This is a genomic window from Noviherbaspirillum pedocola, from assembly GCF_016632335.1.
GTDB lineage: Bacteria > Pseudomonadota > Gammaproteobacteria > Burkholderiales > Burkholderiaceae_D > Noviherbaspirillum_A > Noviherbaspirillum_A pedocola.
In genome coordinates this window covers 1-111,898 of the sequence record NZ_JAEPBG010000012.1, presented here as the reverse complement: position 1 = coordinate 111,898, position 111,898 = coordinate 1, and the positions used below count along the sequence as shown (strand labels likewise).

111 protein-coding genes, 1 tRNA gene and 1 other RNA gene (1 of these 113 cut by a window edge) are annotated in these 111,898 nt (G+C 61.6%); 63 read left to right on the top strand and 50 right to left on the bottom strand.

Annotation, left to right across the window (positions count from 1 at the left end):
* The 3 genes from egtD to JJB74_RS23040 all read left to right on the top strand — a co-directional run.
* Positions 1–193: the final stretch of an L-histidine N(alpha)-methyltransferase gene (egtD, locus tag JJB74_RS23050; RefSeq protein ID WP_234484783.1), read on the top strand. It extends 749 nt beyond the left edge of the window; only the last 193 of its 942 coding nucleotides appear in the window; the start codon falls outside the window, past its left edge; the stop codon is at positions 191–193.
* A 16-nt stretch (positions 194–209) separates the two neighbouring features.
* Positions 210–1,457: an ergothioneine biosynthesis protein EgtB gene (egtB, locus tag JJB74_RS23045; protein ID WP_200595841.1), complete on the top strand. Its 1,248-nt coding sequence runs from the start codon at positions 210–212 to the stop codon at positions 1,455–1,457.
* Positions 1,458–1,598: 141 nt separating this feature from the next.
* The gene (locus JJB74_RS23040; protein WP_200595839.1) at positions 1,599–1,952 is read left to right on the top strand and encodes an aminoacyl-tRNA synthetase; all 354 of its coding nucleotides are present in this window, start codon (positions 1,599–1,601) and stop codon (positions 1,950–1,952) included.
* Positions 1,953–1,982: 30 nt separating this feature from the next.
* Here JJB74_RS23040 and JJB74_RS33985 read toward each other — a convergent pair whose 3' ends face one another.
* The gene (locus tag JJB74_RS33985) at positions 1,983–2,549 is read right to left on the bottom strand and encodes a glycine zipper 2TM domain-containing protein (RefSeq protein WP_200595836.1); all 567 of its coding nucleotides are present in this window, start codon (positions 2,547–2,549) and stop codon (positions 1,983–1,985) included.
* A gap of 267 nt (positions 2,550–2,816) precedes the next feature.
* On the opposite strand from JJB74_RS33985, the gene JJB74_RS23030 reads away from it, so the two are divergent.
* Complete coding sequence (locus JJB74_RS23030) at positions 2,817–3,863, top strand: type II asparaginase (protein ID WP_200595953.1); 1,047 nt, start codon at positions 2,817–2,819, stop codon at positions 3,861–3,863.
* A gap of 21 nt (positions 3,864–3,884) precedes the next feature.
* On the opposite strand, the gene JJB74_RS23025 is transcribed toward JJB74_RS23030, so the two are convergent.
* Together JJB74_RS23025 and JJB74_RS23020 are read right to left on the bottom strand one after the other, a co-directional pair.
* Positions 3,885–4,364 (bottom strand): SixA phosphatase family protein, encoded by a 480-nt coding sequence (locus tag JJB74_RS23025; protein WP_200595834.1) that lies wholly within the window; start codon positions 4,362–4,364, stop codon positions 3,885–3,887.
* Between the two features lie 95 nt (positions 4,365–4,459).
* Positions 4,460–5,059, bottom strand: a complete 600-nt coding sequence (locus JJB74_RS23020; protein WP_200595832.1) for an FMN-dependent NADH-azoreductase — start codon at positions 5,057–5,059, stop codon at positions 4,460–4,462.
* A 147-nt stretch (positions 5,060–5,206) separates the two neighbouring features.
* Between JJB74_RS23020 and JJB74_RS23015 the strand changes: the two genes are divergently transcribed.
* Positions 5,207–6,193 carry a LysR family transcriptional regulator gene (locus JJB74_RS23015; protein ID WP_200595830.1) on the top strand — a complete coding sequence of 329 codons (987 nt, stop codon included), beginning with the start codon at positions 5,207–5,209 and terminating at the stop codon, positions 6,191–6,193.
* 61 nt (positions 6,194–6,254) lie between these two features.
* Here the strand turns inward: JJB74_RS23015 and JJB74_RS23010 are convergent, their stop codons facing one another.
* Positions 6,255–6,833 carry a superoxide dismutase gene (locus tag JJB74_RS23010; protein WP_200595828.1) on the bottom strand — a complete coding sequence of 193 codons (579 nt, stop codon included), beginning with the start codon at positions 6,831–6,833 and terminating at the stop codon, positions 6,255–6,257.
* A gap of 115 nt (positions 6,834–6,948) precedes the next feature.
* Positions 6,949–8,310, bottom strand: coding sequence for an exodeoxyribonuclease VII large subunit (gene xseA, locus JJB74_RS23005; RefSeq protein ID WP_200595826.1), 1,362 nt, complete (start codon positions 8,308–8,310; stop codon positions 6,949–6,951).
* A 318-nt stretch (positions 8,311–8,628) separates the two neighbouring features.
* Between xseA and JJB74_RS23000 the strand changes: the two genes are divergently transcribed.
* The 7 genes from JJB74_RS23000 (at position 8,629) to JJB74_RS22970 (ending at position 14,844) form a co-directional block, all read left to right on the top strand.
* Positions 8,629–9,234: a MotA/TolQ/ExbB proton channel family protein gene (locus JJB74_RS23000; protein ID WP_200595824.1), complete on the top strand. Its 606-nt coding sequence runs from the start codon at positions 8,629–8,631 to the stop codon at positions 9,232–9,234.
* Positions 9,235–9,251: 17 nt separating this feature from the next.
* Complete coding sequence (locus tag JJB74_RS22995) at positions 9,252–9,689, top strand: ExbD/TolR family protein (RefSeq protein WP_200595822.1); 438 nt, start codon at positions 9,252–9,254, stop codon at positions 9,687–9,689.
* A gap of 8 nt (positions 9,690–9,697) precedes the next feature.
* On the top strand, positions 9,698–10,777 hold the full coding sequence (gene lpxK / locus JJB74_RS22990; protein WP_407672408.1) for a tetraacyldisaccharide 4'-kinase: 1,080 nt from the start codon (positions 9,698–9,700) through the stop codon (positions 10,775–10,777).
* Positions 10,758–10,964: a Trm112 family protein gene (locus JJB74_RS22985; protein ID WP_200595820.1), complete on the top strand. Its 207-nt coding sequence runs from the start codon at positions 10,758–10,760 to the stop codon at positions 10,962–10,964. The genes lpxK and JJB74_RS22985 overlap by 20 nt, the downstream gene beginning before the upstream one ends.
* A 9-nt stretch (positions 10,965–10,973) precedes the next feature.
* Positions 10,974–11,732 carry a 3-deoxy-manno-octulosonate cytidylyltransferase gene (gene kdsB / locus JJB74_RS22980; RefSeq protein WP_200595818.1) on the top strand — a complete coding sequence of 253 codons (759 nt, stop codon included), beginning with the start codon at positions 10,974–10,976 and terminating at the stop codon, positions 11,730–11,732.
* Positions 11,733–11,890: 158 nt separating this feature from the next.
* Positions 11,891–12,547 (top strand): adenylate kinase, encoded by a 657-nt coding sequence (gene adk / locus JJB74_RS22975; RefSeq protein ID WP_200595817.1) that lies wholly within the window; start codon positions 11,891–11,893, stop codon positions 12,545–12,547.
* Positions 12,548–12,732: 185 nt separating this feature from the next.
* A complete protein-coding gene (locus JJB74_RS22970; protein ID WP_200595815.1) occupies positions 12,733–14,844 on the top strand; it encodes a sodium-translocating pyrophosphatase in 2,112 nt (703 codons plus the stop codon).
* Positions 14,845–14,855: 11 nt separating this feature from the next.
* On the opposite strand, the gene JJB74_RS22965 is transcribed toward JJB74_RS22970, so the two are convergent.
* Positions 14,856–15,482, bottom strand: coding sequence for a trimeric intracellular cation channel family protein (locus tag JJB74_RS22965; RefSeq protein ID WP_200595814.1), 627 nt, complete (start codon positions 15,480–15,482; stop codon positions 14,856–14,858).
* Between the two features lie 188 nt (positions 15,483–15,670).
* Here JJB74_RS22965 and JJB74_RS22960 point away from each other — a divergent pair, with 188 nt between their 5' ends.
* Positions 15,671–16,429: a 3-hydroxyacyl-CoA dehydrogenase gene (locus JJB74_RS22960; protein ID WP_200595812.1), complete on the top strand. Its 759-nt coding sequence runs from the start codon at positions 15,671–15,673 to the stop codon at positions 16,427–16,429.
* On the top strand, positions 16,426–18,234 hold the full coding sequence (gene ggt, locus JJB74_RS22955; protein WP_407672407.1) for a gamma-glutamyltransferase: 1,809 nt from the start codon (positions 16,426–16,428) through the stop codon (positions 18,232–18,234). Before JJB74_RS22960 ends, ggt begins: the two co-directional genes overlap by 4 nt.
* 89 nt (positions 18,235–18,323) lie before the next feature.
* Here ggt and JJB74_RS22950 read toward each other — a convergent pair whose 3' ends face one another.
* On the bottom strand, positions 18,324–18,623 hold the full coding sequence (locus JJB74_RS22950) for a hypothetical protein (protein WP_200595810.1): 300 nt from the start codon (positions 18,621–18,623) through the stop codon (positions 18,324–18,326).
* A gap of 184 nt (positions 18,624–18,807) precedes the next feature.
* Between JJB74_RS22950 and JJB74_RS22945 the strand changes: the two genes are divergently transcribed.
* From JJB74_RS22945 to JJB74_RS22920, 6 genes are all read left to right on the top strand, one after another.
* The gene (locus JJB74_RS22945; RefSeq protein WP_200595808.1) at positions 18,808–19,182 is read left to right on the top strand and encodes a ribonuclease domain-containing protein; all 375 of its coding nucleotides are present in this window, start codon (positions 18,808–18,810) and stop codon (positions 19,180–19,182) included.
* 48 nt (positions 19,183–19,230) lie between these two features.
* A complete protein-coding gene (locus JJB74_RS22940; RefSeq protein WP_200595947.1) occupies positions 19,231–19,650 on the top strand; it encodes a barstar family protein in 420 nt (139 codons plus the stop codon).
* Positions 19,651–19,721: 71 nt separating this feature from the next.
* Positions 19,722–20,360, top strand: coding sequence for a phosphoribosylglycinamide formyltransferase (gene purN, locus JJB74_RS22935; protein ID WP_200595806.1), 639 nt, complete (start codon positions 19,722–19,724; stop codon positions 20,358–20,360).
* The gene (locus tag JJB74_RS22930) at positions 20,357–21,613 is read left to right on the top strand and encodes an RsmB/NOP family class I SAM-dependent RNA methyltransferase (RefSeq protein ID WP_200595804.1); all 1,257 of its coding nucleotides are present in this window, start codon (positions 20,357–20,359) and stop codon (positions 21,611–21,613) included. The genes purN and JJB74_RS22930 overlap by 4 nt, the downstream gene beginning before the upstream one ends.
* Positions 21,614–21,691: 78 nt before the next feature.
* Positions 21,692–23,029 (top strand): mechanosensitive ion channel family protein, encoded by a 1,338-nt coding sequence (locus JJB74_RS22925; RefSeq protein ID WP_200595803.1) that lies wholly within the window; start codon positions 21,692–21,694, stop codon positions 23,027–23,029.
* Positions 23,030–23,126: 97 nt separating this feature from the next.
* Complete coding sequence (locus tag JJB74_RS22920) at positions 23,127–24,323, top strand: DesA family fatty acid desaturase (RefSeq protein ID WP_200595800.1); 1,197 nt, start codon at positions 23,127–23,129, stop codon at positions 24,321–24,323.
* 155 nt (positions 24,324–24,478) lie between these two features.
* On the opposite strand, the gene rpmG is transcribed toward JJB74_RS22920, so the two are convergent.
* From rpmG to radC, 3 genes are all read right to left on the bottom strand, one after another.
* Positions 24,479–24,649, bottom strand: coding sequence for a 50S ribosomal protein L33 (gene rpmG, locus JJB74_RS22915; RefSeq protein ID WP_200595798.1), 171 nt, complete (start codon positions 24,647–24,649; stop codon positions 24,479–24,481).
* A 21-nt stretch (positions 24,650–24,670) separates the two neighbouring features.
* Positions 24,671–24,907, bottom strand: coding sequence for a 50S ribosomal protein L28 (gene rpmB / locus JJB74_RS22910; protein ID WP_200595796.1), 237 nt, complete (start codon positions 24,905–24,907; stop codon positions 24,671–24,673).
* 125 nt (positions 24,908–25,032) lie between these two features.
* A complete protein-coding gene (radC, locus tag JJB74_RS22905; RefSeq protein ID WP_200595945.1) occupies positions 25,033–25,707 on the bottom strand; it encodes a RadC family protein in 675 nt (224 codons plus the stop codon).
* Between the two features lie 145 nt (positions 25,708–25,852).
* Here radC and JJB74_RS22900 point away from each other — a divergent pair, with 145 nt between their 5' ends.
* The 6 genes from JJB74_RS22900 to JJB74_RS22875 all read left to right on the top strand — a co-directional run bounded on the left by JJB74_RS22900 (position 25,853) and on the right by JJB74_RS22875 (position 30,983).
* Complete coding sequence (locus tag JJB74_RS22900; protein WP_407672406.1) at positions 25,853–26,281, top strand: FKBP-type peptidyl-prolyl cis-trans isomerase; 429 nt, start codon at positions 25,853–25,855, stop codon at positions 26,279–26,281.
* Between the two features lie 10 nt (positions 26,282–26,291).
* A complete protein-coding gene (gene ispH, locus JJB74_RS22895) occupies positions 26,292–27,257 on the top strand; it encodes a 4-hydroxy-3-methylbut-2-enyl diphosphate reductase (RefSeq protein WP_200595793.1) in 966 nt (321 codons plus the stop codon).
* Positions 27,258–27,337: 80 nt separating this feature from the next.
* Positions 27,338–28,267, top strand: coding sequence for a branched-chain amino acid ABC transporter permease (locus JJB74_RS22890; RefSeq protein ID WP_200595791.1), 930 nt, complete (start codon positions 27,338–27,340; stop codon positions 28,265–28,267).
* An 8-nt stretch (positions 28,268–28,275) separates the two neighbouring features.
* Positions 28,276–29,469 carry an ABC transporter permease subunit gene (locus JJB74_RS22885; protein WP_234484781.1) on the top strand — a complete coding sequence of 398 codons (1,194 nt, stop codon included), beginning with the start codon at positions 28,276–28,278 and terminating at the stop codon, positions 29,467–29,469.
* Between the two features lie 15 nt (positions 29,470–29,484).
* The gene (locus JJB74_RS22880) at positions 29,485–30,258 is read left to right on the top strand and encodes an ABC transporter ATP-binding protein (protein WP_200595787.1); all 774 of its coding nucleotides are present in this window, start codon (positions 29,485–29,487) and stop codon (positions 30,256–30,258) included.
* Positions 30,255–30,983 carry an ABC transporter ATP-binding protein gene (locus JJB74_RS22875; RefSeq protein WP_200595785.1) on the top strand — a complete coding sequence of 243 codons (729 nt, stop codon included), beginning with the start codon at positions 30,255–30,257 and terminating at the stop codon, positions 30,981–30,983. Before JJB74_RS22880 ends, JJB74_RS22875 begins: the two co-directional genes overlap by 4 nt.
* Here the strand turns inward: JJB74_RS22875 and JJB74_RS22870 are convergent, their stop codons facing one another.
* Complete coding sequence (locus JJB74_RS22870; protein WP_200595784.1) at positions 30,984–31,292, bottom strand: YkvA family protein; 309 nt, start codon at positions 31,290–31,292, stop codon at positions 30,984–30,986.
* A gap of 166 nt (positions 31,293–31,458) precedes the next feature.
* Between JJB74_RS22870 and JJB74_RS22865 the strand changes: the two genes are divergently transcribed.
* Both JJB74_RS22865 and maiA read left to right on the top strand, forming a co-directional pair.
* Positions 31,459–32,154, top strand: a complete 696-nt coding sequence (locus JJB74_RS22865; protein WP_200595782.1) for a fumarylacetoacetate hydrolase family protein — start codon at positions 31,459–31,461, stop codon at positions 32,152–32,154.
* Between the two features lie 5 nt (positions 32,155–32,159).
* On the top strand, positions 32,160–32,822 hold the full coding sequence (gene maiA / locus JJB74_RS22860; protein WP_200595944.1) for a maleylacetoacetate isomerase: 663 nt from the start codon (positions 32,160–32,162) through the stop codon (positions 32,820–32,822).
* A gap of 90 nt (positions 32,823–32,912) precedes the next feature.
* Here the strand turns inward: maiA and JJB74_RS22855 are convergent, their stop codons facing one another.
* Positions 32,913–33,389, bottom strand: a complete 477-nt coding sequence (locus JJB74_RS22855) for a glycine zipper 2TM domain-containing protein (RefSeq protein WP_200595780.1) — start codon at positions 33,387–33,389, stop codon at positions 32,913–32,915.
* A gap of 317 nt (positions 33,390–33,706) precedes the next feature.
* Between JJB74_RS22855 and JJB74_RS22850 the strand changes: the two genes are divergently transcribed.
* On the top strand, positions 33,707–36,082 hold the full coding sequence (locus JJB74_RS22850; RefSeq protein WP_234484780.1) for a GspE/PulE family protein: 2,376 nt from the start codon (positions 33,707–33,709) through the stop codon (positions 36,080–36,082).
* Positions 36,083–36,131: 49 nt separating this feature from the next.
* On the opposite strand, the gene JJB74_RS22845 is transcribed toward JJB74_RS22850, so the two are convergent.
* From JJB74_RS22845 to JJB74_RS22835, 3 genes are all read right to left on the bottom strand, one after another.
* Complete coding sequence (locus tag JJB74_RS22845) at positions 36,132–37,025, bottom strand: L,D-transpeptidase Cds6 family protein (RefSeq protein ID WP_200595779.1); 894 nt, start codon at positions 37,023–37,025, stop codon at positions 36,132–36,134.
* A gap of 155 nt (positions 37,026–37,180) precedes the next feature.
* Complete coding sequence (locus tag JJB74_RS22840; RefSeq protein WP_200595778.1) at positions 37,181–38,938, bottom strand: type IV pilus assembly protein FimV; 1,758 nt, start codon at positions 38,936–38,938, stop codon at positions 37,181–37,183.
* Positions 38,939–39,316: 378 nt separating this feature from the next.
* A tRNA-Arg gene (locus JJB74_RS22835) sits at positions 39,317–39,391 on the bottom strand.
* Positions 39,392–39,609: 218 nt separating this feature from the next.
* Here JJB74_RS22835 and JJB74_RS22830 point away from each other — a divergent pair.
* Entirely contained in the window at positions 39,610–41,514 is a 1,905-nt protein-coding gene (locus JJB74_RS22830) for an ATP-binding cassette domain-containing protein (RefSeq protein ID WP_200595776.1), read from the top strand.
* Positions 41,515–41,556: 42 nt separating this feature from the next.
* Here the strand turns inward: JJB74_RS22830 and JJB74_RS22825 are convergent, their stop codons facing one another.
* Together JJB74_RS22825 and murJ are read right to left on the bottom strand one after the other, a co-directional pair.
* Positions 41,557–42,390 carry a SirB1 family protein gene (locus JJB74_RS22825; RefSeq protein WP_200595774.1) on the bottom strand — a complete coding sequence of 278 codons (834 nt, stop codon included), beginning with the start codon at positions 42,388–42,390 and terminating at the stop codon, positions 41,557–41,559.
* A 52-nt stretch (positions 42,391–42,442) separates the two neighbouring features.
* Positions 42,443–43,993: a murein biosynthesis integral membrane protein MurJ gene (murJ, locus tag JJB74_RS22820; RefSeq protein ID WP_200595773.1), complete on the bottom strand. Its 1,551-nt coding sequence runs from the start codon at positions 43,991–43,993 to the stop codon at positions 42,443–42,445.
* Between the two features lie 169 nt (positions 43,994–44,162).
* Between murJ and rpsT the strand changes: the two genes are divergently transcribed.
* The gene (rpsT, locus tag JJB74_RS22815; RefSeq protein WP_200595771.1) at positions 44,163–44,426 is read left to right on the top strand and encodes a 30S ribosomal protein S20; all 264 of its coding nucleotides are present in this window, start codon (positions 44,163–44,165) and stop codon (positions 44,424–44,426) included.
* A 91-nt stretch (positions 44,427–44,517) separates the two neighbouring features.
* Here rpsT and JJB74_RS22810 read toward each other — a convergent pair whose 3' ends face one another.
* The 3 genes from JJB74_RS22810 to JJB74_RS22800 all read right to left on the bottom strand — a co-directional run bounded on the left by JJB74_RS22810 (position 44,518) and on the right by JJB74_RS22800 (position 45,957).
* Positions 44,518–44,961 carry a DUF192 domain-containing protein gene (locus tag JJB74_RS22810; protein ID WP_200595940.1) on the bottom strand — a complete coding sequence of 148 codons (444 nt, stop codon included), beginning with the start codon at positions 44,959–44,961 and terminating at the stop codon, positions 44,518–44,520.
* Positions 44,962–45,016: 55 nt separating this feature from the next.
* Positions 45,017–45,220: a hypothetical protein gene (locus JJB74_RS22805; protein ID WP_200595769.1), complete on the bottom strand. Its 204-nt coding sequence runs from the start codon at positions 45,218–45,220 to the stop codon at positions 45,017–45,019.
* A gap of 170 nt (positions 45,221–45,390) precedes the next feature.
* On the bottom strand, positions 45,391–45,957 hold the full coding sequence (locus JJB74_RS22800) for a pseudouridine synthase (RefSeq protein ID WP_200595767.1): 567 nt from the start codon (positions 45,955–45,957) through the stop codon (positions 45,391–45,393).
* Positions 45,958–46,149: 192 nt separating this feature from the next.
* On the opposite strand from JJB74_RS22800, the gene icd reads away from it, so the two are divergent.
* Positions 46,150–47,403, top strand: coding sequence for an NADP-dependent isocitrate dehydrogenase (gene icd, locus JJB74_RS22795; RefSeq protein WP_200595938.1), 1,254 nt, complete (start codon positions 46,150–46,152; stop codon positions 47,401–47,403).
* A gap of 159 nt (positions 47,404–47,562) precedes the next feature.
* Here the strand turns inward: icd and JJB74_RS22790 are convergent, their stop codons facing one another.
* A complete protein-coding gene (locus JJB74_RS22790; RefSeq protein WP_200595766.1) occupies positions 47,563–47,769 on the bottom strand; it encodes a cold-shock protein in 207 nt (68 codons plus the stop codon).
* A gap of 332 nt (positions 47,770–48,101) precedes the next feature.
* On the opposite strand from JJB74_RS22790, the gene clpS reads away from it, so the two are divergent.
* Complete coding sequence (gene clpS / locus JJB74_RS22785; RefSeq protein WP_200595764.1) at positions 48,102–48,416, top strand: ATP-dependent Clp protease adapter ClpS; 315 nt, start codon at positions 48,102–48,104, stop codon at positions 48,414–48,416.
* The gene (clpA, locus tag JJB74_RS22780; protein WP_200595763.1) at positions 48,413–50,713 is read left to right on the top strand and encodes an ATP-dependent Clp protease ATP-binding subunit ClpA; all 2,301 of its coding nucleotides are present in this window, start codon (positions 48,413–48,415) and stop codon (positions 50,711–50,713) included. The genes clpS and clpA overlap by 4 nt, the downstream gene beginning before the upstream one ends.
* Before the next feature lie 136 nt (positions 50,714–50,849).
* On the opposite strand, the gene JJB74_RS22775 is transcribed toward clpA, so the two are convergent.
* From JJB74_RS22775 to JJB74_RS22740, 8 genes are all read right to left on the bottom strand, one after another.
* Positions 50,850–51,962: a M48 family metalloprotease gene (locus JJB74_RS22775; protein ID WP_200595761.1), complete on the bottom strand. Its 1,113-nt coding sequence runs from the start codon at positions 51,960–51,962 to the stop codon at positions 50,850–50,852.
* Positions 51,963–51,973: 11 nt separating this feature from the next.
* Positions 51,974–52,423, bottom strand: coding sequence for a dUTP diphosphatase (gene dut, locus JJB74_RS22770; protein ID WP_200595760.1), 450 nt, complete (start codon positions 52,421–52,423; stop codon positions 51,974–51,976).
* A 52-nt stretch (positions 52,424–52,475) separates the two neighbouring features.
* Positions 52,476–53,672 carry a bifunctional phosphopantothenoylcysteine decarboxylase/phosphopantothenate--cysteine ligase CoaBC gene (coaBC, locus tag JJB74_RS22765; protein ID WP_200595757.1) on the bottom strand — a complete coding sequence of 399 codons (1,197 nt, stop codon included), beginning with the start codon at positions 53,670–53,672 and terminating at the stop codon, positions 52,476–52,478.
* Positions 53,673–53,716: 44 nt separating this feature from the next.
* A complete protein-coding gene (gene lspA, locus JJB74_RS22760) occupies positions 53,717–54,223 on the bottom strand; it encodes a signal peptidase II (RefSeq protein ID WP_200595756.1) in 507 nt (168 codons plus the stop codon).
* A gap of 79 nt (positions 54,224–54,302) precedes the next feature.
* Positions 54,303–57,179: an isoleucine--tRNA ligase gene (gene ileS / locus JJB74_RS22755; protein ID WP_200595754.1), complete on the bottom strand. Its 2,877-nt coding sequence runs from the start codon at positions 57,177–57,179 to the stop codon at positions 54,303–54,305.
* Positions 57,180–57,246: 67 nt separating this feature from the next.
* Positions 57,247–58,224 (bottom strand): bifunctional riboflavin kinase/FAD synthetase, encoded by a 978-nt coding sequence (locus JJB74_RS22750; protein WP_200595752.1) that lies wholly within the window; start codon positions 58,222–58,224, stop codon positions 57,247–57,249.
* An 89-nt stretch (positions 58,225–58,313) separates the two neighbouring features.
* Positions 58,314–59,153, bottom strand: coding sequence for a M90 family metallopeptidase (locus JJB74_RS22745; RefSeq protein WP_407672413.1), 840 nt, complete (start codon positions 59,151–59,153; stop codon positions 58,314–58,316).
* 25 nt (positions 59,154–59,178) lie between these two features.
* Positions 59,179–59,904: a 16S rRNA (uracil(1498)-N(3))-methyltransferase gene (locus JJB74_RS22740; protein ID WP_200595749.1), complete on the bottom strand. Its 726-nt coding sequence runs from the start codon at positions 59,902–59,904 to the stop codon at positions 59,179–59,181.
* 268 nt (positions 59,905–60,172) lie between these two features.
* On the opposite strand from JJB74_RS22740, the gene tkt reads away from it, so the two are divergent.
* Both tkt and gap read left to right on the top strand, forming a co-directional pair.
* A complete protein-coding gene (gene tkt / locus JJB74_RS22735; protein ID WP_200595747.1) occupies positions 60,173–62,167 on the top strand; it encodes a transketolase in 1,995 nt (664 codons plus the stop codon).
* 64 nt (positions 62,168–62,231) lie between these two features.
* On the top strand, positions 62,232–63,242 hold the full coding sequence (gap, locus tag JJB74_RS22730) for a type I glyceraldehyde-3-phosphate dehydrogenase (protein WP_200595745.1): 1,011 nt from the start codon (positions 62,232–62,234) through the stop codon (positions 63,240–63,242).
* Between the two features lie 51 nt (positions 63,243–63,293).
* Here the strand turns inward: gap and JJB74_RS22725 are convergent, their stop codons facing one another.
* On the bottom strand, positions 63,294–63,806 hold the full coding sequence (locus tag JJB74_RS22725) for an Mpo1 family 2-hydroxy fatty acid dioxygenase (protein ID WP_200595743.1): 513 nt from the start codon (positions 63,804–63,806) through the stop codon (positions 63,294–63,296).
* A 185-nt stretch (positions 63,807–63,991) separates the two neighbouring features.
* Between JJB74_RS22725 and JJB74_RS33705 the strand changes: the two genes are divergently transcribed.
* Both JJB74_RS33705 and JJB74_RS22720 read left to right on the top strand, forming a co-directional pair.
* Positions 63,992–64,120: a hypothetical protein gene (locus JJB74_RS33705; protein WP_267913183.1), complete on the top strand. Its 129-nt coding sequence runs from the start codon at positions 63,992–63,994 to the stop codon at positions 64,118–64,120.
* Between the two features lie 36 nt (positions 64,121–64,156).
* Positions 64,157–64,378, top strand: a complete 222-nt coding sequence (locus tag JJB74_RS22720) for a hypothetical protein (protein ID WP_200595742.1) — start codon at positions 64,157–64,159, stop codon at positions 64,376–64,378.
* Positions 64,379–64,415: 37 nt separating this feature from the next.
* Here the strand turns inward: JJB74_RS22720 and JJB74_RS22715 are convergent, their stop codons facing one another.
* From JJB74_RS22715 to JJB74_RS22690, 6 genes are all read right to left on the bottom strand, one after another.
* Complete coding sequence (locus JJB74_RS22715; RefSeq protein ID WP_200595740.1) at positions 64,416–65,807, bottom strand: MATE family efflux transporter; 1,392 nt, start codon at positions 65,805–65,807, stop codon at positions 64,416–64,418.
* Complete coding sequence (locus JJB74_RS22710; protein WP_200595738.1) at positions 65,807–67,519, bottom strand: ArnT family glycosyltransferase; 1,713 nt, start codon at positions 67,517–67,519, stop codon at positions 65,807–65,809. Before JJB74_RS22710 ends, JJB74_RS22715 begins: the two co-directional genes overlap by 1 nt.
* 147 nt (positions 67,520–67,666) lie before the next feature.
* Positions 67,667–67,936, bottom strand: a complete 270-nt coding sequence (locus JJB74_RS22705) for a type B 50S ribosomal protein L31 (protein ID WP_200595736.1) — start codon at positions 67,934–67,936, stop codon at positions 67,667–67,669.
* Between the two features lie 260 nt (positions 67,937–68,196).
* Positions 68,197–69,462: a transcription termination factor Rho gene (gene rho / locus JJB74_RS22700; protein ID WP_200595735.1), complete on the bottom strand. Its 1,266-nt coding sequence runs from the start codon at positions 69,460–69,462 to the stop codon at positions 68,197–68,199.
* A gap of 119 nt (positions 69,463–69,581) precedes the next feature.
* The gene (gene trxA, locus JJB74_RS22695) at positions 69,582–69,908 is read right to left on the bottom strand and encodes a thioredoxin TrxA (RefSeq protein ID WP_200595733.1); all 327 of its coding nucleotides are present in this window, start codon (positions 69,906–69,908) and stop codon (positions 69,582–69,584) included.
* A complete protein-coding gene (locus JJB74_RS22690) occupies positions 69,905–70,333 on the bottom strand; it encodes a hypothetical protein (RefSeq protein WP_200595731.1) in 429 nt (142 codons plus the stop codon). Before JJB74_RS22690 ends, trxA begins: the two co-directional genes overlap by 4 nt.
* A gap of 52 nt (positions 70,334–70,385) precedes the next feature.
* On the opposite strand from JJB74_RS22690, the gene JJB74_RS22685 reads away from it, so the two are divergent.
* The 7 genes from JJB74_RS22685 to JJB74_RS22655 all read left to right on the top strand — a co-directional run bounded on the left by JJB74_RS22685 (position 70,386) and on the right by JJB74_RS22655 (position 75,594).
* Positions 70,386–71,534, top strand: a complete 1,149-nt coding sequence (locus JJB74_RS22685) for a glycosyltransferase family 4 protein (protein WP_200595729.1) — start codon at positions 70,386–70,388, stop codon at positions 71,532–71,534.
* On the top strand, positions 71,521–72,297 hold the full coding sequence (locus JJB74_RS22680; RefSeq protein ID WP_200595727.1) for a DUF2334 domain-containing protein: 777 nt from the start codon (positions 71,521–71,523) through the stop codon (positions 72,295–72,297). The genes JJB74_RS22685 and JJB74_RS22680 overlap by 14 nt, the downstream gene beginning before the upstream one ends.
* Positions 72,298–72,340: 43 nt before the next feature.
* Positions 72,341–72,880: a hypothetical protein gene (locus JJB74_RS22675; RefSeq protein ID WP_200595725.1), complete on the top strand. Its 540-nt coding sequence runs from the start codon at positions 72,341–72,343 to the stop codon at positions 72,878–72,880.
* Positions 72,877–73,176 (top strand): cell division protein ZapA, encoded by a 300-nt coding sequence (locus JJB74_RS22670; protein ID WP_200595724.1) that lies wholly within the window; start codon positions 72,877–72,879, stop codon positions 73,174–73,176. The genes JJB74_RS22675 and JJB74_RS22670 overlap by 4 nt, the downstream gene beginning before the upstream one ends.
* 59 nt (positions 73,177–73,235) lie before the next feature.
* Positions 73,236–73,414, top strand: a non-coding RNA gene (gene ssrS, locus JJB74_RS22665) — 6S RNA.
* 138 nt (positions 73,415–73,552) lie between these two features.
* Complete coding sequence (locus JJB74_RS22660; protein WP_200595722.1) at positions 73,553–74,023, top strand: EVE domain-containing protein; 471 nt, start codon at positions 73,553–73,555, stop codon at positions 74,021–74,023.
* Between the two features lie 215 nt (positions 74,024–74,238).
* The gene (locus JJB74_RS22655; RefSeq protein ID WP_200595720.1) at positions 74,239–75,594 is read left to right on the top strand and encodes a glycoside hydrolase family 64 protein; all 1,356 of its coding nucleotides are present in this window, start codon (positions 74,239–74,241) and stop codon (positions 75,592–75,594) included.
* Positions 75,595–75,604: 10 nt separating this feature from the next.
* On the opposite strand, the gene lgt is transcribed toward JJB74_RS22655, so the two are convergent.
* The gene (gene lgt / locus JJB74_RS22650; protein WP_200595718.1) at positions 75,605–76,435 is read right to left on the bottom strand and encodes a prolipoprotein diacylglyceryl transferase; all 831 of its coding nucleotides are present in this window, start codon (positions 76,433–76,435) and stop codon (positions 75,605–75,607) included.
* Positions 76,429–77,331 (bottom strand): LysR family transcriptional regulator, encoded by a 903-nt coding sequence (locus JJB74_RS22645; protein ID WP_200595717.1) that lies wholly within the window; start codon positions 77,329–77,331, stop codon positions 76,429–76,431. The genes lgt and JJB74_RS22645 overlap by 7 nt, the downstream gene beginning before the upstream one ends.
* A 97-nt stretch (positions 77,332–77,428) precedes the next feature.
* On the opposite strand from JJB74_RS22645, the gene ilvD reads away from it, so the two are divergent.
* Positions 77,429–79,102, top strand: a complete 1,674-nt coding sequence (gene ilvD / locus JJB74_RS22640) for a dihydroxy-acid dehydratase (protein ID WP_200595712.1) — start codon at positions 77,429–77,431, stop codon at positions 79,100–79,102.
* 164 nt (positions 79,103–79,266) lie between these two features.
* Here the strand turns inward: ilvD and JJB74_RS22635 are convergent, their stop codons facing one another.
* Positions 79,267–79,488, bottom strand: a complete 222-nt coding sequence (locus JJB74_RS22635; RefSeq protein WP_200595710.1) for a TIGR04438 family Trp-rich protein — start codon at positions 79,486–79,488, stop codon at positions 79,267–79,269.
* A gap of 160 nt (positions 79,489–79,648) precedes the next feature.
* Here JJB74_RS22635 and JJB74_RS22630 point away from each other — a divergent pair, with 160 nt between their 5' ends.
* Positions 79,649–79,960, top strand: coding sequence for a c-type cytochrome (locus JJB74_RS22630; protein WP_200595708.1), 312 nt, complete (start codon positions 79,649–79,651; stop codon positions 79,958–79,960).
* A gap of 97 nt (positions 79,961–80,057) precedes the next feature.
* Here the strand turns inward: JJB74_RS22630 and JJB74_RS22625 are convergent, their stop codons facing one another.
* Positions 80,058–81,221: a branched-chain amino acid ABC transporter substrate-binding protein gene (locus JJB74_RS22625; RefSeq protein WP_200595936.1), complete on the bottom strand. Its 1,164-nt coding sequence runs from the start codon at positions 81,219–81,221 to the stop codon at positions 80,058–80,060.
* Between the two features lie 115 nt (positions 81,222–81,336).
* On the opposite strand from JJB74_RS22625, the gene JJB74_RS22620 reads away from it, so the two are divergent.
* A complete protein-coding gene (locus JJB74_RS22620; protein WP_200595707.1) occupies positions 81,337–81,858 on the top strand; it encodes an Lrp/AsnC family transcriptional regulator in 522 nt (173 codons plus the stop codon).
* A 396-nt stretch (positions 81,859–82,254) separates the two neighbouring features.
* A complete protein-coding gene (locus JJB74_RS22615) occupies positions 82,255–82,941 on the top strand; it encodes a hypothetical protein (protein WP_200595705.1) in 687 nt (228 codons plus the stop codon).
* A gap of 86 nt (positions 82,942–83,027) precedes the next feature.
* Here the strand turns inward: JJB74_RS22615 and JJB74_RS22610 are convergent, their stop codons facing one another.
* From JJB74_RS22610 to JJB74_RS22580, 7 genes are all read right to left on the bottom strand, one after another.
* A complete protein-coding gene (locus JJB74_RS22610) occupies positions 83,028–84,332 on the bottom strand; it encodes a D-amino acid dehydrogenase (protein WP_200595703.1) in 1,305 nt (434 codons plus the stop codon).
* Between the two features lie 142 nt (positions 84,333–84,474).
* A complete protein-coding gene (locus JJB74_RS22605; protein WP_200595701.1) occupies positions 84,475–85,035 on the bottom strand; it encodes a hypothetical protein in 561 nt (186 codons plus the stop codon).
* Entirely contained in the window at positions 85,032–85,457 is a 426-nt protein-coding gene (locus JJB74_RS22600; RefSeq protein ID WP_200595700.1) for a DNA polymerase III subunit chi, read from the bottom strand. The genes JJB74_RS22605 and JJB74_RS22600 overlap by 4 nt, the downstream gene beginning before the upstream one ends.
* Before the next feature lie 10 nt (positions 85,458–85,467).
* Positions 85,468–86,088 carry a glutaredoxin family protein gene (locus JJB74_RS22595; RefSeq protein ID WP_200595698.1) on the bottom strand — a complete coding sequence of 207 codons (621 nt, stop codon included), beginning with the start codon at positions 86,086–86,088 and terminating at the stop codon, positions 85,468–85,470.
* Positions 86,085–88,151 (bottom strand): M3 family metallopeptidase, encoded by a 2,067-nt coding sequence (locus JJB74_RS22590; RefSeq protein ID WP_200595696.1) that lies wholly within the window; start codon positions 88,149–88,151, stop codon positions 86,085–86,087. The genes JJB74_RS22595 and JJB74_RS22590 overlap by 4 nt, the downstream gene beginning before the upstream one ends.
* A gap of 2 nt (positions 88,152–88,153) precedes the next feature.
* Positions 88,154–88,999 (bottom strand): bifunctional methylenetetrahydrofolate dehydrogenase/methenyltetrahydrofolate cyclohydrolase FolD, encoded by an 846-nt coding sequence (gene folD, locus JJB74_RS22585; protein ID WP_200595694.1) that lies wholly within the window; start codon positions 88,997–88,999, stop codon positions 88,154–88,156.
* 83 nt (positions 89,000–89,082) lie between these two features.
* Positions 89,083–89,220 (bottom strand): hypothetical protein, encoded by a 138-nt coding sequence (locus JJB74_RS22580; protein WP_200595692.1) that lies wholly within the window; start codon positions 89,218–89,220, stop codon positions 89,083–89,085.
* A gap of 105 nt (positions 89,221–89,325) precedes the next feature.
* On the opposite strand from JJB74_RS22580, the gene JJB74_RS22575 reads away from it, so the two are divergent.
* The 6 genes from JJB74_RS22575 (at position 89,326) to JJB74_RS22550 (ending at position 97,629) form a co-directional block, all read left to right on the top strand.
* Positions 89,326–89,529: a hypothetical protein gene (locus tag JJB74_RS22575; protein ID WP_200595691.1), complete on the top strand. Its 204-nt coding sequence runs from the start codon at positions 89,326–89,328 to the stop codon at positions 89,527–89,529.
* Between the two features lie 34 nt (positions 89,530–89,563).
* A complete protein-coding gene (gene aceE / locus JJB74_RS22570; RefSeq protein ID WP_200595689.1) occupies positions 89,564–92,260 on the top strand; it encodes a pyruvate dehydrogenase (acetyl-transferring), homodimeric type in 2,697 nt (898 codons plus the stop codon).
* A gap of 102 nt (positions 92,261–92,362) precedes the next feature.
* Positions 92,363–93,730, top strand: coding sequence for a dihydrolipoyllysine-residue acetyltransferase (gene aceF, locus JJB74_RS22565; protein ID WP_200595687.1), 1,368 nt, complete (start codon positions 92,363–92,365; stop codon positions 93,728–93,730).
* A gap of 50 nt (positions 93,731–93,780) precedes the next feature.
* The gene (locus JJB74_RS22560; RefSeq protein WP_200595686.1) at positions 93,781–94,347 is read left to right on the top strand and encodes an Ntn hydrolase family protein; all 567 of its coding nucleotides are present in this window, start codon (positions 93,781–93,783) and stop codon (positions 94,345–94,347) included.
* A 94-nt stretch (positions 94,348–94,441) separates the two neighbouring features.
* Positions 94,442–96,565, top strand: a complete 2,124-nt coding sequence (gene lpdA, locus JJB74_RS22555) for a dihydrolipoyl dehydrogenase (RefSeq protein ID WP_200595684.1) — start codon at positions 94,442–94,444, stop codon at positions 96,563–96,565.
* A gap of 248 nt (positions 96,566–96,813) precedes the next feature.
* Positions 96,814–97,629 carry a hypothetical protein gene (locus JJB74_RS22550; RefSeq protein WP_200595683.1) on the top strand — a complete coding sequence of 272 codons (816 nt, stop codon included), beginning with the start codon at positions 96,814–96,816 and terminating at the stop codon, positions 97,627–97,629.
* Positions 97,630–97,962: 333 nt separating this feature from the next.
* Here JJB74_RS22550 and JJB74_RS22545 read toward each other — a convergent pair whose 3' ends face one another.
* From JJB74_RS22545 to JJB74_RS22535, 3 genes are all read right to left on the bottom strand, one after another.
* Positions 97,963–98,706 (bottom strand): hypothetical protein, encoded by a 744-nt coding sequence (locus JJB74_RS22545; protein WP_200595681.1) that lies wholly within the window; start codon positions 98,704–98,706, stop codon positions 97,963–97,965.
* A 100-nt stretch (positions 98,707–98,806) separates the two neighbouring features.
* Complete coding sequence (locus JJB74_RS22540) at positions 98,807–100,015, bottom strand: acetylornithine transaminase (protein WP_200595680.1); 1,209 nt, start codon at positions 100,013–100,015, stop codon at positions 98,807–98,809.
* 193 nt (positions 100,016–100,208) lie between these two features.
* On the bottom strand, positions 100,209–101,237 hold the full coding sequence (locus JJB74_RS22535) for a CDP-6-deoxy-delta-3,4-glucoseen reductase (protein ID WP_200595678.1): 1,029 nt from the start codon (positions 101,235–101,237) through the stop codon (positions 100,209–100,211).
* A gap of 12 nt (positions 101,238–101,249) precedes the next feature.
* Here JJB74_RS22535 and JJB74_RS22530 point away from each other — a divergent pair, with 12 nt between their 5' ends.
* The 8 genes from JJB74_RS22530 to JJB74_RS22495 all read left to right on the top strand — a co-directional run bounded on the left by JJB74_RS22530 (position 101,250) and on the right by JJB74_RS22495 (position 111,689).
* Positions 101,250–102,161, top strand: a complete 912-nt coding sequence (locus JJB74_RS22530) for an SDR family oxidoreductase (protein WP_200595676.1) — start codon at positions 101,250–101,252, stop codon at positions 102,159–102,161.
* Between the two features lie 154 nt (positions 102,162–102,315).
* Positions 102,316–103,062, top strand: a complete 747-nt coding sequence (locus JJB74_RS22525; RefSeq protein ID WP_234484779.1) for a 2Fe-2S iron-sulfur cluster-binding protein — start codon at positions 102,316–102,318, stop codon at positions 103,060–103,062.
* The gene (locus tag JJB74_RS22520) at positions 103,059–104,045 is read left to right on the top strand and encodes an FAD binding domain-containing protein (RefSeq protein ID WP_200595673.1); all 987 of its coding nucleotides are present in this window, start codon (positions 103,059–103,061) and stop codon (positions 104,043–104,045) included. Before JJB74_RS22525 ends, JJB74_RS22520 begins: the two co-directional genes overlap by 4 nt.
* The gene (locus JJB74_RS22515; protein ID WP_200595671.1) at positions 104,042–106,252 is read left to right on the top strand and encodes a xanthine dehydrogenase family protein molybdopterin-binding subunit; all 2,211 of its coding nucleotides are present in this window, start codon (positions 104,042–104,044) and stop codon (positions 106,250–106,252) included. Before JJB74_RS22520 ends, JJB74_RS22515 begins: the two co-directional genes overlap by 4 nt.
* Before the next feature lie 59 nt (positions 106,253–106,311).
* Positions 106,312–106,602 carry a type II toxin-antitoxin system TacA family antitoxin gene (locus tag JJB74_RS22510; RefSeq protein WP_200595669.1) on the top strand — a complete coding sequence of 97 codons (291 nt, stop codon included), beginning with the start codon at positions 106,312–106,314 and terminating at the stop codon, positions 106,600–106,602.
* A complete protein-coding gene (locus JJB74_RS22505; protein WP_200595668.1) occupies positions 106,599–107,096 on the top strand; it encodes a GNAT family N-acetyltransferase in 498 nt (165 codons plus the stop codon). Before JJB74_RS22510 ends, JJB74_RS22505 begins: the two co-directional genes overlap by 4 nt.
* Before the next feature lie 128 nt (positions 107,097–107,224).
* Positions 107,225–110,401 carry an efflux RND transporter permease subunit gene (locus JJB74_RS22500; protein ID WP_200595934.1) on the top strand — a complete coding sequence of 1,059 codons (3,177 nt, stop codon included), beginning with the start codon at positions 107,225–107,227 and terminating at the stop codon, positions 110,399–110,401.
* A 19-nt stretch (positions 110,402–110,420) separates the two neighbouring features.
* A complete protein-coding gene (locus JJB74_RS22495; RefSeq protein ID WP_200595666.1) occupies positions 110,421–111,689 on the top strand; it encodes an efflux RND transporter periplasmic adaptor subunit in 1,269 nt (422 codons plus the stop codon).
* Positions 111,690–111,898 lie beyond the last annotated feature (209 nt).

The window sequence follows — 111,898 nt, the reverse complement described above, 5'->3', positions numbered from 1 at the left end:
GCGCGACATCGTCGTGCGCTGGCGCGGCGGCGAGCGTCGCTTTGCCGAGGGCGAGCGCATTCATACCGAGAACAGCTACAAGTACAGCGCCGATGGCTTCTGCGACCTGCTGCGGCAGGCGGGCTTCGAGCCGGCGCAGCGCTGGACGGACGAGCGCAATCCGTTCCTGGTGTGCCATGCGCGGCGCGACTGAATCGAAGGAGTTGGCAATGGCGGAGTTGATCGAACGGGTGGGCACGCGACTGCTCGATGATTTTTACGCGGTGCGGCGGCGCTCGGTCGGCCTGGCCGAGCCCTTGTCGGAAGAGGATTGCTGCGCCCAATCGATGCCGGACGCAAGCCCGGTGAAATGGCATCTCGCGCATACGAGCTGGTTCTTCGAAACCTTCATCCTCGAGCGTCATGAACCAGACTTCCGGCCGCACCATCCCGCGTTCCGCATGCTGTTCAACTCGTATTACAACGGCATCGGCGACAAGCATGTGCGCGCGCAGCGCGGCCTGATTACGCGGCCGTCGTTCGATGAAGTGCTGGCCTATCGGCATGCGGTGGACGAGCGCATTGCCGCGCTGCTGGAGCGTGATAGTGGTGCCGAGATTGGTGCGCTGATCAGACTCGGTCTGCAGCATGAACAGCAGCACCAGGAATTGCTGCTGACGGATGTGAAGCACCTGTTGGCCATGAATCCGTTGCTGCCGGCATACCGGGATGAGGCGCTGCCGCATGCGCGCCAGCTGCCACCGCTGGAATGGCTGGCTTTCGAAGGCGGCATCGTCGAGATCGGGCACGATGGCGGCGGCTTCGCTTTTGACAATGAAAGTCCGCGCCACCGGCAATTCGTCGAGCCGTTCGCGCTGGCGTCGCGCCTGGTTGCCAATGGCGACTATCTCGCCTTCATCGAAGACGGTGGCTACCGCGATGCGGCCCTGTGGCTGTCCGAAGGCTGGGATTGGGTCGGCGTGAACGGTTTGCAGCATCCGCTGTACTGGCGGCAGGGGGAGGAAGGCTGGAGCGAATTTACGCTGCACGGCCTGCAGCCGCTGGATGCGGCGCGGCCGGTCACGCACTTGTCCTACTTCGAGGCCGACGCCTATGCACGCTGGGCCGATGCGCGGCTGCCGACCGAGGCGGAATGGGAGCATGCGGCGCGCTCATTGAACATGGCGGATGATGTGCCACGCGGCCTGCATCCGAACGCCACCAGCGGTTCCGGCATCACGCAGCTCTTCGGTGATTGCTGGCAATGGACTTCGAGCAGCTATGCACCGTATCCCGGCTTCGCGCCAGCGGCGGGTGCGATCGGCGAATACAACGGCAAGTTCATGTGCAATCAGTACGTGCTGCGCGGATCGTCCTGCGCCACGCCGGCCGGGCATGCGCGCGCGAGCTATCGCAACTTCTTTCCCTCCTCGGCACGCTGGCAGTTCAGCGGCATCCGGCTGGCCAGGTCCTGTTAGCCGACAGGCGCTGTGCCCGCAATCGGTGCAGAAAATCCATAGTCCTCGGCTTCGCGCAAGCTTTCCCGCAAGTCGCTTTCCTAGAATGAGGAAGATGGCGCGCATCCGCCGTCATCGGAAGATTTCGGGAGGAGCAATCTCATGCGCATGAGCGACCAGGAATATTTCCGCAGCTGCGTGGCCAGGGAGCGGCACCTGGCCCATCTGCTCGGCCACAACGTGGAAGAGTTTTACGAGGATGCCGGCACGCTCTGGGACGGCACGACGGCAATGCCGAAATGGACGCGCGACTGGGCCGCATGCGCGCCGCTGATCGTCCAGCATGAAATCCCGATCCGCTTCGACCGCGAACCGGGCGCGGCCCATGCGCATTGCGTGCATGCCGGGCCGGTGTCGGTGCATGTCTGTGACCATCCGGACCTGCAGCATGCGCTGATGTATGCGGTGGTGAAGGCGGTGATTTTTTATCTGGAGCATCCGAAGGCGCCGCATTGACGGCGGCTTCGGTCATTCATGCAAATCGGCTCAGTAGCCGTAACGCTTGCCGACTTCATTGCCAAGGAAACCACCACCCACTGCACCGGCAACCGTCGCCAGCGTACGTCCGTTGCCTCCGCCAACTTGGTTGCCGAGCACGCCGCCGAGCACCGCGCCCGCTGCGATGCCGACCGGGCTTGCCTGCCGTGCCGGTGCGGGTTGCGGCGCTGGCTGGGTATAGGCAGGCTGCTGCGCATACGAGGGATTCTGATACGCGGTCTGTGCATAGTTCGGCGCGCGGTAGTTCGGCTCGGCGCGTGCCACGGTACGGTGCGGGACGGTCTTTGGCGCCGCATGCTTGACCGGGGCAACCTTGGCCGGCGCTTCACCATCGCTGTCGGCAACGAGCTTCTGCGGCGCGGCAACCGTCGTCGCGGGCGCGGCGCTGGCGACTTGCGCTACCGGTGCTGCCTGCGCCGTCGGCGCATTGGCACTGCGGGAATTCGGCAGCAGGCCGGTGAGCGCGGCCACGCCCACCAAGCTGACCAGCATCACCGATGCGGCTGCGCCGGCGACAAGCGGGTGAATACGATTGGTGGACTGGGTGGTTTGCATGATCTCTTTCCTTGTCGTTGTGATGTTCTGCCGCTGATCGGCATGGCGCTACCTTAGCGAATGGAGGCGGTCTCCTTCTAGACCAAAGCCTGTATCAACTGTGAACGCTTGTAACAGGCGCCTAAGCCATCGGCTGGCGACTTCCCCACTTGACGCCATGCGCGGGCGCTTGCTGCGACCTCGTCGCGGCATGCATGATCCGGGTTTTCCCATTCGATAGGAGATCCCATGAAGCTGGCTCGACTGCAAACCCTGTTTCTCGTATTGATGCAGCTACTGCTGCTGTCGGCCTGCGCCGCCGATGTGCCGAATGCGTCGGCGAAGCTGCCGAACGTGCGCATCCTCGCCACCGGCGGCACCATCGCCGGCACCGGCGCGACATCGACGACGACCGTCGGCTACACGGCCGCGAAGGTTGGCGTCGATGCACTGATTGCCGCCGTGCCCGAACTCAAGAAGGTGGCCAATGTCAGCGGCGAGCAGGTGTTCCAGATCGCCAGTGAAAGCATGGGCAACGAACACTGGCTGGCGCTGGCCAAGCGCATCAACACGCTGCTGGCGCAGCCGGACGTGGATGGCATCGTGATTACCCACGGCACCGACACCATCGAGGAAACCGCGTACTTCCTGAACCTGGTAGTGAAGAGCCGCAAGCCGGTGGTGATCGTCGGCGCGATGCGGCCGTCGACGGCGATCAGCGCCGACGGGCCGATCAATCTGTACAACGCCGTCATTCTGGCCGGAAGCCGCGAAGCGGTCGGCAAGGGCGTGCTGGTGATGCTCAACGACCAGATCAACGGCGCGCGCGAGGTCACGAAAACCAACACCTCGACGCTGGACACCTTCAAGGCGCCGGAGCTCGGCTTGCTGGGCTACATGCAGGACAACCGGCCGCATTTTTACCGCGCCTCGACGCGCCGGCATACGGCCGAGAGTGAATTCGACGTGTCCGCGCTGACGAAGCTGCCGGCGGTGGACGTGGTGTACGGCCATGCGAATGCGAACCGGGTCGCGATCGATGCCTATGCTGCTTCGGGTGATCAGGGACTGGTGTATGCCGGCCCCGGCGACGGCAGCCTGGCTGCGGCGGTGCGCCCGGCGCTGTCGGAAGCGCGCCGGCGCGGCATCGTCGTCGTGCGGTCTTCAAGAGTGGGGCAGGGCATCGTCGCCCGCAATGGCGAAGCGAATGACGATGAACTCGATTTCGTGGTGTCGGATACGCTGAATCCGCAGAAGGCGCGCATCCTGCTGATGCTGGCGCTGACCAGAACCACGGATACCCGCGAGATCCAGCGCATGTTCTACGACTACTGAGAGTGCGGCCGGGATCTGCAGCTATTTCGTTGCGGCTTCCCCGTCTTGCAACAGCATTTCCGGCCCCAGCACCGCCTTGACGAAAACCTCGGTCTTCTCGGTTTCCTGGCGGTCGCTGAACCACCAGATGCCGCCCTTGGCCATGTCCCATTTGCCGACCGAAGTGCCGAGTATCATCGCCACCAGTTCACCAAAGGCTGGCTGGTGGCCGACCAGCATTACGTGGCGCGGATTCGATGGCCAATCGGCGGCGTTCATCAGTTCGGTCGCCGGTTGCTCCTTGGTGATCGCGTCGCACAATTCATAGGGCTGCCCCAGCGCGTCGGCGGTTTGCCGGGCGCGGGTGGCAGGGCTGACCAGGATGCGTATGCCCGCCGGCAGCCGCGGCCGCAGCCAAGCAGCCATGGCGGCGGCCTGGCGTTTTCCCGCTTCGGTCAGAGGGCGATCGGCGTCGGGTGTGCCGGGCACGGCTTCGGCGTGGCGCCAGAGTATGAGTTCCATCGCGCGTCTCCCGGAAGGATAGGTGATGCGGTGTTCCCATCTTAGGAGTCGCACCGCAAGCCGCGGCGCCGGGCCGCGACGCGGCTTGCGCCGGATCAGGCGACAGCGGTTTCGATCTGCGCGAAGGCGGCATCCAGGCCCTGGCGCTCGGCATCCGGACCCATGGCCAGGCCTTCGGCATAGATGAATTCCACGTCGGTCATGCCGAGGAAGCCGAAGAAGGTTTTCAGATATTGCGTCTGGATATCGGCCGGCGTGTCACGGTAAACACCGCCGCGCGTCATTGCAAAATACACCTTCTTGCCTTTGAGCAAGCCTTCCGGGCCGTTCGCGGTGTAGCGGAATGTCACGTTGGCGCGGGCGATCGCATCGATCCAGTGCTTCAGTTGCGCCGGCACACCGAAGTTGTACATCGGCACGCCAATCACCAGAACGTCGGCGGCCTGCACTTCGGCGATCAGCGCATCGTCCAGGGCGACACGGGCCTGTTGTTCCGGAGTGCGCTTGTCAGCAGGCGTAAACAGGGCGCCCAGCGTGTTTTCATCCAGTTCCGGATGCGGTTGGGCGCCGAGGTCGCGCAGCGCAAAGCCGGCATTGGGGTGCGCGGCGCGCAGTTTTTCGACGATGGCATTGGCCAGGCGAGTGGAATGCGAGTTGCCCGCACGGGCGCTGGAGTTGATTTGCAGGATGTTCATGGTCTCTTGCCCTTTGAAGGAGGTGGTGTGATTGGATAATAGAGGCCGCCAGAAGATCCTGAAAGGCATCAAAATGAACAACATTGTCCTGTTGGTGAGACAATGCGCTTGCATCGTCAAACGTTCATCGCCAACGGAGCGCCAATAATGAGCATCGAACCGAATGATCTGATCCTCTTCGCCAGGGTGGCGGAATCAGGCAGCTTCAGCGCGGCGGCGCTGCGCATGGGATTGCCGAAGTCCACGGTGTCGCGCCGCATTGCGCTGCTGGAAGCCGAGCTTGGCGAGCGGCTGCTGTTGCGCACCACGCGCAAACTGTCGGTCACCGATTTCGGCGCTGACATGCTCGAGCATGCGCGGCAGGTCATTGCTGAAGTCGATGCTGCGGCAATGCTGGCGCAGCAACGCCAGGCCGAGCCCAGCGGGCGGCTGCGGGTATCGATGCCGAACGATCTGGCGAATCTGATGTTCGGACCGGTGCTGGCGCGTTTCATGGCGCGCTATCCGGCCATCACGGTGGAAATCGATTTGTCACCGCGCCGCGTCGACCTCATCGGCGAGAACTTCGATGTCGCGATCCGCATGGGCCATCTGCCCGACGATGCCAGCCTGGCAGCACGCCGGCTCGCAGTGTTTTCCAACGGACTGGTGGCGTCGCCCGCGTATCTGCGCCGACGCGGCATGCCGCAGTCGCCGCAGGATCTGCTCGGGCATGACATCCTGCGCCTCCTGGGACGCCATGGCGAACCCGTGCCCTGGCTGCTGAGCCGCGGCGCCGAGCGCTGGGAAGCGGTGCTGCCCGGACGCGCGACGATCAATTCGCCGGAAGTGCTGCTGCGCCTGGCCTGCGCCGATGCCGGCATCGCGATGGTGGAAGATCACTTCGCGCAAGCCTTTCTGGAGGATGGCCGCCTGCAGCGGGTGTTGCCGGACTGGACGGCACCGTCGCATATCGCCTGGGCGGTGTTTCCGGGAAGGCGCCTGATGCCGCGCCGCACGCGGGTGTTCCTGGATGCCCTGGCCGAGGAATTCTCGGGTCCGAGCTGCCGCGAGCAGCAGGCGCTGGTGGATCACACGCTTCGCCAGATTGGCAACGATGCGAACAATGCGAAGGCGCAGCCCGGGCAAGCCTGAAAAGGAAAACGCCGACCGGCATTGCTGCCGGTCGGCGTCGGATGCGTCAGCTCGGTGAGCTTTACGCCAGGTTCTGGTTCACGAAATCCCAGTTGACCAGGTTCCAGAAATTCTCGAGGAATTTCGGACGGGCGTTACGGTAGTCGATGTAGTAAGCATGCTCCCACACGTCGCAGGTCATGAGCGGCTTGTCGTTACTGGTCAGCGGGGTGCCGGCGTTGGAGGTGTTGACGATGTCAACCGAGCCGTCGGCCTTCTTCACCAGCCAGGTCCAGCCGGAGCCGAAGTTGGTGGCGCCGGACTTGTTGAATTCTTCCTTGAACTTGTCGAAGGAACCCCATTTCTTGTTGATCGCATCGGCCACCGCACCGGTCGGCGCGCCGCCGCCTTGCGGCTTCAGGCAGTTCCAGAAAAAGGTATGGTTCCACACCTGGGCGGAGTTATTGAACACGCCGCCGGACGACTTCTTGATGATGTCTTCCAGGCCCATGTTTTCATACTCGGTGCCCTTGATCAGGTTGTTCAGATTGGTCACGTAGGCCTGGTGATGCTTGCCGTAGTGGTATTCCAGCGTCTCCTTGGACATGTGCGGCTGCAGCGCATCCATTGCATAGGGCAGGGGTGGCAGAGTGTGTTCCATGATGTGTCCTTTGGTTGTCAGTGTTGAACGTAAATTTGCCGAGGCAGCATTGTAAAGCGGATAAGCCTTGCACGCATCTTGCCCCGGCAAACGCGGTTTCCGAAAGGATAGTGTTTCAATCCAGACGGGGCTGCACCGCCGCCAGCGTCGCTTCGACGCTGCCTTCGGCCAGGTGCAGGGTGATGCTCTCGCGCGCATGCAGGCTGCCGGGTGCGCGCACCGTGCGTCCCCTGGCGTCGATCACCATCGCATAGCCGCGTTCCAGGGTGCGCTGCGGATTCAGCAATTCCAGTTGCGCCGCCAGTGTGGCAAGCGCGGCGCGGCGGTCGCGCAGGTGGCAGGACATGCCGCTGTGCAGGCGATGCGCCTGATGCGATACCCGCTCGCGCTGCCCGTCGATGTCCGGCAACTGCGCGCGCAGGCGCGTTTCCAGCTGTGCAATCGCCAGCCGCGACAGATTCAGCGGCGTGCGCGTCGCATGTGCCAGCCGCAGCTGCATTGCGCCCAGCTTCAGGCGCTCGCGCTCCAGCCGCTGCGCCGGGCTCTGCAGCCGCCGCGCCAGCCAGTCCAGGGTCTGCGCTGCGTTCGCGTAGCGACGGCGCCAGGCGCGCTGCAAATCGTCGGCATGCATTTCCAGGCGGCCGAGCCAGTCCGCGCGCGGTGTGACCGCCATTTCCGCCGCGGCGGTCGGCGTCGGCGCGCGCAGGTCGGCAGCGAAATCGGCGATCGTGAAATCGGTTTCATGGCCGACGCCGGAAATCACCGGCATCGTGCAACCGGCGATCGCACGCGCCACCGCTTCATGGTTGAAGCACCACAAGTCTTCCATGCTGCCGCCGCCACGGCAGACCAGCAGCACATCGCATTCGGCGCGCAGCGAGGCGGTGGCAATCGCCTGGGCGATCTTCGGTACGGCGGCATCGCCCTGAACCGGTGTTGGATACAGAATGATCCGCACATGCGGCGCACGGCGCTTGAGCGTGGTCAGCACATCGCGCAGCGCCGCCGCCTGCGGGCTGGTGACGATGCCGATGGTGCGCGGGAATTCGGGTAGCTGCCGTTTCCGCTCCTGGTCGAACAGGCCTTCCGCGCCGAGCCGCGCTTTCAGTTCCAGGAAGGCTTCGTACAGGCTGCCGGTGCCGCTGCGGCGAATCGATTCGACGTTGAGCTGATAATCACCGCGTGCCGCGTACAGCGTGACCAGTGCACGCACTTCGACCCGATCGCCGTCGCGCGGCGTGAATCCGGCATATTGCGCGCGGCCACGAAACATTACGGCGCGCACCTGGGCCGCATCATCCTTCAACGTGAAATACCAGTGGCCGGAGGCGGCGCGGGTGAAATTCGAGATTTCGCCGGATACCCATGCGAGCGGGAAACTGCGCTCCAGCAGGCGCGCCACCGCGGTGTTGAGCGCGGAAACAGGCAGTACCGCCGGGGCGGTTTCGAGGGAGGCGGCCTGACGCTGCTCCATCATCCGCGCACCTTTCCACAGTCACGGGCTGCAAAACATTTCGTTACATGAATCATGGGAAAAATCCAGATTTTCTCGTAAGTGTTTGATTTAAAACGATTTGTGTCTTTGCGCTTTTCATGAGCAGAGGAAAAAAACCATTTGAAATCAAGCACTTTTTGCGTATGCCAAGCGCTTGTTCACAATGTTGTCCACAGGCGCTGTGAAGAACTCGGTATCGGTGTTTATTTCCTGACAACAATGGCTGTCGAGCTTGCCCGGGGCGCGCTGAGACGCTACATTCTGCATCCTGCCTTTCCCCATCCCACCAAGGAGTCTTTTTTGTTTGCCATTTTTCAGGCCGCCGGTTGGCCGATCTGGTTCCTGCTCATCGCTTCGCTGATCGCACTTACCCTCATCGTCGAGCGCACATTGTACCTGCGCCGCAATCGCATCCTTCCGCCGAACCTGCTGCAGGAAGTGCTGCGCGTACAGCAAAGCGGCAAGGTCAACCGCGATGTGATCGACAAGCTGGCGCAGAATTCACCGCTGGGCCGGGTTTTGGCCGCGGGACTGCGCAATGTCAACGCGCCGCGCGACGTGATGAAGGAATCGATCGAGGAAGCCGGTCGCGGCGCCGCGCATGAACTCGAACGTTTTCTGACCACGTTGGGCACCATCGCCAGCTTGGCGCCGCTGATGGGCCTGTTCGGCACCGTCGTCGGCATGATCGAAATCTTTGGCGTCCAGGACGCGAGCGGCTCGAATCCCGCCCAGCTGGCGCACGGCATTTCGGTGGCGCTGTACAACACCGGATTTGGCCTGGCGATTGCGATGCCGACCTTGGTGTTCTACCGGCATTTCCGGGCGCTGGTGGACAGTTTCGTCGTCGAGATGGAACAGCAGGCGGTGAAGTTCGTCGATACCGTGCACGACGGCCGCAAGTAGGTCGAGGAGCATCGCGCATGAATTTCCGCAGAGGCAAGGGTCGCGAGGACCCGGAAATCAACCTGATTCCGTTCATCGACGTGCTGCTGGTGATCCTGATCTTCCTCATGATCACCACCACCTACAACCGCTACACCGCGCTGCAGGTCACGCTGCCGACCGCGGATGCGGAAAAGGCCGTGCAGCACCCGCCCGAGATTTACGTCACGGTGGATGCGCAGGGCCGTTATGCCATCAATAACACCCAGGTGCCGTTCCGCGACGTCGCTGGTCTGGCCGAGGATCTGCGCAAGGCGGCAGCCGCAACCGCCGGGCAGGGCAAGGTCGATCCGGTGCTGATTGTCAATGCCGATGCGCTGGCCACGCACCAGACCGTCATCAATATCCTCGAAGCGGCGCGCATCGCTGGTCTGCCGCAGCTGACCTTCGCCGCCAAGTCGAGCGGCGGCAAATAGCGCTTCCGTTGGAGCAGCGCGCACCTGCCGGCGCACGGACCGGCTCGCCATCGCGGTCCTCCGGGCCATCCAGGCTGCAACTTGCGCTGGAACGGATCTGGCAGACACGCGGCCCGGCGGCCTGGCTGCTGTTGCCGCTGTCCAAACTTTTCGGCGCGCTGGTGCGGTTGCGGCGCCTGCTGTATCGCGCGGGATGGCTGAAGTCGGAACGGCTGCCGGTGCCGGTAGTAGTGGTCGGCAACATCTTCGTCGGCGGCACCGGCAAGACGCCGCTGACGATCTGGCTGGTGCAGCGTCTGCGGGAAGCAGGCCGTTCACCAGCCGTGGTTTCCCGTGGTTATGGCGCTAACACCGCGACGCCACGGCTGGTGACGGCGGCATCGACGCCGGCCGAAGTCGGCGACGAACCGGTGCTGATCGCCGAGCGCGCGCAATGTCCGATGGCCGTGGGACGCGACCGCGCCGCCGCCGCGCATCTGCTGCTCCAATCCCATCCCGAAATCGATGTGCTGCTGCTGGACGACGGCCTGCAGCACTATGCGCTGGCGCGCGACGTGGAAATCATGCTGTTCGACGGCCGCGGCGCTGGCAATGGCTGGATGCTGCCAGCTGGCCCCTTGCGCGAACCCGTGTCGCGCCGTCGCGATGTCACGGTGATCAACGGCGCCTCAACCGCGCCGGGAGTGCCGGCGGGGTCGGTCCGCATGGATTTGCGCGGCGACATCGCGGTGCGGCTATGCGATCCCGCGCAGCGCCTGCGTCTTGCGGACCTGGCCGCCGCGCCGCCGCGCCGCCTGCTCGCCGCGGCCGGCATCGGCAATCCCGAGCGCTTTTTCCGCATGCTCGAAGGCTTCGGCCTGCGCTTCGAGCGACTGCCTCTGCCGGATCATCATGATTTTGCCGATGATCCCTTCGCTGCATGCGATGCCGATGTCATTCTGATCACGGAGAAGGATGCAGTAAAATGTCGCCTCGCCGAGACGGCGAGGCAGGACGAAAGGCTGTGGTATGTGCCGGTGGAGGCCGCCATCGATGCCGCACTGGCCAAATACCTAGTGGAGAAATTACGTGGATTCCCGACTGATTGACATCCTGGTTTGCCCGATTTGCAAGCGCGCGCTCGACTACGACAAGAAAGCCCAGGAGTTGATCTGCCAGCCCGACAAGCTCGCTTACCCGATCCGCGACGGCATTCCGATCATGTGGCCCGACGAAGCGCGCGACCTGAACGCGGCCACGGTCCTTCCCGCAGAACCCGACGCTGCGCGCGACTGAGCCGCACCGATGCGCTTTTCCGTCATCATCCCTGCCCGACTGGCGTCCACCCGTTTGCCGAACAAGCCACTGGCTGACATTGCCGGCAAGCCGATGGTCGTGCGCGTGGCCGAGCGCGCGGCAAGCTCGGGCGCCGAGCACGTACTGGTTGCCACCGATCATCCGGACATTCTCGCCGCCTGCCGCATGCATGGCATCGATGCGCGCATGACGCGCGCCGACCATCTTTCAGGCACCGATCGCATTGCTGAAGTTGCCGCGGCGCTCGGATTGCCGGACGACGCGGTCGTCGTCAATGTGCAGGGTGACGAACCGCTGATCGACCCGAATCTGATTGCCGCGACGGCGGCGCTGATCGCGCCGGGTGTGACGACGGCCACCGCGGCGCATCCGATTCACGATGTCGCCGATCTGTTCGACCCGAATGTGGTGAAAGTGGTACTGGATAAGGTTGGTCGGGCGATGTATTTCTCGCGCGCGCCGATTCCATGGAACCGGGATGCCTACGCGCAGACCAGGGATGCCTTGCCGCCGGGTCCGGCGCCGCTGCGCCATATCGGCCTGTATGCGTTTTCCCAGGCGTTTCTGCAGGCGTATCCGACCCTGGCGGCCTCGCCGCTGGAGCGAATCGAAGCGCTTGAACAGCTAAGAGTGCTTTGGCATGGTTACCCGATTGCCGTGCATCAGACCGAACACGCGCCATCGGCCGGCGTCGATACGCCGGAAGACCTCGATCGGGTGCGCCGACACTTTGGTCATGACTCGTAGCAAACGCACAAGGGAAAGTGCCGTACTGTTGACATTCTGTGGTAAGTTTCACGCAATGTTTAGCTGATAAAAACAATCAGGCACGGCGGGCCTCGCGTCCCGATCGGTCAACAGCCACCGCGACAAATTTCAAAACAAAACTCATCTAGGACAGTCTCATGCGCCTCATCCTCTTGGGAGCGCCTGGTGCCGGCAAGGGCACGCAGGCGGGTTTCATCAAAGAGAAGTACAACATTCCACAAATTTCCACCGGCGACATGCTGCGCGCAGCAGTGAAAGCGGGAACGCCGCTGGGTCTGGAAGCAAAGAAGGTCATGGATGCCGGCGGCCTGGTGTCGGACGACATCATCATCGGCCTGGTGAAGGACCGCCTGAAAGAGCCGGATTGCGCACGCGGCTATCTGTTCGACGGTTTCCCGCGCACGATTCCGCAGGCCGACGCCATGAAGGAAGCCGGCGTGGCGATCGACTATGTGCTGGAGATCGACGTGCCGGACAGCGAAATCATCGAGCGCATGAGCGGTCGCCGCGTGCATCCGGCATCCGGCCGCACCTATCACGTGAAGTTCAATCCGCCGAAGTCCGAAGGCGTCGACGATGCCACCGGCGAGCCGCTGATCCAGCGCGACGATGACCATGAAGAGACGGTGCGCAAGCGCCTGAAGGTCTACCACGATCAAACCGAAGTCCTGGTCGGCTACTACGATAAGTGGGCGAAGTCCGGCGCGCCCGGCGCGCCGCGCTACCGCAGAATTGCCGGCGTCGGCCCGGTCGAGGAAATCCGGGACCGCGCCTTCGCGGCTCTGGAACAGTAAGTAAGAAGAAAACAAGGCGGACGAATGTCCGCCTTGTCGTTTCTGGCCTGCATGTTGTCATCCAGCCAGCCCAGGCGCTTCGAATGAATAAGGGCAGCTTCAGTTTATCGACACGCGTTTGTCGTTAGGTCCTGGCAGCGTTTTTTCATTGCAGCTTTCTCGTGGCATAACAAGGAGGAGTCGACATGACAGCAGCTCTATGGTTTGCGGTCGCATGCGGTCTCATTGCGGTGGCTTACGGCCTGGTGTCCCGAAACTGGGTATTGCGTCAGGATCCGGGCAACGCCCGAATGCAGGAAATCTCGGGCGCGATACAGCAGGGCGCCGCTGCCTATCTCGCACGGCAGTACCGCACCATCGGCATCGTCGGCGTCATCCTCTTTCTGTTGATTGCTTTCGTTCCCGGTCTTGGCCTGGCCACGGCAATCGGTTTCCTGGTCGGCGCGCTGCTGTCGGGCGCCTGCGGCTTCATCGGCATGAATGTGTCGGTGCGCGCGAATGTGCGCACCGCGCAGGCCGCCAGCAAGGGTATCGACGCCGGTCTGCATGTGGCTTTTCGCAGCGGTGCGATTACCGGCATGCTGGTCGTCGGTCTTGGCCTGATCGGCGTGTCGGTGTTTTATTTCGTGCTGGTCAGCAGTGCGCCGCATGGACTGGGTATCACGGTGTCGCAGCATGATGTGATCAAGCCGCTGGTCGGCTTGGCGTTTGGTGCATCGCTCATCTCCATCTTTGCCCGGCTCGGCGGCGGCATTTTCACCAAGGGTGCGGATGTCGGCGCGGACCTGGTCGGCAAGGTCGAAGCCGGCATTCCCGAAGACGATCCGCGCAATCCGGCGGTGATCGCCGATAACGTTGGCGATAACGTCGGCGACTGTGCCGGCATGGCAGCCGATCTGTTCGAGACCTATGTCGTCACCTTGATCGCCACCATGCTGCTCGGCACGCTGACCCTCACCGGCTTCGAAACCGAGGCGGCGCTTTATCCGCTGCTGCTCGGCGGCGTGTCGATCCTGGCTTCGATCGTCGGCTGTTCGCGCGTCAAATATCGCCAGGGCAAGAAGATCATGTCGGCGCTGTATGTCGGACTCTGGTGGTCGGCGGTGTTGTCACTGGTCGGCTTTGCCATCGTCACCTGGATGATCATGCCGCCCGAATACCGGGCAAGGATGTTCGCTTCATCCGTCGTTGGCATCGTACTGACCGGGCTGATGGTCTACATCACCGAGTACTACACCGGCACCGATTACAAGCCGGTGCAGCATGTGGCAAAGGCCTCGACCACCGGCCATGGCACCAACATCATCGCCGGCCTGGGCGTATCGATGAAGTCGACCGCGTACCCGGTGCTGGCGGTATGCGTGGCGATCTTCGTTTCCTACTGGCTTGGCGGACTGTATGGCATTGCGGTGGCGGCGACGGCGATGCTGTCGATGGCCGGCATCATCGTGGCGCTCGATGCCTACGGTCCGGTGACCGACAACGCCGGCGGCATCGCCGAAATGTCCGGCATGCCAGAATCAGTGCGCGCGGTGACTGACCCGCTCGATGCGGTCGGCAACACCACGAAGGCGGTGACCAAGGGCTATGCGATCGGGTCGGCCGGGCTGGCGGCGCTGGTGCTGTTCGCCGATTACACCCATGCGCTGGACAGCGTCGGCATGCAGATCGCGTTCGACCTTTCGGATCCGATGGTCATCATCGGCTTGTTCATCGGCGGGCTGATTCCGTATCTGTTCGGCGCCATGGCCATGGAAGCGGTTGGTCGCGCCGCCGGTGCGGTGGTTGTCGAGGTGAGGCGGCAGTTTCACGACATCGCCGGCATCATGGATGGCAGCGGCCGGCCGGAATACGATCGCGCCGTCGACATGCTGACCACGGCGGCGATCAAGGAAATGGTGCTGCCCTCGCTGTTGCCGGTGATCGTGCCCATCCTGGTCGGCCTGCTGCTCGGACCGGCCGCGCTTGGCGGCTTGCTGATGGGCGCGATCGTCACTGGCATCTTCGTCGCAATCTCGATGACCACAGGCGGCGGCGCCTGGGACAACGCAAAGAAATACATCGAGGACGGCCATTACGGCGGCAAAGGGTCGGATGCGCACAAGGCGGCGGTGACTGGAGATACCGTTGGCGACCCGTACAAGGACACCGCCGGGCCGGCGGTCAACCCGCTGATCAAGATCATCAATATCGTCGCGTTGCTGATCGTTCCGCTGTTGCCAGTGACAGTGATGGAGTCGTCCGCCGTACATAAGGCGCCGACTACGGCGATGAACGCGTCCGCGCCACATCGTTAGATCGGAAAGTCTCAGCCCGGAAGACGCAGATTGAAGCGCACCGCCAGCATCCGCATCACGAACGTGACGGCGATGCCGGCGGGCAGCGTAATGCTGTCCGGCAGGCCCAATCGGTCCAGGCCCAGAAAGACCCAGCAGCCGAAGAAGGCACAGGTGGCATACAGGTGGCCGCGTTTAAGTACCAGCGGGATCTCGTTGCACAGCACATCGCGCAGCACGCCGCCGAAGATGCCGGTGATGACACCCATCATCACGGCGACGAACAGCGGCATGTGCGCCTCCTGCGCGATGGAGGTGCCCAGCACGCTGAACAGGCCGAGCCCCAGCGCATCGGCGAAGACAATCACCTTTTCCGACAGTCGTGAACTCAGGTGCCGCATCACCGGCGTCAATGCCAATGCCAGCACGAAGATCAGGATCACATAGTCCTGGCGCTCCACCCAGAACAGCGGCCGGCGGTCCAATAGCAGGTCACGCAGTGTGCCGCCGCCGAAGGCTGTGATGAAGCCGACGGTGAAAGTGCCGACCATGTCCATTTCCCGGCGGTGCGCCTCGATGAAGCCCGAGCAGGCGAAAGCCAGGATGCCGAAGACTTCGATGATTTCCAGCAGGGTGTTCAGATTCAGGGGCAGGTGCATGCGTTTGGCCGGTTGGGGAAGTTGTTCGTTGAGTGGACGTAAAGCCAAAAAAGTTTGGGCCGGCATTATAGGCGCCCGCGGCGTGGGCGTATGAGCGTGCTGAATTGAGCGCGCAAAAAAATCGCTACAATCGCGGCTGGTTGACGTAAACGTAAATCGAACGATTTTCCTCATGAGGAGACGGCAAGATGCAAATCCAGGGCAATGTTTTCATCATCACCGGTGGTGCTTCCGGACTCGGTGCGGCGACCGCGCGCATGATCTCGGAAAATGGCGGCAAAGTCGTGCTTGCGGATGTGCAGGCGGAACCGGGCGAGAAGCTGGCTGCTGAACTCGGCGGCAAATTTCAACGCTGCGATGTGACCTCCGAGGCAGACGCCAAGGCCGTTGTCGATGCGGCGCTGGCCCTGGGCAGCGTGCGCGGCCTTATCAACTGCGCTGGCATCGCGCCGGCGGTCAAGACAGTCGGCAAGGACGGGCCGCATCCGCTTGACGCCTTTCAGCGTGCAATCAACATCAATCTGATCGGGACGTTCAACATGGCTCGGCTTGCCGCCGACGCGATGTCGAAGACCGAACCCAGTGAGCAAGGCGAGCGCGGTGTGATCATCAATACCGCTTCGGTTGCCGCCTATGACGGGCAGATCGGCCAGGCGGCGTATGCGGCATCCAAGGCCGGCGTGGTCGGCATGACGCTGCCGATGGCGCGCGATCTGTCGCGCAATGGCATTCGCGTGATGACGATCGCGCCGGGCATTTTCGAGACACCGATGCTGCTCGGTATGCCTCAGGAAGTCCAGGATGCGCTCGGCCGCATGGTGCCGTTCCCGCCGCGGCTGGGCAAGCCGCAGGAATACGCGCACCTGGCGAAAACCATTATCGAAAACGTCATGCTCAACGGCGAAACCATTCGCCTTGACGGGGCCATCCGCATGCAGCCGAAGTGACACGCAGGACCTTGCCACGCAGCCTCGCGACCGGGCTGCTTGCCGGACTCGCCGCGCTGCTGCTGTCGGCTTGCGCGGCGCCGCCTGTCGAACACGCGACCGTTATCACCCCGGACGCCGCGCCGGAAGCTGGTTCAGGCTACGTCGAAAAGCCGGGATGGCTGGCGCGCAAATTCATGGTGGCCGCGGCCAATCCGCTGGCCAGCGAAGCGGGCTACCAGATCCTGAAGCGGGGTGGATCAGCCGTGGATGCGGCGATTGCCACCCAGCTGGTGCTGGGCCTGGCGGAGCCACAGTCTTCAGGGCTGGGCGGCGGCGCCTTCCTGATGCTCCATGATGGAAAGTCGCTCATCGCCTACGATGGTCGGGAAACCGCGCCGGCGGCCGCAAATGAAAAACTGTTCCTTGATGAGCGTGGCAAGCCGCTGCCTTTTTATCGAGGATTGATTGGCGGGCGTTCGGTCGGCGCACCGGGGGTACTGCGCATGCTCGAAATGGCGCACCGGGAATACGGGCGGCTGCCTTGGCGCGAGCTGTTTCAGCCGGCGATAGTGCTCGCTGAAAACGGCTTTGCCGTCAGTCCGCGGCTGGCCAAGCTGGTGCGCGAAGATCCGTATCTGCGCCAGGACCCGGTGGCAGCCGCGTATTTCTTCGACCGGCAAGGCAATTCATGGCCGGTCGGGCATGTGCTGCGCAATCCGGCGCTGGCGCAAACCCTGCGCGAGGTGGCGCAGGGGGGGGCTGATGCGTTCTACCGGGGTCGGATCGCGAAAGATATTGAAGCCAAGGTACGGAGCCATCCTGATAATCCTGGGTTGCTCCGCGCTGCGGACATTGCCGCCTACAAACCGCGCAAGCGCGAGGCGTTGTGCAGTGATTTCCGAGTCTGGCGCATTTGCGGCATGCCACCGCCATCTTCGGGCGGACTGGCGGTCGCACAAATGCTGGCCATTCTTTCCCACACCGACATTGCGCAGCATCCGCCGCGCGCCGATGGACTTGATCCCGAGGCGGTGCACCTGTTTTCCGAAGCCGGCCGACTGGCGTTCGCGGATCGCAACCGCTATGTCGCCGACCCCGATTTCGCACCGATGCCGGGTGGGATCGCAAGCTTGCTGGATTCCGAGTACTTGGCGCAGCGAGCGGCGTTGATTGGACCGATGTCGATGGGCAAGGCGAAGGCCGGGGTTCCGGAAGGGGTACGGTCCGCCTGGGCGGATGGCGTGTCGCCCGAACTGCCATCGACTTCGCATATTTCCATAGTCGACGCCGATGGCAATGCGGTGGCAATGACGACGACGGTGGAAAGCGCGTTCGGATCACGCCAGATGGTAGACGGCTTCCTGCTGAACAATGAACTGACCGATTTTTCTTATGCCTATGCCGACGAAAATGGCTTGGTGGCCAATCGCGTGGAAGGTGGAAAACGTCCACGCAGCAGCATGGCGCCGACCATGGTATTCGAGCGGGATACGGGAAAATTCGTGATGTCGCTTGGTTCGCCTGGCGGCAGCTATATCATCAACTACGTTGCGAAGACCCTGGTTGGCGTACTGGAGTGGCGGCTCGATTTGCAGAAGGCGATCAATTTGCCGAACTTTGGAAGCCGCAACGGCCCGACCGAGCTGGAAGCCGGTCGTGTTTCCGAGAACTTGGTGGAGGCGCTGAAGCGCAAGGGGCATGACATCCGCTTGTCCGAGCAAACCTCGGGCCTCCAGGGCATCATGCGTATTCATGTCGAGGAAGGAGACATGTGGTTTGGCGCCGCCGATCCACGCCGAGAGGGCAGCGTACGCGGTGACTAGTTAAAAACACAATGGCCAACGACCGTACCGCCAAACTCTTTATGGTTCCTGTCGAAGTGCTAAAGCTCGTCGGGCGGCTTCGACGCTGCTTAGTAGCGATAGTGATGGTGATGGTGGTGATGCCATCGACCCTGACCATAGTACGACGGATACGAGTAATACACCGGGGCGGCCGGCGCGACATAGACCGGACGCGGAGCGACGTACACCGGCTGTGGCGCAACGTAGACCGGTGCCGGTTGATACACAGCAGGCGGACCATATGCCACCGGGCCCGGCACACCGATGTTTACCGACCAGCGTACTCCGCCATGGTCATGCGCGCTGGCAATGGGTGCGTAGACACTGAAGGCTAATGCTGCAATGCCAGAAAGAAACAATGTACGCATAGCGATCTCCTCGTTTGATGCTTGTATTAAAGCCGCAATCGTCTTCGCTTGCTAAGAAAATCTCGGCAAAGGCTGGGTAAAAAGTGCAACGGGATGTATCTGCGCTCGAATGTTGCATTCGTGGAAACGAAACGATACGCTAGCATTCGTTTCTCACCTTTTCCATCAAGAATTCCCCGTCGTTATGGATGCTCATATTGTTAAACGAGTCCTGGCGGTATTGCTGACTTGGCTTTTGTGCTCTGTCGCGCTCGCCAGGGAGAACACGCGCCTGCCAGGTGTAGATATCAATGCGCTGCCGTTCGAAGCCCAACGTACTGTCAAGCTAATAAAACAGGGCGGCCCTTATCCCTATCCCAAGGACGGCGCAATTTTTGGCAATTATGAAAGGCTTTTACCGGAACGGAAGCGCGGGTATTATCGTGAGTTCACTGTTGAGACCCGGGGTGAGAGGGGGCGCGGTGCCAGGCGCATTATTACTGGCGGCGATCCGGCCGCGCCGACGGAATACTATTACACCGATGACCACTATGCGTCCTTCCGGCGCATCAGAGAGTAAGACGTGAATATCTACCATCTTAGAGTCGAGGAAAAAGGTCAGCCGCCGATGCTTGAAGCGCCCGGAGATTCCAGCCTTATTCGAACCGTGCCGCCTAACGTGGTGCAATCGATACGCGCGTTTCGCACACCTGATCTCCAGGCCGAAGCGATACGTCTTGGCCAGCATTTCCTTTACGCCTACTGCGGCAATGCCTTAACGAAGCAGCAAGTCTTAACGACCATTGCTGAGGCATTTCACTTCCCACGTCATTTCGGCAAGAACTACGATGCGCTTTCCGACTGTCTGACAAGCCTGGTGTATCAGTCCGGAAAGCAATTCGGTTTCCTCGTGGTACTCGAACAACTGCCAAATGCACCGAAGTTCGACCGCGAAGCGCGCGAAACACTGCTCGACGTGTTCAGGGATGCTGCGGATTTCTGGGCGGAGAAAAAAGTACCGTTTCGTGTGTTTTATTCGTTCCAGTAATTTCGCATCCACTGTCCGTTCTTTCGCCGGGCTCGGAAAGGCGGCTGCACGCGTACGGTACAATGCGCGCCATGAAACGAATAGTCATCCTGATTTCCGGGCGCGGCAGCAATATGCAAGCAATCGTGCGCGCCGCCCGCGAAGAGCAATGGCCGGCGCAGATTGTCGCGGTTATCAGTAATCGCTCTGATGCTGCAGGCCTGGAATATGCCAGCAACAATGGCATTGCCACAGAAGTCATCCCCAGCAAGCAGTACACGACGCGTGAAAGCTTCGATGCCGATCTGCGTGAAGCGATCGATCGATTCACGCCCGATCTGGTCGTTCTGGCCGGATTCATGCGCATACTGACGCCCGATTTCGTGGCTCACTACAAGGGACGCATGCTCAATATTCATCCCTCGCTGTTGCCCGACTTTCCAGGCTTGCATACGCATCAGCGCGCTCTCGATGCTGGAGTGAAAGAGCATGGAGCCACCGTTCATTTCGTGACCGCTGAACTCGATCACGGCCCAACAGTAGCCCGGGCGACTGTACCGGTCTTGCCGGGCGATACCGAGGACGTCCTGTCCGCTCGCGTGCTGGAGCAGGAGCACCGCCTGTATCCGCAGGCAGTGCGCGAGTTCATCGACGGCACATACAGGATGGAGAACGGCCGTGTCGTCTTCGCCGATGTGGCGAGACATTTGGATAAGAAAGAAGTCGCATGAGATTGCCCCCCGCTGTTGTAAGTCATACCGAAGAAGTGTTGCGCGAAGTATTGCGTTTCACTGGTCCTGCGGATGGCACGCTTTCCCGTTATTTCCGTGAACATCCGCGTCTGGGCGGCCGCGAGCGCGGCATGATCGCTGAATCGATCTACGCTGTGTTGCGCAACAAGCTCGTCTATACGAATTTCGCTGAATCCGGCACAGGACCGGCAATGCGCCGCCTGGTTCTGCTTGGATTGGCCGATGTGGCCGGCGTGGAAGCGATATCCGGCTTGTCGCCGGAGGAGACCGCATGGCTGGAACGCGTGATCCGGGTCGATAGAGAGGCGCTGCAGCCGCAGCTGAAGGCAAATCTGCCCGAATGGCTGTACCGGAAGCTGGCTCAGGATGTCGGCGAAGATGGCGTTATAAAGATGGCGCGCGTGCTGAATTCTCCCGCGCCACTCGATTTGCGGGTCAACATCCTAAAGGTCAGCCGGGAAGAGGCCATTGCCGAGCTTGCAAAAGTGCCGCTGCAATGTGAACTTCCCCCCTACGCAGCTTCAGCGCTGCGCATCTACAAGAAACCCGCGCTGCAGAACCTACCCATTTTCAAGAGCGGCGGCATCGAAGTGCAGGACGAAGGCAGTCAGGTGCTGGCCCAGCTTGTGGGCGCAAGACGCGGTGAAATGGTTGTGGACTTTTGCGCCGGCGCTGGAGGCAAAACGCTGGCGCTCGGTGCAATCATGCGCAATACCGGCCGTCTATATGCTTTTGATGTGTCAGAGAAACGGCTTGCCAAGTTGAAGCCGCGACTCGCGCGCAGCGGCTTGTCGAATGTACATCCGACGGTGATTGCCCATGAAAACGATGCAAAGGTAAAACGACTGGCAGGCAAGATCGACCGTGTGCTGGTCGATGCGCCATGCAGTGGACTTGGTACCTTGCGCCGCAATCCTGATGTGAAATGGCGTATGCAGCCGCAAGCGATCGCCGAACTGAATGAAAAGCAATTTTCGATACTTTCCGGCGCATCCCGTCTGGTAAAGCCGGGCGGCAGACTGGTCTATGCGACTTGCAGCATTCTTTCTGAAGAAAACGAAGCGATCGTCGAACGTTTTCTTGCCACTCACTCCGCGTTCCAGTTGGTGCCGGTGAAGCAGGTGCTTGAAGAGCAGGGCATTCCGCTAGAAATGGAAAATTATTTGAAACTGTTGCCGCAGGTTCATAATACGGACGGCTTTTTCGCAGCGGTGTTGGAACGCCGTCAGTAATCGCTGCGGATGTATTGCGATGAGCGTCTTCGCGGAGCTCGTCACCCGGCGGCGATTCATTCATTGCTGGAAGCAAACATGAGACACGGAGCGCATGCGTTGTCATGGCCGGAGCTTTGGGCAGATCTGCATAATCCGAACGTTCTTTGGCAAATCTTGGTGATTGCCGGATCTATCGGTATTGCTTTTGGGCTAACGCATGCGGTGGGCAAGCTGTGGAAGCCTCAGAGCAAACCGTCGAGTCGTCCCGGACCGGTGTTGGCCAGCTTTGGCCCAGTCGCATGGCCCTTGCTGGCCTTAGCGATCATCGCACTGGTCCGGCCGGTCCTTGCAAAATGGCAGCATGTCAATCTATTCAAATTGGCGCTGCCTCTGCTCGGCGCCTTCGCACTTATCCGTCTTGTCTTCTACGCGTTGCGTCGCATCTTTTTGCGAAATGGCCAGTCCGGCAATGTCCTATTTCTCTTCGAAAGGGCATTTGCAACCATCGTTTGGCTGGGGTTTGCGGTTTATATCACTGGCATGTGGCCAAATCTGCTGGCCTACCTCGATGACACCGTCATTCCGGTTGGACGACATGAAATTTCGCTGTTGCTGATGTTGCAAGCCGGTCTGGCGATAGGCGCGACGCTAATTATGGCGCTCTGGTCTGGCGCGGTGCTCGAAGAACGTCTGATGCGCATGGATAGCGTCCACTCTTCCATTCGCACAGTCTTGGCGCGCAGTGCACGGGCAACGCTGATTGTTCTTGCGATTCTGGTAAGTTTATCCCTTGCCGGTATTGATCTAACCGTACTTTCCGTCTTTGGCGGCGCATTAGGTGTAGGTATAGGCCTTGGTTTACAAAAAATCGTCAGCAGTTATATATCTGGCTTTGTCATTCTCCTGGAGCGGAGTCTTGCTGTTGGGGATATGGTGAATGTGGGCAACTCCTATGGGCAGGTAACCCAAATCAATACCCGTTACACCGTAGTGCGTAGTCTGGATGGCATTGAATCGGTCGTACCCAACGAAATGCTGGTATCTGGCCTGGTCCAAAATTATTCCTTGTCGGATCGACGCTTGCGTATTGCGACGCAGGTGACAGTGGGTTACGACACTGATGTCGAACAACTCATTCCAGCGCTGGTCGACGTCGTGGCTCGTATCCCGCGGGTGTGTGCGGAGCCTCCGCCACACGGTTTGTTGTTGAAATTTGGCGCTGACGGCCTCGAACTGGAATTCGGTTTCTGGATCCAGGATCCGGAGAATGGAAGGGGTAATTTGCTTTCTACAGTGAACCGGACGATATGGAAGGAATTGCAACTGCGCGGTGTGAATGTCGCTTATCCACAACGTGAGGTTCGGGTATCGCATGCAGCTTTGTCCGAGCGACTATCGCCCGGGAAGAAGCTGGCAGAGCAGCAAACAGCTTAAAATTTTCATGCGCCGTAGTGCGCATCGATGCAGCATCCTGTTTTATGATCATGGCCGCGAAGGAACACTGTCCTTGGCCTTTCACTCTGGAGTTTTGATGATTCTGAATGCAGTTCTGGATTTTCTGTCCAATGGGCTGACCCGCGCGACCGGATGGCAGATTGTCATCTATACCCTGGTCGTTACGCACATCACCATTGCGGGGGTGACGATCTATCTGCATCGCTGCCAAGCGCACCGTGCCCTCGATCTTCATGCGATTCCCAGTCATTTCTTCCGTTTCTGGTTATGGATGACCACCGGCATGGTGACGAAGCAATGGGCCGCGATTCATCGCAAGCATCATGCGAAATGCGAGACTGAAGAAGATCCTCATAGCCCCATTACCCGCGGAATTTCCAAAGTGCTGTTTGAAGGCGCTGAACTTTATCGCGCGGAATCCAAAAATGCCCAGACCATGGATAAGTATGGTCATGGCACGCCGGATGATTGGCTCGAACACAATCTTTATACCAAGCACAGCGCACTCGGCATCTCGTTGATGCTCATTATTAATCTGGCGCTTTTCGGCATTCTTGGACTCTCTGTCTGGGCCGTGCAAATGCTGTGGATCCCGGTTACAGCGGCGGGCATTATCAATGGCATTGGTCATTACTGGGGGTACCGCAATTACGATTGCAATGATGCAGCGACAAACATCTTCCCACTTGGCATCCTGATCGGTGGTGAAGAGCTGCATAACAATCACCATACTTTCGGCACTTCGGCCAAGCTGTCGTCCAAATGGTATGAGTTTGATATTGGTTGGATGTATATCCGTATTCTGGAAGGCTGTGGACTGGCGAAGGTCAAGAAGATTGCTCCGGCGCCAAAATTCAATCGTCAGAAGTCGGTGGCGGATCTTGAAACGCTGCATTCGATTGTTTCCAACCGCTACGACGTGATGGCGAAATATGCCAAATCGATTAAGCATGCTTGGCGCGAGGAAGTTGTCAATTTGCGCGACCCACTGAACGCGCATGGCTATTCGCCGCGCAAAGTGCGCAAGTTGCTGCAGAAGGAGCCCGCCAAGTTGGCTGGTGCGCAAAAGCAGCAATTAAGTGAATTTCTTGCGCACAGCAAGGCTCTGAAGACGATGCATGAAATGCGCGCGGAATTGAGTGTGCTTTGGGATCGGTCTCATTCGACCAGCGAACAATTGCTGCATCAATTGCAAGACTGGTGCCATCGTGCCGAATCCTCGGGAATTCGCTCCCTACAGGAATTTGCGACGCGTCTGCGAAGCTATGCTTGAGCGTAGCTAGAAGTTGCCAGACAAAAGGCCCGGATCTCCGGGCCTTTTTGTTTAGCTGCATATCGACTTGGAAATAACTGCACAATAAAAAACCCGCCATGAGGCGGGCTATTGAAAACCAAGTTGATGATCAAATTGATCATCAATTCGATCAATTACTTGATCTTGGTTTCCTTGTAAGGAACATGCTTACGTGCCTTGGGATCAAATTTAATGATCTCCATTTTTTCCGGCATCGTGCGCTTGTTCTTGGTGGTGGTGTAGAAGTGACCGGTACCTGCAGTCGATTCCAGCTTGATCTTGTCGCGGCCTTTGCTCGTCGCCATGATGCTTCCTTTATTCGGGGATTAAATTTTCTCGCCGCGGGCGCGCATATCGGCCAGCACGGCGTCGATGCCGATCTTGTCGATGACGCGCAGACCGGCATTGGTCAGACGCAGGGTTACCCAGCGATTTTCGGATTCAACGAAGATGCGACGACGCTGCAGGTTCGGCAGGAAACGACGCTTGGTCTTGTTGTTGGCATGGGAAACGTTATTGCCGACCATCGGCCCTTTCCCGGTGACTTGGCAAACACGTGCCATGGCTACACTCCTTTGAATATTCCAGAAATTGGAAAAACCGCGAGTATATAGAAAAACCGTAGATGTATCAATTACTTGCGAAAAATAATTGTGTCATGTTCATTCTTGGGATTTAACATTTGAATTCACAATTCACCGTGATCGGCGAACGAATGGAAGTGGCGGCCGGCAATGATGAAATGGTCCAGGACTTTGATATCCATCAGGCTTAGCACGCTGCTCAGCATGCGCGTCAGTTCGCGATCATGTTGGCTCGGCTGCGGGCAGCCTGACGGATGATTGTGCGCAAGAATCACGGATGCTGCATTGTGTCGCAACGCCATGCGCACGATTTCACGAGGATGAACGCTGGTATGCGTCAGCGTGCCGCGGAACATTTCTTCATGAGCGATCAGGCGATTACGCACATCGAGGAACAGCACTGTAAATGTTTCATACGGCAGCCGCGCCATGCGCATGCGCAGGTAGTCGCGCGCGGCCGATGAACTGGAGAGTTCAAGTTGGTTTTCCATGTCCTCGTGCATCGTGCGCCGTGCTAGCTCGAGCACTGCATGCAACTGCGAATATTTCGCCGGTCCCAAGCCATCGATACGGCAAAACTCATCCAGCGATGCCGAACACAGTCGGTTCAGTGAGCCAAAGTGTAAAAGCGCTTCCTGCGCCAGATCGATCGCGCTTTTGCCAGGAAGGCCGGTTCTGAAGAAGATGGCTAGCAATTCCGTATCGGACAGGGTATGAGCGCCTTTACCGATGAGTCTTTCACGAGGACGCATGGATTCCGGCCAGTCTGATATGCGCATGGCGGTTCTTTCAAAGATTGAACGACAGGACAGGCAGTGGGGAAGGATGCTCGCCAGAGTTCGGCGCGAAGGTGCTGGGTAGCTTAGAATGACGGATTCGTTTGCGTATTGTTTTCTCATGGAAAATCTACCACAAGCTCTCGTGATGCCTTCTTCCTACCTGACGCTGCATTACCGCTTGGCGTCGCAGGATGGCAACGATATCGTCACTACCTTCAACGGCACACCCGCGACGCTGCAAATGGGCAGCGGGCAACTCGCTCCCTTCCTCGAGCGCCTGCTGCTTGCGCTGCCGGAAGGCACTGAGCAAACCTTCACGCTGTCGCCGGAAGAGGGCTTTGGTGAACGCAATCCGGACCTGATACAACGCGTGTCGCTCGACACACTGCGGGAAAAATCTCAGCTTGGTGAGGAATACCGCATAGGTGACCTGGTGGAATTCAATGCGCCGGGCGGCGGCAAATTCGCCGGTGTACTGCTTGAAATGAATGAAGACAGTGCGTTGTTCGATTTCAATCATCCGCTTGCCGGCCAGACTATTACCTTTGAAGTTCGCATCATCAGCGTTCTCTGAACGAGAGCGCATGCACTCCTCCCTGGAATCGAATATGGAACAAGAAATTCTGCTGGCGCAGCCGCGTGGCTTCTGCGCCGGCGTGGATCGTGCGATCGAAATCGTTGAGCGAGCGCTCGCCCAATTCGGTGCGCCGATCTACGTGCGCCATGAAATCGTTCACAACGCCTACGTCGTCAATGACCTGCGCAGCAAGGGCGCGATTTTCATCGAGGAACTGCATGATGTCCCGGCCGGAAATACGGTGGTGTTCTCGGCGCATGGCGTATCGCGCGCGGTGCAGCAGGAGGCGCAGGAACGTGGCCTGAAGATTTTTGATGCGACTTGCCCGCTGGTCACCAAAGTACATGTCGAGGTCGCCAAGATGCGCCGCGAAGGTCGCGAAATCATCATGATCGGCCACCAGGGGCACCCCGAGGTCGAAGGCACCATGGGCCAGGTGGATGAAGGCATGCATCTCGTGGAAACCGCTGCTGACGTCGATCGGCTGAAGGTCAAGGATCCAGACATGCTGGCCTATGTCTCACAAACCACGCTGTCGGTGGACGACACGGCGGAAATCATCGTGGCGCTCAAGGCGCGGTTTCCGAATATCGCCGAGCCCAAGAAGGGCGACATCTGCTATGCCACCACGAACCGCCAGGAAGCCGTGAAGTTCATGGCGCCGCAGGTCGATGTGGTGATCGTCGTGGGCAGTCCGAACAGTTCCAATTCCAACCGGCTGCGGGAAGTTGCGCAAAAGAAGGGCGCGGCCGCCTACATGGTCGATAATGCCGCGCAAATCGACCCCGCGTGGCTGAACGGCAAGCGTCGCATCGGTGTGACCGCCGGTGCGTCCGCGCCTGAAGTATTGGTTGAGGCGGTAATCGATCAGCTGAAAAGCTACGGCGCACGCAGCGTGCGTGTACTGGATGGCGTCGAAGAAAACGTTACTTTCCCGCTGCCCAAGGGACTCAGCGGCGTGGCTGGTGAATAAACCGCTCGCGTTTTCTTTAGCAGAACCGGCACCGTTGCCAAACGCGCGCCGCCGCATGTCACCGACCTCGCGATAAAAATATGGAAATATTTCTCCAGCAAATCGTCAACGGCCTGGTTCTGGGCAGCATGTATGCGTTGATTGCGCTTGGCTACACCATGGTCTATGGCGTACTGAACCTGATCAATTTCGCTCATGGTGAAATTCTCATGATTGGGGCGATGTCCGGCCTGACCATCCTGAAAGCCGTCGAGTCCTGGGCGCCGGGATTGCCCGGCATCCTGAAGCTCGGCATTGCAATCGTCGGTGCGATCCCTGTCTGCATAATCGTCAATGTGCTGGTGGAGCGCATTGCCTACCGGCGGCTGCGCAATGCGCCGCGTCTGGCGCCGCTGATTACCGCCATTGGCGTATCCATCCTGCTGCAGACGCTGGCCATGATCGTCTGGGGCCGCAATCCGCTGCCGTTTCCGCAGGTGATGCCGTCCGAGCCACTGCATCTGTTCGGCACGCTGATCACGCAAACGCAAATCCTGCTGCTGGCCTTGGCGGCAACGGCAATGATCCTGCTGGTACTCCTGGTGGAACGCACCCGCATGGGCCGCGCGATGCGCGCCGTCGCGGAAAATCCGCGTATCGCCGGCTTGATGGGCGTGAATGCCGACCGGGTGATCGTCTTCACCTTTGCTGTCGGCGCGGCGCTCGCAGCGGTGGCCGGGGTGATGTGGGGGGCGAATTATGCCTCGGCGCAGTTTGCGATGGGTTTCGTTCCCGGTCTGAAGGCATTTTCTGCCGCGGTGCTGGGCGGTATCGGCAATATCTACGGCGCGATGCTCGGCGGCATCTTGCTCGGGCTGATCGAAAGCCTGGGCGCTGGCTACATCGGCGATGTGACGAACGGATTCCTCGGCAGCAACTACCAGGATATCTTCGCTTTTCTCGTGCTGATTCTGGTGCTGACCCTGCGTCCTTCCGGACTCATGGGCGAGCGCGTCGCTGACCGGGCATGAGGCGCGGCATGAAAAAATCGTCTTCGCCGGGAGCTCGCCGGCTGTCGCTGCTGATTCTGGCCATCATCGTCCTCGCGTTTCCCTTTGTGGCCGCCAATTACGGCAACTCCTGGGTGCGCATCATGGACCTGGCGCTGCTGTACATCATGCTGGCGCTGGGGCTGAACATCGTGGTCGGCTTCGCCGGTTTGCTCGATCTCGGCTACATCGCGTTCTATGCGCTCGGCGCCTATCTCGCCGGTTTGCTCGCCTCGCCGCAGTTCGCTGCGGTGCTGGAATCCTTCGTCAATGAATATCCGGCGCTCGGGCAGGCGCTGATCAGCGCCTTCGGTCCGGAGGTGGCGCAGCAGGGCATCCATCTGTCGCTGTGGCTGATCCTGCCGCTGGCGGCGCTGGTGGCAGCGTTGTTCGGCGCACTGCTCGGCGCGCCGACGCTGAAGCTGCGCGGCGATTATCTCGCCATCGTCACGCTCGGCTTTGGCGAGATCATCCGCATCTTCATGAACAACCTGAATGCACCGGTCAACATCACCAACGGTCCGCAGGGCATCAACATGATCGACCCGATCCACATCGTCGGCGTGTCGCTGGCCGGCGATGCCGGGATGGTCAGCATAGGGCCCTGGTCCATGCCTTCGGTGAATGCCTACTATTTCCTGTTCCTGCTGCTGTGCCTGCTGACGGTGTTTGTGTCCTACCGCCTGCAGCATTCGCGGCTGGGACGCGCCTGGGTGGCAATTCGCGAAGATGAGATCGCCGCCAAGGCCATGGGCATCAACACCCGCAATGTGAAGCTGCTGGCCTTTGCGATGGGCGCTTCCTTCGGCGGCATCGCCGGCGTGATGTTCGCCGCGTTCCAGGGTTTCGTGTCGCCGGAATCGTTTTCGCTGACCGAGTCGATCGCGGTGCTGGCCATGGTGGTGCTCGGCGGCATCGGGCACATCCCCGGCGTGATCGTCGGCGGCGTCATCCTGGCAGCGCTGCCGGAAGTGCTGCGGCACACGGTCGAGCCGGTGCAGATGGCCGTGTTCGGCAAGGTGCTCATCGAAGCCGAAGTGCTGCGCCAATTGCTGTATGGCCTGGCGATGGTGCTGATCATGCTGAATCGTCCCGCCGGGCTGTGGCCTGCACCGCGCATGGAAGACCGTCCGGATGCCGATGTTGACAAGCCGGCGCCGTCCACCGGCGTGGCCTCGGCCTAGCGACAGGAGCCAGCAATGACGGAAAACCTGCTCAGCATCAGCGGCGCCAGCAAGCGTTTCGGCGGCCTGCAAGCCTTGTCCGGCGTGGACTTGCGCATTGCCCGTGGCCAGATCTATGGCCTCATCGGCCCCAACGGCGCCGGCAAAACCACCTTCTTCAATGTGATCACCGGCCTGTATCAGCCGGATGGCGGCAGTTTCGAGCTGAACGGCCGCGCGTATTCACCTTCCGCGCCGCACCTGGTGGCTCGGGCGGGCATCGCCCGAACCTTTCAAAACATACGCTTGTTCGGCGAAATGACAGTGCTGGAGAACGTCATGGTCGGCCGGCATGTGCGCACGCACCAGGGCGTGCTAGGCGCGATCCTGCGCCACCGTGCCGCGCGCGCCGAGGAAGCGGCAATCCGCAAGCGTGCGCAGGAATTGCTGGACTTCGTCGGCATCGGCCAGTTCGCCGCGCGCACGGCGCGCCACCTGTCATACGGCGACCAGCGCCGGCTGGAAATCGCCCGCGCGCTGGCGACCGATCCGGTGCTGTTGGCGCTGGATGAGCCGGCGGCCGGCATGAATGCCACCGAAAAACTGGGACTGCGCGAATTGCTGCTGAAGATACGGGCCAACGGCCAGACCATCCTGCTGATCGAACATGACGTGAAACTCGTCATGGGCTTGTGCGACCGCATCACGGTGCTCGATTACGGCAAGCCGATTGCCGAAGGAACGCCAGCCGAGGTGCAGAAAAACCCGGCGGTCATCGAAGCCTATCTGGGCGCGGGAGGTCACGCATGACGACGCCGATATTGCAGGTACGCGGACTCTCGGTTGCCTACGGCGGCATCCAGGCCGTCAAGGGTATCGATCTCGAGGTGCGCGAAGGCGAACTGGTGACGCTGATCGGCGCGAACGGCGCCGGCAAGACGACGACCTTGAAAGCGATCACCGGCACCCTGCCGCAATGCCGCATTGCTGGCCATGTGGACTATGCCGGCGCGCCGATTCATGGCCTGAGCTCGTTCGCGCTGGTGAAGCGGGGCCTGGCGATGGTGCCGGAGGGCAGGGGCGTATTCGCGCGCATGACGATACGGGAAAACCTGCTGATGGGCGCCTACAGCCGCAATGACAAGGCGGGAATCGAAGCGGACATCGACAAATGGTTCGGCATTTTTCCGCGCCTGCGCGAACGAGCCAACCAGCTCGCCGGCACCATGTCCGGCGGCGAACAGCAGATGCTGGCGATGGCCCGGGCACTGATGAGCCATCCGAAGCTGTTGCTGCTTGATGAGCCGTCAATGGGCCTGTCGCCGCTGATGGTCGAGCGCATCTTTGAAGTCGTGCGCGAGGTGTCGGCGCAGGGCGTGACCATCCTGCTGGTGGAGCAGAACGCGCGCATGGCGCTGCAGGCGGCGCACCGCGGCTATGTCATGGACTCCGGCGCCATCAGCATGAGCGGGGAAGCGAGCGCGATGCTCGACGATCCCCGCGTGCGGCAAGCCTATCTCGGCGAAGAAGCCTGATCAGGCGCGGCGCCAGAACGCAAAGCGCGACAGCAGGCGTTCGCTGGCGATGCGCGAATCGGCAAGCGCCTCGGCCGGCAGAAAACGCAGCAGCGCCGGAATGCCGAAGCCGAGCAGGGTGGCGTCGTCGAGCCAGCCGAGAACGGGAATCGCATCCGGAATCAGATCGATAGGACTGATCACGTACAAGCCCAGCAGCAGGGCCGCCAGTTTCACGGCCGCAGGCGTAGCCGGGTGACGGCAGGCAAACCAGAGCACAGTGATTTCGCTGCCAGCGAGTCTGGCAATGCGGCGCAGGCGGGTAAGCATGAATGTCTCCTGGCGAATGCGGCTGGGCCGCGCATGCACCCTATCTGGGGACGAGCGGCGCATTTAAAGCGCAGCTCCCGGGGTTTTTTGTAACGCACCGAAACCGATGACGAAGCAACAATCCCGATGAGCTGCGATAATCGGGCGGTTATTTCAAGGAGCGAACATGGAATATGTCTTTACGCCACCTCCGCAAGCCGCGATCCCGGTGGTCGGCAGCCAGCAGTTCTTCCCCGTGCATCGGGTCTACCTGGTCGGGCGCAACTATGTCGAGCATGCGAAGGAAATGGGCCATACCGGCCGTGAAGCGCCGTTCTTCTTTCTGAAACCAGCTGACGCCCTAGTCGTTGTGCCCGACGGCGCAACCGGCGACATGCCGTATCCGCCGCTGACGTCCGACCTGCACCATGAAATCGAGCTCGTGGTCGCCATCGGCAAGGGCGGCAGCGATATCGCGGCTGCCGATGCGAATGCGCATATCTGGGGCTATGCGATCGGCCTGGACATGACGCGACGCGATCTGCAGGGCGAAGCGAAGAAACAGGGGCGTCCCTGGGATACCGGCAAGGGTTTCGAGCATTCCGCGCCGATCGGCCCGATTCATCCGATCGCGCAGACCGGCCTGATCGAGTCGGGCAGCATCAGCCTCGAGGTGAACGGCGCGCGGCGCCAGAGCGGCGATATCAACCAATTGATCTGGAAGGTGCCGGAAATCATCGAACACCTGTCCCGCTACTTCGTCCTGCAGCCCGGCGACCTGATCTATACCGGCACGCCCGCGGGTGTCGGCGCGGTGCAGAAGGGCGACCTGCTCGAAGGCACAGTCGACAAGCTCGGCAGCCTGCGCGTGAAGGTTGCGTGATGAGCCTGAAGCTCTATTCCTATTTCCGCAGCTCCGCCGCCTTTCGGGTGCGCATCGCGCTGAATCTGAAGGGCCTGGACTACGACACCATCCCGGTCCACCTGCTGCGCTCCGGCGGCGAACAGCATGGCGAGTCCTATCGCGCGCTCAACCCGGAAAAACTGGTGCCGACACTGATCGATGATGGCGCCGACAACGATGGCCAGGCGGCGCTGGCGCAGTCGCTGGCGATCATCGAATACCTGGAGGAAACCCAGCCGCAGCCGCCGCTGCTGCCGTCCTCTGCGGTCGATCGTGCCCATGTGCGCGGATTGGCGCTGGCAATTGCCTGCGACATTCATCCGCTCAACAATTTGCGGGTATTGCGTTATCTGTCGCGTGAACTGAAGCTCGAGGAAGCCGCCCGGAACGATTGGTACCGGCATTGGTGCATGCAGGGACTGACAGCCCTGGAAGCGCGTTTGTCGGGCGATCATCGCACTGGGCAATTCTGCTATGGCGATGCGCCGTCCCTGGCCGATTGCTGTCTGGTGCCGCAGATATTCAATGCGCGCCGCGTCGATTGCGATCTGTCCGGCATGCCTACCGTGCTGCGCATTTTCGACGCCTGCATGCGGCTGGAAGCCTTTGAACGGGCAACGCCGGCGCAGCAGCCGGATGCGGAATAGCGGCGCGCTCGTCGAGTCGTAGAAACGAAAAAGCCGCAAGCGTTGAGCGCCTGCGGCTTTTTCGTTTCTGCCTGAATCAGGCGAGCGATTTCAGTAGCGATACACCCTGCCGTTATCAATCCGTACTCGATTGCCGATATTCAGGTCGCCAACCGATTCCTGTGTAAAGGTCTGGTAAGTACCGTTATCCATGCGCACACCGATCTGGTATGCGGTGCCCTGCGGTTTTGCATTCTTCTCGATCTGATTTCCGGCAACCGCGCCGCCAACGACACCAGCTGCCGTTGCGACACCGCGGCCGGTTCCGGCGCCGACTTGATTGCCAAGAATGCCGCCAACCACACCGCCGATCAGCGCACCCGCGCCGATGCCGCCGCCACCGCCGGTATTGACCACCTGGATCGAATCAACGACGCCATAGGCCGCGTAGCGTCCCTGGCTGGCAGGCGGCGGATAGGTTGCCGAAGTGGCGGGTGCAGGATAGTAGCCCGGGCCTTGCGCGGCGCAGCCCGCGACGAGCGCGGAAGCGGCCAGCAGCGAAACGATGCTGAAGCGTTGGATGTTCATGGTTCCTCCTGAGGCAATACGATAAGCGTACGAGCGGCACGGAATATTGTCTGTACGCCATCGCACCGTGGCATCGCCGCTCCATGGACACACACGGGTCGGGTTGTGAATGGCATGCAACTCGAGGATGGTAAGACTGGCAAGGTCCGTAAGGCGATCCTTGTTACATGCATTTACCAGCAACAGTTTTCTGCTCGATCAGCTCTCTCTTAGTCGTATTTGTTCGCCTATCGGCGCAGTGCCATTGGACTTGATGTAAAGTAACAGCCAGTTTGCCACTGCTTTTCCCAAGTCTCACAGCCGCAGCGACTTTCCCGATGACTTCCACGATAGATTGGCCGATCCCGCCGCATTTCGATGCAGATTCCCTGCCGCACGCAGAAGCTGAACCTGGTGTACTCCTGCTTGAAGACGGACGGCGCAAGCAGGGTGCGCTGGTTGCCTTCGATGCCGAGCAGCAACGCCTGCATTTCCAGGAAAAGGGCGCTGCCGCGGCTGCCGTGTTCACCTTCGCCGAGATCAAGAGCCTGCGCTTGTCCAGAGCTATCGTCCTGAAGCGCCTGGAATTGAATGCCGCCGGCATGCAGCCCACCTCGGCAGCGCTGCGTCAGCGCTGCAATATCGAATTCCGCAATGGCGAAAGTTTGATCGCAGAAACGCTGGGCTGCGTGCACCAGGAGGTCGGGCTGTTCCTGTTCCTGTGCAGTTACGGCGCCGATGTCCAGCGCTGGTTCATTCCCAGCGGCGCGATCGTGAGCTACCGCATCGGCGACCAGCTTGGAAGCCTGCTCGTCAATGAGAACTTGCTATCCCCGGACAAGCTGGAGCAGGGCCTGAAGCGACAGGAGGAATTACGTGCCCAGCGGCTGGGTGACTATCTGCAGAAGCAGCATATCGTCACTCAGGAGCAGATCGAAAAGGCGTTGCAGGCGCAGCGGGAAATGCCGCACATGCGGCTGGGCGAGGCGCTGCTGCAGGAAGGATTGATCAACGGCGAGCAATTGCAGGCAGCGCTCGATCTGCAGGCGAAGGACCGGAAGATCCATCTTGGCGAGATCCTGGTCGACATGCGCGTGGTCAGCCGCGATGTATTGCGGCGCGTGCTGGCGCAGAAGCTCGGCATCCCGATGGTGGTGCTGCGCAAGTTCGATTTCGATCCCAATCTGATCAAGGCAGTGCCACCCGACCTGGTGCGCAAGCATCAGGTGATGCCCCTGTACCGGACCGAATCGCGCCTGGTGGTGGCCATGGAAAATCCGCTGGATGCGGAAGCGGTGCAGTCGCTGGCCTTTGCGACCAAGCTGAAGATCGATCCGGTCATGTCCTCCTCCGACGACCTCGCCTCGGCCATCCGCAAGTATTACGGCACCCAGGGCATGCGCGAGACCATGGAAGACCTGGTGTTCGAGCTCGGCAGCGTCGATCTCACGCCGGCCATCACGGCGCCGCAGTTCGACGATGTATCCGACTCGGACAATACCCTGGTGCGCCTGGTCAACAAGATCATCATGGATGCGCATGATGAAGGCGCCTCGGACATCCACATTGAAAACATGAAGGGCAATCGGCCGACCCGGGTGCGCTTTCGCAAGGATGGCCGCATGCAGCTGTATTCCGAGATTCCGGCCAACTTCCGCAATGCGCTGGTATCCCGGCTGAAGATCATGAGCCGGCTCGACATCTCGGAAAAACGCCGCGCTCAGGATGGCAAGCTCGATTTCTCCCAGTTCGGCCCGGCTCGCATCGAGTTGCGGGTGCTGACCATGCCGACCACCGAAGGCATCGAAGACGTGGTGATGCGTGTCCTCGCCGAACCCAAGGCGGTGCCGATGGACAACCTGGGTTTGTCCGGCTACGCGCTGGACGGCATCCGCAAGATCGCCGAAAGCTCGCACGGCCTGTTCTTCGTGTGCGGCCCGACCGGCTCAGGCAAGACCACGACGCTGCATTCGATCCTGTCTCACATCAACACGCCGGACCGCAAGATCTGGACGGTGGAAGACCCGGTCGAGATTACCCAGGAAGGCCTGCGCCAGGTGCAGGTGCAGCCGCGCATCGACTGGACTTTCGCGACGGTGCTGCGCAGCTTCCTGCGCGCCGATCCGGATGTGATCATGGTTGGTGAAACCCGCGACAAGGAAACCGCGCAGACTGTGATCGAAGCATCGCTGACCGGCCATCTGGTGCTGTCGACCATGCACACCAACAGCGCCGCGGAAAGCGTCGTGCGTCTGCTCGACCTGGGGCTGGATCCTTTCAATTTCGCAGACGCCCTGCTCGGTGTGGTCGGCCAGCGGCTGGCGCGGCGCCTGTGCACCGCCTGCCGCACAAGCTCGGTCGCGACCCGGGAGGAACTGGACATGCTGGCGCAGGAATACTGTGCCGACACCGAGCTCGATCCGGCGCAGGTATTGTCCGAATGGCGCAGCGCGCATGGCGACCGCAGTGGCGCCATCGTGTTGCGCCGCGCCTGCGGCTGCGAGGAATGCGATGGCAGCGGTTACAAGGGACGCCTGGGCGTGCACGAGCTGCTGAGAAACAGTCCCGCGGTGAAGCGCAAGATCCTCGCCGGCGCCAATGTTGAAGAGATCGTCCGGCAGGCGAGGGCGGAAGGCATGATCACCATGCGGCAGGACGGCATACAGAAAGTCCTGCAGGGCCATACCGACTGGGATCAGATCCGCACCATCTGATCCGGGAGTGGCGGGGAGTTCCCGCCAAGGATGGTTTGCTAGAGCGTATTCAGCTTGCGCGTTCCTCGCGTATGCGCCACTGGCCGTCGCGCTTGACGAGTACCAGCGTTTTCCGATCGGTAGCGGTCAAGCGATCGGATTTGAACAGCTGGCGGAAGCTCACGGTGGCGCTGTCGCCGTCCATCCTGACTTCGGGCGCCTCGATATCCACGCGGATCTGCTTCTTGCCCGTGATGCGCGCGGTGCGCTCGTTTACCCACGCCTCATGTGTCAGCCCGCGCGGTGTCTTGAAGTCGTCGCTGTAGGCGCCTAGATAGGCTTTCATGTCGCGCGCGCTCCAGGCACGGGCCCAGGTTCTGACTGCCGCCAGCACGTCATCTTGCCCATGCTTTCCGGCGTCGGCTGCCAGTGTTTTCTCCGCCGACTTGTCGATGGGGGTCTTTTCCCCGACCGGCTTGACGCTCGTTGGCGTCGGCGCTGGGTTCACTGCGACCGCGGCCGGTTTGGCTGCCGGTGCGGAGTGTGCTACCTGTGTCACCGCCGGCGCACCGCCGAGGCGGGCCATCTTGGTCTTCGCCGTGGTATTGGCGGCATCCATCTTTACTGCCTTGTCGTAGGATTGGCGCGCCAACTCGGCATACACGTCGCCGAGGTTCTCGTAAGCGGTGCCGTAGGAAGGGTTGTTCGCAATCGCCTTGTCGAGCGCGATGCGGGCGCTTTCATATTGACCGTTGGCGGCGTACAGCACCGCGAGATTGTTGTAGGGTTCAGGCAGGTCGGGGAAGTCTTCGGTCAGTTTCAGCAACACCGCAATGGCCTCGGTCGACTTGTTCTGCTGCGCCAGCAGCATGCCCTTGGAAAAGCGCAGACGCGGATCGTTCGGCTTGCTTGTCAGGGCGGCATCAATGCGGCTCATCGCTTCCGCATACTGCCCGTTGCGCATCAATTTCGAGATTTCCGCGGTTTCATCAGCCGCAGCCCAGCATGAAGTGGCAACGCAGGCGCATACGAGCAGTGCCGAGCGCACGAGTCGGTGTGGAAACATGGTTGTAAAAATTGGTAGATGAAAAAACGCAACTCTACATGAGAGCTGCTGGATTAGTCATGCTGGAAATCCAGGCTCATGTCCGCCATGTCGCGCTGTTGCTGCAATTCCATGGCTTCGGCAATGCGCTGCATGATGTCGCGGTAGGTCGGGAAGTCGAAGCCTTGTTCCCGCAGCAGCAAACTCTGCAGGTAGCCGAGGAAGTCGTCGCTGTCGCGCAACTGCTCGATTTCGGCAAGAATTTCCGGAAACTCCACCAGACCAGAGGCAGCGGCGTCGTGCTGCCAGCCGGCATGTTCCGGGGCGCGGGCAAGTGGGAAATGGGAGGCAAATCGCGTTTGCGTGGCCGCCAGTTTTTCCTCATTGCCAACGATGCGATACAGCTCGATCAGGTAACGCATCGGCGCTGGCGACAATTGCGGTTCCTGTGCGCAAACGGGTTCCAGCATGCCGATGGCGCGCAGCGGATTGTGATCCGTCATCCAGATTTCCACGCCAAGCAGCAAGGTGGCGATCTCCGCAGCGGATTCGCTAGGTTGCAGCGTCAGTGGCGGCGTGTCGATGGCGGCATCGCTGAGCCAATCACGTTCATTGCCGGCTTCGTCGGCAGCCAGTGCGAACGGTTCCGCAGTCATGACCGTTTCCTTCGACTCGTGCCAGACGAAGCCGAAATCGAGCGGCGCGGCAGGCTTTTCCCGACTCGGTTCCTCGGAGGAGGGCCTCACGAGCAAGTCGGTGGCAGAATCGGCGACCGCGGGAAAACCCGGAACCGAGGGATTCGGATTGACGGCATCGGCCTTCAATGGTGCCGGTTCACCGGTCTCAAGCGCTTGCGGCGATATGTCTTTTGCCCGTAGCGACTTTGCCGGCGAGTCATGCAAATCGGTACCGACGGATTCCAGAGAAAAAGGCTCTTGCACCTGCCGTTCCCTAACACTGCCCCAGCGCAGCCAGGCCGCGCGGGCGCCAAGCGCCAGAAGCGCGGATGCCAAACCGACGAGCAAGGCATCGATCCAGCGCTGCCGTTTTGCGTTGTCGAGCGCCTGGTGATCGGCAGCACTTTGCTGTTTCGACAGGGTCGCTTCCTGGCGCATGGCTTTCTCACGCACCTGCGCTTCGCGCAGGCGGAATTCCATGGCCTGGTACGGATCTTCACCGCGAAGCAGAGCGGCCACGCGTTTCTGGTCTGCCCGCATGGCTTCCCGCCGCGCCGGATCGGCGGCAAGCTGCGCTTCCGACAGGGTTTCCGTCATTTTCAGGCGCGTCGGTTCAGCCGCGATGATGACCTGCGGTTCGGGCTGCGTCGGGGCCGAAAGGTGCAATACGCTTGCCGCGCCTTCCTTTTCCTTCATGATCGGGGAGACAGAACGCTTGGGAGAGGCTAGGGCCCCAGCCGGCTTTGCCTTGCTGCGGCCCGAGCTTGCATTCGTGGATTCCTGCGTGCCGCTGACTGCTGGCGCAAGCATTGCTGGCATGGCGGCCTGGGCCGGCGCCGGGTCGAGAAGAATCGCGAACTCGCGCCGGACCGTGGCGCCACAGCCAATTTCAATGCTCAGCGTAGCCGCTGGCTCTTCGACGGGTTCCCTGGAGCGGATCCGGAGTTCTCCGACATCGCCTTTGCGGACCATCGTCGACTGCGGCACCGTCAGAAGCCTGCCATCGAGCGACTCCAGCCGGCTGCGCAGGCAGAGATTGGGCTGATTTTCCGTATCGACACCATTGACCTCGACGCTAGCCGACAGGGCCATGCCGAGATGGGAGTGCAGGACGAGATTGCCGAGTCCGAGCGCATGCGCATTGGCGCACGACATGGCCAATGCAATGCCGATAAGTTTTCCCGGTCTGAACAATCTTCCTGAATGCGCCATGCGAGGGATTCCGATAAACGGCTTGTCTATGATAAGCAGCGACGTTAAATCATAACGAGCGGCAATATATCATTGAACACAGGCAATATTTCGTTCCATTTATCCGTTTAACGGTATTTTGCTGCGCTACACAACAGTCGTTACGACGGAGGGATGTCGCTTGTGCATGAAGGGGCGCAGCGTGCAGTGTCCGGGCGAAGTGGGCGGGGAGAAGGGGTCGGGAAAAGGGGGCGGGAAAAGGGACGGGAACTGATCGGGCAGCCTGTCTGCGCTTGCATGGCACCGCAACCGGGAGCCGTGCAAAGGCATGACTAAAGCAACTGGTCCCGCCGCCGGGAATCGAACCCAGATCTAGCGCTTAGGAGGCACTCGTTCTATCCATTGAACTACGGCGAGACGCACTGGCTTGCCGGCTGTTCCGGGCAGAGGTGGCGTGCGTGGTACACAGCGCCGCCGGAACTTGGCGCCGGACAAGCTGGTCCGGCAAAACCGACGCGCAATTGTATCAGAGGTGGCAAATGGAATTGCCGTTCAAGCCAGTGGCGCCCGGATGGAGGTGCGCCGGGCCGGTACAATGCGCGCTTGTCTTCGCTTCATCCCACTACGGAATCATCATGGCAGTCATCTCTCTTTCCAATGCGCAACTGGCGTTCGGGCACGTCGCGTTGCTCGACCATGCAGAGTTTTCCCTTGAAGCCGGCGAACGTGTCGGCCTGATCGGGCGCAATGGCACCGGCAAGTCGTCGCTGCTGAAGGTCATCGCCGGGAAATCGCGACTGGACGATGGCCTTCTGGTGATGCAACAAAGCGTGAAAATTGCCTATGTCGAACAGGAGCCGCAATTCGATGCGGAAGCTTCGGTGTTCGACGCGGTCGCTTCCGGACTCGGCGGACTCCAGACCTTGCTGACCGAGTATGAAAGCCTGACCACCGAGCTGGGAGGCGGCAATGATGAAGCCGTCATGGAGCGCATGCACCGCATCCAGACGCAGCTCGACGCCGCCGATGCCTGGAATCTGGGCAATCGGGTCGACACCACGCTCGACCGCCTCGGCCTGGACCGCAATGCCCGCATAGGCACACTCTCCGGCGGCATGCAGAAGCGGGTGGCCCTGGCCTGTGCTTTGGTCAGCGCGCCGGACGTACTGCTGCTGGACGAGCCAACCAACCACCTGGATTTCACCTCGATCCAGTGGCTGGAAGGCCTGCTCAAGGAATTCAAGGGCAGCGTGTTATTCATCACCCACGATCGCCGTTTTCTCGACAATGTCGCCACCCGCATCATCGAGCTGGACCGCGGACGCCTGCTGTCCTTTCCCGGCAATTTCAGCGCCTATCAGCGGCGCAAGGCCGAATTGCTGGAAATCGAGGCGGTCGAGAATGCGAAATTCGACAAGTTTCTGGCGCAGGAAGAGGTGTGGATACGCAAGGGCGTGGAAGCGCGCCGCACCCGCAACGAGGGCAGGGTCAGGCGGCTGGAGGATTTGCGGGTGCAGCGCAGCCAGCGGCGCGACCAGCAGGGTCAGGTGCGTCTGGATATCTCTACCGGCGACCGGTCCGGGAAAATCGTTGCCGAGCTCACCGATGTCAGCAAGGCTTTCGGCAGCAAACAGATCGTTCGCCATTTCAGCGCCACGATCATGCGCGGCGACAAGGTTGGCCTGATCGGCCCGAACGGCGCCGGCAAGACCACACTCCTGAAGCTGATTCTCGGCGAGGAAAAGCCGGATGCCGGCACCGTGCGCGAAGGTACGCGGCTGCAGGTTGCCTATTTCGATCAGATGCGCGCGCAGCTCAACGAGGAGGCGAGCCTTGCCGACACGATCAGCCCGGGAAGCGACTGGGTCGAGATCAATGGCCAGCGCAAGCATGTGATGACCTACCTGAGCGATTTCCTGTTTGCGCCCGAGCGGGCTCGCTCGCCAGTGAAATCGCTATCCGGCGGTGAGCGCAACCGGCTGCTGCTGGCGCGTCTGTTCGCCAGGCCAGCGAATGTGCTGGTGCTGGACGAGCCGACCAACGACCTGGACATCGATACGCTGGAGTTGCTGGAAGAGCTGCTCGAGGACTACAGCGGCACGGTATTCCTGGTCAGCCACGATCGGATGTTTCTCGACAATGTCGTCACGCAGGTGATCGTCGCTGAAGGCGAAGGCAACTGGCGCGAATACGTCGGCGGCTACAGCGACTGGGAACGGATGCGCCCGGCGGCCCCGGCTCCGGCGCCCAAGCCCGCGCGCACCGAGCCAAAGCCGGTGAAGGAAGCGCCCAAGGATGCCGTGAGCGCCAAGCCGAAAAAGCTCAGCTACCGTGAACAGCGTGAACTCGAGGAACTGCCGCAGCGCATCGCGGACCTGGAAGCCGAGCAGAAAACCATCTCCGAACGTCTTGCCGATCCGCAGATTTATCAGCGCGAGCCGGAGGAGGCGCGACGCCTGGGTGAGCGCTTCGCGCAGATCGATGTCGAGCTGATGGAAAGCCTGGAGCGCTGGGAAGAGATCGAGTCGCGCAGTCGCTGAATCGTCCTTGCGTGCTCGGCGCAGGCCTTGGCGACCTGCGCGCTAATTCAGGCGTTTCGTTGCCCGCTGCAGCTTTTGCAGCAGCTCGCGCAGCATCGCCGCATCCGGCGCATGCGCATGCTCGGCGAGATAGGCTTCTATGTCCGGCAAGGCCGCCTGTGGACATTCCAGGTTGGCAAATGCCATGCCGCGATCGCGGCGCTCGACTGTGTCCTCCGGAAGCAGAATCACCAGGCGGTGCTGCACGGCCAGGGCCAGGCGCCAATCGGCACGTTCAAAGTACAGCGCTTTCAGATTGCGCAGCATGCGCACCAGGATTTCCCTGGGCTGTGCATCGCGCAGATGAGCCGACAAAGGCGCTACCCCAGTGCCGCTCTGGTTGGAGAAGGGTTCCAGCCGCTCCTCCAGGTCTTCGCGAGACAGGCTCGCGCCGTTGAACGGGTCCAGGATGATTTCCCCGGACTGCACCGACAGCTTCATCAGGAAGTGCCCCGGGAAGGAAATGCCGCGAATATCCAGGCCAATCTGATGCGCCAGTTCCATGTAGACCACCGCCAGCGAGATCGGAATGCCGCGGCGGGTCTGGATAACGCATTGCAGGTAGCTGTTGTCGGGATCGTAATAATTGTTCAGATTCCCGCCGAATCCCAGCTCCTGATAGAAGTAGTGATTCAGCAGCCGCAGTCGCTGCACGTAGGACGCATCGCGCGGCAGTCGCTTCCGCAGGCGCGCGGCCAGGGTATCGATTTCGAACTGCGCGGCCGCCATGTCCAGGTTGGGATAGGCGTCCTGCGCGATGGAAAGCGCGGCCTCGAACAGAGGAATCGATTCATCCTGCTGTACCAGGGAGGCAAAGTAATCGAGATGCTTGACCATGTCGAATCAGACCATCGCCAACGCGTGGCGTTGCAGCCGGGCGCACATTTTCTTATTTCGCTACGCGTTTGAAATCGCCGAGACGAAATCCGGTAGCGAACAGGGCGCCGAAATACACGACGCCGGCAACGACTATCACTAGGGCAAGCGCTGCCATGCGCAATAGCGGCTGCGCACGCATACCGAGCCAGTCGAAATGCCCGGCAACCCACATCGATACGCCGGCCAGCAGAAAGAGCGCGCCGGTCAGTCGCACGAGAAAAATCGTCCAGCCGGGGCGGGCAACATAAATGCCGCGGCGACGCAGGCCGAGGAAGAGAAAGCTTGCGTTCAGGCAGGCGCCAAGTCCGATCGACAGCGCCAGTCCGGCATGGGCGAACGCCGGAATGAACAGCAGATTCATCAATTGCGTTGCGATCAGTACACCGACGGCGATCTTCACCGGCGTGCGGATGTCCTGCCGCGCATAAAAGCCGGGAGCGAGGATCTTCACCAGGATCAGGCCGATCAACCCGACGCCATAAGCCACAAGCGCACGTCCTGTCATGATCACCGATTGATCGTTGAATTTCCCGTAGTGAAACAGCGTCGTGGTGATCGGCTCGGACAGCGTGGCAAGTGCCACCGCGGCGGGAAGGGCGAGCAGGAAAGTCAGGCGCAGGCCCCAGTCGAGCAGGGCGGAGTACTCGACCTTGTCATCATCGGCATGCGCTTTCGACAGACTCGGCAGCAGAATCGTGCCGAGCGCCACGCCGAGTAGGCCTGTGGGTAATTCCATCAAGCGATCCGCATAGGAAAGCCAGGACACGCTGCCGTTTTGCAAATGCGATGCGATGTTGGTGTTGATGATCAGGCTGATCTGCGCCACCGAGACAGCGAAGGTGGCCGGCACCATCTGACGCAACACGCGGCGAACGCCAGGGTCGGATACCGCTTTCCTGAAACGCCATGAAGGCCGCGGCAGCATGCCGATGCGCAGCAGCGGCGGAACCTGTATCACCAGTTGCAGGATGCCGCCGACTACCACGGCAAGCGCCAGCGCGTAGATGGGCTGGCGCATGTGAGGCGCAACAAACAGCGCGGCGGCAATGAAGGTCAGGTTCAGCAGCACCGGCGTGAATGCCGCGACCTGGAATTTGCGCCAGGTGTTCAATATTCCACCCGCCAGGGCCACCAGCGACATGAACAGGATGTAGGGGAACATGATGCGGGTCATTTGCACCGCGATACCGAAGGCATCGGCTTCCGATTTCAGTCCGGCTGCCATCAGGTACACCACGACCGGCGCGCCGAGGATGCCGAGCACGCAAGTCGCCAGCAGCGTCCAAATCAAAATGGTGGCGACGTGATCGACCAATCCGCGTGTGGCCTGCTCGCCCTGCTTGTTTTTGTACTCGGCCAGAATCGGCACGAAAGCTTGTGAAAAAGCGCCCTCGGCGAAGAGGCGGCGCAACAGGTTTGGAATGCGGAAGGCGACGAAGAAAGCGTCGGTGTACACGGAGGCGCCAAAGGCGCGCGCGATCAGGAATTCCCTGATCAGGCCGGTTACTCGGGACACCATGGTCATGCCCGAGACAGCGGCGAGGGTTCTGTGCAAATTCATGCGCGGCATTATAGCGGGTAGCCCTTGTAGGCCCCGCGCACCGCGACCAGGCGGACGAAATCCAGTTTGCCTACGGCGTAAAACGCCTTTATAATCACGCGCTTTACTGAATTTTGTTTCGCAACTGGTAAGTGTTGCGAACGCAACCGACCACGTTTAGGAATCTTTCATGGCAAATACCGCACAGGCACGCAAGCGTGCTCGTCAAGCAGTCAAGCAAAACGCGCACAACTCCAGCCAGCGTTCCGCGCTGCGTACCGCGATCAAGGCAGTGCGCAAGGCAATCGAAGGTGGCGACAAGGCTGCAGCGACCCAAGTGTTCCAGTCCTCGATCTCCACGATCGACCGCATCGCCGACAAGAAAATCATCCACAAGAACAAGGCTGCCCGTCACAAGAGCCGCCTGGCTTCAGCGCTGAAAGCACTGGCCTAATCGTTTCCCCGGACCGAAACCATCGTTTCGGTCTGCGAAGATAACCCGCCCGAGTAGTGATCGCGGCGGGTTTTTGTATTGGTGTGCAGGATCAACGCGGCTTCGGTAAGCCGCTGATGACGTTTCCTGGCTTGATGTGTTTCTGCTTGAACCAGCCCTGGTTCATTTCCAGCGCATACGTGGCTGGAGCCGCAGTGCAGTGTGAATTCGTGGTTTCCGGCTGCATGTCTTCGATATTGATGATCTTCCCGGTCTCATCCATGAATGCCACCGACAAGGGAAGCAAGGTATTTTTCATCCACATGCATACCTGAGCTGGGCGCTGGAACAGGAACACCATGCCGGCGTTCGGCGGCATCGTTTTGCGGTTCATTAGACCTAGTTCGCGCTGGGCTTCGGTAGCTGCCACCTCGGCCTGAATAACGTACATGCCGGCATTCAGTTGAACGGTAGGGAATTTTTCCTGGGCTTGCGCGCTGATGCATGCAAGCATGCAGGCCGCAGCGGCGAAACGAGACAAGAGCGAAATTTTCATAAAGTCCCAATAAAAAAGGCAGGTCGCCCTGCCTTCGGTTTTGTGTAGCTCCTGCTTATTTTGCAGCCGGAGCGGACGAAGCATTGTCCATATTGTGCATCTTCTTGGCTTTGTGTTTCTTGTGCTTCTTCGCCTTGGTGACTTTGGTGGTTTGCGGTGCCGCATCGGCGTTGGCGCCTGGAGCGGCAGGGGCCGGGGCTTGAGCGAAAGCGGATAGCGAGAACAGGCCAGCAACAGCAGCAGCGATGAGTTTGTTCATATTTTCCATCCTTGAATTGGCTGAGTTGGAGCCGCTTATCGCCAGTCACATATGTACGATAGGCGGCAGATTCTTTCGAATCTGGCCCATCAACGCTTATTTACATGTCGCGTTGACAAATGGCTGAAAAATTTTCCTCAGTTCAAGTTCGAAGGATGCGGAACGTCGACTCACATGCGATTCGTTAACTGGGAAGAAGATACCTCCTGCCATTCTCCCGGCATCAAGGGAATCTCTTCCAGGCGATACGGCCCGATTGCAATTCGAATGAGTCTCAAGGTTGGGAATCCAATTGATGCGGTCATGCGCCGCACCTGCCGGTTCTTTCCCTCAATAAGCGTCAATGCGAGCCAGCTCGCCGGCGCGTTTTCCCTATGGCGGATCGGAGGATTTCGAGGCCACAGCCATTCCGGATCTTCGATTCTGCTGGCCTTGCATGGCAGCGTGACAAAGTCCCCAAGGTCGATGGGCGCTTGCAGCTTTTCGATCGCGCTCCTTGATGGAATGCCCTCAACTTGAGCCAGATAAGTCTTCGTCAGCTTGCGTGCGGGATGACTAATTTCATGCTGCAATCTGCCATCATCCGTCAAAAGGACCAGTCCTTCGCTGTCGGCATCAAGCCTGCCTGCTGGGTAAATGCCAGGTATGGTCAAATAATCCGTAAGCGTTGCACGGGATGGGTGCGCTGAAAACTGGCACATTACCTGGAACGGCTTGTTGAAGAGGATTAGTGACATGATGAGAGGCGAATGGGGAGCGGGAATTGTACTCTCACGAAGGAAGTCCAAGCTTGGAAAATAGTCAATGGCTTAGAGTAAAATCGCAGCGCGTGTGAATAAACGCTATCTTATGTCTTATATAAGACTTGGTGCGTCCTAGCAGCCAGCCGAGCATCGCGTTTCGCATCCATTTTCTTACCGGAGGCAATGATGTACCAACATATTCAAGTTCCTGCTGATGGCAGCAAGATTCGCGTCAATTCGGATTTTTCCCTGACCGTACCCGATACGCCGATCATTCCCTACATCGAAGGTGATGGTACCGGTGTCGATATCACCCCAGTCATGATCAAAGTGGTGGACGCCGCTGTGGCGAAGGCGTACGACGGAAAGCGCAAAATCAGCTGGATGGAAATCTTTGCCGGCGAGAAGTCGACCACGATCTACGGTCCTGACGTCTGGCTTCCCGAAGAGACGCTGCAAGCGGTCAAGGATTACGTCGTGTCGATCAAGGGGCCATTGACGACGCCAGTTGGTGGCGGCATTCGCTCGCTCAATGTTGCTCTTCGCCAGGAGCTCGATCTTTACGTATGCTTGCGGCCGGTCCGCTATTTCAAAGGCGTCCCGTCACCGCTACGCGAACCCGAGAAGACGGACATGGTGATCTTCCGGGAAAACTCGGAAGACATCTATGCCGGTATCGAATGGGCTGAAGGTTCCGAGGGCGCGAAGAAGCTGATTGGCTTCCTGATCAACGAAATGGGCGTAAAGAAAATTCGGTTTCCGGAAACCTCTGGCATTGGTGTCAAACCAGTATCGCGCGAAGGTACTGAGCGTCTGGTTCGGAAGGCAATTCAATACGCGATCGATAACGATAAGCCGTCAGTTACCTTGGTGCACAAAGGTAACATTATGAAATTCACTGAAGGCGGCTTCCGGGACTGGGGGTACGCCCTGGCTCAGCGGGAATTCGGCGCGGAACTGATCGACGGCGGCCCGTGGTGCAGATTAAAGAATCCGAGGAGCGGCAAGGAAATCCTTATCAAGGATTCGATAGCGGATGCTTTCTTGCAGCAAATTCTGTTGAGACCAAATGAATACAGCGTTATTGCTACGTTGAACCTAAATGGCGACTATATCTCGGATGCACTTGCCGCTCAGGTCGGCGGCATTGGGATAGCGCCTGGAGCGAATATGTCTGATTCCGTTGCGATGTTCGAGGCAACACATGGGACAGCGCCCAAGTATGCTGGTAAAGACTATGTGAATCCCGGTTCGCTGATCCTGTCTGCGGAAATGATGCTTCGTCACATGGGTTGGACGGAAGCAGCCGATCTCATCATTCATTCGATGGAGCGCGCGATCACTTCGAAACGGGTAACGTACGACTTCGCTCGCCTGATGCAAGGCGCGAGTCAGGTGTCCTGCTCTGGGTTTGGAGACGTCATGATCGAATGCATGTAATAGCGCTCAGCATAGCCTCCGATACCATGCCCCTGTTGTTTCAGGAGCTGAGCGGTAGGGTAGCGCTATAGCAGTTACTCACAAAACTGGGCTGGCTCCACCAAAAAGGCAATAAAAAATCCCCTTATCGGGGATTTTTTATTGAAGTGCCACGGATATTCAGGAAGCTGCTTGGATATTAGAAGCTTGCTTGCCTTTTGGACCCTGCGTAACTTCAAAGCTAACTTTTTGACCTTCTTTCAAGGTCTTGAAGCCGCTCATGTTGATTGCAGAGAAGTGAGCGAAGAGGTCTTCGCCACCGTCATCCGGAGTGATGAAGCCAAAACCTTTCGAATCATTGAACCACTTAACGGTACCAGTTGCCATAAAAGCATCTTTCAAATATGAAACAATCACACGAGCCGTAAAAGCAAGAAGCTTTGCGTCGCGCTGCCCCCTCTTATAACTTGCTCACTTCCTATCAATTAGTGCTCACCCGCATTAATTAATAGTCTTCATTGTTTGCGGAAATTTTAAAAAAGTCAAGTAATTTGCGGTTTTGCGCGAAAGTGTGGAAAGGCCGTCCAACGTCCCTTGATTTCGAGCATTCAAGCGTCATCTGCGCACCAACAGGAAAGGGCGTAATATCGATGCATACATTAGAGAGACCGCAATACCTACCGCGTTGCGGACCGACATGAACGCAGTAGAATAAACCCATGGCAACCAAGGACCAGAACGATACCGTCATTGAGCGAACGGAGCAGCAGCAGAAGCTCCAGCCGCCACGCATGTATCAAGTACTATTGTTGAACGACGACTATACCCCAATGGAGTTTGTTGTTTCCATTATCCAGGAATACTTCAACAAGGATCGTGAAACTGCGACGCAAATCATGCTCAAGGTGCATCGCGATGGCAAAGGCATGTGTGGTGTATATCCTAAGGATATCGCCAGCACAAAAGTGGAATTGGTTTTAACGCATGCACGCAAGGCGGGACATCCCCTGCAATGCGTGATGGAGGAAGCATGATTGCTCAGGAATTGGAAGTCAGTTTGCACATGGCATTTGTCGAGGCTCGACAGGCACGCCATGAGTTCATCACCGTCGAGCATCTGCTGTTGGCGCTGCTCGACAATCCGTCGGCGGCCGAAGTGCTGCGCGCATGTGCTGTCAACATTGAAGACCTGCGCAAGACACTGACCAACTTCATCAATGACAACACGCCGACCGTGCCCGGTTCGAATGAGGTTGATACGCAGCCCACACTTGGGTTTCAGCGCGTAATTCAGCGCGCGATCATGCATGTGCAATCCGCGTCCAACGGCAAGAAGGAAGTCACCGGTGCCAATGTGCTGGTTGCGATCTTCGGTGAAAAAGATTCCCACGCGGTGTACTACCTGCATCAGCAGGGCGTGACGCGACTTGACGTGGTGAATTTCATTTCCCATGGTGTTCGCAAGGACCATCAGTCCGATCCGCAAAAAGCCTCTGAAGGCACTGAAGAAACGCAGACCGAGGCTCAGCAGAAAGAGAGCCCCTTGGATCAGTTCACGCAAAACCTGAACAAGCTGGCTGCTGAAGGGAAGATTGATCCTCTTATCGGCCGCGAAGCGGAAGTCGAGCGGGTGATCCAAACCTTGTGCCGTCGTCGCAAGAACAACCCGCTTCTCGTTGGCGAGGCTGGCGTGGGTAAAACGGCGATTGCCGAAGGCTTGGCATGGCGTGTTACCCAAGGCGACGTGCCCGAAATTCTGCAAAACGCTGTTGTCTACTCGCTGGACATGGGTGCGCTCCTGGCTGGAACGAAATATCGTGGCGACTTTGAACAGCGCCTGAAGTCCGTGCTGAAACAGTTGAAAGACAGTCCTAACGGCATCCTGTTCGTCGATGAGATCCACACCATCATTGGCGCGGGCTCCGCGTCGGGCGGCACGCTGGATGCTTCAAATCTGTTGAAGCCGGCACTGTCCAGCGGTCAGCTCAAGTGCATCGGTGCGACTACCTATACGGAGTTCCGTGGCGTGTTCGAGAAAGACCATGCATTGTCGCGGCGCTTTCAGAAAATCGATGTCAACGAGCCGACCATTGAGCAGACCATTCAAATCCTGCGTGGATTGAAGTCGCGCTTCGAAGAGCACCATGGCGTGAAGTATTCCGCTTCCGCACTGAGCTCGGCGGCTGAGCTGTCTGCGCGGTATATCAATGACCGTCATCTGCCCGACAAGGCAATTGACGTGATTGATGAAGCCGGTGCGGCGCAACGCATCCTGCCGAAGTCGAAGCAGAAGAAAACGATTGGTAAGTCGGATATCGAGGAAATCGTCTCGAAGATCGCTCGTATTCCACCGCAATCGGTCAACCAGGACGATCGGACCAAGCTGCAAACCATCGATCGTGATCTGAAGAATGTGGTGTTTGGTCAGGACCCGGCAATCGAAGCGCTGGCAGCGGCAATCAAGATGGCCCGTGCCGGTCTCGGCAAGACCGACAAGCCTATCGGCTCCTTCCTGTTCTCCGGCCCGACTGGCGTTGGCAAGACCGAAGTGGCGAAGCAGTTGGCCTTCATTCTTGGTATCGAGCTGATCCGTTTCGACATGTCCGAGTACATGGAGCGTCATGCGGTAAGCCGTTTGATCGGTGCGCCTCCGGGTTATGTTGGGTTCGACCAAGGTGGCTTGCTGACCGAGGCAATCACCAAAAAGCCGCATGCGGTGCTGCTGCTCGATGAAATCGAGAAAGCGCATCCGGATATCTTCAATATCCTGCTGCAGGTGATGGACCACGGTACGCTGACGGATAACAACGGCCGCAAGGCGGACTTCCGCAATGTGATCATCATCATGACCACGAACGCGGGTGCGGAAAGCCTGCAGAAGCGGTCCATTGGCTTCACCGACAAGAAGGAAGCCGGTGACGAGATGGCGGACATCAAGCGGATGTTCACGCCGGAGTTCCGCAATCGCCTCGATGCGATCATCAGCTTCCGTGCGTTGGACGAGGAAATCATCCTGCGCGTGGTCGACAAGTTCCTGATGCAGCTCGAAGAGCAGCTGCATGAGAAGAAGGTCGAGGCGGTGTTCTCGGAAAGCCTGCGTCGCTACCTGTCGCGCAAGGGCTTCGATCCGCTGATGGGCGCGCGACCGATGTCGCGCTTGATCCAGGACATGATCCGCAAGGCGCTGGCCGATGAGCTGTTGTTCGGCAAGCTGATGGATGGCGGCCGGGTCACGGTGGACATGGACGAGAACGACCAGATCAAACTGGAATTCGTCGAAGGCGATACGCCGCCGCCGGCTGCTCCGCAGGAAGCGATCGAGCTCGAATAAGCTTTACGGGCACAAAGCAAAACCCCGAACCGAAAGCGGTTCGGGGTTTTTTTATGCCTGCTGCCTTTGAAGCGTCGGGCGCAGTGTTTGAGGTAAGCGCGCTGTCAAAGCGCGCTGACCGGAGCACGCGTTGGGTTCAGGGCAGCAGTGCCTGCTGCCGCGATTGCTTGCTCTTGATGTCCGCAATGATCTTGTCCATCACGGACAGGCGGTAGGAAGTCGCCGGATGCAGCGCGGTATAGGCGTTCAGCATGCTGGGCGGATATTGCGCGGCAAGACGCTCCCAGAAGCGCGGCTCGCCATCGATGTCATAGCCGGCCCGGGCCACCATGTAGAGCGACAGCGTATCGGCGGCTGCATCATAGGCTTGCGGCATCGGCCGTATCCCGGAAGTCCCGGCCATGCCAGTCATGTCCGGATGCACGCGTATCAGATTGTCGATCACCGTGCCTGCGGCCGCCGTGTTCTTCAGCACCCGCGCATGATTCAGCGAGTTGTGTGCCATTTCCTTCGCCAGCACGTACGCAAGCTCGTTGTCATTGCTTGCAAAATCCATCATGCCGCGCGTGATCAATACGCGGCGCCCGTCGTTGTACGCGTTCACATTGTCTGCATTGCCGAGCTCAATGCTGTAGGCGCAGGCACGTGTGAAGGGCACGGTGACCGGAACCGCGGCGCCATTGCGGTTCATCGTCAACTTGACCGAGCCGCCTTTCATCACAAACGGCGCCAGCATCGTTGCCGCCCTGCGTTCCGCGTCGGGCCCCGGTGGCACCGGCGTGCCTTCCACCGCCTGCAGCCTGTCGCCGTTTCGGATGCCGGCGCGCGACGCGCCACTGCTGCTCAGCACGCCCATGACTTGAAGGCGATCATCCATGCCATACAACTGGCTCGCGGCGTCGGCAAGCTCGTCGGAATACGAATATTTGTTCTTCGCGGTGAAGCCGAGCAGGTTGCGTGCATTGCCCTTGCACAGCTCGGCATTCTTCACCAGCAGCGGCGCGGCGATGCGATACAGCCGGTCCTGGCGGGTGATGATGTCGCGCAGCGTCTGCTGCTCCCTCGTCGGCACCGGCGCCGGCGCGGCCATCGGCGCGCTGGGCGCGGCCACGGGCGCTGATGCGGGTGGCATGTTCAACGGCACATTGCTAGCACAAGCGGCAAGCAGCGCCATCGGCAGCAGGGCCAGGCGCGGCGCGCATGCGGCAATGCCGCGCCGTAGGGTGTATGACTTGGGAGAAAAATGCATGCGGGACTCCTTTAATGTTTTCCGGTGCTGCCAAAGCCGCCAACGCCGCGCTCGCTGGAGGCGAAGTCGTCGACGATATTCAATTCGACCTGCACCACCGGAACAATGACCATCTGCGCCAGTCTTTCCATCGGCTGCAGCAGAAATTCCTGCTGGCCGCGATTCCATACCGAGATCTTCAATTCACCCTGGTAATCCGAATCGATCAGTCCGACCAGGTTTCCGAGCACAATGCCATGCTTGTGGCCCAGGCCACTGCGCGGCAGCAGTACCGCGGCGTATCCGGGATCGGCGACATGAATTGCCAGTCCGGTCGGGATCAGGTGCGTGCTGCCGGGCGCGATGATCAATGGTTCTTCCAGGCAGGCGCGCAGATCGAGGCCGGCGCTGCCGCCAGTGGCGTAGGCCGGCAGGAAGTCCTTCATGCGGGCATCAAGAATTTTGACGTCGAGTTTTTTCATTCGTTGTGGTTTGCGTGTCAGCGCCGTGGCGTTCAGGCGGCGTTGCGAAGTTTCAGGCGGGAAGCCGCCTGGCGATTTCGGTTATCAGCTGGCGTGCGAGATGATGCTTGTCCGCCGCCGGCAGTGCGACATGTCCGTGCTCGTCGAACAGCACCAATTCATTGCGGTCACTGCCAAAGGTTTGCGGCCCGATGTTGCCGACCAGAAGCGGAATTCCCTTTCTTTCGCGCTTGATCCGGCCGTATTCGAGCAGGTTTTCTGACTCGGCAGCAAAGCCGACACAATACGGCTTATTTGCCAGAGCGGCAACCGAAGCCAGGATGTCGGGATTCTGTTCAAAGCGCAACGCCGGCATGCCGCCATTGGCATCCTTCTTCAGTTTCTGCTCGCTGGCATTGGCCACGCGCCAGTCGGCCACTGCAGCCACCGCGATGAACGCATCCTGCCCGGCCACGCGCGCCATCACTGCGGCATGCATGTCGCGCGCGGTCAACACATCGATGCGCTGCACACCGTAGGGCGCGGCGAGCGACGTCGGCCCGGAAATCAGCAGCACGTCGGCGCCAGCCTCGCGCGCGGCGCGTGCGATCGCATAACCCATTTTGCCGGACGATAGATTCGTGATGCCGCGCACCGGGTCGATCGGCTCGAAGGTCGGCCCTGCGGTGATCAGCACTTTCCTGCCCGCCAGCGATTTCGGCACAAAGGACGCGATCACTTCGGCCAGCAAGGCTTCCGGCTCGAGCATGCGTCCCATGCCGACCTCGCCGCATGCCTGCTCGCCCGCGGCCGGTCCGAGTATCGCAATGCCATCCTCGCGCAGCTGGGCGACGTTGCGCCGCGTCGCCGGGTTCTGCCACATCTCGACATTCATCGCCGGCGCCACCATCAGCGGCAGCGTGGCCGGACGCGCCACGCACAGCGTCGACAGCAGATCGTCGCAGCCGCCACGCGCGAGCTTGGACAGGAAGTCAGCCGAGCAGGGCGCGATGACCACCGCATCGGCATCGCGGGTCAGATCGATGTGCGGCATGTTGTTGGGAATACGCGCATCCCATTGATCGGCGTAGACGGTATGCCCGGTGAGGGCCTGCATCGTCACCGTGGTGATGAATTGGGTCGCGGCAGCGGTCATGACCACCTGTACCGACGCGCCGGCCTTCACCAGCGCGCGGGCGAGTTCGGCGGACTTGTAGCAGGCGACGCCGCCGGTCAGTCCAAGAACGATTTTTCTGTCTTTCAGTTCCATGGGAGCTCCCAGTGACTTTGCGGCACGCGGTGCGAAGCGTGTCTTCAGCGATTGACGCGGCGCAGTTCATCGATGATGAACAGCGCCGCGCCGATGCAGATCGCGCTGTCGGCGATGTTGAAGGCCGGCCAGTGCCAGCCGCCGACATGGAAATCGAGGAAGTCGATCACGTGGCCGTAGATGACGCGATCGATCAGATTACCCAGGGCGCCACCAAGCACCAGCGCCAGCGCGGTGCAGAACAGGCGCTGGCCGGCGTGACGCTTGAGCAGAAAGAGGATGAACAGTGCCGCGCCCAGCGCAATCGCGGAAAACAGCCAGCGCTGCCAGCCGCCTTCTGCGGCGAGGAAGCTGAATGCCGCGCCCTTGTTATAGGCCAGCACCAGGTTGAAGAACGAGGTGAGGGTCTTCGATTGGCCGTAGGCGAAGGTCTTCGCAATGGTGATCTTGCTGAGCTGGTCGAGCAGGATCACCAGCGCGGCGATGCCCAGCCAGGGCACGATGCTGGCGGAGCGCTTAAGGGTGAACACGGTTTTTTTTACGGTGGCCATGTGGCTTGTCGGTCGGGTTGGGAAGTGCCGCCGGCCTGTGTGGCCGGCGGCAATCGGTGACAATCGGCGGCGATAGTCGTCAAGCGTAGTGACGCGCTTCGCCCTTGCCGAACAGATTGGCCACGCAGCGCGCGCAGATGCCCGGATGCGCATGATCCGCGTTCACATCGCGTCGGTAATGCCAGCAGCGCTCGCATTTCTCCGCATCCGAAGGCGTGACGATGACGGCTTCCTGCGCTGCGTCCGGCACCTCTGTGACCTTCGCGCCCGAGGTGATCAGCACGAACTTCAGGTCGTCGCCGAGACCGCTCAGCAGCGCGAACTTTTCGCCAGCCGCGCGGATTTCCACTTCCGCCTGCAGCGACGAACCGATCGCGCCGGAAACACGCACTTCCTCGAGCTGCTTCATCACCTCGGCGCGCACTTCGCGTATGCGGGCGTACTTGTCCAGCAGCTCGACTGCGTTCGGCAGCTCCGGCAGCGCGAAGAAGGTCTGTGTGAAGATGGTTTCGGCGCTGTCAGCATAGGCCTTCTCGCCGGCGAAGAAGCTCCAGGCTTCTTCGGCGGTGAAGGACAGGATCGGCGCCATCAGACGCAGCAATGCATGCGTCAGTTGCCAGATCGCGGTCTGCGCCGAGCGCCGCGCCAGCGAATCGGCGCCGCCGGTGTAGAGCCGGTCCTTCAGGATGTCGAGATAAAAGCCGCCCAGGTCTTCCGAGCAGTACATCTGCAGCTTGCCCACTACCGGATGGAATTCATAGGCTTCGAAGTGTGCCAGCACTTCCTGCTGCAGCTGCTGCATGCGCGCCAGGGCATAGCGGTCGATCTCGAGCATCTGCTCGAGCGGCACCGCATTGGCGGCCGGATCGAAGTCGGCGGTATTGGCCAGCAAAAAGCGCAGCGTGTTGCGGATGCGGCGATAGGCTTCGACCACGCGTTTCAGGATCTCGTCCGAGATCGACAGCTCGCCCGAGTAATCGGTGGAAGCCACCCACAACCGCAGGATCTCCGCGCCCAGCGTGTCCGACACCTTTTGTGGCGCCACCACGTTGCCCTTGGACTTGGACATCTTCTTGCCCTCGCCATCGACCACGAAGCCGTGCGTGAGCAGCGCCTTGTACGGCGGCTGGCCATCGAGCATGGACGCGGTCAGCAGCGATGAGTGGAACCAGCCGCGATGCTGGTCCGAGCCTTCGAGATACAAGTCGGCCGGGAAGCGCGATTGCTGCTGGTGCGAGCCACGCATCACGGTGAAATGCGTGGTGCCGGAATCGAACCACACGTCGAGGGTGTCGCGGTTCTTTTCATAGACCTCGGCATCGTCGCCGAGCAGTTCGCGGGTATCGAGCGCATGCCAGGCTTCGATGCCATCCTTCTCCACCCGCTGCGCCACCTGTTCCAGCAGCTCGGGGGTGCGCGGATGCAGCTCGCCGGTTTCCTTGTGGATGAAGAAGGCCATCGGCACGCCCCACTGGCGCTGGCGCGACAGCGTCCAGTCCGGACGGTTCGCGATCATGCCATGCAGCCGCGCCCGGCCCCAGGACGGATAGAACGCGGTTTGCTCGATGCCGCGCAGCGCGGTCTCACGCAGCGTCTCGCCGCCATCCTTCGGCGCGACATCCATGCCGGCGAACCATTGCGAGGTGGCGCGGTAGATGATCGGCGTCTTGTGGCGCCAGCAGTGCATGTAGCTGTGGTCGAACATCACCAGCTTGAACAGCGAGCCGGCGGCATCCAGCGCAGCGCAGATCGGCTTGGAGGCTTCCCAAATCGTCATGCCGGCAAACAGCGGCAGCCACGACGCATAGCGGCCGTCACCCATCACCGGCATCAGGATCTGGTCATCCTTCATGCCGTGCGCCTTGCACGAGATGAAGTCTTCCACGCCGTAGGCCGGCGACGAATGCACGATGCCGGTGCCGGTGTCGAGCGTCACATACTCGCCGACGTAAACCGGGGACAGGCGGTCATAGCCCGCATCCTGGCTTGCCAGCGGATGATGAAAGCGGATCCCTGACAGCGCCGCGCCGGCGCAGGTGGCGATCACTCTGCCTTCCAGGCCATAGCGCTTCAGGCAGTCGTCGACCAGGTCCTGCGCCAGGATCAGCAGCAGCGGCGCATCGTTGCGCGTGGTCTGCACCAGCGCATAGCGGTATTCCGGGTGCACATTCAATGCCTGGTTCGCGGGGATGGTCCACGGCGTCGTGGTCCAGATCACCGCGTAACCCTTATCGGTCGGCAGTTGCTGCAGATCGAAGGCCACGGCCAGCTTTTCCGGCTCGGCGAAGGCGAAGCCGACGTCGATGGCCGGGTCGCGCTTGTCCTGGTACTCGACCTCGGCTTCGGCCAGCGCCGAGCCGCAGTCGAAGCACCAGTTCACCGGCTTCAGGCCGCGATACACATAGCCTTTTTCCATGATCTTGCCGAGGGCGCGGATTTCATCGGCCTCGTTGCTGAAGTTCATGGTCTTGTACGGGTTGTCCCATTCGCCCAGTACGCCCAGGCGGATGAAATCCTTCTTCTGGCGTTCGATCTGCTCGGCCGCATAGGCGCGCGATTTGGCCAGCACCTCAGGCGTGGGCAAGCCCTTGCCGTACTGCTTTTCGATCTGGATCTCGATCGGCATGCCGTGGCAATCCCAGCCCGGCACGTATTGCGCATCAAAGCCGGCCAGCTGGCGCGCCTTGACGATCATGTCCTTCAGGATCTTGTTGACCGCGTGGCCGATGTGGATATCGCCATTCGCATACGGCGGGCCGTCATGCAGGACGAATTTTTCACGACCGGCGGAGGCGGCGCGGATGCGCTTGTAGACGCTGCGCTCCTGCCATTGCTTGACCCACTGCGGCTCGCGCTTGGCGAGGTCGCCGCGCATCGGAAACGGGGTTTCCGGCATGTTGACCGGGTAGCGGCTCTGCGGCTTGTTCGAAGACTTGCTGGATGGTTTGTCTGACATGGATGAATGGACGAATGAATGGGTGGCTGGATGGCGTCGCGGGCCTCGGGTTGCGGCGGCTCCAGCGTCAAATTCGGTCGGTGGCGGAGATGGCGCCGTTGTCGCGTTCGCGGAACCAGGCGCGTGCCTGGGCCTCGTCGCGCTCGATCGCGGCGGTCAGTGTCGGCAGGTCGGGATAGCGTTCCTCGTCGCGCAGCTTCTGCATGAATTCCACGCGGACCAGCTCGCCGTAGCACATTCGCTTGAAGTCGAAGACATGGGTTTCGAGCAGCACCCGGCCGCTGTCGTCCACAGTCGGGCGCACGCCGAGGCTGGCCACGCCGGGCAGCGGATGCTCCCCCAGGCCATGCACCTGCACCACGAACACGCCGGACACTGCCGGACGGCGATGCGCGACCTTCAGGTTGAGCGTTGGAAAGCCGAGCGTGCGACCAAGCTTCTGTCCATGAATTACATGACCCGAAATCGCATAGCGGTGGCCGAGCAGCGCGGCCGCATGATCAAAGTCGCCAGCAGAAAGCGCCTCGCGTACTGCGGAAGAGGAGATGCGCAGTCCGTCGTTGAATACGGTCGGCAGCGCGACGACTTCGAAGCCATGCTTCTTGCCGGCTTCCATCAAGGTCGCGATGTTGCCGGCGCGGCGGGCGCCATAGCAGAAGTCTTCGCCGACGATCAGCCAGCGCACATGCAGGCCCTCGACCAGCACTCGCTCAACAAATTCCTCGGGCGTCATGGCCGCGAAATGCGCATTGAAATGCTCGACGATCACTCGGTCGACGCCGGCATCCTGCAGCGATTGCAGCTTGTCGCGCAGGCTGGCGATGCGAGTCGGTGCCTTGGACAGATCGCCGGCGCGCATGGCAAAGAATTCGCGCGGATGCGGCTCGAAGGTCATCACCGCGGTTTCCAGGCCAAGCCGGTCGGCAGCCGACCTCAATTGCGCGAGCAGCGCCTGGTGGCCGCGGTGCACGCCATCGAAGTTGCCGATGGTGAGCGCGCAGGGCGCGCGCGCTTCGGCATTGGGAAGTCCGCGAAATACCTTCATGGTCAAATGCTGCAGTGCGTCTGGTCGGAAAAACCAAGGATTATACGGGCAATCGCCTTACCCTCAGTCGGCGGCCGCTTTTCCGCCGGTCAAGAAGCTTGCGCAGATGACAAGGTCTCTTGCCGGAAATAGGCGGCCAGCAGCGTGTATACCCGCGGATAAGCGGTCGCGAGCGGTTCCGGCCAGCAGAAGAAAGCCTCGGAAGCCACGGCGAAGAACTCGGCCGGATGTTCGGCGGCATACGGATCAAGCGGCAGCGCCCCGGCAAGTTCCGCATACAAGTCAGCGTGGTCGTCGCGATCCGGATCGAAACGCCGCGGCAGGCGGGCTTCCAAAGCGTCGACGCGGCCGCAGAAATCGGCGTAGGCGGCGGAAAACGCGTCCTTCCACTCGCGTGCGTCCAGCCCGCGATGGAAAGCCGCCAGAAAAGGCGGGCAGCCGTTGGCATTGCCGTCGCGCATGTCGATCTTGTGCACGAATTCATGAAGCACCAGGTTGCCGCCGTCGTCACAAATCGTATCCGCGTGCGCATCTTCCCAGGACAGCGCGATTGCGCCGCCGGCGTCGAGCGCCTCGCCAGCCATCTCGGCATCCCATTCATGCACGACGCCGGCTTCGTCGATTTCGCTGTGCCGCACCAGAAAGGCGGACGGATAGACGATGACGCCGGCGAGATCGTCATACAGCGCCAATGTAAGGTTCAGCACTGGCAGGCAAGCCTGCGCGGCGATACGCGTGGCAATCGCATCCGTCATTTCGAAACCGGCCGCGCCGCCGACGCGGTGCCGGGCCAGAAATTCTGCGCATAGAACACGCAGGCGCTCGCCTTCGTCGGCGTTCAGGCGGTCAAGAAAGGGCATCGCTTCCAGCGCATCGCGCCACAGCGCTTCCGGAATCGGCGGGGCCGGGCGGCGCAGCAGGCGGCGCATCAGGTTCATGGCATGGAAAGCGGCATTACATCGCGCCCCAGATGGCGTTGAGCGCCGCCAGCGCCGCCAGGCCCGCAGTTTCGGTGCGCAGCACCCGTGGTCCCATGGACAAGGGCAGCGCGCCGTGCTTTTGCGCGGCCGCTTCCTCGGCATCGGAAAAACCGCCTTCCGGACCGATCACGAGGGTCACCGGCTGCGGCGGCTGATGCCGCGCCCAGTCCGACAGCGATTGCGTCGCGCGCGGCGATAGCAGAATGCGGCGATGCAAGTCGTGCTGGGCGATCCACGCGGAAAACTCGGCCGGTTCAGCCAAGTGCGGCAAGCGGTTGCGTCCGCATTGCTCGCAGGCGGCGATGATGATGCCGCGCCAGTGCGCCGCCTTCTTTTCCGCGCGCTCGGCAGAGAGCCGCACCACGCTGCGCTGCGCCGCCAGCGGCTGTATCGCCGTGGCGCCGAGCTCGGTCGCTTTCTCGATGATCCAATCCATCTTCGCGCCCTCGGGCAAGGCCTGCGCCAGCATCAGGGCATACGGCAGCTCGGCTTCGCGCGGCGAGAAAAGCTTGACTTCGGCGCTGGCGCGGCGGCGTTCGATTGCAGTCAGCACCGCGGTGGCCTCGCCGCCTTCACCGTTGAACAGCGTGATCTGCGCGCCAGGCGCCAGGCGCAGCACCTGCAGATGGTGGGCGATATGGTCAGGCAGCTCGATGAGGCTGCCGGGATGAAGCGCTTGCGGGTAATGGAAGCGGGGCATCGGAAATCCTTGAGGTGAACCCTGGTGTGGCGGCAATTATAGGGGCGTGCCGGCACATGCCGGCGCGGCGCGTACACCGCGGCTCAGCATTGATGCGGATCAATCACCCTGGTTTTGTGCACCACGGAAAAGTGCAGTGCGGCTACACTGCTGTCAGTTTGACAATGGAAGGCAACGGCAGGCCGGAGAATGCCAGTCTGGTAGAATGTGCGGTTTTTCCAGCACTGCTCCGCACGGGCTCCCGCTCCGTCCACTTTCCATATTCATCATGACTTCTTCCCCTTCCACGACCAGAATGGCCAACGCGATTCGCGCGCTGGCGATGGATGCTGTTCAAAAAGCCAACTCCGGACATCCCGGCATGCCGATGGGCATGGCAGACATCGCCGTTGCGCTGTGGAGCCGCCACCTTCGCCACAATCCGGCCAACACGCGCTGGATCAACCGCGACCGTTTCGTGCTGTCCAACGGCCATGGCTCGATGCTGCAGTACGCGCTGCTGCACCTGACCGGCTATGACCTGTCGATGGATGAGATCCGCAACTTCCGCCAGTTGCATTCGAAGACGCCTGGTCACCCGGAATATGAAATCACCCCGGGCGTGGAAACCAGCACCGGACCCCTGGGCCAGGGCCTGACCAATGCGGTCGGCATGGCGTTGGCCGAAAAGCTGCTGGCGGCACATTTCAACAAGCCCGGCTTCGATATCGTCGACCATTACACCTACGTCTTCACCGGCGACGGCTGCCTGATGGAAGGCATCAGCCACGAAGCCTGCTCGCTGGCCGGCACCCTGGGCCTGTCCAAGCTGATCGTGCTGTACGACGACAATGGCATCTCGATCGACGGTAAAGTCGATGGCTGGTTCACCGACGATACCCCGAAGCGCTTCGAAGCCTACAACTGGAACGTGATCCGCGATGTCAACGGCCATGACGTCGAAGCGGTCGATGCCGCGATCGTCGCTGCGCAACAGGCCGGCAAGCCGACGCTGATCTGCTGCAAGACCGTCATCGGCAAGGGCGCGCCGAACATGCAGGGCTCGGACAAGGTGCACGGCGCCGCGCTCGGCGACAAGGAAGTCGCCGCAACCCGCGAAGCGCTGGGCTGGACCGAAGCGCCATTCGAGATCCCGGCCGATGTGTACGCCGCCTGGGATGCCCGTGAATCCGGCGCAGGCTTCGAAGGCGAGTGGAACAAGCTCTTCGCTGCCTACACTGAAAAATATCCGCAGGAAGCCGCCGAGCTGAAGCGCCGCATGGCTGGCGATCTGCCGGCGAATTTCGATGCCACCGTCTCGGCTTACATCGCCAGCTGCATCGAGAAGAAGGAAACCATTGCCACCCGCAAGGCCAGCCAGAACGCGATTCAAGCCCTGGCCCAGGTGCTGCCCGAATTCCTCGGCGGCTCGGCCGATCTGACCGGCTCGAACCTGACCAACTGGAAGGAATCGATTCCGGTGCGTTCGAACCAGCCGGGCAACCACATCAACTACGGCGTGCGCGAATTCGGCATGGCCGCGGCCATGAACGGCATCACGCTGCATGGCGGCTTCATCCCGTTCGGCGCGACATTCCTGACCTTCTCCGACTACAGCCGCAATGCGCTGCGCATGGCGGCGCTGATGAAGATCCGCACGCTGTTCGTCTTTACTCACGATTCGATTGGCCTGGGCGAAGACGGCCCGACGCACCAGTCCGTCGAGCACATTTCCAGCCTGCGCCTGATCCCGAACCTGGACAACTGGCGCCCGTGTGACACCGTCGAGTCGGCGGTGGCCTGGGCCGAATCCGTCAGGCGCAAGAACGGCCCGTCCACGCTGATCTTCTCGCGCCAGAACCTGCCGTTCATGGAGCGCAGCCAGCAGGCCGTAGCCGACATCGCGCGCGGCGGCTATGTGCTGCGCGACGCCGAGCATCCGAAAGCGGTGCTCATCGCCACCGGTTCCGAAGTCGAACTGGCAATGAAGTCGGCCGATGCGCTGGCAGCCGAAGGCATCGCAGTGCGCGTGGTGTCGATGCCCTGCACCGATGTGTTCGACCGCCAGGATGCGTCCTACAAGGCTGGCGTGCTGCCGCGCGGCGTGCCGCGTGTGGCGATCGAGGCCGGCGTCACCGACTTCTGGTACAAGTACGTCGGCCTGGAAGGCGCGGTCATCGGCATTGACAGCTTCGGCGAATCGGCCCCGGCTGGCGTGTTGTTCAAGCATTTCGGCTTCACGGTCGAGCGGGTCACCGCCGCCGTCAAGACCGTGCTGGCATGAGGCACGATGGAGCCCGATGCGCATGCAGAGAATTTGTTTCGCTTAACTACGTTTGGAGAGAGCAATGACCATCAAGGTAGCCATCAACGGTTACGGCCGCATCGGCCGCAACGTCCTGCGCGCGCATTACGAAAGCGGCAAAAAGAACGATATCCAGATCGTCGCCATCAACGACCTGGGTGATGCCAAGTCGAATGCGCACCTGACCCGCTACGACACCGCGCACGGCAAATTCCCCGGCACCGTGGAAGTCGATGGCGATTCGATGGTGGTCAACGGCGACCGTATCCGCGTGTTCGCGCAGCGCAACCCGGCCGAGATCCCATGGGGCGAACTCGGCGTGGACGTGGTGCTGGAATGCACCGGCTTCTTCACCACCAAGGAAAAGGCTTCGGCCCACCTGAAGGGCGGCGCGAAGAAGGTGATCATCTCCGCGCCGGGCGGCAAGGATGTGGACGCGACCATCGTCTATGGCGTGAACCAGTCGGTGCTGAAGGCTTCCGACACCGTGATCTCGAACGCCTCCTGCACCACCAACTGCCTGGCGCCGCTGGTTAAGCCGCTGCACGAGAAGATCGGCCTGGTCAACGGCCTGATGACCACGGTGCATGCCTACACCAACGACCAGGTGCTGACCGACGTGATGCATGAAGACCTGCGCCGCGCCCGTTCCGCCACGATGTCGATGATCCCGACCAAGACCGGCGCCGCCGCCGCGGTCGGCCTGGTGCTGCCGGAGCTCAACGGCAAGCTGGACGGCTACGCGATCCGCGTGCCGACCATCAATGTCTCCATCGTTGACCTGTCCTTCATCTCCGCGCGCGACACCACCGTTGACGAAATCAACGCGATCATGAAGGAAGCTTCGGAAGGCGCGCTGAAAGGCATCCTGACCTACAACACCGAGCCGCTGGTGTCGGTCGACTACAACCACAACCCGGCATCGTCGAACTTCGACGCCACGCTGACCAAGGTCTCGGGCCGCCTGGTGAAGGTGTCGTCCTGGTATGACAACGAATGGGGTTTCTCCAATCGCATGCTGGATACGACTGTCGCCCTCATGGCCGCCAAGTAAACCACGTAGCGTAGTCAGTCACGAAAACGCCCCGCAATGCGGGGCGTTTTTTCATGCGCGCCGGCTGCGCATGCCGCCGGCGCGCGTTTCCACCTCGGCCTGCAGAGCGCGGCGCAGACCCATCAGGAACATCGCCTCGGCAACCACGAACAGCGGCCCGATCAGCAGGCCGACGAGGTCGTCGACGAAGGCCGGTTTGCGGCCTTCCCAGTAATGCCCGATGAACTGGAATGCCCAGCCGACGATGAAGCAGCCCAGGCCGATGGCCAGCCAGACGCCGGTGCCCAGCGTCGCGCTCCACGCGCCGAACCACAGGATCGGCAGCATCAGCGCGGTCATGATCAAACCGAAGCCAAGGTCGAGCAGGAAGTAGAACACCAGCGCCGCCGCCGCGGCCACCAGCGCGGGCGACAGCACGATGCCGCCCAGATCGAATTGCGGGCGCGACAGCAGCGCCGTGATCGCAATCACGATCAGCGGTATGCCGATGAAATGGGTCGCGACATTGCGTGGGTCGCGGTGGTAGCTGGCGTATTGCGCGAGCTGCTCGGTCAGCGTTTTCATGATCGTCCCCGATGTAATGATTGTCGGATGCGGCGCATCCCGCGCTCATTGTGCGCCGGCGTGTCGGAAGGTCAAGGGTTTCGGCCTGGACAGGTCTCTTGCTGAGAACGCGCAATACCGTCGCCGCGGCACGGTGGTAGGGTCTGGTGTCCGACATCCATGCATCCATACGCAGGAGACCAGGCATGCACCGCGCTCCAATGCCGCATCCCGAACCCGAGCCGAACGAGGAAGACGACACCGTGCCCGAGCCGGGCGCGCCGGGACCGCTCGACGATCCCGTGCCGGACCACAATCCCGAGTTTGCCCGCTGAAGGGACGAATCCCATCATTCACATTCAGGAAACCATATGGCAGCAGTGACCTATACCAAGCTCGACTGGAAGGCGGAAGCGGATATTCAGCGTTTGCCCGATGGGAAATATCAGGGCGTGGTCCTCATGACCCGCACCGGCGCTGCCGACGCGGACAATGCGCCGCGCACTGTGGACACGCTATCCGACACGCCGGAAGAAGCGCTGGAAGAAGCCAAGGCGCTTGCGCATCGGCTGCTGGCGGGCGTGGGCGGCTGAGGTTCGGCGTAGCCCTGCGGGTCCTGCCAGCGGCGATTCAGCCGGACAGCTTGCCTTGCAGGTGCGCATCAAGCAGCGCGCGTTTCTGCACCCGCCGCAGGTACCACAGCAGCGCCACGGCAACCAGCCCGAGGCTGGCGCTGTTGCCGAGCCAGAAGCCGGCCGCGCCACGCACCGCCGCCGGCGCCAGGTGCAGCGGATCCAGACCCATCAGGTAGCCGCCGACCAGTCCCACGCCCCACAAGGCCACCGCGTACAGGATGGTCGGCACCACCGCCACCTTGTAGGCGCGCAGCACGAAGGCGGTGGTCACCTGCACCGAGTCGAACAGCTGGTAGAACGCGATGAAGAGAAACAGCGGCATGGCTGCGGCCATCACTGCCGCGTCCGGTGTGTAAGCGCGGATGATTGCGGCGCGAAACAGCCATACCAGCACGCCGACCGTAACCGAGGAGGCCGCCGCGAGCAGGATGCCGTCGCGGCCGATGCGACGCGCTTCCTCGAGCCTGCCCGCGCCGATGGACTGGGCCACCAGCGTGCCGGTGGCATTGGCGATCGACAGCGGCAGCATGTACAGCACCGTGCCGAAGTTGGCCGTGACCTGGTGCCCAGCCACGGCCACGGTGCCGATGCGCGCGATGAACAGCGCCATGAAGGTATAGGCGGTGACTTCGATCAGATACGACAAGCCCATCGGCACGCCCAGGCGCAGCAGCGCGCGCTGCGCCGGCCATTGCGGGGCCTCGAAGCCGCCGCCGAAGACCTTGAAGCTCTTGTAGAAGGCGTCGCGGCGCATCAGCATGAAACCCGCCAATAATGCAGCCCAGGCAACGATGGCCGTGGCCACCGCGCAGCCGGGACCGCCCATGCCATCGATGCCGAAGCCGCCGAAAATGAACAGCGCATTCAGCGGAAATTTCAGCAGCAGGCCGCCGACCTGGATCAGCATGATCGCTTTCGGCCGCGCTAAGGCGGTGTTGACCGATGCATAAATGCGAAAGCCGAGCGTTGCCGGCAACGCCAGCGCCAGGATGCGCAGATAGGAGCGCACCTTGTCCGACAGCGGCGGCTCGGCATGCGCCAGCTTCAGCAGGGGTTCGGGATACAGCAGCAGGGCAAAGCCAATCAGGCACAGGAACAGCGCCAGCCAGGCGCTCTGGCGGATCTCGAAGCCGATGCGCTCATAGCGCTTGGCGCCATACAGCTGCCCGACAATGGGCGAGACCGCCTGCAGCACGCCGGACAAGCCGACGAAGGAACTGACATAGATCGACGCGCCGACCGCGAGCGCGGCAAGGTCGGTCGAGGAAAAGCGTGACGTCATCGCGGTATCGATCACGCCGTTGGCGATCACCGCGAGCTGGCCGACCAGGAGCGGCCAGGCGAGCGCGGCGATACGGCCGCTGTGGTGACGGGTGCTTCCCCGCATCAGCGTCCTCCGACGCGGCGGTACAGACGGAAGCGTTCATCGCGGTCCGACGGACGTCGTCCTTCCCACAGCAGTTGCAGCCGGCTGTCTTCGTCGCGCTTCATTACCGGCGCATTGCCGCGGTCCTGCAGCAGCAGGTAGTCGCAACCGTCCTTGCCGAAACGGGAGAACTCGATCTTGCCGAAGTACGCGAACGAAGCCCGCTGCGCCGGGCCGACATTGGTGTCCACGCAAGCGCCTGATGCCGGCAGCTTTTCGCCGATCTGCTGCGCTACGCCCGCATAGCTCTTGCCGTAATTCAGCCAGGGCAGCCACAAGGTCATCAGCAGCAGCCAGCACAGGATCACGCCGCCGGAAGACAGCACCACCGCGCGCCACAGCACCGAGGGCTGGCGCGACAGGCGCCAGCGCACCACCAGGATCCAGCCGACCGTGGCGGCGAAAGCGATCAGGAAAGCGGTGAGATTGAACTCGGGCTTGAAGCCGGGCGCGAGCTTGAAGGCGTTGTGCGCGATCTTGGGCGGCCAGCCGGTTTCCTTGGCGATCCAGCCGATCCAGATGAAGGCGGCGCAGGTGCTCAGCGTCATCATCGCGAACCAGTCCACCGCGTTGATCGCGCCGCGTTTCATCGTCGGCAGGCCGAAGGCGCCGAGGATGGCCAATGGCGGCAGCAGCGGCAGCAGCAGACTTTCCTCGCCATGCGGATCGACGATGGCCAGCAGCGCGAAGCCGGCGCACACCGCCAGCGGCAGCGCGATATGCAGCGGATAGTGCTGCTTGCGCCATGCAAAAACGGCCCATGCGGCGAAGGGCCAGGCGGGCCAGGCGTACCAGATTTCGTACTTGAGGAAATAGCTGATCGTGTCCCAGCTCGGCAGCGCGACCTGGTCGGCGTTCCACGCCAGCCAGGCCAGCGTCGGATTGGTGTCGTAAGGGCGCAGCAGCATGTTGGCCACAGGCCAGGAGGCGCTGATTGCCAACGCCAGCGGCAGCGTCACCAGCAGCAGCCGTGCCAGCACATGGCGCCCCCGTGAAGGGGCAACGAACACCAGCATGCTCCACAGCGCCAGCGGCACCAGGTAGCCGCGGGTCAGTACCAAAAGGCCGAGCGTGACGCCCAGCGCAGCGGCCGAGCGCAGCGATTGCGATTCAAATACGCGCACGCCGGCATAGAAGCCGAAGCCGATCAGCGAGGTCTGCAGCGCTTCGGCAGTGGTTTCATGGCTGCGCAACAGCAGGCCGAGGCAGGCGAGGTAGATGAGCAGCGCGCCATCGGCCAGCGTGCGGCCGTAATCGCGCGCCTCCGGCTGTCCGCCGAAGGCCAGGCGCAGCGGCTGCGCTTCGGCGCGCCGGCCGAGCAGGTAGGTGGCATACCAGATCGACAGCGCGCCGATCACGAAGAAGCCGATGGTGGAAATGCGCGCGGCCAGCGCATCGCCGAGCAGCCAGCCGAACAGCTTGATGAACAGCGCGCCGAACCAGAACGCCAGCGGGCCTTCTCCGGGCACTGGCAGGCCGACGATATGCGGCAGCAGCCAGTCCTGCCAGCCGCCGTGCGCCATGGTCCACATGATGCCGAAGCCAGCCGCGTCATCGTTCTTCCACGGGTCGCGCCGGATCAGGCCGGGCAGGATGTAGAGCAGACACAGCGCCACGACGCTCCAGCGCGGGAGCGCGAGCGTTGCGGAGGCGGGGAGACGCACTGGCTTCATGAATGCTTGCGGGAATGGACGAGTTGTAGCGGGGCGGACATTGTGCCGCAAAACATGCCCATCAGTGTGTGGACATGCCATGCGTGCGGAAGGGCGCCGCAAATAAAAAAGGCAGCCGAAGCTGCCTTGATGATGCTGGCCTGGCGATTAGGCGCCTGCAACAGCGGTGCGCGAACCCACCTTGCCGAACTTCTGGCGGAATTTCTCGACGCGGCCGGCGGTATCGACGATCTTGTGCTGGCCGGTGAAGAACGGATGCGATTCCGAGGAAACCTCGATCTTCACGAGCGGATATTGCTTGCCGTTGAAGTCGATGGTGTCGCGGGTCGCGATGGTGGAGCGGGTGATGAACTTGAAGTCGCAGGACAGATCATGGAACACGACTTCGCGGTAATTCGGGTGGATGCTTTCTTTCATGGTTTCCTCGATAAGGGTCGGTAGCCAATCGTCACTTCGTCGGTCGCGCTGCTTCTTGACCCGATTGTCGATCACTTGCCGGAAATGGGGAGGCGGCATTATAGCCGGAAATGCCGGTGCGTAGGTTAAGCTGCCAAGCCCAACATGAAGCTCGAATCTCTGCGGACTTCCGCTGGGCTTCTTCCGTCAGAACGTTTGTGGCACGCGCGCATGTTGGGCTTCCTTCGTCAGCCCAACCTACGGATGGATGGGCTGGCGAATCAGGATCCGCCGCGGCGCATCATGTCGAAGAACTCGGCATTGTTCTTCGTGGCCTTCATCTTGTCGAGGATGAATTCCATTGCCTCGATCTCGTCCATGCCGTACAGCAGCTTCCTGAGCACCCAGATCTTCTGCAACTGGTCCGGCTTGATCAGCAGCTCTTCGCGGCGCGTGCCGGACTTGTTCAGGTTGATTGCCGGGTACACGCGCTTCTCGGCCAGACGACGCTCGAGATGCACTTCCATGTTGCCGGTGCCCTTGAATTCTTCGTAGATCACGTCATCCATGCGGCTGCCGGTCTCGATCAGCGCGGTAGCGATGATGGTCAGCGAGCCGCCTTCCTCGACGTTGCGCGCCGCGCCGAAGAAGCGCTTCGGGCGCTGCAGCGCATTGGCGTCCACGCCGCCGGTGAGCACCTTGCCCGATGCCGGGATGACGGTGTTATAGGCGCGCGCCAGACGGGTGATCGAGTCCAGCAGGATCACTACGTCCTTCTTCATCTCGACCAGGCGCTTGGCCTTCTCGAGCACCATCTCGGCCACTTGCACGTGGCGCGTGGCCGGTTCATCGAAGGTCGATGCCACGACTTCGCCGCGCACCGAGCGCTGCATCTCGGTCACTTCCTCGGGGCGCTCGTCGATCAGCAGCACGATCAGCACGATGTCCGGGTGATTCGCGGTGATCGCATGCGCGATGTGCTGCAGCATGACCGACTTGCCCGACTTCGGCGAGGCCACCAGCAGACCGCGCTGGCCCTTGCCGATCGGCGCGATCATGTCGATGATGCGGCCGGTGATGTTCTCTTCACCGCGCATCTCGCGCTCGAGGTGCAGCATGCGGTTCGGATGCAGCGGTGTCAGGTTCTCGAACAGAATCTTGTGTTTCGAGGCTTCCGGCGATTCGCCATTGACCTTGTCGACCTTCACCAGCGCGAAATAGCGCTCGCCATCCTTGGGCGTGCGCACTTCGCCTTCGATCGAGTCGCCGGTATGAAGATTGAAGCGGCGGATCTGCGACGGCGAAATGTAGATGTCGTCGGTGGAGGCCATGTAGCTCGCGTCCGGCGAGCGCAGGAAGCCGAAGCCATCGGGCAGCACTTCGAGTGCGCCGTCGCCGAAGATTTGCTCGCCTTGCTTGGCGCGCTTCTTCAGGATCGCGAACATCAGTTCCTGCTTGCGCATGCGCGCAGCATTGTCGATGTCCAGGCTGATTGCCATGTCCAGCAAGGCTGAGACGTGCAGCGCCTTGAGTTCAGATAAATGCATGTGTATGTGTGTCCCGGGACGGGAAATAAAAGGTGGGGGAGGGAACTGCGTGGAGTTGTCGGTTTTTTTGTTATTGACCGGCAGCGGCGCTCGGGGCGCCGCCGCCGGTTACAGCGGCATCAGATATTGCTGTCAATGAACGAGGTCAGTTGACCCTTGCCCAGCGCGCCGACCTTCTGCGCAGCGGCAACGCCGTTCTTGAAAAGGATCAGCGTCGGGATGCCGCGGATGCCGAAGCGGGCCGGGACGGCCTGGTTCGCGTCCACATCCAGTTTTGCGATCTGAATCTTGCCATCGTATTCCTTGGCGACTTCCTCGAGGATCGGAGCAATCATCTTGCACGGACCGCACCACTCGGCCCAGAAGTCGACCAGCACGGGCTTGTCGGATTTAATGACATCGGATTCGAAGGATGAGTCAGTGATGTATTTGATGTTTTCGCTCATGATTTCCTCTGGGGGGGATTAGGGATCAACGCTTCAGTACGGATTGCCATGCCGCTTGCGGCGTATCGTGGTGGATTCCCGCAAACACCGGCAACGGTCATCGACGGTGCGGGCTTACTGTGATTAACGCGGGATGGCAAGAGGTGCTGCGGCGGGGAATTGGGCAGATCATAACCGATTTTCATGAAAAGTGTGATGGCCGCGGCGAATTTGCGTTTGCCATTTTCCTTCACGCGTTGGCGGCTTTCGGTCGCGGCAATACGCGATTCTCCAACGATGCGCATGGCCTTCGGCTTGCGCGAGCGCAATCGGGCCGGCGAAAGCGCGCGTGCTGCTGCGGCAATGGCCGCGCCATGCATCCGGGCAGCATGATCCGGTTTGAATCCATGTGCCCGAAGGCGTTGAGTGAACTCAATCGCTGGCAAGGGGTTTTCCATTAAGGTAAGCGGCACTGTCAAGAGGAATAATCAAAACAAGATGCACCTGGTCGACCTCACCATGTTCTATCCGTCCGTGACCGGTGGGGTTGGCACCTATCTTTCGGCCAAGTCGCGATGGTTGCGCAGCCATACCGGCATACGCCACACCATCGTCGCGCCCGTGTCCCGCCGTAGCGAGATCGAAAAGCATGTGGTGTCGATTCCCGGCATGACAATACCCGGCAGCCATGGATACCGCATACCGTTGCCGCTACCCATGCCGGTGGCGTTGGCGCGGCGCGCGGTAGAGCGGCTCGAGCCGGATCTGGTCGAGGTGGGGGATCCGTATCAGTGTGCCTGGAGCGGTCTGCAGGCGAGTCGTCGTCTCGGCGTGCCGGCGGTGGCTTTCTATCATTCGGATTTGCCGGTGCTTGTCGGGCAGCGTTTCGGCCGCATTGCCAAACGCGCCGCCACCCGCTATGTCGCTTCTCTGTATCCACACTTTGATCTCGTGCTTACTCCCAGCGCATGCATGGTCGCCAAGCTCAGAAAGCTCGGCATTACGCGGGTGGAACGGCAGCCGTTGGGCGTGGATACGAAGGTCTTCGCGCCCGAGCATGCGCATGCGGACTTGCGCGCGAAGCTGGGTCTGGGCGCGGATACGCGGCTTCTGGTCTACGCTGGACGCTTTTCGCGCGAGAAGCGATTGCCCCTCTTGATGCAGGCCGTGCGTCGACTCGGCAAGCCTTATCATCTGCTCGTCATTGGCAGCGGCCCCGAACTGACGAGCTTCCCACAGCTCACGCGTCTGCCGTTTCAACGGGAGCCGGCCCGGCTGGCGGCTTTGATCGGCGGCTGCGATCTGTTCGTGCATCCGGGTGACAAGGAAACCTTCGGCATGGTCGCGCTGGAAGCAATGGCCTGCGGCGTGCCTGTGCTCGGCGTGAATGCTGGCGGTGTGGCCGAGCTGGTTGACGGGCAGTCGGGCATGCTGGTCGAGCCGGGCAGCGTCGATGCGCTGGCGCAGGGCATCGAAGATATCTACCGGCGCGATATGCGCAGTCTGGGTGCCATGGCGCGTGAACGCATGCTGTGCCATTACGACTGGAGCCGGGTCATGCCGCAGCTGATCCACCATTACTCCAGCCTGGTTGGGGCAAATCAGCATGCCGCGCTGGAAGTGCGGCCGCGCTATGCGATCGATTGAAGCGCCGCGCGCGCTGTGCGTATCGATTCATGATGTCGCGCCAGCCACCTGGGAGCTGTGCGTGAAGCTGTTCGACGCGATCCGTGATGTGGCCGACATCCCCGTGACGCTTCTGGTCGTACCTGCCTATCATCATCGCGAGGAAGCGCCGCCGACCTATCTGCGCGCCCTGGAGCAACGCCTCAATCGCGGCGACGAGCTGGCGCTGCACGGCTATGTGCATCTCGACGAGGGGCCGCCGCCGCGCGGCTGGCGCGAGCGCTATGCGCGCCGGGTGTACACCACCAGCGAGGGCGAATTCGCGGCGCTGTCAGCCGAGGATGCGCAACGCAAGCTCGACATGGGCATGGAATGGTTCGCGCATCGCGGCTGGCCAGTGCAGGGTTTCGTGCCGCCGGCATGGCTGATGGGCGATGGCGCCTGGCAAGCGCTGCGACGCTTTCCGTTTCTTTACGCCACTACCTGGAGCCATTTTCATCTGCTCCCATCCGGCGCTGCGCTCAAGGCGCCGAGCCTGGTCTACAGCAGTCGCAATGCATGGGGCAGGGAATTGTCGCGCCAGCTTGCCGGATGGTCCGCGGGACTGATCAGCGATGCGCCACTGGCCAGGCTCAGCCTGCATCCGCGCGACGCGCTGTATCCGCGCACCGTTTCCCACTTTCAGCAATTGATGCGGCGTCTGCTCAAGCGACGGCAGGCAATGACCAAGGCCGATTTCGCCAAAGCCTGGCTTGGCGCATCGGCAGTGGGCGACATGAAGTAAAATCCAGGGCCCGACTGGCCGGCAATGGCAAGCGGACCGAATATTGACCAGCATTGTTGACCGCCACTATAGTCTCGCGATGATTTCCGACTTCGATACCCTTGCCGAAAAGCTCGGCCGGCTGGCGCAACTGGCGCACGGCTTGCGTCAGCAAAAGACCACCCTGCAACGGCAGGTCGATGCGCTCAATGCCGAGATGCGCCAGCGCATCGACACCCTGAATGCCGAGCATCATCAGCGCGTCGAAGCGCTGCATGCCGAGTCGGGTCGCCGCGTGGCCGCGGTAACAAGCGAGATGCAGGGCCGCATCGACGCGATCACCGCCGATATGCAGGGTCGCATCGATGCCGTCACGGCCGATATGCAAGGGCGCATCGACCGCATCAGCGCGGACATGCAGGCACGCATTGATGCGCTCAGCACCGAGAATGCCGATCTGCACGCGCGCATGAATGAAGCGCAGGCACGCGTGATCGCGCTGCTCGACAAGCTGCCCGTGCCCCCTGAACCCGAGCCTGATCCGAACGCCGAGGCGCAGGACGAAACCCAGCAAGAGACTCAGCACGATAGGGAAGCGGTATGAGCCAGTTGAACGTCACTATCCTTGGCCAACCTTTCATGCTGGCATGTCGCGAGGGGGAAGAGGAGGCGCTGCGCATGGCAGTCAGTTATCTCGACCAGCGCATGCGCACGATACGCGATGCCGGCAAGGTCAAGGGCAACGACCGCATCGCCGTGATCGCTGCGCTCGGCATTGCCGCCGAGCTGCTTGCAACGAAGGCGCCGAATGGCCCGTTCTCGGGGCAAACGATGGCCGAAGTGAAGCAGAAGATCGATGCCATGCACGCGCTGCTCGACAGTACGCTTGCAGCCGATTAAGTCATCGGATTTTTTTCGCAAACGGCCTTTGACATGCCACAGGATTGGAGTAGACTTAGCTCCTCCTGCCGTGTTCGCCATGCCATATATTCCTTGAACCATTTATGTGCATAGGTTGCGGAATATTGTTTGACGGGTGTGAGCGTCGCTAGTCCGATGAACCCGAAGTTGAACTGACTGTGACCGCCTTGAACCGTAAGGTTCGGGATGCCGGCAAAGCGGCACAGGCGGGACTTAATTCGAAGCGGCTGCATTTGAGAATGCAGCCGCTTTTTTATTGCCCGGATGAGTTGCTCATCCGTTCGTTCTTCTCATTGGCTGACATGCGACATAGGCGACACAGCCTTGCGCAGGGCGCGGGGAGGCGCCCTTATCCATGAACCGCAACCGGCAATACTGGCTGATGAAATCCGAGCCGGAGGAAGTCAGCATCGATGATGCGCTGGCCGCGCCCGATGGCGTGGTGGCCTGGACCGGCGTGCGCAATTACCAGGCGCGCAATTTCATGCGCGATGCAATGCGCATAGGCGATGGCGTGCTGTTCTATCACTCGGGTTGCGCCGAGCCAGGTATCGCCGGCGTTGCAGAGGTTGCGAGCACGGCGTATCCCGATCCGACCCAGTTCGATGCTTCCAGCATCTATCACGATCCGAAGTCCACGCAGGAACAGCCGCGCTGGATGCTGGTGGATGTACGCGCCATACGCAAGACGCGGCTGTTGTCCCTCTTCGAAATGAAGGCCGATCCAGCGCTGGCAGACATGCTGGTGCTTCGACGCGGCAACCGGTTGTCCATTACGCCAGTTGAGCCGGCGCATTGGCAGCGCATTCTGCAGCTTCTGGGTTGAAGCCGCGCATATCCGCTTTGCCATCCCTCCATCCATCGTTTGACTTGTAGCATGCCCGGGCGTTGCAACGCCGGCCAATTGACTGTTACGCAGGGAGGACGGCGTCTTGAATCACGCTTCCGCAGCGTCTAGTGGCGGTCCATTCCCTTAGTCTCGCTTTGCTTGCTGACGCCGTTCCTGCATAGCGTAGCGGAGAAAACGATATGAAACGATGCATGCAAAGAGCCGGCATAGTCATTGCCGCCCTATTGACTGCCAGCCTCACTTTCAATGCAGCGGCAGAGCAGAATGCGGCAGCCGGTACCGGCCTGCGCAGCAATCCGTTCGGTGTCGTATCCGGCACGGTGCAACCGAAAGAGGCTGCTGTGACAATGAGAACCGTCAGAGCTGGCGCATCGGCAAATGCAGGCACGCTCGCATGGAACAAGCAGGTCAGGTTTGAATTCGTCAATGGCACCAACGGGCAAAAGCCCGACGATCAGGTGTACTGGGCCATCATTGGCAAGGACAAGAAGGGGAAGTTTGTGCACGTCGATCTGTCGGGCAAACTGGTGCCGATGACGCTCGAGGATAACAAGCTCTACAGCCCTCGCGACGGTGGCTTCTATGCGAATTACTTCCATACCTTGGCCGAGGCCAAGACCATCACCCTGCCACCCATTGATTCAGCGCGCATCTTCTTCAGCATCGGCGAGCCGATGTACATCAAGGTCAACAAGGATGTGAAGGGCGACATCGCCTATGCCGGCGCCAATATTGAAAATCCGACCGACCCGAATCAGAAGGTGATCTTCGACTTCATCGAGATGGCCATCGTCGAGGACAAGGGTATCTACATCAATACCACGCGCGTCGACCACTTCGGCTTCCCGATCCGCCTGCGCCTGCAGGGCGCCGATGGCTTTGATGGCGAGGTCGGCGAGCCGCTGACCGAGTCGCGCGATGAACTGTTCCGCAAGTTCACTGCCGAAGTGCCCAGCGAATTCAAGCGCCTGGCCCAGCCGCCGTATCGCATCATCGCGCCGGCGCATGGCGATTTCCACGATGGCCGTAACGAGGCGAACTATCTGGCGCGGTATATCGATGCGGTGTGGGAGAAGTACAGGGATGGCGTTGAAGATCTCGTCTTTGCCAATTCACAAAACATGAAGTTTCGCGGATCGGTAAAGGATGGCGAGTTCGTTTTCCACGATGAAGGCGACGATCCTGAAAAGCCAAAGTACACCTACCGCATCAAGCGCAAGCCCACGACTGCTGAAGCCCTGCTCGGCAATGGCGTGCTGGATGACGCGAGTGGAACGCAAAACGACATCGAATACAGGAACCAGCTGCATATCCAGGCGCAATTATGCGCCGCGCTCAATCGCCATGTCGCGGAAACGCCCGAGAAGTGGTCGGACAAATCCGCCTACTACCCAAGCGACTCGGCCGCAAACTGGTATTCGAAGTTCTGGCATGACCACAATCTGCATGGCCTGAGCTACGGGTTTGCGTATGACGACGTCTGGGATGCCAGCGCCTCGCTGCATCACACCGCGCCCACCACCGCAACCATCACCATAGGCTGGTAATCGGGGCGCCTCACATGCGGCTCGCCGCGTTTCCTGACGCGGCATCGCGGCCATGCCGTTGGTAGGCAACATAGAGCAGCACCAAGCCGAGCACGATCATCGGCACTGACAGCATCTGACCCGCGGAGATCGTGATGCCCGCGAAGTGCACGTCATAGTCCGGCGTGCGGAAGTACTCGGTGAAGAAGCGCGCGCAGCCATAGCCAAGCGCAAACACGCCGGACACTGCCAGCCGCGGCCGCGGCTTCCTGGCAAACAGCCACAACACGATGAACAGCAGCAGTCCATCGACCAGCGCCTGATAGATCGGCGAAGGATGGCGCGGCAGGTTGTCGACATTCGGCCAGATCATGGCCCAGGGCAGCGAAGGATCGGCGACCCGACCCGGCAGCTCGGCATTGATGAAGTTGCCGATGCGCCCGCAGGCATACCCAAGCGGCACCATCGGCGCGATGAAGTCCATGATGTCCATGAGCTTGCGGCCATGGCGCCTGCCCCACAGCCACATCGCCAGCATCACGCCGAGAAAGCCGCCATGGAAGGACATGCCGCCCTTCCATACCGCGAAGATCTGCGATGGATTCGAGAAGTAATAGACCGGGTGATAGAACAGCACTTCGCCGAGCCGTCCACCGATCACCACGCCAAGCACGCCATAGAACAGCATGTCGTCGAGGTCTTCGTTCCTCCACCCGGCCGCGGCGATATGCGGCTGCTTCACGCGCATGCGCCCCAGGCCGATGAACAGCAGGAAGGCCAGCAGATACATCAGGCCGTACCAGCGAATGGCAATCGGGCCGATTGCAATCGCAACCGGGTCGGGCATCGGGTGAATCAGCATAGGGATTTCTTTCTCAGCAGTTGCAGGAAGGCGCGCAGTACCGGGGAGTCATTGTCGCGGCGCCAGGCCAGTCCGGTCTCGATGATCGCCGCGGGCCCGGCAAGCGCGCGGTATTCTACGCCGGGCCGTTTCAAATTGGACACCGATTGTGGCACAAGCGCGATGCCCATGCCGGCCGAGACAAGGCCGACGATGGTTTGCATCTGTATCGCTTCCTGTCCGATCAAAGGCACGATGCCGGCATGCCGGTAGCAGCCGAGTATCGCGTCATGAAAGGACGGCGCGATGCGACGCGGGAACACGATCAGCGGCATGTCGGCCACTGCGTGCAGCGGCAGCGGTCCATACGTGTCGAGCGCGGCGAGGCCCTGCGGCGCGGCAAGCATCAAAGGTTCGGACAGCACCGGCGCATAGTCGAGCTCGGCTTTCATGCGCTCGGGCAGCGGCGCAATCATCAGGCCCACATCGATCGTGCCGCGCGACAGCTCATCGAGCTGCAGATCCGTGGTGGCTTCTTTCAATTCGAAATGCACTCCGGGATAGGCGGCCCGAAACTCCTGCAGGAAATGCGGCAGCACGCTGTAGTCGGCAGTGGAAACGAAAGCCAGCGCGAGCCGGCCGGATTCGCCAGCAGCAGCGCGGCGCGCCAGGTCGGGCAGTGCCGCCGCTTCCTGCAGCAGCCGGCGCGCCTGCGGCAGCAGCGCCGCGCCCGCCGGGGTTAGGGTGACGCTGCGGCTGGTGCGTGCAAACAGCGGCGTGCCGATCGCGGTTTCCAACGCTTGTATCGTCTGCGACAGCGGCGGTTGCGTCATGTGCAGGCGCTGCGCGGCCCGGCCGAAATGCATTTCCTCGGCCACGGTGACGAAATAGCGCAATTGCCGCAGTTCGAGGTTCATTGATATGCGATCCGTATCAATCAAAGGCGAATGATATATTTGACGGCGCAGTGCAGGCAAGGCAATGTAGGCGCCTCACTATCCGGAGGGAGGCACCATGGCATTCAACCGTCGTTCCAAAAACGTCACCCAGGGCGTTGCGCGCAGCCCGAACCGTTCGATGTATTACGCGATGGGCTATGAAAAGTCCGACTTCGACAATCCCATGATCGGCATTGCGAACGGCCATTCCACCATTACCCCCTGTAATTCCGGCCTGCAGAAGCTCGCCGATATCGCGATCCAGGCTGTCAGGGACGCCGGCGCGAATCCGCAGGTATTCGGCACCCCGACGATCTCCGACGGCATGTCCATGGGCACCGAGGGCATGAAGTATTCGCTGATCTCGCGCGAAGTCATCGCGGACTGTATCGAGACCTGCGTGCAGGGCCAATGGATGGACGGTTGCGTCGTTATCGGCGGTTGCGACAAGAACATGCCCGGCGGCATGATCGGCATGCTGCGCACCAATGTGCCGAGCATCTATGTGTATGGCGGCACCATCAAGCCGGGCAAGTGGAAGGGCAAGGATCTGACCATCGTGTCGGCCTTTGAAGCCGTCGGCGAATTTACCGCTGGCCGCATGTCGCAGGAAGATTTCGATGGCATCGAAAAGAATGCCTGCCCGTCCTCGGGTTCCTGCGGCGGCATGTACACCGCCAATACCATGTCTTCGTCCTTCGAAGCGCTCGGCATGTCGCTGCTGTATTCGTCGACGATGGCCAACCCCGATGATGAAAAGGTCGGCTCGGCCGCCGAATCGGCGCGGGTGCTGGTCGAAGCGGTCAAGCGTGATCTGAAGCCACGCGACATCGTGACCCGCGAGGCGATTGAGAATGCCGTCGCGGTGATCATGGCCACTGGCGGCTCGACCAACGCCGTGCTTCACTACATGGCAATCGCGTATGCAGCCGGCGTGGAATGGACGCTCGATGACTTCGAACGCATGCGCAAGCGGGTGCCGGTGATTTGCGATCTGAAACCCTCGGGCAAATACGTGGCTACCGACTTGCATCGCGCCGGCGGCATTCCGCAGGTGATGAAGATTCTCCTGAACGCCGGCCTGATGCATGGCAACTGCATCACCATTACCGGCCGCACCCTGGCCGAGGAACTGGCCGATGTGCCCGATGTGCCGCGTGCTGATCAGGACGTGATTCGTACCATCGACCGCGCGCTGTATGACGAAGGTCACCTTGCAATCCTGAAGGGCAATCTCGCCACCGAGGGCTGCGTGGCGAAGATCACCGGCCTGAAAAATCCGTCCATCACTGGTCCGGCGCGGGTCTTTGACGATGAATACTCGGCGATGGATGCGATCCTGGCCGACCGCATCAACGCTGGCGATGTGCTGGTGCTGCGCTACCTGGGACCGAAGGGTGGTCCGGGCATGCCGGAAATGCTGGCGCCAACGTCGGCGCTGATCGGCAAGGGCCTGGGCGAATCGGTTGGCCTGATCACCGATGGCCGCTTTTCCGGCGGCACCTGGGGCATGGTGGTTGGCCATGTGGCGCCGGAAGCCTTCGTCGGCGGCAATATCGCGCTGGTACAGGAAGGCGATTCGGTCACGATCGATGCTCACAAGCTGCTGATTCAGGTGAATGTGTCGGATGAAGAGCTGGAGCGTCGCCGCGCAACGTGGAAGCAGCCGGCGCCACGCTATACCCGCGGCGTGCTGGCCAAGTTCGCGGCGCTCGTGGCGCCGGCCAGTCGTGGCGCAGTCACGGGCTGATTGACGCATAGCCCATTTCCCTCGTGCCGGCGCGCGCCATGCGCCGAAATGCCGGGAAAGCGGGTCGACGGGAAAACGAAAAGCCGGGTTGCATTCCCGGCTTTTCGTTTGCTACTGGCTTGTTCGCGGTTGGCTTTTTCTACGGCGATTGATTTGCTGCTGCTTTACTTCCGTCGAAAGCTCGACTCCACCCGCTTCTTGCGCGCCTTGTCGAGTTCATCATGCGCGCGGCGCTTGTTCAGGCCGAGCATGCCTTCAATGTATTCGAACCAGACAAAAGCCAGCACGAACAGTCCGGCTATCCACCACCAGGACAGCGCGGCGAAAGGCCCGATTTCGAAAAAGCGCAGCGCTGACAGGGCAACGATCAGAATGATGAGCGGCATGGTGTCTCCTTTGCGAAAGGGATGATAGCAGCGGCGGCGGCACCGTCAAATGCAGCTGCGTCGTCTGCGATCAATACGGGTTCGTTCCTATGGATGTACTGTGGTAAGGTACGCGTCTTGATGTTTTTCTGCCCACACTTCTGGAGAACTGGAGAACCTGATGAAAGCATTGCTGTTGATGGGTATTGCTGGCGCATTGTTGTCGACTTCGGCGCTGGCTGCGGATGAATTGGAGCTGGCCAAGTCGAAGAATTGCATGGCTTGCCATGCGGTTGACAAGAAGGTCGTCGGCCCGGCCTACAAGGATGTCGCGGCGAAATACGCCGGCCAGAAGGATGCAGAGGACAAGCTGGTGCAGAAGGTGCAGAAGGGTGGCTCAGGCGTTTGGGGTCCGGTGCCGATGCCGCCGAATACGCAGGTCAACGACGCCGAGGCGCATCGTCTGGTGAAGTGGATCCTGTCGCAGAAGTAAGCAGCCGCAAGCAGGTATCGCGACAAGATGAGAAAGGCGCCCGAGGGCGCCTTTTGTTTTGGCGTGAGCGCTTTTGCAAGCGCTTCTGCGGCAGCGCTTACTTCACGTCGCCACCACCCTTGACCACTGCCATCTTCTCCTTCTGGCCACCCTTGAAGGTATAGAGCGTCAGCGTGCCTTCCTTCAGATCGCCCTTGGCGTCGAAGTTGATGTGGCCGGTGACGCCTTCACGGTCCATCTTGGCAAGCACCGGCAGGTATTTCGCCGGCTCGGCCGAATTCGCTTTCTGCATCGCGTCGGCCATGGTCATTACCGCGTCATAGACGTAAGGCGCATACAGCACGACATCCACGCCAAAGCGCTTCTTGTAGCGCTCGCGGAACTGCTCCATGTCCTTTTCCTTCGCGCCGGTCACGCCGCCGGCTTCCGCGCAAACCACCTGATCGTCACGCAGGCCTTCGCCGGCAAGCGAGGGCAGAGCGCTGGTGCAGACGCCATCGCCGCCCATGAACTTGGCATTGATGCCGAGCTGCTTCATCTGCCGCAGCATCGGGCCGCCGACATTGTCCATGCCGCCGAAGAAGACGACGTCCGGGTTCTTCGACTTGATCGAGGTCAGGATCGCATTGAAGTCCGTGGCCTTGTCGGTGGTGTACTGCTGCGTGATCTGCACGCCGGGCAAGCTCTTCTTCGCGCCCTTGATGAATTCGCGCGCCACGCCTTCGCCATACGCAGTGCGGTCGTCTATGACGGCAATGCGCTTCGCATTGAGCTTCTCGATGGCGTATTTGCCGAGCGTGCCGCCGAGCTGCGCATCATTGGCAACCACGCGGAACGCGGTCTTGAAACCTTGCTGGGTGTATTGCGGATTGGTGGCTGACGGCGAAATCTGTCCGATGCCGGCCTGGTTGTAGACACGCGAGGCGGGAATGGTCGTGCCCGAATTGAGGTGGCCGATCACGCCATTGACCTTGGCGTCGACCAGCTTTTGCGCCACCAGGTTGCCTTGCTTCGGATCGGCGGCGTCGTCTTCGTTCAGCAGTTCGAACTTCACTTTCTTGCCGCCGATGGTGACGCCTTTCGCATTCAAGTCTTCAACGGCGAGAATTGCGCCGTTGGCGTTGTCGCGGCCGTAATGCGCTTGTCCGCCGGACATCGGGGCAACCTGGCCCAGCCTCACCACTAGGTCCTCCGCATGAACGCCCGCTGCGGCAAGCGCAAGCGCGACAGCGATGGAAATCGATAAGGGCTTGCGTTGCATCATGTCCTCCTGGGAATTGAATTAGGATCGGTTTGCCGCGATACGAATCCGGCTCGCTTGGCGCGGCACATTATGCCGTTTTTTCCCTTTTTTTCACATTTTCGTGGACGTGTTCATGACGAGATTCCGACAGCTCGACAAGGTAGACCGCAAGCTGCTGAACCTGCTGCAGAAGAACAATCGCATGTCCACCAGCGAACTGGCAGCGAAGGTGCATGTGTCCCAGCCAACCTGCCTGCGTCGCATACGTGAGCTGCATGAGGCCGGCATCATCGGCAGCGATGTCGCGCTGATTGATCCGTTCGCGCTTGGCTACGGCATGATGGCCTTTCTCGAAGTGTCGCTGAACAACCAGTCCGATGAGCAGATGAAGGAATTCGAGGCGCGCATGAATGGCGAAGCCGAGGTGATGCAATGCTATTTCGTCTCGGGTGACTTCGATTATTTCCTCGTGGTCCATGTGCTGGACATGGATGCGTATTACCAGTTCGTGCGCCGCGTGATTTCCGGCTCGGGCAATGTGCGGCATTTCCAATCGCGCTTTCCGATGAAGCGGGCGAAGTTCACCACGCGCATCACTTTCGATGAGAAGGCCGAGACAGTGACAGTGAAGGCGGCGAAGGGCGAGCGCCGGTGAAGCGCAGGCAGTACGAATGTGCGGGCGATGAACAGGGCACGCGAGGGGGTTACCAAGGCCGCGCATCAAGGGCGGGATCTCCGCCGTGACGGCCGCGACCGTTTCTTCTACCCACGCTCATCTCCGGAGGCAAGCATGTCAACACCCACCTCAACCGCCATTCCGGGGTCACCCCGGCCCAGGGCTGACACCGAAAACGCGCAAGGGACATCGCCGCAGAAACCGTCTCGGCCCGCTAGCCCGGCGCCGCGTTCACCGCAGATCGATGCGACATGGCATCGAGCTACGCCTTCGCCGCCGGGCTCTCCCAGGAACCTCCCAATACCGCGCCAGTCAGTCTCGATCAGTCTGGGCTCCCGCGACAAGCCGCTGACCGATGCAAGGCCAGCGGACGATTTGAAGCGCAATCCGCAGATGAAGCGTCTGGCGCAGGACCTGCCGGAGCAGCGCGCGCCGAAGCGGGCTCGAACGGCGAGCCCACCAAGCTCACCACGTCGCGCATCGCCGAGCCCTGCGCCGGCACGGGGCGTGCCGCAAGCAAATGAAACGGCTGCGCCATCCATTCCGGCATTGACGCTGGCGAAGGCACAGCTCCAGCGCGATTGCAAGCAGGCCAGCCAATTGGGCGTGAATCTCCAGGAGATCGCTACGCTGGCCAATAACATGCAGTTCCGCGTACGGGATGTTGAGGACAGGGTCCGTATTGCCACCGAAGATCTGGATAACATGATCTGCTGCCTGGGCGATCCGGATAAGCATCAGAAGGTCGAAGGATATCGTGATGCAGTGATGGCCAATATCGCGCACCTGCAAAAGATGTTCAGCAATGCGCCGTCCAGCATCCAGCGTCACGAGCACTATGCGCACACCGTGTCGCTGGCTTCCGAGATGGACAGGTTCATCTCTGAATTGCAGCCTGACCAACCGTTGGTCAAGGCAAGCCTGGTCGATAGCCCAAGACGCGATGAACGTGATTCGCCGCGCGGCGGAGACGACAGAGCAGGCGTGACGCGAAAACCGCTGCGCGTAGTGATGGATCCGCAAAAGAGTACGGCTGAAGAGAAAGATCGGGCGGACAGTTAGCGGCGTTGCTTCGACGCGCAGTGCAGTTCGTGTACATCCCGACATTGCTTGCGCCTTCGACCATGCGAAGGCGCAAGCCTGCCGTTTCAAGCGTTTGCAGTGCGCGCCGGCGCCGGCCGGCCGCCGCGCGGCGCGGGCAAGCCGGTGAACGCGAAATCCACTTCCGGAATACGGCCGGAAACGATGTCGGCAATCGCGCGTCCCGAGCCGCAACCCATGGTCCAGCCCAGCGTGCCGTGGCCGGTGTTCACATAGAGGTTGGCAATCCTTGTGCGGCCCACATACGGCACATTGGAAGGCGTCAATGGACGCAGACCGGTCCAGTAGCGTGGATGCGCATAGTCGCAGGCACCTGGGAACAACTCGCTGATGCGCCGCGTGATCGCTTCGCAGCGGGTATTGTTCAGCTCGCGGCTGTAGCCATTCAGCTCGCAGGTGCCGGCCACACGCAGTCGGTCGCCCAGGCGTGATACCACAAGCTTGTAGCCATCGTCGGTCAGCGACACCGTCGGCGCCGCGTCCGGGTTGGTTACCTGGTAGGTCGCCGAATACCCCTTGCCTGGATAGATCATCAGCTCGATGCCAAGCGGCTTGGCCAGCACTGTGCTGAAACTGCCCATCGCCAGCACATAGGCGTCGGCGTGCAGCGTCTGATGCACGCCGTGCGCATCGATGATTTCTACGCCAGTGATGCGCGCGCCATCGTGCAAGAGGCGGGTAACCGTGGTGTCAAAACGGAAGTCGACGCCGGCTTGCGTCGCCCGTTGCGCCAGTCCGGTGGTGAACTTGTACACATCGCCCGATTCATCGGTAGGTGTGAAGTCGCCGCCAACGATGCGCGCACGTACCGATTTCAACGCCGGTTCGATGCGCACCACTTCGTCGGCATCGATCGATGTTCGCGGACAGCCGAACTCACGCATGAGCTTCGCCGCATGCAGCGACTGCTCGAACTCCTTTTGATCGGTGTAGAAGTGCAGGATACCGCGCGTTAGGTGGTCATAGGCGATGCCGGTTTCCTCGCGCACCGCGCCCAGCGTTTGCCGGCTGTATTCGGCCAGCGCGACGATCTGGCGGATGTTGTAGTCGGTGCGCGCCGCGGTGCATTCGCGCAGGAAATGCAGACCCCATTTCCATTGCAGCCATTCCGCGCGCGGGCGAAACAGCAGCGGCGCATCTTCGCGTCCCAGCCATTTCAGGATCTTCATTGGCGCGGTCGGGTTGGCCCAGGGTTCGGCATGGGATACCGATATCTGGCAGCCATTGGCGAAGCTCGTTTCCTGCGCCGCGCCGGGTTGGCGCTCGATTACCGTGACTTCATGGCCGGACTTGTGCAAGAACCAGGCGGATGCGGTGCCGATGATGCCGGCTCCCAGAACAATGACCTTCATGCGACTTCCCCGACGATGTTTGCAATGGGTGAATTGTAGGTATTTCCATTTTTCGCAGGTAAAAGTCTTGATGGCTGCGCTTTGCGTTTTCCAACATAAAAGCGCTTCAAGCTTTTGAAAAGCAAAATTTACGGAGATATATTTATTTTTTCAAAGACTGCAGTCGGGAGATTTCCTGCGCTACTGCGCGCGACACCACGTCGTCCAGCGTCTTGTGCAGGTTGTGTCGCAATGCTGCCGCCAGATCGTCAACCGCATCCTGCAGCATGTTGCTGATGCCGGTGCGTATGCGCTCCTCGAGCATGGCATCGGTGCGCGCAAGCAGCTGGCCAAGTATGCGTTCGCGGATGCGTCGCTCCATGCGCGCCCATTCCTCCTCGGACAAGGCTGGCGCCTGTGGCGCTGCGGGAATCGGCGGCTCGACTGGGAGCGGTGAAGGCGTCGTGACCGGGGGCGGAGGGAATGCCAGCGTCGGCGAAGGCACTGGGGTCTCGGGCACTGGCGCCGTCACGGAAGCCGCCGGTTTCAACGGCAGCGGGTAGGCCGGTTCCAACTCTTCGGGCTGGCTGTGAGTGGCTCCGGCGTGCGTCGCGTCGCCGGGGAGCAGGCTGTCCGGCGCGGGCGGCCCGGTGAATTCGATGTCGCTGTCCTCGATGATCTCGGTCAGCAGCGGTATGCCGGACTCGCGCGGCGGTGTGCTCATGTCTGCTCCGCAATGAAATGGCTCAACGGATAACCGCGCTGCTGATATTGCCGGTAACGCTCACGGCCGGCCGCGACGTCATCCTCGGCGGCACCGATGATTTCAAACATGCGCTCGAAGCGGGCAAAATTTTCCGGCGCGCGGCGCGACAGGTTCACCAGGATCTGGTGATGCGGCAGCTCGACGGCGTCGTCATCGGTCAGGATCACCGGCGTCTTCGCGGCCAGCGCATCGCCAGCGCGCACATGCGGCAGGAAATCAAGCTCGGAAAAGGTCCACAACGCATCGTCCAGGCGCTTCAGGCCTTCGCTGTCCTCGGCCAGCATCACTACCTGCATGCCCTGCGAACGTGCCTTGCGCACCAGGCGGCAGGCATACAGCAGCTTGTCGGGCACATTGCTGTGAAAGTCGATGCGGGTCATGCCGGCGCCCTCAGAAGCGGAATCCCGGCGGCGCATTGCCGGCGGCGGGTTGCGGGGCCGAGGATTGCGCGCGCGGCGCAGCTGCCTCGGCCGCCGGTGCAGGTGTGGAAGAGGGCAATGGCTGTGTCGCACGCGGCGCTGCAGCGACCGGCGCGGGATTGCGCCAATTGCGCGGCAGCATGCTGGCCGCCGGATAGCCGGCCGACGTCAGCGCGCCATTCCATGCGCCTTCCTCGTAGCCCTGCTGCTTCGCGCGCCCGACGATGAGCAGCGGCAATTGCGCATCGCCGCCGACCGATTTCAATGCCGCCACATCCTCGTTGCTTGACACCGTTTTCTCGGTGTACGGCACGCCGCGCGCAACAAGCAGCGCGCGGCCCGAAGCGCAGGGCGCGCAGTTGGCGGCGGTGTACAGCGTGACCGGATTGTTCTTGACTGCCTGGGCCAGCGCATACGGCAGATCGGGTGCGGCGGCGCCGGAAGAAGGCTTCACGGGCAGTTCATTGGCGCCTTGCGCCGGCGGCGTATCGCTGTAGGTCACGCGACCGTCGGGACCGACCGACTTGTACATCTGCGCGCTCGCGCCGGTCGCGCACAGCGTCAGCAGCGTAAGAAGAAAAGCGCGCTTCATGCCGTCATCCCATTGTGGCGCAGCAGCGCATCGATCTCGGGATCGCGGCCGCGGAAGGCGCGGAAGGACTCCAGCGCCGGACGCGAGCCGCCGACCGACAGGATCTCGGACAGGAAGCGCAACCCGGCGTCGGCCAGCTTTTCCGCGTCGCCGGATTCGGCCGCTTCCTCGAACGCGCTGTAGGCATCGGCGGACAGCACCTCGGCCCACTTGTAGCTGTAATAGCCAGCCGCGTAGCCGCCGGCGAAGATATGGCCGAAGGAATTCTGGAAGCGGTTGAACGGCGGCGGCACCACCACGGCGAACTGGCGCCGCACCTCGTCCAGCACTTCCTGCGCGCTGCGGCTGCCGAGCGGATCGTGGTCGAAATGCAGATGCATGTCGAACAGCGCGAATTCAACCTGGCGCAGCGTCTGCAGCCCGGATTGGAAATTCTTCGCGGCGATCATCTTGTCGTACAGCGCGCGCGGCAGCGGTTCGCCAGTTTCCGTATGCGCGGTCATGCCCTGCAGCACATCCCATTGCCAGCAGAAGTTTTCCATGAACTGCGAAGGCAGCTCGACCGCATCCCATTCCACGCCCGAAATGCCGGCCACGCCGAGTTCATCGACCTGGGTCAACATGTGATGCAGGCCGTGACCGAATTCATGGAACAGGGTATTGACCTCGTCATGAGTGAACAGCGCATCGCGGCGCTGGCCATTGACGACGGCCGGTTCAGTGAAATTGCAGGTCAGATAGGCCACTGGGGTCTGCAGCCGTTCGCCGGCGATGCGGCGGCCGCGCGCATCGTCCATCCAGGCGCCGCCGCGCTTGCCGGTGCGTGCGTACAGGTCGAGGTAAAACTGGCCGACCAGCTGGCCTTCGCGTTCGATGCGGAAGAATTTCACATCCGGATGCCAGACCGGCCCCGCATCGGGAAGGATGTGCACCCCGAACAGCCGGTTGACCAGCGAGAACAGGCCGCCGACCACCTTCGATTCCGGAAAGTACTGCTTCACTTCCTGCTCGGAGAACGCATAGCGCTGCTGGCGCAGCTTTTCCGACGCATAGGGAATGTCCCAGGCTTCAAGCTGCTCCAGGCCCAGCGTGGTCTTCGCGAATTCGCGCACCTCGGCCAGATCCTTTTCGGCATGCGGCCGTGCCCGGCGTGCCAGGTCTTCGAGGAAGGCGATCACCTGCTGCGGCGTCTCGGCCATCTTCGGCACCAGCGAGACTTCGGCGAAGTTGCCGTAGCCGAGCAGCTTCGCTTCCTCGTCGCGCAGGCGCAGCATCTCGGCAATGATGTCGGTGTTGTCCCATTCCGTCTTGTCGCCAAGCTCGGAAGCTTTGGTCACATTGGCGCGATACAGCGCCTCGCGCAGCTTGCGGTTGTCGGCGTACTGCAGCACCGGATAGAACGAGGGGAAGTGCAGCGTAAAGCGCCAGCCTGGCTTGCCGGCCTTTTCCGCCGAGGCGCGAGCGGCCGCGCGCGCATCATCGGGCAGGCCGGCCAGTTCGGCTTCGTTCTCGACGATCAGCTCGAAGGCATTGGTCGCGTCCAGCACATTCTCGGAAAACTTCGTCGACAGCTCGGCCTGGCGTTCCTGAATGCGCGCGAAGCGTTCCTTCTTTTCCGCCGGCAGATCGGCGCCGCCAAGCCGGAAGTCGCGCAGCGCGTTCTCGACGATCTTCCTCCTGGCCGGCGACAGCAGCGCGAAACCCGCATCGGCCTTCAGCGCCTGGTACTTCGCAAACAACGCCTCGTTCTGCGCCAGCGAGGTCCAGAACTCGGTGACCTTGGGCTGGTTCTCGTTGTAGGCGGCGCGCAGATCCGGGCTGTCCATCACCGCATTCAGATGGCCGACGATGCCCCATGCCCGGCCCAGCTTTTCGGTGGCGCTTTCCAGCGGTTCGATGAATGCATTCCAGGTGACATGCTCCATCGGCGCTTCCAGGCGCGCGACGGTGTCTCGGCATTCGGCAAGCAGCGCATCGATGGCCGGCGTCACATGCTGCGGCGCGAAGGCATCAAAGCGCGGCAGATCGGAAAAGTCGAGCAGGGGATTATCGGCAAGGTTCATGGTCAGGTTCTCTCGGCGGCTTCTATGGTGTTGGTCATCAGCATCGCAATCGTCATGCGACCCACGCCTCCGGGCACCGGCGTGATCCAGCCGGCCACTTCCTTCGCATTGGCGAAGTCGACGTCGCCGCACAGCTTGCCGGCATCGTCGCGGTTCATGCCTACGTCGATGACGACGGCGCCCGGCTTGATCATGTCCGCGGTGACGATGTTGCGCTTGCCGGTGGCGACCACGAGGATGTCGGCATCACGGGTGTGGTGGCCGAGGTCGCGGGTTTTGGAGTTGCAGATGGTGACGGTGGCGCCGGCCTGCAAGAGCAGCATCGCCTGCGGCTTGCCGACGATGTTCGATGCGCCCACCACCACCGCATGCGCGCCGCGGATCGGGTACGCGATCGATTCCAGCATCTTCATCACGCCATAGGGCGTGCAGGGCCGAAACAGCGGCTGACCCGTCATCAGCAGGCCGGCATTGCTGATATGAAAGCCATCCACATCCTTTTCGGGCGCGATGGCTTCGATCACCTTGTGCGCATCGATGTGTTTCGGCAGCGGCAACTGCACCAGAATGCCGTGGATCTTCGGATCGGCGTTCAACGCGGCAATGCGCTCCAGCAGCTGCGCCTCCGACAGGTCCGCCGCGTATCTTTCCAGGACCGAGTGGATGCCGCTGTCTTCGCAAGCCTTGATCTTGTTGCGCACGTAGACGGCCGAAGCCGGGTCTTCACCAACCAGGATCACCGCCAGGCCGGGCTGGCGGCCCCGCGCGGTCAGGGCGGCGGCGCGGCGGGCGACGTCGGCGAGCAATTGTTGGGCGAGTTCGGTGCCGTTGATGATTTGAGCGGTCATGGTGGGAGAGAGGAAGGAAGTGCGGATGGAGCCGAATTATACGGCGTGACCGCCGGTCAACTCGCAGCGTTCGGGCCGGCGCATCACAGATTCGGAACCCGAGGGAAAGAGCCCAGCTTGCCAGGTTCGAATTCGATTTCCATGCCCTCATCCTGGCGCAGTGCATCGGCCAGCGAAAGACTCGCGTTCAACAGCTCCCGATAGGCATCCAGACTCAACATGACATGTGTCGGTATGCCGCAGCGTCCGATGAACAGTGGCCTCCATGATGTGCTTCTAGTGCCGCGGCAAGTGCGTCCCCGCTGGTCTGCCCATCGATCTCAAGCATGTCCATTGTCAATGTTCCTCCAGGTGAAAGTCGCAAGCTTATGTTGAACGGCGGACGCAACTCACGCTGCGCCGCAGCACAAATTCCATATTATGAAAATGAATACCATATTTTGAAAATGCGAATATCTGCTGTTAAAATCCGTGCGTTGCCAGTCAAGCATGCAGCAACCTGTAACAAAATCCCCGCCACCGCTGTCTAAACCGACCGATATTCACCCAGAGAGGAGACGCACGATGTCTGCCCAGATCGACCAGGTTCTGGCCCAAGCCGCCAACGACCCCGATGTCATCGAAACCCAGGAATGGCTCGACGCGCTCGAAGCCGTTATCCAAGCCGAAGGCCCGGAGCGCGCCCATTACCTGATGGAACGCATGGTCGACTTGGCCCGCCGCCGCGGCGCCCATATTCCGTTCTCCAGCAATACCGCTTACGTCAACACCATCCCCGCGCACCTCGGCGAGCATTGCCCCGGCAACCTCGAATATGAAGAGCGCCTGCGCTCCTGGATGCGCTGGAACGCCATGGCGATGGTGGTCAAGTCGAACCGTGCCGACGGCGACCTCGGCGGCCACATTTCCAGCTTCGCCTCGCTGGCCAACATGCTTGGCATCGGCTTCAACCATTTCTGGCACGCGCCCAGCGAAGGCCATGGCGGCGATCTGCTGTACATCCAGGGCCATTCGTCGCCCGGCGTCTATGCGCGCGCCTACCTCGAAGGCCGCCTGAGTGACGAGCAGATGCTCAATTTCCGTCGCGAAGTCGACGGCCGCGGCTTGTCTTCGTATCCGCATCCGAAGCTGATGCCGAACTTCTGGCAGTTCCCTACCGTATCGATGGGCCTGGGCCCGATCATGTCGATCTACCAGGCGCGCTTCCTGAAGTACCTGCATGCGCGCGGCATCGCCGATACCGCCAACCGCAAGGTCTGGGTGTTCTGCGGCGACGGTGAGATGGACGAGCCGGAATCGATGGGCGCCATCGGCCTGGCCGGCCGCGAGAAGCTCGACAACCTGATCATGATCGTCAACTGCAACCTGCAGCGCCTCGATGGCCCGGTGCGCGGCAACGGCAAGATCATCCAGGAACTCGAGTCCGATTTCCGCGGCGCCGGCTGGAATGTCATCAAGGTGATCTGGGGCGCGAACTGGGACGACCTGCTCGCGCGCGACCCGGAAGGCATCCTGCAGCGCGTGATGATGGAAACCGTCGACGGCGAGTACCAGAACTACAAGGCCAAGGATGGCGCCTATGTGCGCAAGCACTTCTTCGGCAAGCATCCGAAGCTCTTGGAGCTGGTCGCCAACATGAGCGACGACGACATCTGGCGCCTGACCCGTGGCGGCCATGATCCGCACAAGATCTATGCGGCCTACAAGCGCGCCGTCGAGCACAAGGGCCAGCCGACCGTGATCCTGGCAAAGACCGTCAAGGGCTATGGCATGGGCAAGTCCGGCGAGGCGCGCAATACCGCGCACCAGACCAAGAAGCTGGACGACCAGGCGATCCGCGAAATGCGCGACCGCTTCGGCATCCCGGTTTCCGATGAAGACCTGCCGAACGTGCCGTTCTTCAAGCCGGCCGACGATTCTCCGGAGATCCAGTATCTGCACGAGCGCCGCAAGGCCCTGGGCGGCTATCTGCCGCAGCGTCGCGAGAAGGCCGAGGAATCGCTGCCGGTGCCGGCGCTGGAAACCTTCAAGGCCGTGCTCGATCCGACCGCCGAAGGCCGCGAAATCTCCACCACCCAGGCCTATGTGCGCATGATGACCATCCTGCTGCGCGACGCCAACCTGGGCAAGCGCGTGGTGCCCATCCTGGTCGATGAAGCACGTACCTTCGGCATGGAAGGCCTGTTCCGCCAGATCGGCATCTACAACCCGATGGGCCAGTTGTACGAGCCGGTGGACAAGGACCAGGTCAGCTACTACCGCGAAGACAAGGCCGGCCAGATCCTGCAGGAAGGCATCAACGAGGGCGGCGCCATGTCCTCGTGGATCGCGGCAGCGACGTCCTATTCGTCGAACAACCGCATCATGGTGCCGTTCTACACCTTCTATTCCATGTTCGGCCTGCAGCGCGTAGGCGACCTGGCCTGGGCGGCGGGCGACATGCGGGCGCGCGGCTTCCTGATGGGCGGCACCGCGGGACGCACCACGCTCAACGGCGAAGGCCTGCAGCACGAGGACGGCCACAGCCAGATCCTGGCGCAGACCATCCCGAACTGCATTTCCTACGATCCGACCTTCGCGCACGAGATCGCGGTCATCATCCATGACGGCTTGAAGCGCATGGTCGAGCAGCAGGAGGATGTGTTCTATTACATCACCGTGATGAACGAGAACTATCCGCAGCCGGGCCTGAAGCAGGGCCAGGAAGAGGACATCCTGAAGGGCCTGTATCTGCTCAAGGAAGGCGGCAAGGAAGGCAAGCACCGCGTGCAATTGATGGGCTCGGGCACCATCCTGCGCGAAGTCATCGAAGCGGCCGATCTGCTGAAGAACGACTGGGGCATCGAAGCCGACCTGTGGTCCGCACCCTCGTTCAACCTGCTGGCACGCGATGGCGCCGACTGCGAACGCTGGAATCTGCTGCATCCGTCGGAGCCGGCGCGCGTGGCGCATATCACCAGGAGTCTGGCCGGCAGCACCGGCCCGATCGTGGTGTCGACCGACTACATGAAGCTGTTCGCCGAGCAATGCCGCGCCTACATCCCGAACGGCCGCAGCTACAAGGTCCTTGGCACCGACGGCTTCGGACGGTCCGACACCCGTGCCGCGCTGCGCGAGCACTTCGAGGTCAACCGCTATTTCGTCGTGATCTCTGCGCTCAAGGCGCTGGCCGATGAAGGCGCGCTGTCTTCCGGCGTGGTGACGCAGGCGATCGAGAAGTACGGCATCAATCCGAACAAGCCGAACCCGCGGACGGCTTAAACCCATCCATTCCTGACAGCTCCCGATGCGCCCGGGATGACGGCCGAGTTCGTCATCCCGGGCGTTTCACGGGCAGGGAATAACAAGAACGGAGCGAAAACTATGAGCATGGTGGAAGTCAAGGTCCCGGACATCGGCGACTTCAAGGAAGTCGAGGTCATCGAACTGTTGGTCAAGCCGGGTGATGCGATCACGGTCGACCAGTCGCTGATCACGGTGGAATCGGACAAGGCCAGCATGGAGATTCCGTCCACCGCCACTGGCGTGGTCAAGGAAATGAAGATCAAGCTCGGCGACAAGGTCTCCGAAGGCTCGCTGATCCTGATGCTGGAAGCGCAGGGCGAAGGCGCGCAGGCAGCAGCCCCGGCAGCAGCGCCGAGCGCGGTGGCCAGCGCGCCGGCAGCCGCAGCGCCTGCGGCGCCGGTCGCGGCTGCCCCGGCGCCCGCACCCGTCGCCGCGCCGGCTCCCGCGCCCGCAGCGCCAGCGCCCGCGGCTGCGCCTGCAGCGGCGAGCGCAGCACCAGCCGCCGGCGGCGCGAAGCCGCATGCATCGCCGTCGGTGCGCAAGTTCGCGCGCGAACTCGGCGTCGATCTGGCCCGCGTCGGCGGCAGCGGTCCGAAAGGCCGCATCACCCATGAAGACGTGCAGGGTTATGTGAAGGGCATCATCACCGGGGCCGCTGCAGCACCGGCAGCCGCCGCGGCGCCAGCAGGCAAGGGCGGCGGCGCGGGCCTGAGCCTGCTGCCATGGCCGTCGCTGGACTTCTCCAAGTTCGGCCCGACCGAGACCAAGCCGCTGTCGCGCATCCAGAAGCTCAGCGGCCCCAACCTGCATCGCAACTGGGTCATGATTCCGCATGTGACCCAGTACGACGCGGCCGACGTGACCGAGCTGGAAGAATTCCGCAAGTCGTCCAATGCGGCGCTGGCCAAGTCCGGCGTGAAGCTGACCATGCTGGCCTTCGTGATCAAGGCCTGCGTGACGGCGCTGAAGAAATACCCGGTGTTCAATTCCTCGCTGGACGCGTCCGGCGAGAACCTGATCCTGAAGAACTACTACCACATCGGCTTCGCCGCCGACACGCCGAACGGCCTGGTGGTGCCGGTGCTGAAGGATGCGGACAAGAAAGGCGTGGCGCAGATCGCGCAGGAAATGGGCGAGCTGTCGGCCCAGGCGCGCGACGGCAAGTTGAAGCCCGCGGACATGCAGGGCGCGAGCTTCACGATTTCTTCGCTTGGCGGCATCGGCGGCACCATGTTCACGCCGATCATCAACGCGCCGGAAGTTGCGATCCTCGGCCTGTCCAAGACCGAGTTCAAGCCGGTCTGGGATGGCAAGGCCTTCGTGCCGCGCCTGATGCTGCCGACGTCGCTGTCGTATGACCATCGCGTCATCGATGGCGCCATGGCGGCGCGCTTCACGGTCTACCTGTCCGAAGTGCTGGGCGACATGCGCAAGACCCTGTTGTAAGCATGGCGCGGGTTTGCCCACGCAAGCCCGCGCTTTTCTGGAGAGCGGTCATGACAACCAGCGTCGTCGTCCGAAAGAACAATCAGGTCGCGATCGCGGCCGATTCCCTGGTCACCTTCGGGGAGACCCGGCTGTCGCGCAGTTACGAGGACAACAGCAAGATCTTCCAGGTCGGGGATTCGTACGTCACGCTGGCGGGCACCACGGCCCATTTCCCGGTGATGAGGAAGCTGCTCACCGAGATGGGCGAAGCCTGCCGACTGAGTAGCCGCGACGAGGTGTTCGAGACCTATACCCAAGTGCACAACATCCTCAAGGAGAAGTTCTTTCTGAACACGCGGGAGGACGAGGACGATCCTTACGAGTCTTCGCAGCTGACTTCGCTGATCGCCAATCCCCATGGCATCTTCGGCGTCTATTCCTATCGCGAGGTGTTCTGCTTCGAACGCTTCTGGGGCATAGGCAGCGGCAGGAACTTCGCACTGGGCGCGATGCATGCGCTGTACGAGCGCGACGCCTCGGCACGAGAGATTGCCGAGGCTGGCGTTTTGGCGGGCGCGGAGTTCGACAAGAATTCCGCCGGTCCTTTCCAGATCTACAGTTTCGAAATGAAGTGAATACAGACCCGGACCCGATTGATGAGGACGGGAACGATAAATGTACCGGCCGCCGCGACATCAGGCAGGCCGGGCGGAACATGGAGCTAGGCTTATGAGCATGGTGGAAATCAAGGTCCCGGATATCGGCGACTTCAAGGAAGTGGAAATCATCGAGCTGCTGGTCAAGCCGGGCGACCGGATCGCGAAGGACCAGTCGCTCATCACCGTGGAATCGGACAAGGCCAGCATGGAGATTCCGTCGAGCGAAGCCGGCGTGGTGAAGGAGTTGAAGGTCAAGCTTGGTGACAAGGTCTCCGAAGGCTCGCTGCTGCTGATGCTGGAAACCGAGGGCGCAGGCCAGGCCGCTGCGCCCGCTGCCACGGCCGCGCCTGCGGCTGCACCGTCGGCTGCATCGGCTCCGGCCGCAGCGCCCGCCGCACCCGCTGCGGCGCCTGCGGCATCGGGCCCGGTAGGCATCGTCGAAGTGAAGGTCCCGGACATCGGCGACTTCAAGGAAGTGGAGATCATCGAACTGCTGGTCAAGCCGGGCGATACAATCCGCCGCGACCAGTCGCTCATCACCGTCGAGTCCGACAAGGCCAGCATGGAGATTCCGTCGAATGTCGACGGCGTGGTCAAGGAATTGAAGGTCAAGCTTGGCGACAAGGTTTCCGAAGGCTCGCTGCTCCTGCTGGCTGAAGCCGCGGGCGCTGCTGCAGCAGCACCGGCCGCCGCGCCCGCCGCATCTGCACCCGCTGCAGCCGCTCCTGCTGCTGCACCGGCCCAGGCACCGACCGCCGCGAGCTTTGCCGGCAAGGCGGACATCGAATGCGACACCCTGGTCCTCGGCGCCGGCCCGGGCGGCTACACCGCGGCCTTCCGCGCGGCCGACCTCGGCCAGAAGGTGGTGCTGGTCGAACGCTATGCATCGCTCGGCGGCGTATGCCTGAACGTTGGCTGCATTCCATCCAAGGCGCTGCTGCATGCGGCCAAGGTCATCACCGAAGCCGAAGAGATGTCGCACTTCGGCGTGAAGATGGGCCAGGCCGAAGTCGATATCGATGCGCTGCGCGGCTGGAAGGAAAGCGTGGTCAAGAAGCTGACCGGTGGCCTCTCCGGCCTGGCGCGCGCGCGCAAGGTGCAGGTCGTAACTGGCAAAGGCGAATTCTCTTCGCCGAACACGCTGTCGGTGCAGACCGCCGAAGGCGCGAAGACCATCGCCTTCAAGAACGCGATCATCGCTGCGGGCTCGTCGGTGGCACGCATTCCGGGCTTCCCGTATGACGATCCGCGTCTGGTCGATTCCACCGGCGCGCTGGAGCTGCGCCAGATTCCGAAGCGCATGCTGGTCATTGGCGGCGGCATCATCGGCCTGGAAATGGCCTGTGTGTACGATGCGCTCGGCGCGAAGGTCACTGTGGTGGAATTCCTCGACGGCCTGATTCCTGCAGCCGACCGCGACGTGGTCAAGCCGCTGCAAAAGCGCATCGAGAAGCGCTATGAAGGCATATGGCTCAAGACCAAGGTCACCAAGCTCGAAGCCAAGCCCGAAGGCTTGCTTGCCACCTTCGAAGGCGAGAATGCGCCGGCCGAGCCGCAGCTGTACGACATGGTGCTGCTGGCCGTGGGCCGCCGTCCGAACGGCAAGGACATCGGTGCGGACAAGGCCGGCGTGATCGTCAGCGAGCGCGGCTTCATCGCGGTCGACAAGCAGCAGCGCACCAACGTGCCGCACATCTACGCCATCGGCGACATCTGCGGCGACCCGATGCTGGCGCACAAGGCAACCAATGAAGCCAAGGTCGCGGCCGAGGTCATCAGCGGCCACAAGGTGGCGTTCGATGCGATGACGATTCCCTCGGTGGCCTATACCGATCCTGAAGTCGCATGGATGGGCGTCACCGAAGCTGAAGCGAAAGCCAAGGGCATCCCGTTCGAGAAGGCCAACTTCCCGTGGGCCGCCTCAGGCCGTGCGCTGGCCATGGGCCGCGACGATGGCATGACCAAGCTGCTGTGGGACCCGCAGAGCAAGCGCATCATCGGCGCCGGCATTGTTGGCGTAAACGCGGGCGAGCTGTTGGCCGAGATGGTGCTTGCGATGGAAATGGGCGCGGATCTAGAAGACATTGCGCTGACGGTGCATGCGCATCCGACCTTGTCCGAGACGCCGATGTTCGCGGCGGAGATGGGCTTGGGAAGCATTACGGATCTCTATATTCCGCCGAAGAAGAAGTAGATCTGCAAAGAGTGCGACATGAGAAAGGGAGCGCCTGGCGCTCCCTTTTTGTTATGCACGGCCTTGAGCCGGTGTTGCTACTCGTTGCAGGGGAACCGTGTGGACGCCCTGGTTTCTCAGTTGGCTCTTATGCAGCTGGCACCAAGCAGCCTTTGCGCTGCGAGGTGCCTTGGTTTGAAGCATGAAACCGCGGCTCGTCGCCGTGCTGCGTTCCCACTTTCCATCATCATCTTCACGATAAGAAATTCATGCCCAATCCCCTCGATAGCGGAATTCGGATTTCATCCTGGCACCGCGACACCCATTCCCCTGATGAACGGCTCGATCTCCTTCGACGTATGGAGAAACTCAATGACGGCAGTGCCTGCTTCGTCGAGCGCGATGTCAACACTGCCAGCAATTACCATGTGCGCAAGCGGACATTGTGGGACTGGTGCCGGGAAGGCATCGCGCAAATCAAGGCCGAATTAGGTGATGTCGAAGACCTGGAAGATCTGAAGAGCGCGCGAGCTGCTGCGATGAATGCGCTTTCCCGTGCGCTCGGTTTGTATGTGGACGATGGATTGAAACAGCGGATACGCGAAGCCGATCAGAAAACGAACTTCAAACTGGCGGACGTCAGCAGTGTCATTGCGCCTGAAACCCTCGATCTCTCCAACAAGAGCCTTCTGATCAGCGGATTCGAAAGTTTCGGTGAAAAGCGCAGGCTTCGTCGAATGCATGAATTGAATCGTCTTGTGGAGGATGGAAAGGGACCGTTACGGGTTGACTTGGTGAAGGATGTGAGCGGTAAAGCGCTTACCTATGTTCGTACAAGATCGTTGAAGGAAGCGTTTTTTGAGTTCTGGATGAGTGGCAAGAAACGGCGCGAGATCGAAAACGCGGCCCGCCAGGCGATCACGCGGGCCCTCAATCCATTCGTTGAACAAAGCCAGAAACTGGGAATGAAGCCGCCTGCGGACCAGGCAATGCAGCGGAGTGAGAAAAGCGAGAAACCGCCTGTCTGCGATGTAGACCGTGCGCTCGCATGGGTAACTCGTATTAAGGATGCCGTTTTGGATTGAAGGTCTCTGAACACTGTTACCTCTAAGCCGGGAATGGCAGAGATGGACGGCTCTTCTCAGGTGCAGCCCGATTTCAGTGTTGACGATTGATCGCCGCTGTCAATCCCATGCGAGGTGCTGGTGCTCGGTAGCGCCTTGCCCAAGGCTCGCGGGAAAGAACAAGACAAGGCAACACATGCGGCGCGCGAAAAGTTTGAAAGCGCGAAAGGGCGCCAGACAAGATGGGAATTTCCCGGCTTCGCATCCGATCGGTCCTCCGATGGATTGACGCGCTCCTTGCGCGTCCCCATGGCCGATTTGACGCCGCATGCACTACCGCCGCATGCGGAACATTTATGGTGCATCTGCGACGGCGAACTTGAGCAACAGGCTCGAAATCCGGCCAATCCAACGCGCATGATGTCTGAAGTGGAGTAGCAGCGTTTTTATGGCGAAATTTTTGCCAGGGCCCAAGAGAAGGCTCCTAATGGCAGCCTTGTCTTCGAGCTTTATCCAAGCTACTGGGTGAACGAAGGCGCTGGCAATGTTGCGCCGGTATTTACGAAAGAAAATATCACCGGTGCCTGGCTGGCAATCCAGCAAGCGATGCGTCCCGGGGAGTGCAAGCTTGCGCGCATTCGTTTGGCCATTCCGGATTCGGCAATTCGATTGGCGGTCCAGAACAGATTCGCAGAGCTGGAATCCATGCAAACACATTGCCTGCGAACCGAATACCTTCTCCCAATCTATCAAGCTGGGAGTGTCGCTGCGTGTTGCGGCAGCGCCGTCCTGCCGCCGGTTGGAATATGACGATGGCGGCTCGTTCATCAGTTCCGAGATCGAAGATGAAGAGTCGACAGCGGATTCGTCGAAAGAGGAAGTGAACGTGAGCTGAATATTCCGTTTCACGAGCTTGCGTCCCATCTCTTTGCCGGTCTGGTCTGGTCCGGTGCGTGGAGATGAAGACTGTGACGATGGCGAGGAAGGAAGTGGTGAAAGACAATATGCATTCAAGATTCGCAATGCACCCCCGATGACTTCGTAGGGGAAACCCACTTCCTTTGCATCATTCGCGCGCCAATTCCTCGTGAACTTCATGGAAAGTCTGAGGGTCTCTGCGCTCGAGACCGAGCGATGGCATTGAGCCCGAGCAATCTGCGCCAGACCGCGTCCGCGGCGGTCTGGCATTTCATCAGCATCAACCCTGCGCGTCTATCCTTTCCACCACGCCCGCCAGCATGCCGATCATTTGATCGATCTCCTCCTTCGTCACATTCAGCGCCGGCATGAACCTCAGCAGATCCGGCCGCGGCGAGTTCAGCAGCAAGCCCACCGGCTCCAAGTCTCGCGCCAGCTCCACGATCTGCGCGCCGATAGGACGTCCCAGCTTCAATGCCCGCAGCAGGCCTTCACCGCGCTCGCCCGCCATGCCAAAGCGTTCGGACAGCTTCAGCAATTCGCCGCTCAGGTATTCCCCCATCTCGCGCACGCCTTCCATGAAGCCCGGCTTGATCAGTTCCTGCAGCACCGCATTGCCCACCGCGGTCATCAGCGGATTGCCGTTGTAGGTGCCGCCCTGATCGCCCGGCTCGAAGCAGGCGACTTCCTTGCGGCACAGCATTGCCGACAGCGGCACGCCGCCGCCGATGCCTTTGCCGAGCGTCATGATGTCCGGCTCGACGCCGGAAAGCTGATACGCGAAGAGTTCGCCGCAGCGGCCCATGCCGGTCTGCACTTCATCGACGATCATCAGGATGCCGTGCTTCTGCGTCAGCGCGCGCAACGCCGTCATGAACTCGCGCGAGGCCGGGATCACGCCGCCTTCGCCCTGCACCGGCTCGAGCATGACCGCGACCGTCCTGTCGTTGATCAGCTTTTCCACGCTGGCGATGTCGTTCAGTTCAGCCTTGTGGAACCCTGGCACCTGCGGCGCGAAGATCTTGTCCCAGCCGGCCTTGCCGCTGGCCGACATCGTGGCCAGCGTGCGGCCGTGGAAGCTGTGGCCGAAAGTGATGATCTCGTGGCGCGCTTCGCCCTTCGCATTCGGATTCTTCTGGCCCCACTTGCGCGACAGCTTGATCGCGCTTTCATTGGCCTCCGCGCCGCTGTTGGCAAAGAACACGCGGTCAAAGCAGGAGTGCTTGGTAAGGCCGGATGCCAGCGTCACCATCGGCTCGTTGTAGAACGCGGGGGAAGGATTGATCAGCTTTTTGGCCTGGCTTGTAAGCGCATCCTGCAGGCATTGCGGCGCATGGCCGAGGCAATTCACCGCCCAGCCTTGCAGGTAATCGAGATAGCGCTTGCCCTTGTGATCGGTGAGCCACATGCCCTGGCCTTCGACGAACACCAGCGGCGGCCGGTTCGTGATGTACAGCAGGGCGTCGGTGTCGTACTGGCTGAATTCCATTTCACTACTCCTGATCAAAAAAAAAGCCACAGGGCTTGCCTGTGGCTCGGTGACTGGAAACATTCACGCGCACGGCTTGCCGGGTTCGGGCAATGTGCAACGTCGCGGGAATGTGGCGGTCGTTTTCATAGCGGGCCATGGTATGCGGTTTCTCGCGGTGCGTCAAAGCAAAAACCCGCCTGCCTTGCGCGTTTCAGGATGCCGCCAGGTCCGCTTCCGAGGTGAAGGCATCGGCGTAGAACTCGTCTTCCGGCAACGCACATTGCGTGCTGAAGTCGCGCTTGGCCGCGTCCACCATCGCCGGTGCGCCGCAGGCATAGACCTGGTGATTCGACAGGTCCGGCAAATCTTCCATCACCGCGCGATGCACGAAGCCCGTGCGCCCGGACCAGTTGTCCTCGGGCTTGGCATCCGAGATAACCGGCACGAAGCGAAAGTCTGGCACGCTCAAAGCCCATTCCTCGCAAAGCTGCCGCATGTAGAGGTCGCGCGGCCGGCGGCCGCCCCAGTACAGCGTGATCGGGCGGCGCATGCCCTTGTGGATTGCGGCTTCAATCATGGCCTTGATCGGCGCGAAGCCGGTGCCCGAAGCCAGCATCACGATCGGCTTGTCGCTGTCTTCGCGCAGGAAGAAGGTGCCCAGCGGACCTTCGAAGCGCAGGATCTCGCGCTCCTTCATCGTATTGAACACATGGTCGGTGAAGACGCCGCCGGGCATGTGGCGGATGTGCAGCTGCAGATGCTCATCCAGGTGCGGCGCATTGGCCATGCTGTAGCTGCGGCGGCGACCGTCCTTGAGGATGAATTCGAGGAACTGGCCGGCGCGGTATTGCAGACGCTCGTTGGCCGGCAGCTGCAGCGACATGACGATCACATCGTCGGCGACATGATCCAGCTTCGCCACGCGGGTCGGCATCTTGCGGATCGGGAAGTCGCCCGCGCCCAGCACTTCGCGCGACTCGATCACGAGATCACTATTCGGCCTGGCGCAGCAGGTCAGCATGAAGCCGCGCTCTTCATCGACCACTGGCAGCGCGCGCTCCTGGTGCGCGCCGTGGCTGACTTCGCCGGAAACCAGCTTGCTGCGGCAGCTGCCGCATGCGCCATTCTTGCAGCCATAGGGCAGGCCGACGCCGGCGCGGATGGCCGCCGCCAGCACGGTTTCGTCTTCGTCACACGGGAATTGCCGGCCGCTCGGCTCGACGGTTACCTGGAAAGTCATACAATCCTGCGGATGAAAAAATGCTCGGTGAAAAAATTCGGCAGGCCGCGCCTGCTCATCATTGGTTGCGGCGATGTCGGCATGCGCCTGTTGCCGCTGGTGCGCGAACGCTTTCGCGTCTTTGCCGTTACCAGCCAGCCGGCGCGTTGCGCCGAGTTGCGTGCCGCGGGGGCAGTGCCGGTGGTAGCGGATCTCGATGACCCCGTCAGCCTTGGCCGGCTCGCGCGTCTGGCCCAACATGTCGTGCATCTCGCGCCACCGCCGCCCAAGGGCACGCGGGACAGCCGCACCCGCAATCTGGCCGCCATTTTACCCGAGGGCGCAAGCCTGGTTTATGTGAGCACGACCGGGGTGTATGGCGATGCCGGCGGCGCGGCTTTCGATGAAACGCGGCCCGCCCGTCCGGCCAATGCGCGCGCAGTGCGCCGCATCGATGCGGAAAACACGCTGCGACGCTGGGCGAAGCGGCGCCACGGCCGCTTGGCGATATTGCGCGCGCCCGGCATCTATGCGCATGACCGGCTGCCGATAGAGCGGCTGCAAAAAGGCACGCCTGCGCTCAGCGACGAGGACGATGTCTACACCAACCATATCCATGCCGACGATCTCGCAGGGCTGATCGCGCTGGCATTGTTTCGCGCGGCGCCCTCGCGCGTCTATCACGCGGTGGACGACAGTGACATGAAAATGGCCGAATACTTCGACGCGGTCGCCGACGCGCACGGCTTACCGCGGCCGCCGCGCCTGCCGCGCGCGGAGCTGGCGGCGGTGGTGTCGCCGATGCTGCTGTCGTTCATGTCCGAGTCGCGGCGCCTGTCGAATCGGCGGCTGCGCGAAGAACTGGGCATGCGGCTGCGTTGGCCTACGGTGCGCGATACGCTGGCGGGTCTGCGGGCTGCATCCGACAAGGAAGGCGCGCTGTAAGAATTACAGGCTTCCTGCCGGCATCTTTGCCCGGCGGATCGTCCTGCCATTCACGCATCTCTTTTCCGCTGCCACTGGTATCGAACTTGCTCATGCAGGGGGTTTGCGCGTTCGCGCGCCGCATTCCGCATCTTCCATGCAAGGGAAAGCCACGATGCCAGACGATACGCCCGATCCAGCGCGGCCCGAGCCGCTGGAGGCCCCAGACGCCCCATATGACGACTACGACGGCCAGCATCAAGTTTCGCGGCGCAGCTTCATGCAAGGCACCGCGGCTGCACTCGGCGCGCTGGCCCTGCCGCTGGCCGAAGCCGCGCCGCGCACCGCGCGCGCAAGCGCTGCGGCATCCGCGCCGGCCGTGCAGCCAGGCCCCGCCACCATCCCGGTCACGCTGCAGATCAACGGCCAGCAGCATGCACTGCAACTCGAGCCGCGCGTGACCCTGCTCGATGCATTGCGCGAGCACATCGGCCTGTTCGGCACGAAGAAGGGCTGCGATCGCGGTCAATGCGGCGCCTGCACGGTGCTCGTCGACGGCCGGCGCATCAATTCCTGTTTGACCTTGGCGGTGATGCAGCAGGGCGCGGCCATTGTCACGGTCGAAGGCCTGGCCAACGGTGAGGCCTTGCACCCGGTGCAGGCCGCCTTCATCGAGCGCGATGCCTTTCAATGCGGCTATTGCACGCCGGGCCAGATCTGCTCGGCGGTCGGGCTGATCAATGAAGTCGACAAGGGCGCGCCAAGCGCGGCCACGCCCGATGTGCGCAGCATGCGCATCGCACTGAACGACGCCGAGATCCGCGAGCGCATGAGCGGCAACCTGTGTCGCTGCGGCGCGTATCCCAATATCGTGGCGGCCGTGAACGACGTTGCCGGCAAGCGTAGTGGAGGCAAGGCATGAACCTGTTCTCGTATGCACGCGCCGACGATATCGATGCCGCGCTGCGCCTGGCGCAGCAGAACGGCGCGCGTTTCATCGGCGGCGGCACCAATCTGCTGGACCTGATGAAGCAGGGCGTGGAAGCGCCGATGGTGCTGATCGACGTGAATCACTTGCCGCTGGCGGACATCAGCGAATTGCCGGACGGCGGTGTGCGCATCGGCGCGCTGGCGCGAAACAGCGACGCCGCCGGCCATCCATTGATCCGCGAACGCTATCCGCTGCTCACGCAGGCCTTCGTCGCCGGCGCCTCGCCGCAGTTGCGCAACATGGCTACCATCGGCGGCAACCTGATGCAGCGCACCCGCTGCTACTACTTCTACGACCCGGCCTACGACATGTGCAACAAGCGCCAGCCGGGCTCGGGCTGCGCGGCGAAGGATGGCTATAACCGCATCCACGCGATCCTCGGTGCATCGGATGCCTGCGTGGCGACCAATCCTTCGGACATGAACGTGGCGCTGGCCGCATTGGACGCGACAGTGCGCGTGAAGGGACCGCGCGGCGAACGCGTGATTCCGATTGCGGAATTCCACACGCTGCCCGGCGACACGCCGCAGCGCGACACCACATTGGCGCCGGGCGAACTGATCGTCGCGGTCGATCTGCCGCCTTCACCTTATGCCGCGCATGCGCATTATCTGAAGGTGCGCGACCGCGCCAGCTATGCGTTTGCGCTGGTGTCGGTGGCGGCGGCGCTGGAGATGAAGAATGGTGTGGTGAAGAGCTGCCGCATCGCGCTGGGCGGCGTGGCGCACAAGCCATGGCGCGCGCAGCATGCCGAGGCGATCCTGGCCGGCAAGCCGCTCTCGGACGCGGTGCTGAAGGATGCGGCCGCGGCGGCGGTGGCGGGCGCGAAGCCGCTGGAACACAACGGATTCAAGGTCGCGCTGGCGCAGCGGGCCATCATGCGCGCGGTGCGCGAAGCGGGGCGAAACGCATGAGCACGATCGGACAAGGCGTCGATCGCGTCGACGGTCGCGACAAGGTCACCGGCCGCGCTACTTACGCGGCCGAACACAGGCTGCCAGGCATTGCGCATGCGGTGCTGGTGACTTCCACCATTGCCTCCGGGCGCATTGTCGGCATCGATGCGGGCACAGCGGAGCGCATGCGCGGGGTGGTGCTGGTAATGACACATCGGAATGCGCCGAAGCTGCCCAAGGGCGGACGCGGCGCGGTCGATCCGCCGGCCGGGCGGGTGCTGAACCTGCTGCAGGATGACGAGGTGTTGTACAGCAATCAGCCGGTCGCGCTGGTCGTAGCCGAAACGCTGGAGCAGGCGCGCGATGCGGCGCGCGCGGTGCGCGTGCATTACGCGGCGCATGCGCCGACGATGGACTTCGATCGCGCCAGGTTCAACGCGGCCAAGCCGGAAAAGGCCAAGCAGGAGCCGGCCGACAGCCGTCGCGGCGATCTGCAGGCCGGCATCGACGCCGCCGCCGAGCAAATCGACGTAGGCTATCGCACGCCGATGGAACACCACAATCCGATGGAGCCGCATGCCACCATCGCCGCCTGGGAAGGCGAGCATCTGACGCTGTACGACTCGACGCAGTATGTGTCCGGCGATGCGCGCACCGTGGCCAAGGTGCTGGGCCTGCCGAATGAACGGGTGCGGGTGATCTGCCCGTATGTCGGCGGCGGCTTCGGCTGCAAGGGCTCGACCTGGTCGCATGTGGTGCTGGCGGCGATGGCAGCCAAGAGCGCGGGCCGCCCGGTGAAGCTGGTACTGGACCGGCCGCAGATGTTCGGCCCGGTCGGCGGCCGTCCCGAGACCGAGCAGCGGCTGCTGCTGGCAGCCTCTGCTGACGGCGCGCTGACCGCGGTGCGCCACAACGTGATCGCGGCATCGGCCTTCCAGGAAGACTGGCTGGAGACCTCGGCCATCGTCACGCGCATGCTGTATGCCTGCGGCAGCCAGGAAACCACGCACCGGCTGGCGCGGCTCAACATCGGCACGCCGACCTTCATGCGCGCGCCCGGTGAAGCCACCGGCAGCTTTGCCCTCGAATGCGCGATGGATGAGCTGGCCTATGAACTGAAGATGGACCCGATCGCGCTGCGCCTGCGCAATTACGCCGAGACCGAGCCGGAGAAGGGCAAGCCGTTCTCGCGCAAGGAGCTGCGCGAATGTTATCGGCAGGGCGCCGAGCGCTTCGGCTGGACGCGACGTGATCCGCGGCCGATGGCCATGCGCAATGGCAATCTGCTGGTCGGCATGGGCATGGCCACTGCAACCTATCCGGCCAACCGCAAGGATGCCAGGGCCAGCGCGCGCATCCTTGCGGACGGCAGCGCGGTGCTCGCTTCCGGCACGCAGGATCTCGGCACCGGCACCTATACCGTGATGACCCAGGTCGCGGCCGATGCGCTCGGCCTGCCGATATCAAGGGTGCGTTTCGAACTCGGCGACTCGAGTCTGCCGCAGGCGCCGGTGTCGGGCGGCTCACAATCAGTGGCCAGCGTGGCGCCGGCGGTGCAGCAGGCGGCTACAGCCGCGCGCACCAAGCTGGTCGGCATGGCGCTGGCGGACCGGGCTTCGCCGCTGTTCGAAGCTGCGCCGGGCGAGGTGCAGGTCGAAAACGGTTTCCTGTTCCTGCAATCCGCGCCGGATCGGCGCGACAGCTACGCCGCCATCATTGCGCGCCACGGCGGCAAGCCGGTGGCGGCCGAATCCGCGGCCGAGCCCGGCGACGAAAAGGAAAAGTACGCGCTGCATTCCTTCGGCGCGGTGTTTGCCGAAGTGCATGTGGACCCGGAGCTGGGCACGATACGCGTGCCGCGCATCGTCGGTGCCTACGACGTGGGACAACTGCTGAACGAGAAGACCGGGCGCAGCCAGCTCATCGGCGGCATCGTCTGGGGCGTAGGCATGGCACTGATGGAAACTACCGAATACGACATGCGCTACGGCCGCCCGGTCAACAACAACCTCGCCGAATACCATGTGCCGGTGAATGCCGACATCGGCGACATCGACATCATCGTATTGCCGGGCAAGGACCCGGTGATCAATGCGCTCGGCACACGCGGCATCGGCGAGATCGGCATTACCGGGGTGGCGGCGGCAATTGCGAATGCGGTGTATCACGCCACCGGCAAGCGGGTGCGGGAGCTGCCGATTACGCTGGATAAGGTCATGGTTTGATAGACGGTGTACGCCATTTGTACTAACATCCGCGGATCGTTTCGACTTCGGGGGTTCAAATGGCTGCTCAAACTTCTGCCAAGGCGCGCTCTGCCCGCCTCGGATTGCGCGCAACGCCGGAACAGGAAGCAGTACTGCGCCGGGCCGCGAGCGTTGCCCACAAATCATTGACCGACTACATCCTCGATAGCGCTTGCCTCGCCGCAGAACAGACACTGCTCGATCAACGCTTGTTCATGGCTACGGAAGAGCAGTACGGAGCAATCCTGGACCTGTTTGATCAGCCCGAGCGGGAAAACGAAGGAGTTCGTGAGCTGTTCCAACGCCAGGCGCCGTGGGAGAAGCGGTGAGTCTGTCAGCGCCGGCTCCGCTGGCTGCGGAACATCGCCTGGAAAGCTTCGACTGCGGCAAGCCATCGCTGGATGAATGGTTGCGCCGCCATGCGAGGCAGGCGCAGGCAAGCGGGTCGGCCAAAACCTTTATCGTGGCTGATGCCGACAGGGCGGCCGGGTACTTCAGCCTTGCCGTGGGACAGATAGAAAGCATCAGCGCACCGGACCGGGTGAAGAAAGGCATGGGACAGTATCCGATTCCGGTGATCGTCCTGGCGCGTCTCGCGGTGTGCAGACATTACCAGGGGCAGGGCATAGGCGCGGGCATGCTGAAGGATGCGGTACGTCGCACGCTGAGGATTGCGGAGCAGGCTGGGGTCAGGGCCATGCTCACGCATCCGATCGACGACGCGGCTGCGAAGTTCTATTCACGCTTCGGTTTCATCGCGTCGCCGTTACAGGAAAGGCAAATGCTGCTGCTATTGAAGGATGCACGGCGGTTCGCCGGCTGAGCGCGACATGCACTGCGCCACATCGGCATCATTTCAACGACGATAATAGAACGAAACGCAAGTATTTCGAACACGTTACAATCCCAGCCGTCTTTCCCGCCTGTCAACCCAGCTTGCCTACCGCCACGATGTGGATCGTTGAAACCGCGCTGCGCCGTCCCTATACCTTCATCGTCATGGCCTTGCTGATTCTGCTGGCAACGCCGTTCGCGCTGAAGAGCACACCCACGGACATCTTTCCGGAGATCCGCATTCCGGTGGTCAGCATCATCTGGACCTACAACGGCCTGCCGGCGCAGGAAGTCGGCGCGCGCATCGCTTCGGTGACAGAGCGCAGCCTGACCACCACGGTCAATGACATCGAGCACATCGAGTCGCAGTCGCTGGCCGGGATCTCGGTGGTCAAGGTGTTCTTCCAGCCGACGGCCAATATCCAGACCGCGATCGCGCAGGTGGTGTCGATTACCTCCGCGCAAGTGCGCAACATGCCGCCGGGGATCACGCCGCCGCTGGTGATCATGTATTCGGCCTCGAGCATCCCGGTGATACAGCTTGGGCTTTCCAGCCCGACCTTGTCCGAGCAGCAGCTCAACGACCTGACCATCAATTTCCTGCGACCGCAACTGATCACCATCCCCGGCGCGGCGATTCCGTATCCGTATGGCGGCAAGAGCCGCCTGGTGTCGGTGGACCTGGATACCCAGGCGCTGCTGGCCAAGGGCCTGACGCCGGCCGACATCGTCAATGCCGTCAGCGCGCAGAACCTGATCCTGCCCGGCGGCACCGCCAAGCTCGGCGCGACCGAATACAGCGTGAAGATGAACGGCTCGCCGGCATCGATTGCGGGTTTGAACGACATGCCGGTGCGCACCGTCGGCGGCTCGACCACCTATCTGCGCGAAGTGGCCCATGTGCGCGATGGCTTCGCGCCGCAGACAAACATCGTGCGCCAGGACGGCCAGCGCGGCGTGCTGTTGTCAGTGCTGAAAAATGGCGGCGCGTCCACGCTCTCCATCGTCGACGGCCTGCGCGCGCGCCTGCCGTCGATTGCGCAAGGCCTGCCGGAAGACCTGAAGATCACGCCGCTGTTTGATCAGTCGCTATTCGTGCGCAGTGCGATTTCCGGCGTGCTGCATGAAGCGCTGATTGCTGCCTGCCTGACCGCGGCCATGATCCTGCTCTTCCTCGGCAACTGGCGCAGCACCTGCATCATCGCGGTGTCGATACCGCTGTCCATTCTGTCGTCGATCCTGGCGCTGCATGCGCTGGGCGAGACCATCAACATCATGACCCTGGGCGGCCTGGCGCTGGCCGTCGGCATCCTGGTCGATGATGCGACGGTCACCATCGAAAACATCGAGCGCCATCTCCATCTCGGCAAGAATTTGCATGACGCGATCCTCGACGGCGCCGGCGAGATCGCGATCCCGGCGCTGGTGTCCACGCTGTGCATCTGCATCGTGTTCGTGCCGATGTTCTTCCTGACCGGCGTGGCGCGCTTCCTGTTCGTGCCACTGGCCGAAGCAGTGGTGCTGGCAATGCTGGCTTCGTACGTGCTGTCGCGCACGCTGGTGCCGACGCTGGTGATGCTGATGATGAAGTCACATGCCGAAGAGCGGCAGGGCGAACCGGGACGCTTCGCGCGCATGCACCAGCGCTTCGATCGCGCCTTCGAGCGCATGCGCGGCGGCTACATCGTGCTGCTGTCGGGCCTGCTGTCGCGGCGGCGCGCTTTTGGCCTGACTTTCCTGGGGTTCTGCGTGCTGTCCTGCGGCCTGGTCTTCGCGCTCGGCGAAGACTTCTTTCCATCGGTGGACGCCGGCCAGATCAAGCTGCACATGCGCGCGCCGACCGGCACCCGCATCGAGGAAACCGCGCGCCTGGCGGACCGGGTGGATGCCGCGATCCGCGAAATCATCCCGGCCGAAGAGCTCGATGTGCTGCTCGATAACCTTGGCCTGCCCAACAGCGGCATCAATCTCTCGTACAGCAATTCGGGCACCATCGGCACGCTGGACGGCGAATTCCAGATCTCGCTGAAACACGGCCACCGGCCGTCGCAGGACTACATCGACCGCATGCGCCGCGAACTGCCACAGCGTTTTCCGGGCGTGGAATTCTTTTTCCAGCCGGCCGACATCGTGACCCAGATCCTGAACTTCGGCCTGCCGGCGGCGATCGATATCCAGGTCTCGGGCAAGGATGTCGAAGGCAGTCATGCCTACGCCAGCAAGCTGATGAAGCGCGTGATGAAGGTGCCTGGCACGGTCGACACCCACATCCACCAGCGCATGGACCAGCCCACGCTAGGCCTGGACATGAACCGCACCGCGCTGCAGCAGCTCAATCTCACGCCGCAGAACGTCGCGCAAAACCTGCTGGTGTCGCTGTCCGGCAGCTTCCAGACCGCGCCGGCCTTCTGGCTCAATCCCGACACTGGCGTGGTCTACAACATCGCGGTGCAGACGCCGCAATACCGCGTCGACAGTCTCGACGCGATCCTGCGCACGCCCGTGTCGGCCAGCGCCGCGCCATCGACGCAGCTGCTCGGCAACCTGGTGCAGGCCCATCCGGCGCGGCAGATCGCCATCGCCTCGCACTATGACATCCGGCCCGTGGTCGATATCTATGTCAGCGTGCAGGGACGCGACCTCGGCGGCGTCGCGGCCGACATCCGCAGGATCGCCGACGAGATGAAGGCCGAGCTGCCGCGCGGCTCGAAGCTGGAAATCCGCGGCCAGGTCGATACGATGCGCACTTCCTTCATCGGCCTGTTCGTTGGCCTTGCGGTGGCGATCGTGCTGGTGTACCTGCTGATCGTGGTGAATTTCCAGTCCTGGATCGATCCGCTGATCATCATCAGCGCGCTGCCGGCGGCGCTGGCCGGCATCGCCTGGATGCTGTTCTTGACCGGCACCCGATTGTCGGTGCCGGCATTGACCGGGGCGATCATGACGGTCGGCGTAGCTACCGCGAATTCGATCCTGATGGTGTCCTTTGCCCGGCAGCGGCTGATTGACGGCGTGCCGGCGCTGTCGGCCGCGCTGGAAGCCGGCGCGACCCGCATCCGGCCGGTGCTGATGACGGCGCTGGCGATGGTGATCGGCATGGTGCCGATGGCGCTGGGCATAGGCGAGGGCGCCGAGCAGAATGCGCCGCTGGGCCGCGCCGTGATCGGCGGCCTGCTGTTTGCGACGGTATCGACGCTGTTCTTCGTGCCCGTGGTGTTCGCCGCGGTGCACCGGCGCCTGGAGCGGCGCCGCGCCCGTCATGTCATTCCCGCCGCTGCCGCGGCTTCCCATTGAATTCCGAAGGTTGCGTTTCATGTCCGAACAACGCCATGCTCAGCTCGCCATCCATGCCGAAGGCCAGTCCGGCGGCCATCATCCGGTGAAGCGCGTGGCCGCGCTGCGCAAGATGCGCATGGCCGGCATCCTGCTGGTGCTGCTGCTCCTGGCCGGCGCTGCGGTGACGCTCGCGCTGCGCGCATCCCGTGCCGCCGCGCTGGGCGAGCAGTCGCGTGGTCAGATGCGTCGGCATGTGCAGACGGTACATCCGCAGGCCGCCGGCGCCGGCGGCAATGTGGCGCTGCCGGGCACGTTGCAGGGACAGATCGAGGCGCCGATCTCGGCGCGCGTTGGCGGCTATCTGCTGCGCTGGACGCATGACATCGGCAGCCGGGTGAAGAAGGGTGAGGTGCTGGCCGAGATCAGCAATCCTGAGACCGACCAGCAACTGGCGCAGGCCGTCGCCGCGCGGGTGCAACTGGTGTCGACGGTGGAACTGGCGCAGGCCACGCTGTCGCGCTGGCAGAATCTGCGCCGCAGCAACGCGGTGTCGCAGCAGGAATTCGACGAGCGCAGCAGCGCCTATGCGCAGGCGCGCGCGAACCTGGCGGCGGCTGACGCCAACATTCGCCGACTGCGCGAGCTGCAATCTTTTCAGAAGGTGGTGGCGCCGTTCGCCGGCATCATCACCCGCCGCAATACGAATGTGGGCGACCTGGTCGATGCCGCCGGCGGCGTGGCCGGCAAGCCGCTGTTCGTGCTGGCGCAGAACGATCCGCTGCGGCTGTATGTGTATGTGCCGCAGGCTTATGCGGCGGCGGTGAAGGTAGGGCAGGAAGTGAGCGTGACCCAGGCCGAGCTGCCGGGACGACGCTTTACCGGCCGCGTCGCACGCACCGCCGGCGCGATCGACAGCGCCAGCCGCAGCCTGCAGACCGAGATCAGCCTGCCGAACCCGGACGGCGCGCTGCTGCCGGGCGCCTATGTCGAAGCGGCGCTGAAGCTGGGTGCCGACGGCGTGTTGACGGTGCCGACCAATGCGCTGCACTTGCGCGCCGAAGGACCGCGCGTGGCGGTTGTCGATGACAAGGGCAGGGTGAATCTGCGGGCAGTCACCTTGGGCAAGGATTTTGGCTTGCGCATCGAGGTCGCCAGCGGCCTGTCGGCGCGGGACGACGTCATCGTCAATCCTTCGGATTCAATCGAGGATGGCGATCAGGTCGAGGTGGCGCAGCCGCGGCAGGAGAGGAATGCGCAGGAAGAGCGCAAGGCGCAGGCGGGGCCGGCGAAGGCTGGTCCGACCTGATGATGCTGACCAGGCGCGCTCCGGTGCATTGCTTGCTTGCAGGCCGCGCATTGTCGGACTTCCTTCGTCAGCCTGCTTTGCCTTAGAGCCTATTCCAGTAGGGATAAGAATTGAAGTAATGCTTGTCCAAGCCAGTGTTTTTGATGGAGGACATCATGGGCATGGTCAAGCAGGACGACGGATGGCGCTTGCCGGATGAATTATGGGAA

Bases quoted from the DNA above. Each gene is read 5' to 3' on its own strand.
- egtB (WP_200595841.1), top strand. From the start codon at position 210: ATGGCGGAGTTGATCGAACGGGTGGGCACGCGACTGCTCGATGATTTT.
- JJB74_RS23040 (WP_200595839.1), top strand. From the start codon at position 1,599: ATGCGCATGAGCGACCAGGAATATTTCCGCAGCTGCGTGGCCAGGGAG.
- JJB74_RS33985 (WP_200595836.1), bottom strand. From the start codon at position 2,549: ATGCAAACCACCCAGTCCACCAATCGTATTCACCCGCTTGTCGCCGGC.
- JJB74_RS23030 (WP_200595953.1), top strand. From the start codon at position 2,817: ATGCAGCTACTGCTGCTGTCGGCCTGCGCCGCCGATGTGCCGAATGCG.
- JJB74_RS23025 (WP_200595834.1), bottom strand. From the start codon at position 4,364: ATGGAACTCATACTCTGGCGCCACGCCGAAGCCGTGCCCGGCACACCC.
- JJB74_RS23020 (WP_200595832.1), bottom strand. From the start codon at position 5,059: ATGAACATCCTGCAAATCAACTCCAGCGCCCGTGCGGGCAACTCGCAT.
- JJB74_RS23015 (WP_200595830.1), top strand. From the start codon at position 5,207: ATGAGCATCGAACCGAATGATCTGATCCTCTTCGCCAGGGTGGCGGAA.
- JJB74_RS23010 (WP_200595828.1), bottom strand. From the start codon at position 6,833: ATGGAACACACTCTGCCACCCCTGCCCTATGCAATGGATGCGCTGCAG.
- xseA (WP_200595826.1), bottom strand. From the start codon at position 8,310: ATGATGGAGCAGCGTCAGGCCGCCTCCCTCGAAACCGCCCCGGCGGTA.
- JJB74_RS22995 (WP_200595822.1), top strand. From the start codon at position 9,252: ATGAATTTCCGCAGAGGCAAGGGTCGCGAGGACCCGGAAATCAACCTG.
- kdsB (WP_200595818.1), top strand. From the start codon at position 10,974: ATGCGCTTTTCCGTCATCATCCCTGCCCGACTGGCGTCCACCCGTTTG.
- adk (WP_200595817.1), top strand. From the start codon at position 11,891: ATGCGCCTCATCCTCTTGGGAGCGCCTGGTGCCGGCAAGGGCACGCAG.
- JJB74_RS22970 (WP_200595815.1), top strand. From the start codon at position 12,733: ATGACAGCAGCTCTATGGTTTGCGGTCGCATGCGGTCTCATTGCGGTG.
- JJB74_RS22965 (WP_200595814.1), bottom strand. From the start codon at position 15,482: ATGCACCTGCCCCTGAATCTGAACACCCTGCTGGAAATCATCGAAGTC.
- JJB74_RS22960 (WP_200595812.1), top strand. From the start codon at position 15,671: ATGCAAATCCAGGGCAATGTTTTCATCATCACCGGTGGTGCTTCCGGA.
- JJB74_RS22950 (WP_200595810.1), bottom strand. From the start codon at position 18,623: ATGCGTACATTGTTTCTTTCTGGCATTGCAGCATTAGCCTTCAGTGTC.
- JJB74_RS22945 (WP_200595808.1), top strand. From the start codon at position 18,808: ATGGATGCTCATATTGTTAAACGAGTCCTGGCGGTATTGCTGACTTGG.
- JJB74_RS22940 (WP_200595947.1), top strand. From the start codon at position 19,231: ATGCTTGAAGCGCCCGGAGATTCCAGCCTTATTCGAACCGTGCCGCCT.
- purN (WP_200595806.1), top strand. From the start codon at position 19,722: ATGAAACGAATAGTCATCCTGATTTCCGGGCGCGGCAGCAATATGCAA.
- JJB74_RS22930 (WP_200595804.1), top strand. From the start codon at position 20,357: ATGAGATTGCCCCCCGCTGTTGTAAGTCATACCGAAGAAGTGTTGCGC.
- JJB74_RS22925 (WP_200595803.1), top strand. From the start codon at position 21,692: ATGAGACACGGAGCGCATGCGTTGTCATGGCCGGAGCTTTGGGCAGAT.
- JJB74_RS22920 (WP_200595800.1), top strand. From the start codon at position 23,127: ATGATTCTGAATGCAGTTCTGGATTTTCTGTCCAATGGGCTGACCCGC.
- rpmG (WP_200595798.1), bottom strand. From the start codon at position 24,649: ATGGCGACGAGCAAAGGCCGCGACAAGATCAAGCTGGAATCGACTGCA.
- rpmB (WP_200595796.1), bottom strand. From the start codon at position 24,907: ATGGCACGTGTTTGCCAAGTCACCGGGAAAGGGCCGATGGTCGGCAAT.
- radC (WP_200595945.1), bottom strand. From the start codon at position 25,707: ATGCGCATATCAGACTGGCCGGAATCCATGCGTCCTCGTGAAAGACTC.
- JJB74_RS22900 (WP_407672406.1), top strand. From the start codon at position 25,853: ATGCCTTCTTCCTACCTGACGCTGCATTACCGCTTGGCGTCGCAGGAT.
- ispH (WP_200595793.1), top strand. From the start codon at position 26,292: ATGCACTCCTCCCTGGAATCGAATATGGAACAAGAAATTCTGCTGGCG.
- JJB74_RS22890 (WP_200595791.1), top strand. From the start codon at position 27,338: ATGGAAATATTTCTCCAGCAAATCGTCAACGGCCTGGTTCTGGGCAGC.
- JJB74_RS22885 (WP_234484781.1), top strand. From the start codon at position 28,276: ATGAAAAAATCGTCTTCGCCGGGAGCTCGCCGGCTGTCGCTGCTGATT.
- JJB74_RS22880 (WP_200595787.1), top strand. From the start codon at position 29,485: ATGACGGAAAACCTGCTCAGCATCAGCGGCGCCAGCAAGCGTTTCGGC.
- JJB74_RS22875 (WP_200595785.1), top strand. From the start codon at position 30,255: ATGACGACGCCGATATTGCAGGTACGCGGACTCTCGGTTGCCTACGGC.
- JJB74_RS22870 (WP_200595784.1), bottom strand. From the start codon at position 31,292: ATGCTTACCCGCCTGCGCCGCATTGCCAGACTCGCTGGCAGCGAAATC.
- JJB74_RS22865 (WP_200595782.1), top strand. From the start codon at position 31,459: ATGGAATATGTCTTTACGCCACCTCCGCAAGCCGCGATCCCGGTGGTC.
- JJB74_RS22855 (WP_200595780.1), bottom strand. From the start codon at position 33,389: ATGAACATCCAACGCTTCAGCATCGTTTCGCTGCTGGCCGCTTCCGCG.
- JJB74_RS22850 (WP_234484780.1), top strand. From the start codon at position 33,707: ATGACTTCCACGATAGATTGGCCGATCCCGCCGCATTTCGATGCAGAT.
- JJB74_RS22845 (WP_200595779.1), bottom strand. From the start codon at position 37,025: ATGCGCAACGGGCAGTATGCGGAAGCGATGAGCCGCATTGATGCCGCC.
- JJB74_RS22840 (WP_200595778.1), bottom strand. From the start codon at position 38,938: ATGTCGTGCGCCAATGCGCATGCGCTCGGACTCGGCAATCTCGTCCTG.
- JJB74_RS22830 (WP_200595776.1), top strand. From the start codon at position 39,610: ATGGCAGTCATCTCTCTTTCCAATGCGCAACTGGCGTTCGGGCACGTC.
- JJB74_RS22825 (WP_200595774.1), bottom strand. From the start codon at position 42,390: ATGGTCAAGCATCTCGATTACTTTGCCTCCCTGGTACAGCAGGATGAA.
- murJ (WP_200595773.1), bottom strand. From the start codon at position 43,993: ATGAATTTGCACAGAACCCTCGCCGCTGTCTCGGGCATGACCATGGTG.
- rpsT (WP_200595771.1), top strand. From the start codon at position 44,163: ATGGCAAATACCGCACAGGCACGCAAGCGTGCTCGTCAAGCAGTCAAG.
- JJB74_RS22810 (WP_200595940.1), bottom strand. From the start codon at position 44,961: ATGAAAATTTCGCTCTTGTCTCGTTTCGCCGCTGCGGCCTGCATGCTT.
- JJB74_RS22805 (WP_200595769.1), bottom strand. From the start codon at position 45,220: ATGAACAAACTCATCGCTGCTGCTGTTGCTGGCCTGTTCTCGCTATCC.
- JJB74_RS22800 (WP_200595767.1), bottom strand. From the start codon at position 45,957: ATGTCACTAATCCTCTTCAACAAGCCGTTCCAGGTAATGTGCCAGTTT.
- icd (WP_200595938.1), top strand. From the start codon at position 46,150: ATGTACCAACATATTCAAGTTCCTGCTGATGGCAGCAAGATTCGCGTC.
- JJB74_RS22790 (WP_200595766.1), bottom strand. From the start codon at position 47,769: ATGGCAACTGGTACCGTTAAGTGGTTCAATGATTCGAAAGGTTTTGGC.
- clpS (WP_200595764.1), top strand. From the start codon at position 48,102: ATGGCAACCAAGGACCAGAACGATACCGTCATTGAGCGAACGGAGCAG.
- clpA (WP_200595763.1), top strand. From the start codon at position 48,413: ATGATTGCTCAGGAATTGGAAGTCAGTTTGCACATGGCATTTGTCGAG.
- JJB74_RS22775 (WP_200595761.1), bottom strand. From the start codon at position 51,962: ATGCATTTTTCTCCCAAGTCATACACCCTACGGCGCGGCATTGCCGCA.
- dut (WP_200595760.1), bottom strand. From the start codon at position 52,423: ATGAAAAAACTCGACGTCAAAATTCTTGATGCCCGCATGAAGGACTTC.
- coaBC (WP_200595757.1), bottom strand. From the start codon at position 53,672: ATGGAACTGAAAGACAGAAAAATCGTTCTTGGACTGACCGGCGGCGTC.
- lspA (WP_200595756.1), bottom strand. From the start codon at position 54,223: ATGGCCACCGTAAAAAAAACCGTGTTCACCCTTAAGCGCTCCGCCAGC.
- ileS (WP_200595754.1), bottom strand. From the start codon at position 57,179: ATGTCAGACAAACCATCCAGCAAGTCTTCGAACAAGCCGCAGAGCCGC.
- JJB74_RS22750 (WP_200595752.1), bottom strand. From the start codon at position 58,224: ATGAAGGTATTTCGCGGACTTCCCAATGCCGAAGCGCGCGCGCCCTGC.
- JJB74_RS22745 (WP_407672413.1), bottom strand. From the start codon at position 59,153: ATGCGCCGCCTGCTGCGCCGCCCGGCCCCGCCGATTCCGGAAGCGCTG.
- JJB74_RS22740 (WP_200595749.1), bottom strand. From the start codon at position 59,904: ATGCCCCGCTTCCATTACCCGCAAGCGCTTCATCCCGGCAGCCTCATC.
- tkt (WP_200595747.1), top strand. From the start codon at position 60,173: ATGACTTCTTCCCCTTCCACGACCAGAATGGCCAACGCGATTCGCGCG.
- gap (WP_200595745.1), top strand. From the start codon at position 62,232: ATGACCATCAAGGTAGCCATCAACGGTTACGGCCGCATCGGCCGCAAC.
- JJB74_RS22725 (WP_200595743.1), bottom strand. From the start codon at position 63,806: ATGAAAACGCTGACCGAGCAGCTCGCGCAATACGCCAGCTACCACCGC.
- JJB74_RS33705 (WP_267913183.1), top strand. From the start codon at position 63,992: ATGCACCGCGCTCCAATGCCGCATCCCGAACCCGAGCCGAACGAGGAA.
- JJB74_RS22720 (WP_200595742.1), top strand. From the start codon at position 64,157: ATGGCAGCAGTGACCTATACCAAGCTCGACTGGAAGGCGGAAGCGGAT.
- JJB74_RS22715 (WP_200595740.1), bottom strand. From the start codon at position 65,807: ATGCGGGGAAGCACCCGTCACCACAGCGGCCGTATCGCCGCGCTCGCC.
- JJB74_RS22710 (WP_200595738.1), bottom strand. From the start codon at position 67,519: ATGAAGCCAGTGCGTCTCCCCGCCTCCGCAACGCTCGCGCTCCCGCGC.
- JJB74_RS22705 (WP_200595736.1), bottom strand. From the start codon at position 67,936: ATGAAAGAAAGCATCCACCCGAATTACCGCGAAGTCGTGTTCCATGAT.
- rho (WP_200595735.1), bottom strand. From the start codon at position 69,462: ATGCATTTATCTGAACTCAAGGCGCTGCACGTCTCAGCCTTGCTGGAC.
- trxA (WP_200595733.1), bottom strand. From the start codon at position 69,908: ATGAGCGAAAACATCAAATACATCACTGACTCATCCTTCGAATCCGAT.
- JJB74_RS22685 (WP_200595729.1), top strand. From the start codon at position 70,386: ATGCACCTGGTCGACCTCACCATGTTCTATCCGTCCGTGACCGGTGGG.
- JJB74_RS22680 (WP_200595727.1), top strand. From the start codon at position 71,521: ATGCGATCGATTGAAGCGCCGCGCGCGCTGTGCGTATCGATTCATGAT.
- JJB74_RS22670 (WP_200595724.1), top strand. From the start codon at position 72,877: ATGAGCCAGTTGAACGTCACTATCCTTGGCCAACCTTTCATGCTGGCA.
- JJB74_RS22660 (WP_200595722.1), top strand. From the start codon at position 73,553: ATGAACCGCAACCGGCAATACTGGCTGATGAAATCCGAGCCGGAGGAA.
- JJB74_RS22655 (WP_200595720.1), top strand. From the start codon at position 74,239: ATGCAAAGAGCCGGCATAGTCATTGCCGCCCTATTGACTGCCAGCCTC.
- lgt (WP_200595718.1), bottom strand. From the start codon at position 76,435: ATGCTGATTCACCCGATGCCCGACCCGGTTGCGATTGCAATCGGCCCG.
- JJB74_RS22645 (WP_200595717.1), bottom strand. From the start codon at position 77,331: ATGAACCTCGAACTGCGGCAATTGCGCTATTTCGTCACCGTGGCCGAG.
- ilvD (WP_200595712.1), top strand. From the start codon at position 77,429: ATGGCATTCAACCGTCGTTCCAAAAACGTCACCCAGGGCGTTGCGCGC.
- JJB74_RS22635 (WP_200595710.1), bottom strand. From the start codon at position 79,488: ATGCCGCTCATCATTCTGATCGTTGCCCTGTCAGCGCTGCGCTTTTTC.
- JJB74_RS22630 (WP_200595708.1), top strand. From the start codon at position 79,649: ATGAAAGCATTGCTGTTGATGGGTATTGCTGGCGCATTGTTGTCGACT.
- JJB74_RS22625 (WP_200595936.1), bottom strand. From the start codon at position 81,221: ATGCAACGCAAGCCCTTATCGATTTCCATCGCTGTCGCGCTTGCGCTT.
- JJB74_RS22620 (WP_200595707.1), top strand. From the start codon at position 81,337: ATGACGAGATTCCGACAGCTCGACAAGGTAGACCGCAAGCTGCTGAAC.
- JJB74_RS22610 (WP_200595703.1), bottom strand. From the start codon at position 84,332: ATGAAGGTCATTGTTCTGGGAGCCGGCATCATCGGCACCGCATCCGCC.
- JJB74_RS22605 (WP_200595701.1), bottom strand. From the start codon at position 85,035: ATGAGCACACCGCCGCGCGAGTCCGGCATACCGCTGCTGACCGAGATC.
- JJB74_RS22600 (WP_200595700.1), bottom strand. From the start codon at position 85,457: ATGACCCGCATCGACTTTCACAGCAATGTGCCCGACAAGCTGCTGTAT.
- JJB74_RS22595 (WP_200595698.1), bottom strand. From the start codon at position 86,088: ATGAAGCGCGCTTTTCTTCTTACGCTGCTGACGCTGTGCGCGACCGGC.
- JJB74_RS22590 (WP_200595696.1), bottom strand. From the start codon at position 88,151: ATGAACCTTGCCGATAATCCCCTGCTCGACTTTTCCGATCTGCCGCGC.
- folD (WP_200595694.1), bottom strand. From the start codon at position 88,999: ATGACCGCTCAAATCATCAACGGCACCGAACTCGCCCAACAATTGCTC.
- JJB74_RS22580 (WP_200595692.1), bottom strand. From the start codon at position 89,220: ATGTTGAGTCTGGATGCCTATCGGGAGCTGTTGAACGCGAGTCTTTCG.
- JJB74_RS22575 (WP_200595691.1), top strand. From the start codon at position 89,326: ATGTCCATTGTCAATGTTCCTCCAGGTGAAAGTCGCAAGCTTATGTTG.
- aceE (WP_200595689.1), top strand. From the start codon at position 89,564: ATGTCTGCCCAGATCGACCAGGTTCTGGCCCAAGCCGCCAACGACCCC.
- aceF (WP_200595687.1), top strand. From the start codon at position 92,363: ATGAGCATGGTGGAAGTCAAGGTCCCGGACATCGGCGACTTCAAGGAA.
- JJB74_RS22560 (WP_200595686.1), top strand. From the start codon at position 93,781: ATGACAACCAGCGTCGTCGTCCGAAAGAACAATCAGGTCGCGATCGCG.
- lpdA (WP_200595684.1), top strand. From the start codon at position 94,442: ATGAGCATGGTGGAAATCAAGGTCCCGGATATCGGCGACTTCAAGGAA.
- JJB74_RS22550 (WP_200595683.1), top strand. From the start codon at position 96,814: ATGCCCAATCCCCTCGATAGCGGAATTCGGATTTCATCCTGGCACCGC.
- JJB74_RS22545 (WP_200595681.1), bottom strand. From the start codon at position 98,706: ATGAAGTTCACGAGGAATTGGCGCGCGAATGATGCAAAGGAAGTGGGT.
- JJB74_RS22540 (WP_200595680.1), bottom strand. From the start codon at position 100,015: ATGGAATTCAGCCAGTACGACACCGACGCCCTGCTGTACATCACGAAC.
- JJB74_RS22535 (WP_200595678.1), bottom strand. From the start codon at position 101,237: ATGACTTTCCAGGTAACCGTCGAGCCGAGCGGCCGGCAATTCCCGTGT.
- JJB74_RS22530 (WP_200595676.1), top strand. From the start codon at position 101,250: ATGAAAAAATGCTCGGTGAAAAAATTCGGCAGGCCGCGCCTGCTCATC.
- JJB74_RS22525 (WP_234484779.1), top strand. From the start codon at position 102,316: ATGCCAGACGATACGCCCGATCCAGCGCGGCCCGAGCCGCTGGAGGCC.
- JJB74_RS22520 (WP_200595673.1), top strand. From the start codon at position 103,059: ATGAACCTGTTCTCGTATGCACGCGCCGACGATATCGATGCCGCGCTG.
- JJB74_RS22515 (WP_200595671.1), top strand. From the start codon at position 104,042: ATGAGCACGATCGGACAAGGCGTCGATCGCGTCGACGGTCGCGACAAG.
- JJB74_RS22510 (WP_200595669.1), top strand. From the start codon at position 106,312: ATGGCTGCTCAAACTTCTGCCAAGGCGCGCTCTGCCCGCCTCGGATTG.
- JJB74_RS22500 (WP_200595934.1), top strand. From the start codon at position 107,225: ATGTGGATCGTTGAAACCGCGCTGCGCCGTCCCTATACCTTCATCGTC.
- JJB74_RS22495 (WP_200595666.1), top strand. From the start codon at position 110,421: ATGTCCGAACAACGCCATGCTCAGCTCGCCATCCATGCCGAAGGCCAG.